Raw genomic sequence first — 112,027 nt, 5'->3', positions numbered from 1 at the left:
GGCATTTTTCTGTTTCAAACTGCGCGATGAAGAGTCGCGCACCCACCAAAATCCCTGTCCCCGCCTTCACGCCCGTGCCGCGCAGGAAACCGCGCTACGATGGCTGGACCGCCGAACGGCAGATCGCCTTCCTCGATGCGCTGGCCGAGACCGGATCGGTGAAGCACGCCGCCGAGCGGATCAATATGTCCTACGAAGGCGCCTATGCGCTCCGCCGCCAGCCCGGCGCGGAAAGCTTCGCGCACGCCTGGGACGCGGCGCTGGATCATGGCGTGCAGCAGCTCGTCGGCCTGGCGATCGATCGCGCCAGGGACGGCGTCGAAACCCCGCTCTATTCCTATGGCAAGCTGATCGGCAGCCGCCGCGTCTATAACGATCGGCTGCTGATGTTCTGCATCAAGCATGGCCTCGGCCGGCTGGGCGTGGAGGACCCAAGGCCGCTCCGCCCCGGCACCAAATCCCCGCAGACGATCGCGCGCGAGGACAAGGAGGCGAAGGAACGCCGGGATGCGGAAGAGCAGCAGGATATGCTGCGCTTCGTCGGCGAGCTTGCCGCCGAGCTCGTCGACATGGCCAAGGCGCTGCGCTTCACGCTCGTGCGCGAACGTGTGTCACGCGAGACCGGCCTGTTCGATGGCGAGGACACCTATGCGCGCATGGCCGATCAGATCCTCGCGCTGCTGGCCAAAGAGCCCGATCACTGGGCGCGGCATCGCGATGCCCTGACAGAAATCTACCGGGAAATGGAGCGCTGCCCCGAAGCCATGGAGAACAGCATGGTCTTCAGCCCCGCCAAAGAGCCCAAACCCGGCCCCACCTACCACACCCGCCGCACCGCCCGCGACGAAGCCCTCCGCCTGATCGAACGCGGCCGGGGGATGTGGCGGGCGGCGGGGGATGAGGTGACGTGGGCGGATTGGCGGGCTAGGGAGGGCGGCGGTTAAGCCGTTGGATAGCGCTCATCGCCGGTTTCGACCCGTTTGGCGAGATTTGCGCTGCCACCCCGCGTTAGAAAACAGCCGCCGAAACAAGATCGACAATAGGGCTGCGCGCATAAGTTTTTGATCCAGTAACAAGGGAATTCGCTAAAAAAAGTCGCAGGACAAGGAAGACTTGGCTGCCCTGATATAGATAGAACTGCTAACTTAGGTCGGTGATGTCGCCTTGGGTTGGCGCTATGTCATTGATTATACGATATTTAATTTTTCTTCCGTGTCGTCTTCATGTGTGGCATACCTCACACATAGGAGCTCACATGGCCGATAAGACAAGATATCCGCAAATTCCAAGCACAGTATGGTGGGGCGTTCGATCCATTTTGAACCGAACTCCCAACGCTACAATAGATGAGCGTCTTTTGGGCGTTCAACTTCAAGTGCAAGAAGCCGCTGCGAAAGCCTACATCACCGAGCTTCGGCATGTGGGCATAATTACTGACGAAGGAAAAGCTTCGCCACTTGCTCAGCGTTGGCGTCTGGATGACTCGTATGCAGAAGCGGTAAGTGAGTTAGTTCAAGCGACCTATCCGGAAGGGTTGGTTCATATAGCACCGCCTGGTGAGGCAGAGAGACAAAAGGTAGTTTCCTGGTTTCAACGAGAAGGACTTGGGCAAGGAGCGGCGGGAAATAAAGCGGCAACCTATCTCTTGTTATCGAGCCCGACGCCTAATGAGGCACCAAAGACCGCTACAAAGTCTGCTCAGGCAGATAATACAACCAGCGCTCGCCAGCCGCGCAGTCAAGCCAACAGCGGGCGACGGGAATCCTCCACAACAACGGATAAAACTTCCGAGACGGCCGGAGGCCGACAGGTAAAAGTCCCACCATCCGGTCGGAATGCGGATGCCTTACCTCTAAACGTGAACGTGCAAATTCATATTAGTGCTGACGCTGGTACAGAACAGATTGAATCCATTTTCCAAGCGATGAGGCGCTATCTTTATGACGCTCCGGCTTCTTGAAGGCATCAAACGCTTTCAGGAACATCTGCTTGAAGTGGGTTTAGCTCGATCTGTCTTAGCGCTTCCAGCACCGAGGATGCTTGCTCTTCCCTCGCCCACGGCAGAAGGCTCGGAGCCAGCAAGCGTTTTCGCGCGGCTCATCACCGAACCCGAAATTCACGGTGTAGCTTCCGATCTTTTCGCCTCTGGACACTATAACTTATCGGTATCGGAAGCATATAAGGCAGTTGATAAATTTGTGGCTAGCCGCGTTCCACATCTGAATCAAAACGGCACCTCGTTAATGGATCAGACTTTCTCTCCGAAATCTCCCTATCTTCGTTGGACCAAGATGCTCACAACCTCAGAACAGGACGAGCAGCAAGGATATCATCGATTGTTTTCTGGAGCGATGCTTGGAATTAGAAATCCAACTACACATGAATTTGGCTGGGTGGACGAACCGGAGCTCGCGCTTGAGCTGATCGTGTTCGCTCAACACCTCTTGCGAAAGGCCAAGGCCGCTCAGTCTAGCGAACCGAAGATTGAGAAATCTGGCTAGGTCAGCTCTCCTGGCGAGAAAGCGCGTTTGTAAATTTCTAAGCACCAAATTGCTGAAAATAAACGACTCCACTTGCAACCCTATTGCCGATTGCGTTGCAACCGAGGAGCGCGGCGATCGTCTAGCGCGATCACCTTGCCGCCGGCCATCCAGCCCGTTATAACGCCCGTATGAACATGCCACTTAAAATCGTGAAGATTGGCAACAGCGCGGGCGTCGTGCTGCCGAAGGAAATGCTGGCGCATTTGGATGTCGCCGTTGGAGAGATGCTCTCTGTCACCAAGACGCCTTCCGGCATTGAGTTACGCGTACCCGCGACGGACTTCGACGCGCAGTTAACGGCGGCGCGTGAGGTCATGGCGCGGCGTAAGCGCGCACTTCGCGAGCTCGCCAAGTAATTCCATGCTCCGCGAATGGGTCTGGATCGGCGCCGATGTGGCGCGCGCCATACACGGCGAGCAGCTCGCCGAGCATGGTGGTCCCGCTGGCTTGCGCAACGAAGACGGCCTGGAGAGCGCGATGGCCCGTGCGCCGAACCTGGCGGCTTACGGTGCCCCTGATGCTGCCGAACTGGCTGCGGCTTATGCTTTCGGGATCGCCCGCAACCATCCATTCGTCGACGGCAATAAGCGCACGGCGGCGGTCATCAGCGAAACCTTCCTGGCGGTGAACGGCTATAGCCTCACCGCGGAAGACGCCGAACTCGTCGTTGCTTTCCAGCAACTTGCGGCTGGCGAACTAAGCGAAGCGGAACTTGCAGCTTGGTTTCAGGAGTTCATTCGAGAAGCTTAGGCAGCCGCAGCAAAGCCACGTGCCCGTCACTCCTCCCCCATCCGCAGCGCCGCGATGAACGCCTCCTGCGGGATGCTGACGTTGCCATATTCGCGCATCCGTTTCTTGCCCTCTTTCTGCTTGTCCAGCAGCTTGCGCGCCGCATCGCCGCCGGAGCATTTGGTGGCCACGTCCGTGAGCGAATTGTTGAGGAAGGGACCATCAACCGCGATTTCCTTGCTACGGTTTTAGCCCGTTGGTCTGGGGCGGACTCAGGGATATTCCCGGCGGGCGTGGATGACGGTCGTGATCTCCACGGCATCGGCCGTAACGCGATACATCACGATATAATTAGGATGCACGACCGCCTCACGCATGCCTTCCACGCGACCGGGCCGGTAGAGGAAAGGATGCTCGGGCAACCGCTCCGTTACGCCTTCGATGACAGACTTGAGGCGCTGCGCCGCATCGGCGTTACGCTCAGCTATATAAGCGATGATCGATTCAAGGTCGCGGCGCGCAGCCGGCAACCAGATCAACCTCATTTGGCCTGACGGGCCTTTACCTTATCGATAATGGCTTGAGCGCTGGCCATGACCTCATCATGCGGAACCGGCGGTCGAGGATCGGCAACCGCTGCCGCGACCTTGGCCTTCAGCCATTCGAGATACGAAGCCTCCTGCTCCGCATTTTCGAACTCCGACACGATAGGCGAGTAGTCGTTCATGGAAGCAAGATACGCCGGCCGCCTGCTTTTGCAACGCTGTTCGCGCCCTACTCCTCCCCCATCCGCAGCGCCGCGATGAACGCCTCCTGCGGGATGCTGACGTTGCCATATTCGCGCATCCGTTTCTTGCCCTCTTTCTGCTTGTCCAGCAGCTTGCGCTTGCGGCTGGCATCGCCGCCGTAGCATTTGGCGGTCACATCCTTGCGCAGCGCGGCGATCGTCTCGCGGGCGATCACCTTGCCGCCGATCGCCGCCTGGATCGGGATCTTGAACATGTGGCGCGGGATCAGATCCTTGAGCCGTTCGCACATGCCCCGGCCGCGCGTCTCGGCGCCAGCGCGGTGGACGATCATGCTCAGCGCATCCACCGCCTCGTCGTTCACAAGGATGCTCATCTTGACGAGATCGCCCTCGCGATAGCCGATCTGGTGGTAATCGAAGCTGGCATAGCCGCGGCTGATGCTCTTCAGCCGATCGTAGAAATCGAACACCACTTCGTTGAGCGGAAGCTCGTATTTCAGCTGGGCGCGGCCGCCCACGTACGTCAGATCCTTCTGGATGCCGCGGCGATCCTGGCAGAGCTTGAGGATGCTGCCGAGATATTCATCGGGCACGTAGATGGTCGCCTCGATCCACGGCTCCTCGATGCTCTCGATGCGGGTGGGATCGGGCATGTCGGCGGGGTTGTGCAGATCGATGACGCGCGCGTCCTCATTCTTCGTGTGCGCCAGATGGATATGGTAGACCACGCTCGGCGCGGTGGTGATCAGATCGAGATCATATTCGCGCGTCAGCCGCTCCTGGATGATCTCCAGGTGGAGCAGGCCGAGGAAGCCGCAGCGGAAGCCGAAGCCGAGCGCGGCCGAGGTCTCCATCTCGAACGAGAAGCTGGCGTCGTTGAGCCGCAGCTTGGAGATGCTCTCGCGGAGCTTCTCGAAATCGTTGGCGTCGGTCGGGAACAGCCCGCAGAAGACCACCGGCTGCACTTCCTTGAAGCCGGGCAGCGGCTCGGCGGCGGGTTTCTTGGCATCGGTGATCGTATCGCCGACGCGGGTCTCGGTGATTTCCTTGATCTGCGCGGTGATGAAGCCGATCTCGCCCGCGCCGAGTTCGGTCAGCTGCTCGATCTTGGGGCGGAAGCAGCCGACGCGATCGACCAGGTGGCGCGTGCCGCCCGCCATGAAGGCGATCTCCTGCCCCTTCTTCAGCACCCCCGCCATCACGCGGACGAGGATGACGACGCCGAGATAGGGGTCGTACCAGCTGTCCACCAGCATCGCCTTGAGCGGCGCGCTGGCGTCGCCCTTGGGCGCGGGGATGCGCTCGACGATCGCGTCCAGGATCTCGTCGATGCCGATGCCCGATTTGGCGCTGGCGAGGATGGCGTTGCTGGCGTCGAGGCCGATGATATCCTCGATCTCGGCGCGTACCTTCTCGGGCTCGGCCGCGGGCAGATCAATCTTGTTGATGACGGGCACGATCTCATGATCATGCTCGATCGATTGGTAGACGTTGGCCAGCGTCTGCGCCTCCACGCCCTGCGCGGCATCCACCACCAGCAGCGCGCCCTCGCACGCGGCGAGGCTGCGGCTGACCTCATAGGCGAAGTCGACATGGCCCGGCGTGTCCATCAGGTTGAGCACATAGCCCTTCCAGTCGAGGCGCACGGTCTGCGCCTTGATCGTGATCCCGCGCTCCTTCTCAATGTCCATGTTATCAAGAACTTGCGCGGACATCTCGCGCTCGGTCAGCCCGCCGGTGCGCTGGATCAGGCGATCGGCGAGCGTCGATTTGCCATGGTCGATATGGGCGATGATGCTGAAGTTACGGATCTTGTCGAGCGGCGTCATCCCCGCCGCCTAGCAGGCGATGCGCGAGAAGCGAAGAGTGAGGCGCGAAGCTGAACCTATCCACAACCAAATGGCCGATGTCACATTAGTGTCACCAAAGAGTCGCGGGCCTGCAAAGGGACCTGGCTAGCTCCCCGCGCAGAAGTCGCCGCCCGAGCGGTGATTCCAAAGGGGACTACAAACATGACTTCCAAGGCCTCGGCGATTTCGATCGCCGCCCTCGCTCTCGCGCTTGCGAGCCAGGCGCATGCCGCCGCTCCGGCGCCGGCCGATCCCGCGCCCGCCGCTGCGTCTGGCGAAGAGCCCACCATTCAGGAGATCGTCGTCACCGCCACCAAGCGCGAGACCAATCTCCAGAAGACCCCGATCTCGATCAGCGTCGTCAACGCGCAGGTCATCAAGGATCGCCACATCCAGAGCCTTTATGACCTTGCCGACGGCGGTGTCCCTTCGCTCCGCGTCGCCACCTTCGAAGCCCGCCAGAGCGCGCTGACGATCGGTATCCGCGGCATCGTGCCGCTCGACGCCAACCAGCCCGCGCGCGAGCAGGGCGTCGGCATCTATGTCGACGGCGTCTACCTCGCCCGCCAGCACGGCCTTAACGCTGCGCTGTTCGATATCGAGCGTATCGAGGTGCTCAAGGGCCCGCAGGGCACGCTGTTCGGCCGTAACTCGGAAGGCGGCGCGCTCTCGATCATCTCGAAGGCGCCCTCGGGCAAGTTCGGCGGCTCGGTCAATGCCGGCTATGGCAATTATGGCGCCTACACGATCGGCGCGCACCTCGATCTGCCGGAATTCCACAACCTCAGCGTCAAGCTCGACGGGATCAAGCAGTATCAGAACGCGACGACGAAGGACCCCCTCCCCGGCTCGACCGGCTGGAACTATTATGACCGCCAGGGCTTCCGCGGCGCCGTTCGCTGGAAGCCGTCGAGCGACATCACCAACGATTTCTCGGTCGATGTAGCGCAGGACAAGAACACGCCCTTCTATAGCCAGCTGCTGAACTATAACCCCAACGGCTGCGCCAATGGCGCGGTGACGGCGGCCACCACCTGCGTGCTGCCGAGCTTCAGCTACACCACGCTGACCGGCGGTCCGGTCAAGCCGCTGCTGCCGGGTGTCGTCGTCAACGGCACCAGCCGCATGACCACCGCCGACATCGGCGTTCCGCAGCAGCCCAGCGTCGACAAGAGCCACGGCTTCACCAACAACTTCAAGTGGAAGCTGTCCCCTGAGGTCGAGATCCGCTCGATCACGGCGTGGCGCGGTGTCGATATGGCGCAATATGATAACAGCGGTGGCGCCCACCGCGTCCCCACGATCGCCTTGACCGCTGCCTGCACCGCGGCAGCGCCCTGCGCTTTCAGCCGCTACAGCCTGGCCGATCTTCGCCAGCGCCAGTTCAGCCAGGAACTCCAGGCCGTCGGTTCGATCGATCGCATCGATTATGTCGCGGGCCTGTTCTACTTCAACGAGCATGTCAGCGATGACGCCGCCACGCCCGCCTCGATCGGCGCGGTTGCGATCACGGATGGCCTCGGTAACGTCACCGGCGCCAACTATGTGACGATCCCCTTCTGCACGGGCAGCACGCCGCTCTTCGTCGGCAAGGCGGTCAATGGCTGCTCGATCGATCGTGCCTCCGCCGTCCGTTCCAGAAGCTATGCGGCCTACGGACAGGCCACCTGGAACGCGACCGACGCGCTGCACATTACCGTTGGCGGCCGCTACACCAAGGACAAGAAGGAGGGCGTTCTGACCTTCTTCAACAACCTCAACTACGCCACCGCGACGCCCGCCCAGCTCGCCGCCAACGGCTATCAGCCGCTGGACAAGACCTGGAACCGGTTCAACCCGATGGCGACGATTGCATATGACGTGACCAACGGCCTCCACGTCTACGCCAAATATTCGACCGGCTATCGCGCCGGCGGTGCCAGCTCGCGCACGCCCAACTACCTGCCGTTCAACCCCGAAGATCTGAAGTCGTATGAAGTCGGCCTGAAGAGCGATTTCTGGGATCACCGCGCGCGCTTCAACCTGGCGGGCTACATCATGGACCGCAAGAACAGCCAGGAAGACCTGAGCTTCATCACCACCGCGAACGGCGCCAGCGTTAACGTCCTGCGCGCCATCAATGCCCCGGGCATCACCAAGATCCGCGGCGTCGAAGCGGACCTGACCGTTGCGCCCGTAACAGGCCTGACGCTGAACCTTTCCTACGCCTACACCTACACGCATATCCCGCTGATCCCGGTGACCTTCACCGTCGGCGCAGTCACATCTGCTCCGGTGCTGCAGCAGTTCTACATTCCGTTCACGCCGCGAAACGCAGCCAGCGGCTCGATCGATTACGCGCTGCCGGTCGGCGGGGGCGATACCAAGGTGAAGGTCCACATCGACGGAAACTATTCGCAATCGGCCCAAGGCTTCGATCAGTTCCCGACCAAGGCGGGGGCTTCGTTCATCGTCAACTCGCGCCTGTCGCTGGCCGACATCGGCATGTCGAATGCCGGTCAGAAGCTGACCGTCAGCCTCTGGGTGCGCAACATGTTCGACAAGCAGTATATCTTCCGTCAGGATCCGTCGAACAGCCTGCCGGGCGCTCCGACCAGCGCCGCGCAGCTGACGACGGGCGCCGGCGGCCCGATCCAGAACGTGCTGGGCGATTACGGCAACTTCAACGCGCCCCGCACCTTCGGCATCGAAGGCACGGTTACATTCTAATACATTGAGCCCCCATCGCCGCGCGGCCCCCTTCCGCGCGGCGAGTTCCTCCACGGCCTGCACCTCGCGGTGCGGGCCGTCATTTTTTGGCTAAGGCGTAGTTAGAGGCCGGCCGCTGCGATCGCTTCGATCGAGCGCGCCAGTCGTTCCTCGGCAGGCCCGCCGATCAGCACATAGGGCAAGCCGCGCTTTTCGAGCTGGTGACGCGAGCATTCGAAGAAGCGCCGCCGCCGCCCCTCGTCACCGAAGAAGCGTGTGCCGTCGTCGACCCACGGCATATCGATATCGAGCAGCAGGTAGAGGTCCGCGGTCTCGTCGAAGTGATCGAACCAGGGATCGGATCGCTCGAACAGCATGTCCGCCCAGGCCGCGGTCATCAACGGATCGGTATCGAGGATCAGCCTCCCGCTGGACAGGCGCTTGGCCGCACGGGTCATCGCCGCATGCGTGCGCCCGATCGCGAGGAGATCGGCCATGGTCAGCGCCAGGCCGAACGTCTCGCAATAGGTGCGGCCATATTCGGGCAGCCAACAGGTATCGAAATGCGCGGCGAGTTGGGGAGCCAGCGTCGATTTGCCCGTGCTCTCCGGCCCATGCAGGCAGATCGTCCGTGCGAAACGCTCCCGCACCGGCGCGGGCAGGAAGCGCCAGTTGCCCATCAGATCGGCGAGGATTTCCGCGCCCGATATCGGCAATGTCTGATGCTCGGGATCGAGCTGGACGTAGCGGGCGCCCAACGCCGAAGCGAGCGCCAGCGCCTCGCCATCGCCCGCGAACACCAGATCGATGCGGCGCCCAAGCTGCGCACGCATCGGCTCCCACCAGTGGTCCGTGCCCGAAGGAGCGGCGTGGACCTGCACCAGCTCCGCTTGGGGGAACAGCTCAGCCATCCACGCGGCGCGGTCGGCCGGCGAGATCGCGTCCTCAGGACCGACGATCATCGCCAGCACCAAATGATCAACCAGGGCCCGAGCGGTGCCGGCCAGCAGCATATGCCCGGCGTGCGGCGGCATAAAGCGGCCTACGATCAGGCCGGTCGTCATGCCAGCGCCTCCGAACTCCGTTCGGCACGCGACCATTCGATCCAGCCCCACACCGACATGATTAGGAACAGGCAATAGAGCAGCGCCGTCGGCACCAGCCCCTTGGCGACGTACAGCCCGATCTGAAGGACATCGACGAAGATCCAGAGCGGCCAATTCTCGATCCATCGCCTGGAGAGCATGATCTGCGCGACGATGCTGATCATGGCATTGGCGGCGTCCAGATACGGGAAAGCAGCGTCGGTAAAGCGCGCCATGCCCGTGCCCCAGGCGGCAACCAGCGCGATCGTCGCGATCGCCCAGCCCGCCCTGGCGCGGCCACTCAAACGAAGGACGGTGACCTCACCGCTATCCTCGCGGCTGCGCTGCCAATTCCAAAACCCATAGAGTTGCACCAGAAAGAAGACGATCTGGAGCAGAGCATCGCTGTAAAGCCGGGCGTGAAAAAAGACCGGCGCATAGAGAGCGACCATCGCCAGCCCGAAGGCGTAATTCCAAATGTTCCGCCGGATAAGCAGCACAATGTTGAACACGCCCAAAAGCGCCGCGACGATCTCCAGGGCATCCACCGGCTTCGGCTAGCCGATCGTTTCACGAAGCGCCAGAACGAAGGGAAGCGACCAGAAGACCATAGCGGCGTGTGGAGAATTGCCGGCTTGCGGGGGTTGCCCTCGCCTCCGGCCCCGGCTAATCGCCCGCACCACCAGCTAGTCTCGGCAACCGCGCTCCGGCGCAGTCCTATGCCGCTCCGTCGGGGAGTAGCTCAGCCTGGTAGAGCACTGCCTTCGGGAGGCAGGGGCCGGAGGTTCGAATCCTCTCTCCCCGACCATGATTCCATTCCGTTGCCTCAGGCCTTGAGGCAGGCGATCACGGCGGTGACGCCGCTGATCGTCTCGGCGGGATCGCGGACTTTGATGCTGTCGATGCCCATGGCGCGGACGGGATCGTCATTGCCGCCCGGAAAGATCGCGTCGCCGAAGAACAGGATATGCTCCTGCGCGATGCCGCTATGCTCCATCAGCTTGCGCATCCCATAGGCCTTGTCGACGCCCTTGCGCGTGATGTCGAGCGAGGTGGAACCGCCGATATTGATCTGCAGATCGGGCAGCGCCGCCTGCAGCGTCTTCTGCAGCGCCTTGCGCTTGGTGAAATCGGGATCCCAAGCCTTCTTGGCGTCGAGCGGGGCTTCCTGACCGAGGCCCGAGAAGGTCACTTGACTGCCGCGATCCTCGATCCGATCGCCCCAGGTCTTTTCATCCTGGATGCCCGCGTCCTTCAGCGCCTTGTCGAACGCGGCCATGATCTTGTCATGCTCGTCCTTGGAAAAAAGCTCCGCGTAGATCGCTTTCCATGTTCCGCCTTCGAAGCGGTAAAGCTTGGTGCCGGTGGTCGGCTGGATGAACAGGTTTTCGAAGACGCTGTCCTTGGGCAGACGCGAGACGACCTGCTTTTCAAACTGGGGCCAATCGCCCCCGGAGATCACGCAGACCTTCGCCACCGCGAGCAACTGTCCCAACAGCGCCGCCATATCGTCGCCCAGCGGCTGCTTGCTCTCGGCCAAGGTGCCATCGAGATCGAAGGCGATCATCTGTTTCATGCGCGGACCTTTGGCAGGATAAGCCGATCAATCGCATCGGCGACACCATCGTCATTATTGGATGCAGCCACCGCCTTCGCCGCCGCCTTCACCGGATCTGGCGCCTGCCCCATCGCCACCGAAAAACCGGCGCGCGCGAACATCGGCAGATCGTTGGCCTGGTCGCCGAGCGCTACCGTCTCATCGAGCGTGACGCGAAAGGCCTCGGCGAGTGCCGCGATGCCGGCGCCCTTATTAGCTTGGGGCGCGGTGATATCGAGATAGTAAGTCTGGGAGCGCGCGACCGTCGCCCGATCACCGAGCAGGCCTTTCACCTCGCCTTCGATCCGATCGAGCAACGGCTGATCATCGGTGACGGCGACGATCTTGTCACAACGCGCGATACGATCGCTAACGTCCGTGGCAAAGATCGGCTCGACACCGGCGGATTTGACCTCGCGCGGCGTGTGCAGCTCATCCTTGTCGCTCGCCAGCCAATCGCCATCGGCGAACACCCAGCGGATCACCGGCTGCTGTTCAAGGTAGGCGATCAGATCGCGCGCGGCATCCTCGGCGAGGACATGTTTTGCCTTAATGCTGCCATCGGCCATGAACAGGGTGCCGCCGTTGAAGGCTCCGAACGGCCCGTCCAGCTTCAGCCGCTCCGCGATCCACAGCATCCCCGACGCCGGACGCGCGCTGATCAGGGTTACCGCGACACCCGCATCCATCAGGCGACCAACTGCGGCGGCATTACCATCGGACAAGCTCTTGTCGTTGCGGACAAGCGTCCCGTCGATATCGGAAACGACCAGCTTGATCATGCGAGCGTATGCCAGGCGCGGCCATCACGCGCGAGCAACGCATCCGCGCCCGCCGGGCCAGCGCTGCCCGGCTTATACTCCTCAGGCTTGCCTTTTTTGGCCCAGGCATCGAGCAAAGGCTGAATAGCACGCCAGCCGCCTTCGATCTGATCGGCGCGCTGGAAGAGCGTCTGATCGCCGGTCAGCACATCATACAGCAAGGTCTCATAACCGGTGCGGTGGCCCATCTTGAAGACATCCGCATACGCGAAGTTCATCGACACCGGCACGACGTCGACAAGCGGCCCCGGCACCTTGGCCGCGAGATCGAGACTGATCCCTTCGTTGGGCTGGATCTGCAGAACGAGGCGATTGCAGGGCAGCGATGTCACTTCGGTGCCGCGGAACGTGTGCAAGGGCGCGCTTTTGAAGTGGACGACGATCTCCGTATCGCGGTGGGAGAGTGCCTTGCCGGTGCGCAGGTAAAAGGGCACACCCGCCCAGCGCCACGTCTCGACATAGAGCTTCATCGCCACATAGGTCTCGGTGCGGCTCTTGGGCGAAACGTCGGGCGTCTTGACGAAGGCGGGCACTTTTTCGCCCGCGATCTTGCCCGCTACGTTCTGTCCGCGCACCGCGTTGGCCGGATCGATCGGCGCGATAGCATCGATCACCTTGGCCTTCTCGCTGCGGATCGCCTCGGCGCCGAAGCTGGTGGGGGGCTCCATCGCGGTCATCGCCAGCAGCTGGAAGAGATGGTTGGGCACCATGTCGCGCAGCGCGCCGGTGGCGTCATAGAATTTGCCGCGCGAGCCTACGGTCACCTGCTCGGCAGCCGTGATCTCGATATGATCGACGTAGCGGTTGTTCCAGACAGCCTCCATCAAGGCGTTGCCGAAGCGCGCGACCATGATGTTCTGGACAGTTTCCTTTCCGAGGAAATGATCGATCCGATAGATTTGCGACTCCTGCGCCTGCTGGAGCAGCACGGCATTGAGGGCCTGCGCGGAGGCGAGATCGCTGCCGAACGGCTTCTCGATCACCAGCCGGCGGAAGCCGCCCTCTTCCTTGAGCATCCCGGCAGCGCCGAGCTTTTGTGACACCGACCCGAAGAAGGAGGCTGCGGTGGCAAGGTAGAAGATGACGTTGCCATCAAGCTTTCCAGCCAGCGCCGAATAGGTCACGTCTTCGTTGAAATCGCCTTTGAAATAATGGATTTGCTTGCGGATCTTGCGCCACGCCGCATCGCCCTCGACGAAATCATCAAGCGATGCGCGAAGCCCTTCGTCATCAACGTCATGATAGCTGACGCCCAGGATCTGGGTCTTGGGGTCGAGCAGCTTCCAGCGGACAAGGTTGACGATCGCCGGCATCAACAGCCGCTTAGCCAGATCGCCCATCGCACCGAAAATCACCAATGTCGCGGGCGGCGCGACAGGTGCCTTGTTCGGCTCCGCCACTATTGCGGCATTTCGACATGGCCGCCGAAGCCGAAGCGCATCGCGGACAGAATCTTGTCGCCAAACACGTGATCGACGCGGCTGCGGTAGCGGGCAAACAAGGCAGCCGAGAGAACATAAGCGGGCACCGCCTCCTCCATCGCCGCCTCAATGGTCCAATGACCTTCGCCCGAGTCCGCGACCTTGCCCGTAAACTGTTCCAGCGTCGGATCCTTGCCGAGCGCCGAGGCCGTCAGATCGAGCAGCCACGAGGAAACGACGCTGCCGCGCCGCCAAACCTCCGAGATATCGGCCAGATTGAGATCGAACCGCTCATCCTCGGGCAATTTGTCCGAAGACTTGCCCTTCAATATGTCGAAGCCCTCGGCGTAGGCCGCCATCAGGCCATATTCGATGCCGTTGTGGACCATTTTCACGAAATGGCCTGCGCCTGCCGGGCCAGCGTGGATATAGCCCTTTTCGGCGCGAGGATCTTCGCCCGGCTTGCCTTCGCGTTCCTTGGTACGCGGCACAGTACCGACGCCGGGGGCCAGAGTATCGAAAATCGGATCGAGAGTCGCGAAAGCTTCGTCGCTGCCGCCGATCATCATGCAATAGCCGCGTTCGAGGCCCCAGACGCCGCCCGAAGTGCCGACATCGACATAATGGAGCTGCTTCTCCGCACAGACCTTCGCGCGCCTAATGTCATCCTTGTAGAAGGTATTGCCACCATCGATGATGATGTCGTCAGGCGACGATTTCTCGATCAGAGTGGCGATCGTCTGCTCGGTAGGATCGCCGGCGGGGAGCATCACCCAATAGATGCGTGGGCCTTCGAGCTTGGCGACGACTTCATCGAGCGAGGCGGCGCCCATCGCGCCTTCGTTGCTCAAGGCATCTACCGCCTTGGCATCACGATCGAACGCGACGATCTCGTGGCCGCTGCGCATCAAGCGCCGGGCGATGTTCGCGCCCATCCGGCCGAGGCCGATCATTGCCAAACGCATGGTCTGTTCCTTTTAGGAGTTGAGCGCGGCTTCGACCGCGGACGCCAGCGCCTTGATGCCGCCGCCGCCCTTCTTGAGATGAACGCGCAGCACGCGGCGGCCGCGTTCGGCAAGCACATCGGCATCGCCGCGCGCCTGCATGATCTGGACATTGCCGAAACTGGCCTTGTGACCCGGAACGGCGAGATCGGGATCGGGATCGCGCGTGATCGTCAGGAAGACGCCGCTGTTGGGGCCACCTTTGTAAGCCTGCCCTGTTGAATGGAGGAAGCGCGGTCCGAAGCCCGCGACGGTCGCCACTTGCTTGGCATCACGCACCTGCGCGCGGATCGTGGCGATCACCGCCTCGTCCGCCGCGCTGCGCTCGATATAGGCAAGGAAGCCCGCATAATTGCCGGGCTGGAGGCTCGCGAAATGGAGATCGAGCAATTGCTTGGGATCGCTCGGCGACAGCGCCGTCGCCTGCGGTGCGAAGATCGCGAAATCCTCGGTCTCGACGATCGGCGTTTCGGGTTCGGCGCTGCCGCTCTGCTCATAGGCATCGACCAGCTTGCGCGTCGCGACCTTGGCCGCCTCGACGTCGGGCTGATCGAAGGGGTTGATGCCGATCACCGCACCCGCGATCGCGGTGGCGACTTCCCAGCGGACGAACTCCTGACCGATATCCTCCTTGGCCGCGACCGGGATATGCACCACCGGCTGCCCCGCTTCGGCAAGTGCCTTCAACCGCGCCTCAAGCTCGGCATCGCTGTCACCTTCGAGGTGAAGATGCACGAACAGCCGATCGGTGCCGTAGCTCTCCACCGCGCCCAGCGGCTCAAGATCGACGGGCACGATGCCCTTGCCCTGCTTGCCGGTCGATTCGGCGAGCAATTGCTCCAGCCAAGCGCCGATCGGCTCGAGCCCCTTCGAGGGCAAGATGGTGAGCTTGTCACGACCGGCATTGGCCGCCTCCCCCATGATGACGCCCAAATGGACGCCGGGATTGCCCTTGACCGCCGTGTCCGCGCCGCACGCGGAAACCATCGAAGCGGTCGCGTCGTAAAGCGCCTTGATATCCAGCCCCATCGCCGCGCCCGGCACCATGCCGAACACCGACAGCACCGAATAACGGCCGCCGATCGCCGGATCGCCGTGGAAGATGAAAGCATAGCGGTCCGCCTTCGCCGCCGCCTCCAGCTTGGAGCCTGGATCGGTGACCGCGACGAAGCGGTTGCCGTCCTTGCCCGCCAGCTCCCAGAAATAGGCGCGGAGCAGTTCCGGCTCCATCGTCGATCCCGATTTGGAGGAGACAATGAACAAAGCCTCGCTGGGATCGATCGCCTTGGCGACGCCTGCGATCTGATCAGGATCGGTGGTGTCGAGCACATGCAGCTTCGGAAAGCCGGGCTGATTGCCGAGGATCAGCGCCAGCACCTCCGGCCCAAGGCTGGAGCCGCCCATGCCGAGCAGCACGGCATCCTTATGGCCCTTGGCCTTCTCGACCAGCGCCGCGATCTGCGCGAAATCGACCTGCTTGCCCTCGGCGGCGGGCAGCCAGCCGATCCACTTGGCCTCGTCGGCGTTGGTCCAAAGCGTCACATCGCCTTCCCAGAGCCGCCTGGCCCAACTTTCTTTGTCGGCCTGTGCCAGCCGCGTTTGCACAGCGCGCGCCAGCGCCTCGGGAAGCTCGGTCTTCATGCGGCTCAGCCCTTCACCAGCTCGGATGTCAGCGCGGTCTTCTTCTCGCCCACGGCCTTGATCAGCGTATCGAAGGCATCGGCGAACAGCTTGACGCCATCGACCACCAGCTCAGTGGTGACGCCCTGCAAATCGAGCCCAAGGCGCTCGGCCTCTGCCAACACCGTCTTCGCGGCCTCCACATCCTGCGTCAGCGTCTGTGCTACGGTGCCGTGATCGCGGAAGGCGTCCATCGTCTTGGGCGGCATGGTGTTCACCGTGTCCGGGCCGATCAGCGTATCGATGTAGAGCGTATCGGGGAACGACGGATCCTTGGTGCCGGTGGAGGCCCAGAGCAGCCGCTGCGGCTTGGCGCCCTTGGCGGCGAGCGCCTGCCAGCGATCGCCCGCGATCAGATCCTGATACCAGGCATAAGCGACCTTGGCATTGGCGATCGCCACCTTGCCGCGAACCGCTTTCAGCGCATCGGCATCCTTGTCGCCCGCACCCAGCCGCTCATCGATCTTCTTGTCGATCACGCTATCGATGCGGCTGACGAAGAAGCTGGCGACCGAAGCGATCCTGTCGATCGGCTCGCCCTTGGCGGCACGCGCTTCCAGCCCTTCGATATAGGCCATTGCCACCGTCTGATAGGCATCCAGCGCGAACAGCAACGTGACGTTGATATTGAGGCCATCCTCGATCAATTGCCGGATCGCAGGCGCACCTGGCTTGGTGCCGGGCACCTTGATCATCACGTTAGGCGCATCGACCGCTTTCCAGAGCTTATGCGCCTCCTCGATCGTCGCTGCCGTCTCCATGGCGTTGCCGGGCGAGACTTCGAGGCTGACATAACCGTCCTTGCCGTCCAGCTCATCATAGACAGGGCGGAGATCGGCGGCGGCATCCTTGATATCCTGCACCGCCTGGCTCTCGTAGAGAAATTTGGCGGTAGCATCGCCCTTTCCCAGAACGCCCTTAAAGCCTTCGTCATAGGCATCGCCATGCCCCATCGCCTTTTCAAAGATCGAGGGATTGGAGGTGACGCCGGTCAGGCCATCCTCGGCGACCAGTTTCCTGAGGCCACCTTCGGCCAGGAACTTGCGATCGACGAAATCCAGCCAGACGGCCTGCCCGGCGGCGGCGAGTTCCTTGAGATTGCTCATGCTTCTTTTCCGATCAGCTTGCGCGCGGTGGCGACGATATTGTCGACGGTGAACCCGAACTTTTCCTGCAGCTTGGCGCTGGGCGCCGAGGCGCCGAAGCTCGACATGGTGATCGCTTTACCCTCGAGCCCGACGTAGCGGTCCCAACCCAGCTCGCTGCCCTGCTCCACGGCAATGCGCGCCTTGACGCTCTTTGGAAGCACAGATTCTTTATAGGCGTCGTCCTGCATCTCGTAGAGATCCCAGCTCGGCATCGATACGGCCCGAGCCTTCGTCCCATCTGCCGTCAGCTGCTCATATGCCTTGACGATCAGGCTGACCTCCGATCCCGTCGCGATCAGGATAACGTCAGGCTCGTCCGCGCTGGCGAGCACATAAGCGCCCTTCATGACGCCTTCGGCACTCGCGTATTTTTCGCGGTCCAGCGTCGGCAGGGCCTGGCGGGAAAGCACCAGCGCGGTGGGCCGGTTCCCTTCGGCAATCGCCGACCGCCAAGCCCAGGCGACTTCGTTCGCATCGCACGGCCGGATCGTGTGCATTCCCGGCGTCGCGCGGAGCATGGCGAGCTGCTCGATCGGCTGGTGGGTCGGCCCATCCTCGCCGACACCGATCGAATCGTGCGTGAACACCCAGATCGCGCCGATCTCCATCAGCGACGAGAGACGCACCGGCGGGCGCATGTAATCGAGGAACACGAAGAAGGTCGCGCCATAGCCGCGCAGGTGTGACAGCGTCATGCCGTTGACGATTGCGCCCATCGCATGTTCGCGTACGCCGAAATGGAGGTTGCGGCCGCCGTAGCTGTTCGACTGGAACGATCCGGCGTTGTCGATCAATGTCTTGGTCGAAGGCGCAAGGTCGGCCGAACCGCCGACCAGCCAGGGCAGCTTGGGCGCGATGGCGTTCAGCACCTTGCCGCCGGCATCGCGCGAAGCCATGCCTCTATCGTCAGCGGGGAAGCTGGGGACATCGGCATCCCATCCCTCGGGAAGCTGATCGGACAGCATCGCATCAAGCTGCTTGGCAAGCTCCGGCTCTGCGGCGCGATACTTTTCGAGCATCGCCTCCCATTCGGCGTGCAGCGGCTGCCCGCGCCCGGCTATCGCCTCGTGGAAATGCTCAGGCACGCCATCGGGGATGAAGAAAGGCTCGGTGCCCGGCCAGCCGTATTTCTTCTTAGTGCCCGCGATATCCTCGGCGGTCATCGCCTCGCCATGCGCCTTGGCGGTGCCCTGGATCGAGCTACCGTAGCCGATGATGGAATGGACCACGATTAGCGTCGGCCGATCGTCGGTGCCCTTGAACTCTTGCAGCGCGGCGGCGACGGCGGCCGTATCGTTGGCATCGTTCACATGGATGACGTGCCAGCCATAGGCCTGGAAACGCTTGCCGACATCCTCATCGAAAGCGAGATCGGTGTTGCCCTCGATCGTGACGTGGTTCGAATCGTAGATCCAACACAGGTTGGAAAGCCGCAGGTGTCCGGCAAGGCTGGCGGCTTCGCTGGCAACGCCCTCCATCATGCAGCCGTCGCCCGCCAGGCAGTAGACGTCATAATCGAAGACCGGAAAGCCCTCGCGGTTGTAATGCGCAGCCAGCCAGCGCTCGGCGATCGCCATGCCCACCGAATTGGCGCAGCCTTGGCCGAGTGGACCCGTGGTGGTCTCGACGCCCGCGGTGTGGCGATATTCGGGATGGCCTGGCGTCTTCGATCCTATCTGCCGGAAATCCTTGATGTCCTGCAGGCTGACCGCGAGCTTGCCGCTCAGCTTGCCGTCCTTGTCGATCTCCTTGACGCCAGCGAGATGCAGCAGCGAATAGAGCAACATCGAAGCATGGCCGGCCGAGAGCACGAAGCGGTCCCGATTGGCCCAATCGGCGGCATCGGGATCGATGCGCAGGAATTTGGACCATAAGGTATAGCCGACGGGTGCCATCGCCATCGGCGTACCGATATGCCCGGATTTGGCCTTGGCGACCGCATCCATCGAGAGCGTGCGGATCGTATCGATTGCGAGCCGTTCGGGCGAACCGTCCTCATGAACGGCTTCAAGGGTCGCCTCGGTCTGGGTCATCACTGTCCTTCGTTTCTCGTCGCTGCAACGGCCGGTGAGGGCCAAGGATGCGCGGATTGGCAGTTAAATTTTGGGATGGGAAGGCGTTCGCCGCATTTTGCGCACACCTTCCGGCGTGCCGATGAACAGAGCATCGATCTCGGTCAAAAACAGCCCGTGGCCGACCACGCCGGGAAGCGCATCCAGCACGGCGGAGAGCGCCGGCGGATCGGCGATCGGCCCAAATCGGCAATCGAGAACGGGATTGCCCTGATCGCTTTGAAAAAGGCCATTTTCATTACGGCGCAGTTCCGATTTTCCGCCCAGCACGGACACGTGTTCGGCGATGAACGCGCGCGCCAGCGGCAGAATTTCGATCGGCACCGGTCGCGCTCCGATCCGATCGACCAACTTGGAACTGTCGGCAATGGCGATGTTGCGTGCGGCTGCCGTAGCGACGATCTTCTCGCGCACCATCGCCCCGCCGCCGCCCTTGATCGCGCGGAAGAGCGAATCGATCTCGTCGACCCCGTCGATACAGAGATCGACGCTTGCATGATCGTCCATGGCGATCACCGTGATCCCAGCTGCTTCGGCCGCGCGTGCTGTGGCTAGCGAGGTGGCCACCGCGCGGATGTTCAGCCCGGTCTTCACCCGCGCGCCCACTGCGGCGATCGCGAAGGCGGCAGTGGTGCCCGTACCGAGGCCGACCAGCATGCCCGCCTCGATCTCCGCCACCGCGGCTTCGGCGGCGGCACGCTTTTCCTCATCGCGGTCGGCTGCGATCATGTGACCGGCCATGATCCTCCTTGCACCGATCGGCAAGCGGCTTGCCGTCCACGGCGGGCCGGGCCAAGGCGGCGGCCATGCGCAACCCTGCCCGACATGGCGCCCGCCTGACATTGCTGCTGCTCACAGCCGTCTATGTCCTCAACTTCGTCGATCGGCAGCTGGTCGCGATCCTCGGCCAGCCGATCAAGGCCGATCTCGGCCTGAGCGACAGCCGCCTCGGCCTGCTCAACGGGCTTGCCTTCGCGCTCTTCAACAGCGCGCTCGGCCTGCCGATCGCGCGGATCGCCGAGCGGCGCTCGCGGATCGCGGTGGTTTCCTGGAGCCTGGCGCTGTGGTCGATCGCAACCGCGGCCTGTGGTCTCGCGCGCGGCTTGCCGCAGCTGTTAGTGGCGCGGATCGGGGTCGGTATCGGCGAGGCTGGCTATGTGCCCGCCGCGCAGTCCATCATCGCTGACCTCTGGCCGCGCGAGCGGCGCGCGACTGCGCTCGCGCTGTTCTCGATCGGTATTCCGGTGGGCATCCTCATTGGCGCCGTTGCGGGCGGATGGATCGCGGACGCGCTTGGGTGGCGCGCCGCCTTCCTGGTGCTGGGCATTCCCGGCGTTGCGTTGGCGGCGGTGATTGCTTTCGTCCTGCGTGAGCCTCCCCGTGGCGCGCAGGATGCGGCGACGGACGCCCAAGCCCCCGCATTCGGGGAGGTAGCGCGCGCATTGTGGAGCGATCGCGTATTTCGCAACATGGCGGCGGGTGCGACGCTGGCATCCACGGCGGGCTATGGCATCACCGGCTTCGCGGTGCCGCTGCTGATGCGCTCCTATCAGCTGCCGCTCCACGTGGCCGCCACGGGCTTTGGATTAGTCGTCGGCGCCGGAATCGGCGGGGGGATCGCAACCGGCGGATGGCTAGCTGATCGACTCACGCCGGGGCGGCAAAACGCGCGGGCGCAAGTCGCCGGAGCGGGCGCGTTGATCGCGCTCGCCGCCTTTCCGCTGGCTCTAAGCCAATCCCAGCCGCTCGGCGTGGCGTTAGCCGCGTTTCCGGCCTTCTTCGGCGCGCATCTCTATTTCGGGCCGGTCTATGCCACAACCGCCGACCGTGTCGGGCCGCGCGCGCGCGCCACCGCGATAGCCTTACTGCTACTGGCGATGAACGGGCTGGGCCTGACGATCGGGCCATGGCTGGTTGGCACGCTCAGCGACCATTTCACGAAGCGGGCGCTACCCGACTTTGCCATGTTGTGCGCCAGCGGAAAGGCTCAGACGGCGCCCTGCTTGAGTGCTTCGGCCAGCGGCCTGTCTAGCGCATTAAGCGTCGATCTGTTCTTTTATCTTTGGGCCGCCGCGCATTTCCTGCGCGCGGGCTGGCTGGTCGCGCGCGATCAACCCCAAAGCTCGGCCCGATAGCGGTCAAAGCAACGCGCGCCGCAGCGCAGCCGGATAAGGGCACCTTCGGCGATCGCCGCTGCGCGCCGGGGTTCCTCGGCCACCAGCGGTGCCAGCGCCTCGCGGTTCCAGGCTTCGCTGTGATGGACGTCGAGCACGGCGTGAAGATCGAAATAGCGCCGCCGCTTTTCATCCAGGCCGATGCGTTTGAGGCCCGCGGCAACATGCGCCGAACGGCCCGGCGCGGTCAGCTCGATCACGCCCAGCGCGCCCACCGACTGCCAAGTGTAGCGGCGGCAGCTCGCCATCGCCGTCATCGCATTGGCGAGTGCCAGGCTCTCCCATACCGTCGTGTCGATGTCCGGCTCGACACCCAGCGTTTTCACCAGGGCATCGAGCATCGGACCATGCATCCCGGACTCGCGACCGCGCCCCATCTCGTCCCAATAATTGCGCGCCAGTTCCAGCTTGGCCGACACCGGCAATTTCACCTGCGTCATCGCCACCAAATCGTCGAAGCCGGCCTCGCCAGCCGCCTCCTGCGTAAAGAACCAGCGCAATTCTTCGGCGGAGGCCTGCTCGGCCAGCCACGGGAATAAGGCATCCCCCTGCCCCGGCCCGGTCTGCTTCAGATCTTCGAACCAGCGCACGAAACCCGCAGGATCGGTCGGCACCATCGCCGCTTCGTCCACAATCTCGGCGCGCAGCTCTTCGATGAATGCGCCCTCCAGCCGCAACATCCGCGTGTCGCGCTCCAAAGTCTTCTGCCAATCGTCATCGACGAAGGCCGGCGCCAGCCGCTCATGATTCCAGTGCGCCAAACCACGCTGGAAGCTTGAGGTGAGAAACTGTGATCGTCGCCGCGCGGGCTCGCCAAGCGAGAACTGCGTTGCCATGCTGGTGATCTCCGAGAAAACTTCGGACGATCCAACCGTTTATCGCAGCGCGCGTTCCCAGCCTTAACCTAAGCTTATGCGATTGGCGGCGCTTCGAACGCATAAAAAAAGAGGCAGCCGGTCGCCCGACTGCCTCCCATTTTACCGCTCAAACCGGATTAGCCGGCGTTGAAATCGGCGTATTTTTCGTTGCCGACGAAACCCATCTTGGAGACGTTGGCGCGCTTCGTAACGGCCAGCACCTCGTCCACGACTTCATATCGCGCTTGCGGATCGGGCTCGAGATGCAGCTCGGGAATCGGATCCATCTGCTGCGTCTGATCAAGATACTGACGCAGGACGGTCAGATTGATCGGGGCACCGTTCCAGGCGATCGTGCCCGCGGCATCGATCGAGACCTGGTTCTTGGTCGGCAGGATCGGCGGCGGCGGCGCATTGGTGTTCTGGGGAAGATCCAGCTTCACCGCATGCGTCTGCACCGGGATCGTGATGATGAACATGATCAGGAGCACCAGCATGACGTCGATCAGCGGCGTCGTGTTGATGTCCATCATGGGCTCACCTTCAGCGGTCGCTGCGCTCATGGCCATGATTAATTACTCCCAATATTGGGGCGTGCGGACGGGAAGCCCATCACTCCACGGCCGCATGATACTCGCCCGGATCGGGCTGCGAGATGAAGGCGACGCGCGCGAAGCCCGCACGGGCTACGTTGGTCATCGCGCCACCGACACAGCGCCAGGGCGTGTTGACGTCGGCCCGGATATGGACCTCCGGCAGCTCGAGGCCGGGGGCCGTCGGACCGCCCTGCTTGTCGATCTCAAGCTTGAGCTTGGCGACCGAGCGATCGATCAGCTCCTGCGGCTGGATCCGGGTCTGGCCCCAATAGACCTCGCACTGGCCGTTCTTGCCACGGATGGAAAGAACGACATTCTCGGGCTTGGAGGTCGTGGGCTCGTAGGCGACCTTGGGAAGGGTCACCGGCACGGTCTGGATCACGACCGGGACGGTGATGAGGAAGATGATCAGCAGCACCAACATAACGTCCACGAGGGGCGTCGTGTTGATGTCCGACATCGGGGCATCGCTCTCGGCTGGGCCCACGCTCATTGCCATGGAAGGAAAGTCCTATTCTACTGCCGGAAGGGCCGACGGCGTTACCGCCGCCGGAAGGTATGGCGGCGGAATGATCCGCCGCCATCATCCTCTTACGGCTTGGGCGTGGTGGCCGTTGCGGGCTTCACCACGGGGGCCGGAGCCGGCTTGGCCGAGATCAGCACGGGCTTCACCGCACCGTTGGAAACCATGTAGCCATGGATATCGGTTGCGAATGAGCCGATCTGCTCCGCGATCACCTTGTTACGGCGGATCAGCCAATTGTAGCCGAGCACGGCAGGAACCGCGACGACCAGACCGAGCGCGGTCATGATCAGAGCCTCGCCGACCGGGCCGGCAACGGCGTCGATCGAAGCCTGCCCGGCGGCACCGATCTTGATGAGCGCGCGGTAGATACCGATAACCGTGCCGAACAGACCGACGAACGGCGAGGTCGAACCGACCGTAGCGAGCACCGCAAGGCCGTTGCCGAGCTTCGAGTTGACCGCGGCGGTTGAACGATTGAGCGAAGCGCCCAACCATTCATGCTGGTCGACCGGATCGATCAGCTTGGTGTGCTGGTCCTGCGCGGTCAGGCCGTCGTCGACGATCTGGCGATAGGCCGAATTCTTCTCGAGCTTGTTGGCGCCATCACGCAGCGAGGGCGAGCCCCAGAAGGTCGTGCGGGCACGCTTGGCCTGATTGAGGATCTTCTGCTGCTCGAACAGCTTGGTGAACAGAATGAACCAAGTGGAGGCCGACATGATCACGAGGATGATGAAGACCGTCCAAGCGATGACGCCGCCCTGATGAAGAGCGGCCAACAGGCCGTACGGATTGGAGTTTGCTGCAGGAGCGGTAGCGTTCATGGTCGAAGACTTCCTTCTTGATGCTTCGGCCGGGGCACCGGCCAGTTTTGTTCTGGGCGCGGTGCCCGCCATTGAAGAGTTGCGGCGTTAATCCTTGGGGATCGTCCAGCGGATCGAGCGGCTGGCCGAAGAGCGCATCGGCTGACCGTTCTGGTCCTTGGCGGGCGAATATTTGCCGCGTCGGGTCAGAAGGCGGCAGGCCGTTTCGTCGAGATCGGGCGAACCGCTCGATTGCGTGACCTGGCAATTCTCGATCTTGCCCTGCTCGTTGATCGTCCAGCTGACCCGCGTGGTGCCTTCCCGGCCCTCACGCATCGCGCCCGGCGGATAGTCATCATTCGTAATCCATTGCGACGGATCGCCCTTGGCGCCCGCAGCCTGCGAGATGCGGGGTGCGGGAGGAGCCGGCGGCGCGGTTTCGTGAATCACCGGCGCCTGCACCAACGGCGGCGGCGGCGCCACGATCGGTGGCGTCAGCGTCTGCGTCTGCACGATCGGCGGCGGTGCCACGATGGGCGGCGGCTCGACCTTCTGGTCAGGCGGCGGGGGCGGCGGCTTCTGCTCGGGCGGCGGCGGCGGCTCTTGCACGTCGACGATCTTGGTATCGACGGCGACCTTCTTGATTACGTTAAACGCGAGTCCGCTGATAAACGCATAACCCACGAGCGCGTGCAAAGCCGCGACGAGGATCAGCGCCACAACCCTGCGGGAGCTCATCTGCTGATCAGCATAAGCCATTAAGGAACTGCACTCCTTGAACGGATATTTATCCAAACGGCCGCAGGGGACCATCCGGCTTCGAGGCCGCCATACCATCTCAACGATTTTTTGGCGACTGTGGCTTTCCTATCGCGGGCCTCTCCCTTGGCGCAAGCCCTTATTCAGCGGCTACGTCAAACGACTGTAGAACATAAGTTGGCTTGAAACGGCCCTTTTCATCGTGCCAAGGCTATCACCCCGAGGAGACCGAGATGCGCCGCGCCCCAGATTCCCGCCGCTGCAGGCTCCTTTTGTTGGGCGCCGGCCTGATGTTGATCGGTGCCGCGCCTCCACCTCCCTTACCTCCGGTCGGCTATGTCGAGATGGCGGACATGGCGCTTTCCGCGCAGCAGGTGCTGGCCGTGGCGATCACGCGCGCGACACCGCTGAAGGCCGAATCCGCTGTGGGCGTAGCGCCCGGAAAGGTCCGCTTTTTCATCGAGGCGCATGTTGATGCGCTGATCGGCGGCAAGGGCCCCGCCCCGGCGGACATTCGCTATCTCGTCGATCTTCCCGCATCGATGGCAAAGGCCAAGCTCAAGGGGATGGCCGTGTTGCTGCTGGGCAATCCGACAGGCACGCCGGGCGAGTTTTCGCTGATCGGGCCCCACGCCCAAATCGCGCGCACGCCCGAGAATGAGACCCGGATTCGCGCCATCCTGACCGCCTCCCTCGCATCCGACGCGCCGCCACAGATCACCGGCATCGGCCATGCCTTCCACGTCGCCGGCACCTTGCCAGGCGAAGGCGAGACGCAGATTTTCGTGCGCACCGCCGATGGCCGCCCGATCTCGCTCTCGATTCTCCGGCGTCCGGGCGAGAAGCCGCACTGGGCGGTCGCGCTCTCCGAACTGGTGGACGCCAGCGCCGCGCCGCCGCAGCCGGAAAGCTTCCTATGGTATCGCCTCGCCTGCGGTCTGCCGCCCAAACTGCCTGACAGCGCGCTCGAGGGTGTGGGCGATGAGGATGCGGCGCAGGCGCGGCAGGATTATCAGGTTGTGATCGACGGGCTCGGTCCCTGCAAGCGGGCCGGTTAATCGCGGCCGAGAAATTCGAAGTCCCGATCGAAGGTGCGCAGCGAAGCGCCGCCATCGACGAAGATGACCTGACCCGTCGTGGCCTTCGCCTCCGTTAGATAAAGCACGGCGGCGGCTATGTCCGCTGGCGTCGGGAGCCGGTTAAGCGGCATCATTGCTTTTAGCCGCTCAAGCTGCGCCGCTGAATAATCAGGCGTCGGCAGGGTCAGTCCGGGCGCCACACCACAGACGCGCACGCGCGGCGCGAGAGCCCTCGCCAGCGCCTGCGTGATACCGGCAAGGGCCAGCTTGGATGCGGTATAGCTCGCCTGATCGGGCGGCGGTGATGCGATCCGCTGATCGAGCAGGTTGATGACCACGCCCTCGTCCTCACCCAGCCCCGCGGCCAGAGCCCGCGCAAGCAAAGCCGGCGCTGCGGCATTGATCGCATAGTGATCGAGCATGGTGGCCATGTCCGCGCTCGCCCAATCATCCCCGCCGAATCGGGAGGCGCTGTTGACGAGCACATTGGGCGCCTGCCCGAAATGCGCGGCAACGGCGGGGATCAGCGCATCGATCTCCTGAGGATCGGCGAGGTCGGCCGTGAACGCGCCCCAGCGCACCCCGGCGTGGCGAATCGCTTTTGTCAGATCGGGCTCAGGCTCGGAGGCGCGATGGCTGTGGAGCGCGAGGTCGTAGCCCGCCGTGGCGAGCCGCGCCGCAATCGCCGCCCCAAGCCGCCGCGTGCCACCGGTGACCAGGGCCAGTTTCAACGGCGGTGCCGTACCAGCGTCATGCCGATCGCCTCGCCACCCTCGGAGATCGCCAGCTTGACGATCTTTACCTCGACCCGGCGGACCCGAGAATCGCCCAAGAACAACGTATCCGCGATGTGATCGGCGATCGCCTCGATCAGCGTGAAGTGCCGGTCACGCGGCAACGCCTTCAGCACGGCATCGCGCAGATCGAGATAGTTTTTGGATTGGGACAGCGGCGTGCCCAGCGTGAAATGCGGCGGAGCATTAAGATCGGCGGCGATCGAGATGCGCAGCGGCTGGGGAAGGTGCGTTTCTTCCGAATAGATGCCGGTCAGCAGATCTATCGCGATATCGTCGACCTCAAGGCGCAACAGATCATCGGCATGCACGAGCGCAATGGAATCGCGGGGCGGGGAAAGGGGTTCGGCCAAGCTTGCGGGCATCATCGTTTCATCAGAGGTGGCGCGCCTTTCCCATTTCGTGCGCGTGGCCGCAAGCCGCGTTGCGTTTCGGGGCCGCTGCTCTATGCGCGGCGCGCCCATGACCGCCGCTCCTTCCACCGTCACTATTCGTCCACTCGGCACCGCTGATCCGGCCGCAATCAACACGCTGCTGGACGAAGCGTTCGGCGTCGATCGGCGCCGGCGTACGGCCTACCGGATCCGGGACGGAATGACGGCGCTCCCCGCCCTTTCCTTCGCGGCGTTCGACGAAACCGAAAGGCTGATCGGATCGCTGCAATGCTGGCCGGTGGCGCTGGATTTTCAAACCCCGCTCGTGCTGGTCGGCCCCGTGGCGGTGGTGCCCGATCTCCAGCGCGGCGGCGTCGGGCGGATCATGATGACGCGGATGATCGAAGCCGCCGAATCGACCCGGGCCGATCCCCTCGTGCTGATCGGCGATCCCGAATATTATGGGCGCTTCTTCGGCTTCGAGGCGCACTGGACAAAGGACTGGAGCGTGCCGGGTCCCGTCGAGCGTCGCCGCCTGCTCGCGCGCGTTCCAGAAGGCCTTACGCTGCCCGCGACGGGCCATCTCGGCCCCCGGCTGCATAATCCAGGCCTTTAATCGCCCCGCACCCCGCCCTAACAGGGCGATATGCCGGAAAGTGTCGTCCCGCCCGAAGACCTCAGCAAACTCTCCTTGGCAGAGATCGCGCAGCTCGTGGAAGAGAAGCGTCTTCCGCCCGTCGCGCAATGGAACCCGGCGCATTGCGGCAACAGCGGTATGCGGATCGCGCGGGACGGCACCTGGTATCATGAGGGCCGGCCGATAGTGCGACCCGCGATGGTAAGGCTGTTTTCGACCGTCTTGCGCCGCGAACCAGACGGTAGCCACGTTTTGGTGACACCTGTGGAAAAGCTCACCATCCAGGTTGAAGACGCCGCGTTCGTCGCCGTCGAGATGAAGAGCGAGGGCAGTGGCCCCGGGCGCGCCCTCGCTTTCCGGCTCAACACCGGCGAAATTGTATCCGCCGACGGCGATCATGGTATTCGCATCGCCGCCGGTGAGGACGGCCCCCGGCCCTATCTGCACGTACGGTCCGGGCTGGAGGCGCGAATCACCCGCCCGGTCTATTACGAGCTGGCGCAACTTGCCTTGGACGAAGGTTGCGACCCGCCGGGTCTTTGGAGCCGCGGTGCGTTTTTGGGCCTGGCGGAATGACATTGGCCACGCGCCTGGCCACTGCCCTTGCGCGTAGTGAGGGGTACGGCCCCCATGCCGACGATTTCGACGCCGGGCTGCCTTTAATCGCCGCAGCGGTGCTGGTGGCGATCACCGACCGGGCCGAGCCCGGCGTGATCCTCACGCTGCGCCAGCCGCACCTCCGCCGCCATGCCGGCCAGATCGCCTTTCCGGGCGGACGTGCCGATCCGGAGGATGACGATGCGATCGCCACCGCCCTGCGAGAGGCGGACGAGGAGATCGGTCTTAGCCCACGCGCCGTCGACATCGTGGGCATTTCCGATCGTTACCGCACCGGGACGGACTTCGATATCGCGCCGGTGATCGGGGTGATCGCCCCGGATCTTCCCCTCGTGCCGCATGAGGGCGAAGTCGCCGATGTGTTTGAGGTGCCGCTATCCTTCCTGCTCGAACCCGCCAATCATCGCCGCGAGTCGCGCGCGTTCGAGGGACGGGAGCGGGAGTATTATGCTCTGAATTGGGGTGAGCGCCGCATCTGGGGCGCCACGGCCGGCATAATCGTGAACCTCACTACCCGATTGGCGGCATTCGCATGAGGCTCCCGGAAAGTGTCTGGCGCTCGCGGGAGGGATTGCCGGCGCTGATGGCGGCGTTGGGCGGCGATCGGGACGAAGTGCGGATCGTGGGCGGCGCGGTGCGCGATGCCCTGCTCGGCCTACCCGTGGCAGACATAGATCTCGGCACGGTCCATGCGCCGCAGGAAACGGTGCGGCGGATCACCGGTGCCGGTTTCAAGGCGGTGCCGACCGGCATCGCGCACGGGACGATAACGGCGGTCCTCCCCTCCGGCCCGGTGGAGGTGACGACACTGCGGCAGGATCTCGAAACCGATGGCCGCCACGCGATCGTCGCGTTCACCAACGATTGGCAAGCGGATGCGGCAAGGCGCGATTTCACGATCAACGCGCTATCGGCAGGCGCGCTCAGCGGCGACATCCACGATTATTTCGGCGGCGTCGCCGATCTCGACGCCCGGCTGGTGCGCTTCATCGGCGACCCATTGCAACGGATCGCCGAGGATCATCTCCGCATCCTGCGCTTCTTCCGCTTTCATGCGCGCTTCGGCACCGGCGCGCCTGACGAGGCAAGTTATGCCGCTTGTGCGGCGCGTGCGCGCGATCTGATGAGCCTTTCGCGCGAACGCATCGCGCAGGAGTTGCTCAAATTGCTCGCGGTCGCCGATCCGCGCCCCGCCATCGCCGCGATGCTCGATGCCGCGATCCTTGCGCCCGTGTTGCCGGAGATCGACCGCGGCGGGCTGGCGCGGCTCGATCGGCTGGTGCAGATCGAGGGCGATCTCGCCGATCCGTTGCGGCGGCTTGCGGCATTGTTGCCAGCCGATCCAGCGATCGCCGATACCGTCGCCGCGCGGCTCAAACTCTCCAATGCCCAGCGCCGCCGGCTGACGCTCGCCGTGGACACGTATCTCGATTCGTCGCCGCGCTTGCTCGCGCATGCCTTCGGCGTGGAGGCGGCGATCGATCGCCTGTTGCTCGCAGGTCAGGCGGAAGCGGCGCAGGGGCTGCATGGCTGGCAGCCGCCCCGCCTGCCGATCACGGGTGGTGCGTTGATCGCACTTGGGTTGGCGCCCGGGCCGAAGGTCGCGGCGGCGCTGGCGCGGGTTCAGAGACAATGGGCAGAGGAAGATTTTCCCGATCGCGAACGGCTCGATCAGATCGCTGCCGAAGAAGTGAAGCGCGCTTAGGCGGCGCGCTTGAAGCCGTGCTGCTGCAGAAAGGCAAAGGCCGCATCGGCCTGAATGGCGCGGGCGAACCAGAAACCCTGGCCGATATCGCAGCCCAGCACATCGAGCAGATTGGCGGCGCTCTGATCTTCGATGCCCTCGGCGATTGTCTTCATCCCAAGCGCACTGGCCATAGCCAGTATGGCGCGAACAATCGCGGTAGAGTCGCGGTCATCGTGCATCGCCGCGACGAACTGCCGATCGATCTTGAGCACATCGATCGGCAGCTTCTGCAACGATGCGAGACTGGAGTAGCCGGTGCCGAAATCATCCATCGCGATCCGGCAACTATGCGCCTTGAGTTCGCCCAACAGCCGCGCGGCACGATCGGGATCGGCGATGATCGAGCTTTCGGTCACTTCCAGCGTCAGCCGGCTGCCATCGATGCCATGCCGCGCCAGCGCATCGCTGACCACCGTCGCCACCGATTCGCGCGCGAGTTGCACCGGCGAGACATTGACGCTGATATAGACCGGCAACGTGCTTCCAGCCTGGCGGTCCCAATCGGCCAGCGTACGCAGCGCGGTATCGATCGCCAGTTGGCCGAGCGGCAGGATCAGCCCCGATTCCTCCGCGACAGGAATGAAGTCTGCGGGTTGTATCGCACCGCGCTCGGGATGCGACCAGCGCGCCAGGGCCTCAAACCCCGCGACGCGCCCGCTGCGCAGCTCGACAAGCGGCTGAAAATCGAACCGAATCTCGCCATTGTCGATGGCTTGACGCAATTCGGTCTCCATTCGGAGACCACGCCTTGCATGTGCCAATTCGCCGGGCTGATAGATTTCGATCCGCCCCGATTTCTTCGCTTGCTTAAGCGCCACCTGCCCGTGGCGAATGAGTTCGTCCGAAGACGCGAGGCTTTCGTGCCAAAGCGCGCAACCGATGGCGCATTCGATTCGGAGCTCGATCTGGGCCAGGCGGATCGGTGTGCCGATCGTGCTTTGCAGCCGCCGCGCGACATGCAGCGTATCGCCAGGCCCCTCGATAAGACGGACCAGCACACCGAATTCGTCGGCGCCTAGCCGTGCGAGCAAATCGCCTTCGCGCATCGCGCCCACCATCCGCCGCGCGACGGTGATGATCAGCTCGTCGCCGGCAAGCGATCCGATACTTTCATTGACGCGGCTGAACCGCTTGAGATTGACGATCAGCACGGCAAGCGCGGGATCGCCGTCTTCCGCCGCCGCCCCTTCCACCGCTTCTTCAAAGGCAACCCGGTTGGGAAGCCCCGTAAGGCTATCGAGGAGCATTTCGGAGCGCAGCGAGCGTTCGGTTTCGATCGCTGTGGTGCAGTCGATCATCGTGAGCAATGTCAGTGGGCCGGGATCCAAGCGCGAAGCGATCGGCGCAAGATGGACCTGAAAATGACGCCCGCCGAGCCCCGGTTCACGCCAGTTGAACTGCTCGCTCGGGGCGTTCCCCGCGGCGAAGCGGTCCACTGCTTCGCGCAGTCCCCGCAAATCATCGGGGCTGGCGGCGTTGCGAAGGACGTTCCAGAAGGCCTGATTTCCAACGAAAACGCGCGAAGTCTGTCTTTCCATCGACGCGACTGCGGCCGCGATCGGAAGCGCCTCGATATAGGCCTGCAAGTGCGGATCGCGAGACACGGCTAATCGCGCATCGCTGGGCGACACGACCGGCGTGGCGCTTTCGCGCACGATCCTGGACATCTCCATCACAACCGGCCCTAACGCCGGCGCGTTAATTTTCCGTGCTCTTTCCGAGAGATTGCGTCGCGAAGCGATTATCGCGCGGGAAGCCCGTTGGCGGCATTCGCCCCGCCGCGCCGCGCGCGACGCGCCACGGAGCGAGGTCACTCTCGGTGCGAACCCGCCCACTGTCGCCGCCCATCGGCCAGGAAAGTCCATCAGCGAAGCGGAACGTGATGGCGTCCGACAGGCCGCCGTCCCGATAGCGTTGGATTTGCGCGCCCTGGCCGCGCTCCATCTCGGGCAGTTCGGCGAGCGGGAAGATCACCAGCTTCCGATTCTCACCGATGGCGGCGATATAATCGTCTTGCGGATCGATAGGTCGCGCCAGTTTGAGCCGTGCCCTTTCGCGCAGATTGACCACCTGACGGCCCTTGCGCGTCTCAGCGCTGATTGCCCCTTGATCGGCGATGAAGCCCTTTCCGTCGCTGGCGGCGAGCAGGATCTTCTGATCGGGTTTCAGCACGAGTAACGCCAGCGTCGCCGCTTCGCCTTCGAGATCGATCATCAACCGCACAGGCTCGCCGAAGCCACGGCCACCCGGCAATTTGTCCGCCGCCAGCGTATAGACCCGCCCTGTTTCGGCGAAGAGCAGCAGCTTGTCGGTGGTCTGGGCGTGGAAGGCGAAGGCGGGGCCGTCTCCCTCCTTGAACTTGAGCGTATCGGCCGCGGCGAGATCGCGATGGCCGCTCATGGCCCTGATCCACCCGCGTTGCGAGAGAATGACCGTGATCGGCTCGCGTTCGATCATCGCCTCCAGCGGAATTTCGCGCGCCGGGCCCTGTTCCTCGATCGTCGTACGGCGGCGGCCAAGCGCCGTCTCGGGCGCATAAGTCTCACGCAGTTTGGCAAGATCGCGCTTCAGCCGTGTCCGCTGGCGGGCGGGGCTTTCGACCAGCGCCTCCAGCCCCTTGGCCTCTTCGGCGAGTTTCTCGCGCTCCTTGCGGAGTTCCATTTCTTCCAGCTTGCGCAACGAACGCAGACGCATGTTGAGGATCGCCTCGGCCTGACGCTCGGTCAGCTCGAATTCGGCCATCAGTATCGGGCGCGGCTCATCCTCCTCACGAATGATCGCAATCACCCGATCGAGGTTGAGGTAGGTCACCAGATAGCCATCGAGCAGCTCGATCCGATCGGCGATCTTGGCGAGCCGGTGGCGCGATCGGGCGACCAGCACTTCGAACTGATGCTCCAGCCAGGCGGCGAGCGCCTGCTTGAGCGACATCACGCGCGGCGTGCGGTCCTTGTCGAGGACGTTGAGGTTCAGCGGCACACGGATTTCGAGGTCGGTCAGCCGGTAGAGGCTATCGATCAACACCTGCGGATCGACGGTGCGGCTGCGCGGCTCGATCACAATACGGATCGCCTCATCGCTCTCGTCGCGGACGTCGGCAAGGATCGGTAGCTTCTTGTCAGCGATCAGCTGCGCGATCTGTTCGATCAGCTTGGATTTGGGGATGCCGTAAGGGATTTCGCTGATGACCAGCTGCCAACCGCCCTGCCCCAGCTTTTCCGGCGGCAGGAAGCGCGCGCGAACACGGAAGCCGCCGCGGCCGGTGGCATAAGCCTCGGCGATCGCTGCAGGACTATCGGCGATGATGCCGCCGGTCGGCAGGTCTGGTCCCTGCACGAACTGCATCAGTTCGGCGGGGGCGCCATCCGGCTGGTCGATCAGGTAGATAGCGGCGTCGATCAGTTCGGCGGCATTATGCGGCGGGATCGAGGTTGCCATGCCCACGGCGATGCCCTGCGCACCGTTGGCCAACAGATTGGGGAAGAGGCCGGGGAAAACCTCGGGCTCTTCTTCTTCGCTATTGTAGGTGGGGCGGAAGGCGACGGTCTGCTCGTCGAGCCCTTCCATCAACTGGATCGCCGCCGCGGTCAGCCGCGCTTCGGTGTAGCGCATCGCCGCGGCGTTATCGCCGTCGATATTGCCGAAATTGCCCTGCCCGTCGACCAGCGGGTAGCGCAGCGCGAAGGGCTGGGCGAGGCGAACCATCGCATCGTAGATCGAGGCATCGCCATGCGGGTGATATTTGCCCATCACATCGCCGACGACGCGCGCGCACTTCTTGTAGGCCGAAGTGGGATCAAGCCGCAGCAGCCGCATCCCCCACAGCAAGCGCCGATGCACCGGCTTCAGCCCATCGCGCACGTCGGGCAGCGATCGGGCGGTGATCGTGGACAGCGCATAGACAAGATAGCGATCGGACAGCGCGCTATCGAACGGCGCATCGACGATCTGATCGAGCGGATCGGAGGATTGCATAGGCGTGCGCTAGCAGCGGTGCGCCGCCAATGCGAGACGCTTGCTCTCGACTGTGTTATTTGATTAGATCACCCCAAAAGGGGAAGGACATGACGGAACAAGCGACGCGCTCGATCGCAATCAACGAACGCATCGATACACTGGATCTGCTGCGCGGCGTCGCGATCTGCAGCATCTTGTTGATGAACATTCCCGACATGGGCGGCATCTGGGAGATCACCCGTCCGCCTTACCCCGCAACGTGGAATATCGACTGGATCGCTTACGGCGTCCAGCGTTTCCTGTTCGAAGGATCGATGCGTGGCCTTTTCACCCTGCTGTTCGGATCGGGCATGCTGGTGATGCTCCGCAAGACCGAGCGGGACGGCATGGCGGCGCCGATGGACGTGTTCGTCCGCCGCTGCATCGCGCTGATGTTCTTAGGGCTCGTCCAATTCCTGATCTTCCTGTGGCCAGGCGAGATTCTGTACAATTATGGCATGACCGGTTTCTTCATTCTGGCCTTCCGCAAAGCCAAACCGAAGACATTGCTGATCGTCGCGCTGACGCTGCTGACCCTGTTCAGCGTCGCGGGTTCCACCCAAGCCTTCGGTATCAAGAGCCAGATCGAAAGCGCCGCCAAGGCGGAGAAGCTCGTCGCCCAGCATAAGCCGCTGACCAAGGATCAGCAGGAAGCGATCGACGCCAAGAAGAAGATGGACGAGCGCCGCAATCCCTCGGCCCAGTTCATCGCCGACGAGGTCAAGCAGCGGACACACCTCGTGTCGCTGATCGGCTGGTCGGCCAAGACCTGGTGGGAAGATAATACCGGGGCAGCCGGCGTGTTCGGCTGCTTCGAAAGCTTCATCTTCATGCTGATCGGCATGGCGCTGTTCCGGATGCGCATCCTGACCGGCGAACGCGGTCTGGGCTTCTACGTGCGGCTAGCGCTGATCGGATACGGCATCGGCATTCCGCTGCGCATCGTCTCCAATTTGCTGCAATGGAAGATGGCGCTGGGCTTTGACTTCTTCACGGTGATGTTCGGTGGTCTTACCTACGAACCGGGCCGCCTGCTCGTGACGCTCGGCCATGTCGGCCTGCTGTGCTCGCTGTTCAAGGCGGGCGCGCTTGGCCGGGCCTGGCCCGCGCGTGCTCTCGGCCGGATGGCGCTGACCACCTATTCGCTGCAATCGATCCTCACCTCGATTCTCTTCTACGGCTTCGGCATGCTGAACCGGTTCGGCTTCGCCGGCTTGATGGCGACCGCGATCGGCATCTGGGTGATTACCGGCGTATTCGCGGTGCTGTGGCTGCGGAGCCATCAGCAAGGCCCCGCAGAATGGGTGCTTCGCCGCATCGCCTACGGCCGCCGCGCCGATGGCCCAACCGCCCTCAGCGGCCCCGACGGGACGCTGGCAACCGCTTAGAATAAGCTAGGGCGCCAGCGGCAGCCGCAGCACGGCATCCAGACCACCGCCGGCACGGTTGGCGAGCGTTACCGTGCCGCCGTGATTCTCGGCGATGGTGCGGGCGATTGTCAGGCCCAAACCGATACCGCCTGTCGCGCGGTTGCGGGATGGATCACCGCGCACGAACGGCTGGAAGGCGCGTTCGAGCAATTCGGCGGGCATGCCTGGTCCGCGATCGGCGATCGTCACCACCGCCACGCCCTCCTCCCGCCGCACGCTCGCCTCGACCGAAGCGGCATAAGCGATGCCGTTATCGATCAGATTTTGCAGCAGCCGCTCCAACGACAAGGGATCGCCCAGCACGATGGCGGGAGCGCTGCTGGCAAGGCTGACGTCGCGGCCAAGATCGCGGTCTTGTTCGATCAGCGCCATAACGAGCGCCGTGAGATCGACGGGGACGCGCATCCTCTCGCCCTCCGTATTGCGGACGAAGCCGATCGTGGCGGCGAGCATCGCGCGCATCTGCTCGACATCGCCCAGCACTTTCTCCCGCACCGCATCGGGCGCATCCTCGATCCGGAAAGCGATCCGCGCGAGCGGGGTGCGCAGATCGTGCGCGATCGCGCCAATCATCGCTGTCCGCTCCCCAACATAATCGGCGAGGCGGGATTGCATGCGGTTGAGCGCATGGGCTGCGATACGCAGCTCGGCGGGACCTTCCTCCGTGACGGCCGGCGCGAGCGGATCGGAACCGAGCCGATCGGCGGCGGCAGCGAAGCTGCTGATCGGGCGGGTCAGCGCACGCGCGAACCACCAGGCGAGCGGGACGAGCGCGACGATGCTGATCAGGAACCAAAGGATCATCCGCCGCTGCCAGGGCGCGATCAGCGGTGGCGGCGGCGTCTGCGCGATGCGCCACCCCTGTGGCGTCTGCACCGCGGCGATCAAGGGTGTGAAGAAGATCGTCTCGCCATGCCGCCGGTATACGGGCTGGCGCGGCCAGCGGCGGAAGGGCTGCTTGGCGGCTTCAGGCTCGAAATACAGGCGGACCTGACCATCCGGCCGTGCAAGCCGCTCAGCCAACATGTGCGTCAATGGTGGCTCGGCCACCATGCGCGGCCTCGGCATCGGCGCGCCGGCCTGAACGCTGGTCAGGAGATCGCGATCATGATCATGCTCCTGCGTGTCATGCGATCCGCCGGCGAGCGTCTCGGCGATCTCATCCAGGCGGTTGAATTGCGGGCGCGGCGGCGGGCTGATGAACAGGACGGCGATGCCCGCCGCCTGCGCGAACACCACGGCCGCCAGCAGCACGCCGAGGATCTGCCAGAAGACCGGCAGGGCGCGCAGCGAGCGGCGACTCATCCCTCCACCCGCAGCGCGAACATATAGCCTTCGTTGCGCACGGTGCGGATCGGATCGTCGGGGCTCAGCTTCTTGCGCAGCCGGCTGATCGTTACATCGATCGCGCGATCGAAGACATCGCTGCCCAGGCCGCGCGCATGTTCGATCAGTTGATCGCGGCTCATCACCCGCTGCGGGCGATCGAGGAAGGCGGTGAGGATGCGGAATTCGCCGTCTGTAAGCTGCACGGCCTCCAATCCCGGCCGCTCCAACGTGCGCTGGACGATATCGAGGGTCCAGATACCGAAGCGCCGGATCTTTCCCGCCGGTCCGCTCGTCGGCAGCTCGGCCCGCCGCCGCAGCACCGCGCGGACCCGGGCAAGGAGCTCGCGCGGGTTACAGGGCTTGGCGAGATAATCGTCCGCGCCGACCTCCAGCCCTACGATGCGATCGGTATCCTCGGCCATCGCCGAAAGCATGATGATCCCCGGCCCGCCCGCGCCGCGCAGGCGCCGGAGGATCGATAAGCCATCTTCCCCCGGCATCATCAGATCGAGCACGACGAGATCGAAACTCTCGCGCGTCAGAAACGCATCCATGCCCGCGCCGTCCGCCGCGCTTTGGACCTCATAGCCCGAATTGGCGAGGAAATCGCTGATCAGCGCGCGCAGATCGGGATCATCATCGACGACGAGGATGCGCTCGCTCATTGCGGCATCGCTTCCCGCTCATCGTCCCGCAAATCCTTCTCACGCTGCTTGGCCTCGGTCGTGCGCGGCTTGGGGCGGGGCCGGCATGGTCCTTCCAGCGATTGCTGATTAGCGGTCTTGGGCATATCCTTGAGCGCGATGCTGCCCTTGCCTGCGGGATCGAGCTGCTCAAAACGGCGGCCGGCGGCGCCCAGAAATTCCTTCTCGGTAATGATCCGATCGACATCCGCGTCTGCGGCGACCACGGGCTCCGGTATGTTGAGCCAGGCATAGGCCCCGGCCCCCATCGGCCCATAATAATCGCTTTCGCCCGCACGCGGCATGACGCCAGACAGCAAGCCGCCACGCCCCGACGGACCTCCGAAATCACGGCCACGCACCGAGTAGAGCGCGATTTCGGGCGCGATCTGATTTTCGTAAGCCGCGATCTCCTCGGGCGTGAGCTTGCCGTCATGATCCCGATCGAGGATGCGGAAGAAGCGTTGCGCATCGGCGATCATCTCGCCGCGATCAATCACGCCGTCATGGTTGCGATCCGCCGCCGCGACCCATAGCACCGATGGATAAGGCTGCCCCGGCGCGGCACGAAACGGCTCTCCCATCGGCGACAGGAAAACCGCCTGCGTGCCGGGCCGCGCGCAATAGGGCGCGTCGGCCGGCAACCGATCCTTGGCGAGGACCGGTGGAGTGATCAGGCAGAGAAGGGCGAGGACCGAGCGAAACATTCGCTGAAGCTAATAGCCGCTTAGCCTACCGGCAAATTGCAACGCTGAAACAGGCCTAGATCGATCGTTCGAGGCGATGCAGCAAGGCGCGCGCCGGGCTTTGCGAGGGTTCCTGGGCGGCATCGCCTTGATCGATCCGCGCGACACGCTGGTGAAGATCGAAACCGGCCAGCACCAATTGGCGACCGCGGGCCGGAAAGCGCGCGAGGGCATCCGCATCGATCGCGGGCACCTCTTCCAGGCGGCGGCCTGGATCGGAAGGATCGGTCACTGGCACTTCGCCTGCGGCTTCCGCCTTGCGCATCAAAAGCCATCCGATCACCTGCATAAGCCGGGTCGACGCCTTCAAGGCTTCGCAAGCAAAGAGCACGCGCTCCGCCGGAGTAAGGCCCTCGCGCTCGGATGCGTTACCCTGATCGAAATAGGCCCGCGTCTCGTCGGCGAGCAGAAGCGCCTCCGAATAGAGGCCTTCTATCAGACGGGAAGCGATGGCGTCAGCGCGCATCCAATACCCCTAAAGCGCCACCCGCCACCACGCCCTTGCGAGACGCGGTTAGCGGGCGGGTAAGATCATAGCGAACCTTCGATCCAGCCCTTGAGCGCGCCCTTGGGCGCAGCACCAACCTTGGTGGCGGCAGGCGCGCCATCCTTGAACAGGATCATCGTCGGGATGCCGCGCACGCCATAACGCGCCGGGGCATCGGGATTCTCATCGATATTGAGCTTGGTGATCGTCACCTTCTCGCCGAGCTCATCCGAAAGCTCCTCCAGCGCCGGGCCGATCATCTTGCACGGCCCGCACCACTCCGCCCAGAAATCGACCAGCACCGGGCCACTAGCCTTGAGGACGTCGCTTTCGAACGAGGTATCGGTGATCTTCTTCGTGGCCATCGTGGCGTGCTCCTATGCTTGGAGAGGATGTAAGGCGGCTGTCCCTCGCTCTCAACCGCCGAGAGCAAGCTTTTGCTGCATTGGCTGCAAGCTGGGCTTGTGACGATCGAGCAGGGCGTCGGGCAGCGGCAGCAGCACCGGCGCAGCCGTATAGAGCAACGCCGCCTCGACCTGCCGATCGGGGAAGATGACGCGCAACGCGGCGACATAGGCGGCCATCTGGCGAAGATGGCCGGTCGGCACATCGTCCACGGAGGCGGGCACGGCGCGGCTGGTCTTGTAATCGATCACCTGCACGCGATCGGCCTCGATCAACAAGCGATCGACCGTGCCGGCGACGACGATGCCATCGCCCAGCACGGCAGCGATCGGCGCCTCCGCCAGCGCCCGATCGGAGAAGATCGCGCGCAGGTCAGGCGTCGCAATGATGGTGCAGGCATCGCGTGCGATGGCTTCTGCCTCGGCCACATCCTCCACCCCCGCCGATTCCGTCAGCCAGCGGATCGCTGCGGTGTGGCGTTCGTCGGGCGTGATCGCTGGCAAGCGTTCGAATAGCGAATGGAGCAACCGCCCGCGCCGTGCCGCCGCGCGCATCGCCGGGCTGGGCGGCGGCTGGGCGCTATCGTCCTCACCGGGCGCGGAGGGCGCGAGCGGGCGCGGCGGACGGCTTTCCTGCGGCGCGGATCGTCGCAGCCATTCCGGAAGCGGCGCCTCGACGATGGTGCGATCAGCGGCGCGTGGCGCGCGGACCTCGGCAAGCTGCGGCCGATCGCCCCGATAATGACGCGCCCCCACCCACAAAGGATCCTCGACGGGATCGATCCCCATGCCGTCCATCACCGTTGCGAAGGTCGCCCACCAGCTCTTTTCGGGGGCGATGCCCTTCGCCTGCGGGCCGAGCGAGCCGGCAATGACGAGCCGCTCTTCCGCCCGCGTCGCGGCGACGTAGAGCAGCCGCCAATGCTCCTGCAGCTCACGCTTCTCCAGTGCTTCGGCGGCTTCGGCGAGCGACCCTGCTACCTCACCCTTGCGCGGGCGAATGACCGGCACCGCTTCGCCCTCCGCATCCACCAACCATTCGAGCCCGCGCTTGGGCGCGCGCGTCGGATCACCGGTGGCGTCGGCCAGGATCACCAGCGGCGCTTGCAGGCCCTTGGCGCCGTGGACGGTCATCACGCGCACCGCATCGAGCGGGGCGGAAGGGTCGCGCGTTACTTCGACCTCGCCGCGATCGAACCAATCGAGGAAGCGTTGCAGCGTCGGCGTCGCTTCGCGTTCGAAGGCCAGTGCGGCGTTGAGTAGTTCCTCGATCGGATCGCGCGCCTCGTCACCCAGCCGCGCCAGCAATCGGCGGCGGCCATCGAGCGGGCCGGAGAGGATGGCTTCGAGGAATTGATAGGGTGTGGTGAAGTCCGCAGCGTTGAGCAGACCCTTCAGATCGCGGACCACGCTCTCCTGCTCCGAGGCGAGCAAGGCGCTCCACAGCGTTCCGGAGCGTCCGAACGCCAGCTCGTAGAGCGCCCCTTGGCTGAGCCCGAACAGGGGCGAGACCAGCAGCGAGGCGAGCGTCAGATCGTCTTCGGGCTGGAGCACGAAGCGCACCGCCGCCATCAGATCCTTGACCGCCAGCGGCGCATCGAGCCGCAACCGATCGACACCCGCAACCGGCACACCCGCCGCATGCAAGCGCGCGACGATCAGCGAAGCGAGATCGCCGCGCTTGCGCACCAGGATCAGCACATCCTCGGGACGCAGCGGTCGCTTCTTGGCGGGCAGCCAGAGCGGCGCCGCGATCCATTGCCGGACCTGTTCGGCGAGCTTGGAGGCGAAGAGGCGGGCGGCGTCGTCGATCCAGCCTTCTTCCGGATCTTCAGCATCTTCGCCCATATCGACAGTGACAGTTTGCCAGACCGTGACGGTGCCGGGGCCGTCGGCCTGGGCGCTGATGTGGGATTTGAGATCGTCCTCCAGCCCCATCGCCTCGCGCCCGATCGTCTCGGTCAGCCGATCGATCACAGTCAGGATCGGCGGGGTCGAGCGGAAGGAGCGATCGATCGAGAGATGCTCGACCGTCCGCCCCGAATCGGCGGCGCGCCCGCTGAAATAGCTGCGCGCTTCGGCGAAGTTGGCGGGATCGGTGCCCTGGAAGCCGAAGATCGCCTGCTTAAAATCGCCGACCGAGAAGATGGTGCGCGCCGCCCGCGTTTCCTCGCCCGCCTCCTCGACGAAATATTCGTCGGCCAGCGCCTTCACGATCGCCCATTGCCGCTGGTTGGTATCCTGCCCCTCATCGATCAGGACGTGATCGATGCGCGAATCGAGTTTGAAGCGGATCCACTGGCCGATCCCCTCCTGCTCCAGCAGGTCCACCGTCAGCCGGATCAGATCGTCGAAATCGACGACCCCTGCGGCGCGCTTGGCCTCGGCATAGGCCAGCGCATAGGCCTGACCGGCGCGGAGCCCGGCGGCGATCAAGACGGCGGTGGCCGCGCGCGTCCGCTGGCCGACCAAAGCGCCGATCGCCTCGCCCAAAGCCTCACAATTGTCGCCATGCGCGGCATCGCAGCCGAGCAATTTGGTGGAGATCGCCCTCGGCGTACCATCCTTGGTCCGCACCATGGCGATCATCTCTGGCAGCAGCGCGGCGCGGCCCACGGCATCCGCGTTCAGGAAGCGATCGATGCGATCGGCATGATCGAGCCCGGTCTTGGTGCCCCAGGCGAGATTGGCGGCGCGGATCGCGCGTAGTCCCGCGCAATCGAAATCGCGGCACTCCTCGATGATCCGCGCCTCGACATCGCCGAGCCAGACATCGAGCGCGCTGCGCACCCGCGCCTCGATCCCCTGCCGCATGCCGAGCGCCACCATCGCCTGCGGGGCGCGTGCGCAGAGGCGGAGATAGCGTTCGGCGGCTTCCTCCCCCAGCCGGCGGCTGAGCGCCTGCGCATCGGCGATCAGGCCGAGATCGCCCTGGGCCTCGGCATCGGCGAGCAGACGCCCCAAAGTCTCCCGCGCCAGCGCCGCCTCCGCGCGGCCCTCCAGCGGCTTGAACCCCGGCACCAGCCCGGCTTCAGCGGGGAAGGCGGCGAGCAGGGTCTGGGCGAAAGCGTGGATCGTCTGGATGCGAAGACCACCCCCGGGCGCGTCCAACACGCCCGCGAACAGCCGCCGAGCCTTGCGCAAGGCCCGATCGTCATTGGCCTCGCCGAGCGCGAACAACTCCTTCTTGAGCTTGGGCTCGCTCATCCGCACCCAGCTCGCCAGCCGCGCCTGGATGCGATCGGCCATCTCTGCCGCGCCCGCCTTGGTGAAGGTGAGGCAAAGGATCGATCCGGGTGCCGCACCCGATAGCAACAGGCGCAGCACGCGCGCGGTCAGTACATGGGTCTTGCCCGTGCCCGCCGAGGCGGAGAGCCAGACCAGCTTTTTGGGATCGGAAGCGTCGGCCTGCTCGCCGAGCAGGCGTTCGAGGGGCTTGGGTTTGCCGGTCAAATCCCCCTCCCGCTTGCGGGAGGGGTTAGGGGAGGGGAATTGGATGACGTAGCGCGAGTTTCGCTCGCCCCTCCCCCGACCCCTCCCGCATGCGGGAGGGGGGATTGGGTGCCACGCCCATACCATTCGTCCAGCCGCATCAGCTGATCATAATCGCCATAAGGCGCAAGCTCGGGATGGAGTTTGGCGGTGAAGGGCGCGTCGCCGGTCAGCCAGCGCCGTGCCGCTTCTTCCAGCACGCGCCGCGCGCGGGCGGTGAACTCCTCGGCGGGGACGCCGCGCCCCTGTTTATCGATCTTGTTGGGGGAGGCCATGTAGCCGAGCGTGTCCTTGCCCGAAGCCAGCGACCAATATTCGAATTCGGCGGGCGTGCCGCCGATGCCTGCGAAACCGCCCATTTCAGCGATCAGGCCGAGCAGGCCGAGCTGCATCGAATAGCCCTGCTCCACCGCGCGCGTGCTGGGCGGTTTGCCCGTCTTGTAATCGATGATCGCCAGCCGCCCGTCCGGCCAGCGATCGATGCGATCGGCGGTGCCGAACAACCGCAGCCCATCGAGATCGATGCTGCCCTTGACCTCGGCGGCGATCGGCTTTCGTCCTTCCGCGGCACGCTCGGCGGAATAGGCGGCGATCCAGTCGATCGCTTCCAGCAGGCGCGGCGCCCACAGCGCCCGCAGCACGGGATGCGCGCCGACGTCGCGGAGCAACGCTTCCGCCCGCGCCCGCAACCTGTCGGGATCGCAATCATCCTCGCGATACCAGGCATCGAGGATCGCATGCACCGCCGTGCCCCGCCACGCCGGGCTGGGATCGGCATCGACTGCATCCCAGCTTTTCAGTTTCAGCATCGCGTCGGCATAGAAAGCGAAGGGATCGGCCTTGAGGCGATCTAGCTTGGTCACCGCGATCTGGCGGGGTCGATCGGCGATCGGCGGCCTCGGCGCAGGACGCTCGGCGGGCGCGGGCACGCCGCCGTGATCGATCGCCTGCGCCCAGCGCCCGAAACGCCGAACGCGCCGCAGCCCGCCGGTCATCGCCTCCAGCCGCAGCCAGAAGCGCGAGGCGATGGCGGGCGCGCGCGCATCGCGGCGCGATCGGGTGAGCAGCACCTTGGGCGCGCCCAATACCGCCGCGAAATCCTGCGCCTGAATACCGATCCGCTCTTCCAGGCCGGGCAGCCCCAGCGCGGCGCGGATGGCGGGCGCGAGCCACGGGTCTGGCGCGGGCAAGGCGGGCCAGATGCCCTCGTTCAGACCACCGACGATGACGAGATCGGCGCGCTGCAATCGGGCTTCGATCAGGCCCCAGATGAAGATGCGGGGATGCCCGCCCTGCGGGGGACGCACCGCGATCGCGTCCAGCACCGCGCGCAGAAACGCCGGCAGGCTCGCGCGCGACAGCATCGCCGGGCCTTCGCCGCCGCTTTCCTCAAGAGCGCCAACGAGTTCGGCGGCGGCGCGCCCCGCCGTGCGCGACCAGGCGGCATCGCCTGCCAATGCCGTCGCGGCTTCGCGCAGCTGTGCGAACAGCGCGCCGATCGGCAGCGACTCGGCCTGTGTGGCGAGCGGCGTCAGCAGCGGCAGCACCTCCTCACGCCAGAACGGCAAAGCCTTCTCACGATCGCGCGCCTGCCAGCCATCGCCGCTGGCGAGATAGTGGCCGATTCCGGCAAGGCCGGGCGCGGGCCGTGGTCCGCGCAAAGCGCGATCGAGCGTGCGGACTTGCTCCAGCCAGCCGCCGCGTTCCTCACCCGCGCGCACGAGCGGATGCTTGAGCAGAGTGAGCAACGCCACCGGCGCGAAATCCTCGGCCAGCGCGTCGGCAATCGCCAGCAGCAAGGTGCCGGGCGCGAGCTGGGACAGTGGGCGTCCGGCGCTGTCGTCCGCATCGATCCCCCAGCGGCGGAGATGCGCCGACACCCGCGCGGCGAGCCCGCGATCGGGGGTGACCAGCGCCGCCGTCACACCGGGAACTTCGATCGCCTCCCGCAGCGCCAGCGCGATCGCCTGCGCTTCTGCGGCGGGCGCGGCAAATTCGGCGGCGCGGACGCCGGGCAATTGCCGATCGCGCGGCGGCAGATCGCGCCAGCGATCGGTGAACTCCGCCGGGGCCATGGCGTGGCCGATCGCGCGGCTGCGCGCCGCGGGTGTCCGCCCTGCCCCGCCGCGCGGCCACAGCCGCACCTCGCCCCGCGCGACGCCCATCGCTTCAAGCAGACGCTTGAGCGCGAGCTGGGGGTGGGTTTCGATCGCGCGTCCCTCCTCGGGCTTCAGCGCCGCCCATTGCTCCTCCACCATCGCCCGATCGAGACCGGCGAGCACGACCATTCCATCGGGCAAGCGCGCGACGCAGCGGAGCAGCCGCGCCACCGCCGGGCCAGCCGCGCTGATCCCTGCCGCTGCGATCCAGGTAGCGGGCGGACGCGCGGCCCAGCCCCGCGCCGCGCGATCGATCAGCGCGTTGCGCCGCGCGGCGAGATCGATCATCCCCAGCCGCTCCAGCGCCTCGGGCCATTGCATGAGGATCAAATCGAGCAGCGCGAGCGACGCCTGCCAATGCACCGCCAGCGCCTCCGGCACGACATCGCCCAGCCGCGTGATCGGCACCTCCGCGACGATCAGCTGATCCAGTGTGCGCGCCAGATCGGCGGCGAGACGCATCGCCTCACCGGCGTCCACAGGCGCGCCCGCCTGCCGCCGGACATCGGCGATCAAGCGCGCGAGGATCAGCTGACGGCGCAGCGGATCGATCGCGGGGCGCAGGGTCGCCTCGTCGAGTGGATCGAACAGCGCGCCCAGCCGATCATCGAGCGCCGGATCGCCGATCGAGACCAGCCGCGGCAGCAGCAGGCCCCCGTCCGAATGGCGCACGAAGCCATCGCGCACCGCGCGCACCGCGCGTTCGTTGGGCAGCAGGATCGCGCCGCGCGCCAGCCGCATCGGATCGCGCCCGTGCCGCGTCAGCAGGCCCACCGCCAGCGCATCGGCGAAGCCCCGATGCGGGGGAATCGAAAAGACGTTCGGGCGGGCGCTCACTCGCGCAGGATAGACGGGCGCGCTGGGTAAACAATGATTGCCGTTCGCGGCCGGCTCTTTGCGTCGTGGGCACAACATGCTTTGGGCAGTTTGGGGAGTCGGCGAATAGCGGATGGCGAAGGTACGCCACGTCGGGGCAAGACATGCACTATTATCGGCTCTATTTCATCGGTCCGCAGGGGCATATCGAGGATGTCCGCGAGTGCTTCGTCGAGGATGACGCGGATGCGGTCGCCGAGGCGCAGCAGCTCGATCATGGCGGGGTGATCGAAATCTGGCGTCAGGGCAAAAAAATTACCGATGTCCAGCCGGGGGCCGTGCGCCGCCACGGCCGAGTTCAATCGATGCGGCGAAGCCCCGCCGCATAATCGCGCCCGTGCTGCGCATAGTTCGCCGCCGTCTGGTGAAGAAACGCCACTTCCTCATCGGTAAGATCGCGTACCCGCTTGGCGGGCGCGCCCAGGATCATGCCGCGCGGCGGGAAGCTTTTGCCTTCGGTCACCAGCGCATTGGCGCCGACGACGCTCTCCGCGCCGATCACCGCACCGTTCATGATCGTCGATCCCATGCCGATCATCACATGATCGCCGATGGTGCAGCCGTGGAGGATCACATTGTGGCCGATGGTGGCGCCGCGCCCCACGGTCAGCGGGCTGCCGGCATCGCTGTGCAGGATCGATCCATCCTGGATGTTGGTGTCCGGACCGATGATGATGGGCGTATTGTCGGCGCGGATCATGACGTGAAACCACACCCCCGCACCCTCGCCGATCCGGGCATCGCCGATCAGCTCGGCCGAAGGCGCGATCCAGACATCGCCGTTGGCGGGCAGGGTCGGGCGTTTTCCGTCGATCTCGTAGCAGGGCATCGGCCGGTCCTTCAGGATTCGGCGCGCCGCAACCGGGCGAGGATCGCCCGCGCTGGAGGATAGCCGAACAGCAACAATGCAGCGCCGTAAATCGTGCCGCCTGCGGCGACCAGCCCCAGTGTGGGCAGCGCGCCGCTATACCCGCGTAGCGGCCACAGCAGCGCCCCCATGCAGGCGGCGGCCGCGATCACCCGCCACGCCTGCGCCATCGGCAGCCGCATCCCGAAGATCCGCTTGGCCATCGCCAGGCTCAGCCCGAAGGCGAAGCCCTGCGCCAGGATCGCCGCGCAGGCCATGCCGACCAGCCCATACCAGCGCAGTCCGAAATAGCCGGCCAGGATCAGCACGACGACGCTGAGGAGCGGCGGGATGACCAGCAGCCGCGTCCGCTTGGCGAGCTGAAACGCGAGGCTGATATGGAAGCCGACCAGCGATCGCAGCAGCACCGCGGTGGCGATCAGCGGCAGCAGCACGGCCGCGGACGCGCGATAGGCCGGGCCCATCAAGATGCCCGAAAGGCCCGGCGACAGTGCCGCCAGCCCGACCACCGCCGGCAGGCCGACACCGAGCAGCAGCAGGAAATTCTGATCGAGCTCGTGCCGCGCGGCGTCCGGGCCTTTCGCCTCGAACGCCAGGAAGATGCGCGGCCCGGCGGTGAGATTGATCGCGAGCAGTAGGAAGACGACCGTCTTCTGCATCAGATCGAAGGGCGCCGAATAAAGCCCGACTTCCTTCAGCCCGAGGAACTGGCCGACCATATAGCGATCCAGAAACCCCACCGAATAATTGGCGCCGCTGCTGGCGATCAGCGGCAATCCGAAGTGCAGGATCGCCGCGACGTCAGCACGCCGCCCCTGCGCGGGCCGCAACGTCCGCCAGAAGCGATCGAGCAGCAAAGTCGATCCGATCACCAGGCATTGCGCGAGGACGATACCGAGGATCGCCCCCAGCGCGCCCCAGCCGAGCATCACCAGCGGAACGCCGATTGCCAGCGACAGAAAGCCGCGCGAGGCCATGCTGCGGAAGAATTGCCAGGGCAGCATCCGGAAACGGCTCAGCGTGTTCGCCAGCGCCAGCATCATCTCCGAAAGCGTGAACACACCGATCACCGGCCACCAACTCGCCGGCAGCTCCGCGATCGGCAGGTTCAGCCCGCGCCCGAGCGCGATCACCACGAAGGTGATGCCCACCACCGACAGCACGACGAGCGTCATCGAATTGGCGCGCCCGGGATCGACGCCGAACTTCGCGCCTGGCGACACCAGCAGGCGCGATGCCGTCTGCCGCAGCCACTCGAATCCGAGCGCATTCAGGAAAAGCGCGGTGCCCGAGGCGATCGCATAGATGCCGAACTGCGCGGGCGGCAGCAGCCGCGTCCAGACCAGCAGCGCCAGGAAATTGGCTCCGCTCGAAATGGCGAGCGCGCCGCCGTAGATCAGGCCGGTGGGGATTGTGCGCACGACGCCCCGTTAGGCGAACATGCGCTTTTTGCAATGCAGCGGAGCATTCGCTACGCGGGCCACGGGCAAGGACGTTAGGGGTAGCGTGCAGGCGCGATCGGACAATCAAGCCGTCACGGCGGTGATCGTGACCTATGGCGCGCGAGAGCGGCTGGTGCTGACCACGCTGGACGCCGCGCGGGCGGGCGGGCTGGACCACGCCATCGTGATCGACAACGGATCGGCCACCCCGATCGCGCCCGCCGCCGCGCGCTTCGGCGATTGGGTGACGGTCGTGCGGCTCGATCGCAATCGCGGATCGGCGGCGGGCTTCGCAGCGGGGATCGAGGCGGCATTGGCCGCGGGCTACGATCGTCTGCTGATGCTCGATGACGACAATGCCGTTCGCACTGATACCCTGCCCGCGCTGATCGCGGCGTTCGACGCCATCAAGCAGCCCGGCGTCCCTGCCGCCGTGCTGGCACTGCGCGCGGGCCATGGCGGACAACGCCTGGATCACACCCAGCGCGGCGTGACGCTTGCGGAGCGCGACACCGCCTTCGGTTTTCATATCGCCGACATGGCCGGAAAGATCGCTCGACGGCTGTTCAAGCGCGGAAAGGAGACCGGCGCGATCCCGACGATGCTCCCGATCCCAGCCGCTCCCTATGGCGGACTGCTGATCGATCGCGAGACGATCGAGCGGATCGGCCTGCCCGACGAGCGCTACGGCCTCTATCAGGACGATCACGAATATACGATCCGCATCCTACGCCAGGGCGGGGCGCTGATGCTGGTGCCCGGCGCGCTGATCGACGACCTTGAGCCGTCCTACAACGATGCCCTCTCCGGCGCGTCCAGCTTCGCCCGCTGGCTGCGCGGCCCTTCCGATTTCCGCGTCTTCTATACCTTCCGCAACATGGCGCATCTCGATCGCTATCGGCGTGGGCCGACCGGTCCGCTGTTCCGCGCCAACCGTGCGCTCTTCCTGACGATCCTGCGCGCCATGGCGCTCAAGGAGGGACGGATGGCGCGCTATCGGCTGCTGCGCCGGGCGCTTGCCGATGCGGATCGCGAGAAGCTTGGTATCGATCCGGCCTTTCCCCTGCCATGAGCCGCCATCCCGCATGACCAAGCGCATCCTCGTCACCGGCGCCGCCGGGTTCATCGGCTACCACCTCTGCCGCGCGCTTTTGGCACGCGGTGATGCGGTGCTGGGGATCGACAATCTCAACGATTATTATCCGGTCTCGCTCAAGCGCGATCGGGTGGCGGCGATTGAGGCGGCGGGGGGCGATTTCCGCTTCCTGCCCCTCGATTTCGCCGACGATGCCGCGCTGGATGCCGCGATGGCGGGCGAGGCGATCGATGCCATCGTCCATCTCGGCGCACAGGCCGGGGTACGCTATTCGCTGCAGAACCCGCGCGCTTATGTCCGCAGCAATGTCGCCGGGCATCTCAATCTGCTGGAGCTCGGCCGCCAGCGGAAGATCGGCCACCTCGTCTATGCCTCCTCCTCCTCGGTCTATGGCGGCAACGAGAGCCTGCCCTTCCGCGTCGAGGATCGCGCCGATCACCCCGTCTCGCTCTACGCCGCCACCAAGCGCGCCGATGAGCTGATGAGCGAATCCTACGCGCATCTCTATCGCCTGCCGCAGACCGGCCTGCGCTTCTTCACCGTCTATGGCCCTTGGGGGCGGCCGGACATGGCGCCGTGGCTGTTCACCGAAGCGATCCTGAACGGCCGGCCGATCAAGCTCTTCAACCAAGGGCAGATGCGCCGCGACTTCACCTATATCGACGATATCGTAGCCGGCGTGGTGGCAGCGATCGATCATCCGCCCGCCGACGACGGCCAGGTGAAGGCCGGCGGCAGCACTACGCCCCACCGCCTCTACAATATCGGAAACTCGCAAGCCGAGGAGCTTGAACACTTCGTTTCAATCATCGAGCAAGCCTGCGGGCGCAAAGCGATCCGCGACTATCAGCCGATGCAGCCCGGAGACGTCACCGCCACCTATGCCGATGTCTCGGCGATCGAGCGCGATCTCGGCTATGCGCCGACCACCACGATCGAAGCGGGCGTGCCGCGCTTCGTCGATTGGTATCGCGGCTATCACGGCGTCTGACATGACCAAGCCGATCGAACAGGCGCGCGTCGCGCTGATCCATTACTGGCTGGTCGGCGAGGCCGGCGGGGAGAAAGTGGTCAGCGAAATTTTGCGGCTGTTCCCGCAGGCGGATGTCTTCACCCTGATCCACGATCCGGCGGTGAGCGCCAAGATCGCCCCCGGCCATAAGGTTACGACCTCCTTCCTGCAGAAGCTGCCCGGCGTCGGCCGCTATTATCGCAAGCTGCTGCCGCTGATGCCGATGGCGATCGAATCGCTCGATCTGCGCGGCTACGATCTCATCCTCTCCAGCGAGAGCGGCCCCGCCAAGGGCGTTATCGCGCCGATCGGGGCGCTGCACGTCTGTTATTGCCACAGCCCGATGCGCTACCTCTGGGATCAGGCGCACGAATATGCCGCCGAATCCGGTCGGCTGACGCGGTGGATGATGACGTTTTTCGGCCCGCGCCTGCGGATGTGGGATTATACCAGCGCCCAGCGCGTCGACGCCTTCGTCGCCAATTCCAGCCATATCAGCCGGCGCATCGCCGCCTATTACCGCCGGCCCTCGACGGTGATCCACCCGCCCGTTGACGTCGATGCCTTCGCAACGAGCGGCGCGGCGGCGGAGGATTTCTATCTGATCGGCGGGCGGCATGTCGGCTACAAACGCATCGATCTGGCGATCGCGGCGGCCAATGCGCGCGGGCGGCGGCTGATCATCACCGGCGAGGGGCCGGAGACCGCGCGATTGCGCAAGCTGGCGGGGCCGACGGTGGAGTTTCGCGGCCAGGTCCCGCGCGCCGAGCTGGCGTGGCTCTACGCGAACTGCCGCGCCTTCCTGATGCCCGGTGAGGAAGATTTCGGCATCACCCCGATCGAGGCGATGGCTGCGGGCCGGCCGGTGATCGCTTATGCCCGCGGCGGCGCACTGGACAGCGTGATCCCGGGCCTCAGCGGATTGCTGTTCGAAGACCAGAGCGCGGAAGGACTGAACGCGGCGATCGAGCGCTTGGAAGCACAACCGGATCAGTTCGATAGCGCTCGGATCCGCGCTCATGCCGAAGGCTTTTCCGCCGCGCGCTTCCGGGACGCTTATTCGGCGCTGGTGCGGCAGCTCTGGTCGGAGCGGTAACGCTCAGTCGATCACCTTCTTAGCCACCATCTCCGCACCATAAACGCTTAGATGATGGTGATCGAAATAGAGCGGTTGACTATCGGTATAGATCCGGCAGACGCTGTCCGGACACAAAACCGATTGCGGCAACACCACCCGCACTCCGTCGCGCGCCAGGCGATCGATCGTCGGCTGCAGGTAGGCGGTTTCGGCCTGCAACTCCCCGACGCTGATCCCCCGCGCCTCGGCAAGGCGGCCATGCTCGGCGAGATAGGCGAGATGCTGTGGGACGGCGAAGGGATTGGGCGGCACCGGCCCGATCAGGATGACTGACCGGCCCATCGCCCTGATCGCCGCCAGCGTCCGCTCCAGCCCGGCCGCGAGCCCCGGCGTGCGGGCATTCACCTGATCCGCCCAGAACCCCGCGAGCACAACGGTGCGGATGCTGGGTGTGGCACGCAGATAGGCGAGCACGCGATCGTTATGCGCGACGCAGGAGGCCTGCGCCTTTATCGGCACGCCCAACACCGGCGCACAGCTGGACAGCGTTTGCTCCGCAAGCGCCTCGCCACGCGGCGCAAGCCGTTCGCCGAGCGCGTAACTCATCTCGACGCCGTGGCTGTCCCCCCACAGCATCATTGTTGGCGCCACACCGGGCGCGCCGAGCAGGCACGGCTTGGCGTCGCGCGTCGCTGAATCGCCGGTCTGATGGCATTTGAGCCGCATCGGGCTGGAGGCATGTTCGGCCGCATCCAGCCGCACGACCTCCGCCGGGAAGCGGTGCGGCCAGCCGTTGCCAATCTGCGCGACACCCGCCGCCGCGATCATCACCAGCGAAACCAGCCCGGCCGATGCGAACAGGCGCGACCGTCCGATCCGTGCGCGATCACGGAACGGCGCCTCGATGAAGTGCAGGGATAGCCATGCGGCGACTACGGCGATGACCACCACCGCCACCGTGTCCCAGCCGTGCAGCGGGGCATCGGTGGCATATTCGGCGAAGACGATCAGCGGCCAGTGCCAGAGATAGAGCGAATAAGAGAGCGCGCCGATCCACGTCACCGGCCTCCGCCCGAGCAGCCAGCCAACCCGCGTGCCCGGTGCGACATGGATCAGCAGCGCCGCCCCGATCACCGGAAACAGCGCATTCGGGCCGGGAAAGACGGTATCGGAATCGAACGAGAAGATCGCCCAGCCGATCAGCGCCAGCCCGATCGCCGCCAGCGCCTCCCGCACAGCCTGCGCGCGCACCGCCGGGATCGCGCCGACCGCGAGCAAAGATCCCGCCATCAGCTCCCACGCGCGGGTCGGCAGCAGGTAAAAGGCGAAGTCCGGCCGCGCCCGCACCAGCCAAACGCTGAGCGCGAAGCTGACGATCGCGATCCCGGCGATCGTCGCGGTGCGCGCCCGCGGCCCGAGCGGCTTGATCAGCACCAGGAGCAGCGGGAAGAACAGATAGAATTGCTCCTCCACCGCCAGAGACCAGGTGTGGAGCATCGGCTTCACAAGCGCCGCCGCGGCGAAATAGCCCGCCTCCGCCCAGAACAGGATGTTGGACGAGAAGAACAGGGTCGCGACGATCGATCGCGGCACCTGCCGATAGCTGCTCGGCAGATAGAGTATCCAGGTGCCCGCCAGCACGAACGCCATCACCACGAACAAGGCCGGCATGATCCGGCGGACGCGGCGCTCGTAAAAATCGAGGATCGAGAAGCGCCCGTCCGCGATCTGCCGCGCGATGATGCCCGTAATCAGAAAGCCCGAGATGACGAAGAAGATGTCGACCCCGACATAGCCGCCGCCGATCCCCGGAACGCCCGCGTGAAACAGCACGACAGGCAGCACCGCCAGCGCGCGCAGCCCTTCGATATCCGAGCGGAAATTGTGCGGCTTGGTGAAATCGCGGGCGGACGCGGGCAGCGTCTCCGCGCCCTCGGACAGGCTGTTCGATTCATCCCCGATCATACCGGCCCCGCAATGCTGCGTTGCGGTATCCTCTGTTGTGGAAGCTGGCCAGCCCTTCTAAACAGATTTGTGGGGCGCCGATCGCGCGGGGAGTGCATTTGGTCAGCAAGTCTCAAGCGCAACCCGAGCGGAGCGTATTGTTCCTGGATCAGGCGGGCGAGATGGGCGGCGCACAATTAAGCCTGCTCGATCTCGCGGCGGCCTATCCGCGTGAGGCGGCCAGCGTCTTCCTGTTCAGCGATGGCCCGTTCCGCAAGCGGCTGACCGAGCGCGGCGTCGATGTCGCCGTAGCTGCGGGCGCGGGCAATTTCCTCACCGTGCCGCGCGGCGCCAGCGCTTTCGGCGTGCTGCGCGGGGTCACGGCGCTCGGGAAGCTGGTGCGCCAGGTGGCGAAGCGGGCGCGCGGCTATCGCGTGATCCATGCCAATTCGCAAAAGGCGCTGCTGGTGGGCGCGCTGGCCGCGCGGCTGAGCGGCCGCCCGCTCGTCTGGCATTTGCGCGACATTCTCACCGCCGAGGATACCAGCCGCACCGTCCACTGGATCGCCCGCACCTTCGCCAACAAATTCTGCACGCTCGTCATCGCCAATTCCGACGCGACCGCACAGGCCTTCCGGGAGATCGGCGGCAAGGCGCCGGTGCGGCTGATCCACAACGGCATCGATCCGGAACGGTTCGGCCCCGATATTGCCGCGCAGCCGCGCCCGGCGGACATTCCCGCGAATGCGCCGCTGATCGGCGTGTTCAGCCGGCTGTCCGCCTGGAAGGGCCAGCATGTCGCGATCGATGCGCTGGCGCGCGTCGAAGGTGCGCATCTGCTGCTCGTCGGCGGTGCTCTGTTCGGACAGCAGCCCTATGAGGCGCGGCTGCGGGCGCAGGCGGAAAGCCTCGGCCTCAAGGGCCGGGTGCATTTCCTCGGCGATCAGAGCGACGTCGCGGGCTGGATGCGCGCGTGCGACGTGATCCTTCACAGCTCGGTCCAGGCCGAGCCGTTCGGCCGCGTGGTGGTGGAGGGCATGCTCTCCGAACGGCCCGTGGTCGCCACCGACGCGGGCGGCGTTCCCGAGATCATCGATCGCGACGAGACCGGCCTGCTCGTCCCGCCCCGCGATGCCGATGCGATGGCGGCGGCGATCACCGCCTTGCTCAGCGATCCGGCGCGCGCGGATCGGACCGCCAAGGCCGGGCGCGCGGCGGCGGAGCAGCGCTTTTCGGTGCAAACCTATATCGCCAACGTGCAGGCGGCGCTGGCTGAGGTCGCCGAGGGGCGGCTATCGGACGCGGCATGAGCAGTCCGCGCCGCATTCTGTTCGCGATCCGCACCTATCCGCCCGATCAGGTGGGCGGCGCGGCACGATCGACGCAGAATCTGGCCGAGGCGCTGCAGGCGCGCGGGCACGACGTGCACATCGTCCGGCTCGCGCCCAAGGGGCAGCAGGCGGCGCTGCGCCAAGCCGCCGAGCAGGCCGGGCTGATCGCGCCGGGCAAGCCGCAGATCCATTTCCTGCCAATCCGCAACATCTATTGGCCGCACGATCTCGCCAAACGGGGCCCACTGCGCAAATCGATCTGGCACCTGCTCGATCTGCACAATCTGCGCGCCCGGCGCGATTTCGCCAGGCTGCTACGCACGATCAAGCCCGATATCGTCAACACCAGCGTGATCGATGGCTTTTCAAGCGCGATCTTCGGCGCGGCCAAGGCCAGCGGCGCCAAGCTGATCCACACGATGCGCGATTATTATCTGATCTGCACGCGATCGGGGATGTTCAAGGACGGCCATAATTGCACGCGGCTCTGCGCGTCGTGCCGGCTCTCCGCCACCGCGCGGCGGCGCGATGCGGGCGATGTCGATCTCTTCCTCGCCAACAGTGGCTATGTCGCCGATACGCACGTCCAGTATGGCGCGATCGGCCCCAATCAGCCGGTGCAGGTGCAGCTCAACATCAACGAGCGCCCGCTGGTGCCCGAACCCCGAACGCTGAGGGACGAGATCGTGTTCGGCTTCATCGGCCGCATCTCCCCCACCAAGGGCATCGACAAATTGCTCGAAGCCACCATCCTGCTCGCGCCGGAAGGCCGCCCGTGGCGGCTCGATATCGCCGGCGCGGGCGAGGAGGGGCTGACCAGGGCGCTTACCGAACGCTATGGCGGCGATGCGCGCATCCACTTCCGCGGCTGGATGAAGCCCGAGGACCTTTATGGCGCGATCGACGTGCTGATCTGCCCATCGACGTATAATGAGCCGCTGCCGCGCGTGATCTACGAAGGCTATGGCTTCGCCCTGCCCGCTATCGCCGCGGACACCGGCGGCATTCCCGAGGTGCTGGAGGATGGCGTCACCGGCCTGATCTATCCGGCGCAGGATACCACCGCGCTCGCCCGCGCATTGGACCGCTTCCGCACCATGCCGGCGGACGAATATCGCCGCTTCAGCGCCGCCGCGCTGGCACGGGGGGCGCATTATCAGACGGATGCGGTGGTGGATTCGTTCGAGGCGCGGGTTGAGGCGTTGCTGGCGGCGTGAAGAGCGTCCGCGCGCCTCGGCAACTGGTGCGCGTTGATCGCCCCGTTCGGCGATCCCGCAGCTCGCTGCGCATCCGGGAGCGCACCAAGGAGCTGCTGCAGAAGACGCCGACCTACGTCCTCGTCTCGCCCAACGCCTTCGCGCTGATCGCGATCATCCCGCTGTTGCTCTCGGTCTTTTTCCCAAGCCAACTCTACAGCCTGATCCTGCGCGAACCGAACCTGATGTACCATAACGGGCCATTGGTGATCTTCTATCTGTCCTGCATCGGCTGCCACATTTCCGGCGTGCTGACCGTCGGCTTCTTTGCCAACCGCGGGCTGCCCGCCCGGCAGGAGGAAATCCGGATCGACGATCTGTGGACCATCCTGTCGATCGCGCTGGGCATCGCCGTTGCGCTGCAGGCGCTTTCGCTGGCGATCACCATTCGCAATTCGCCTTCGCTGCTCCACCTGGTCTTCTCGGGCCAGGGCGCTGCGGTGAAGAAGGCGGTGGATACCGAGGGCGGCCTTAATCAGGCGCAGCCGTTGCTGATCGTGATCATCTGCTGGGCGCAATTCCGCTTCCTGTCGCGGCGGCACGAACTTAGCGACGTCCACCGCTTCTATGCGCGATCGCTGTTGATCGTCGCAGTCCTGATGTCCGTGATGGGGGCGGTGCTGAAGGCGGCGCGCTACGAGGCGATCCCGCTGCTGCTCGGTCTGCTCGTCATCTGGCTGCGCACCTCCAAGAATGCGCAATCGACCTTGGCAAGCATGGGCAAGCTGATCATCGGCGGCGTCGGCGGTATCATCGTTTTCGGTGCGTTCAGCGCGTTCCGCGGCAAAACCTCGGCCGCAGCCTCGCTGTATCAGCTGATGGGGTACGGGCCGGCATCGTTCAATCGGCTGGCGGCGATGCTGGACGGGAGACTCGTCCTGTCGTCGCACGGGTCGGGCATCTATGCGGTGGCCTTTCTGCACTACATGCCGATCGTCCATAATTTCATCGATACCGAGGCGCTGTTCGGGCTGCCGCCGGCGCCGAACTGGTTTCTTTCGGAGTTCGTCGCGGTGGGCAATGCCGGGCTCAATTCGGCGATGATCTGGGATACGGTGTTCGGCTATTACCGATCCGATCTCGGCAACGGCGTGTTTCCCTTCGCCTTCCTGCTCGGCATCTACGCCGGCCTGGCCTGGAACAGCTTCAAGCACGGCCGTGTCTTCGGGCTGGCGCTGTATCCCTATTGCGCGGGGACGATCGTGCTGTGGTTCTCCTTCCCCTTCCTCACGCGCCCGTCCTTCTTCACCTCGCTCGGCGCGGCGCTGTTCCTCAAGATCGCCGAGGACGCGACGCCGTGGCTGAAGCGGCGCTACATCCGCGTCCCCCGCCTATCGGCCCGCGAGCTGGCGCGGCAGGATCGGCAGACGCTCGCCGCCGCTCGCCGCGCGAAGTTCCGCGCGCCTTCCGCCGATGGCTCTTAGCGGATCAGTTGCGCTGAATAGCCAGCGGCACGCGCACGATATCCCGCTGGCGCCCCGCGATCTTGCCCATCAGGGTCGTCTGGAATTTGACGTAATAGATATAGGGATGATCGCCGATCGTATCGAAGGCGGGGCTGCTGCTCGTCGGATCGAGCATTGAGGGGTAGGCAATCGGCGGCGGTCCACCGGGCACCCAATGATTGCTCGCCACCGCTTTCTGCAGAAGAGTCGATGGGCTCCAGTGCACGAGATCGGTGGAGGTCATGTAGAAGAAGCCGCCGGCGCGCATGTCCATGCCCGAGCCGACGATCTGGCCGCTCTTGGGATCCCACAGCAACGCCTTGAGCGACAGGATGGTGATCGGCATGCAGGTGCGCGGCGTTCCGCCCCGATACGGCCCCGCCAGCCGAGCGTTGAAGCCCTGACCATCCCAGGCGAGCCACGGCTCGATCCCCGGCGCCCGCGTCCGCAAAATGCAGCTCCCCAATTCCTGCGGGCCGCCGCGATCGGCGAACAGGATGAAATAATAATATTTGTCCCGGGGATTGAAGACGATGTTCGATGGATCGCGGTAGCCGGCGCGGTTCATCGTCGAGGTGAAACGCTCAGGCCGCGCGGCGACGATCTGGGCATCGCCGGCCAGCGGCAGGAAACTCTTACCGCCGTCAATCGATCGCGCCGCAACGATGTTGAGGTAGACGCAGGGGCCCGACCAGGGCGCCGAGCCGTTGAGCCGCTGCTTGCACAGCGGATCGACGGTGCCGCCCCAATATTCTTCATGCACCAGCGCATAGATCGTGCCGTTGGGCATCGGATAGGGCGCAACGATCCAGTTGCGGCCCGCATAACGGGCGGGATCGGGATCGAGCGGCGACTGCATCATCGGGCGGCAGCCATCATGCTGGATGGTGCTGAGATTGGCCGATTTGAAGGGCAGATTGGCGTAGGCGGACGCGAAGACCCGGATCTCGCCAGCGCGGTTGCGGATCGCGCGCATCGGCTGATCGGGAAGGTCGAGCGTGCCGCCGGCATCGCGGAAAGCCTGGCAGGCCACGCCGGCGGGCAGCACCACTTCCTCCGGCCCCGCGATGCGCAGCGAAAGATGCGATGCCGCTATCGCAGGGGCGAGTCCCAGGATTGACGCCAGCAGCCCGGCCGCGAGCAAGCTCACGATTTTGGTCAGGACAATACGCATCTCAAACTCCCTTCTGTGCCGCTTCGATCGCTGCCGGGCCACCAATCAGCATCCAGCGTTGATCGGGCCTCAGCGCCTGAACCGCATCCCCCAGAAATTCCGCCAACAGCTTGCGCCGATCCGCCAGTTCCCCGGGCGATACAGTCCCATCGCCGACCACGGACGCGCGGACGAGAATGCCATCGGGCACGATGTTGGCAAGGCTGAGCTGGAACAATCGCTCGCGCGTCCGCCACGCCGACGTGCTCACCGTGTCGCCGATGCGGATCCAATACAGCACGGTCTCGTCCCGATCGTCGGCGGCCGCCTGGAAAGTGATCGCGGGCATCATCGCCACGGGCGTCGGCACGGTGGCGCTGTGCTTGTCCTCCAGCGCGTAGCCCTGCGCGAAATAGCAAAGCTCCGGCCGATGGATCTTGCTCTCCTGCTGCTGCAGCCGCCGATAAGCGAGCGTCAGCGTTACCTGCGAACCATCGGCGCGGCGGTAGCTGCGCGTCACCACCTTGTCGTAGAGGGCGTGCGTATCGGTGTCGCTGTCGGTCAGGGTGGGATCGACCACGTCGAAACGGGTCGGCACTTCGGCCCAGCCGCCGAAGCGCGCGGGCAACAGGCTTTCGATCGGGACCGTGCCAGGCGGTACGTGCCGCGCCCGGCTCAGCACCAGGATCGAAAGCAGCAACGCCAGCGCGCAGCCGGCCAGGAACAGACCCCCGAGGCTGCGCCAGGCGCGCTCAGGCATGTCGGCGCCCGGCCAGACGCTCGATCGCCGCGTGCGCCAGCGCGAACAACAATAAGGAGAGCGCGACTTCCAGATAGGCCGCCGCATCATGCACCTGCGCCTCGCGCGCCGTGCCCCCGTGATAGGCAATCAGCACCAGCGATAGGACGCGGATGAAGTTGGTGAACAGCGCCAACGGCACGACCGCCAGCAGGAACAGCAGGCTCGCGCGCCGCGTCGAACAGGGCAAGAAGAACAGGTAGAGCAGCCCGATCGCGACCAGCGACACCATCGACCACAAGCCCGAACAGGCATCGGCGATCTGCAACTCGACGAAGCCGATCGAAATCACCACGCCGTTGACCGCCACCGGATAGCCCAGCCGCGCCAACAGCTCGACCACGCCGCGCGTGATGAATTCCTTGAGCGGCACCAGCACGGCATCGGCCAGCGATCCGGGCAGCGGCACCACTGCAAGCAGCAGGATGTTGATCAGCGCCATCCGTCGCAGCGCGGCCGCTCCGCCCAGCACCAGCGTGAGGCCCAGCGCGATTAGCGGCACCGCCAGCCCTTCGAGCTGATAGAAAGCGCCCGCGCGGCCGAGCACGAAGCTGATCCAGGCGAGAACGATCGCCGCATACCCCAGCCGCCGATCCCGCCGCGAACCGGGGTGCGCGAAGAGATCACGGTTGATCCAATAGGCATAGCCCGCAGCGATCAGCACCACCGGCGCCTGGCCATTCTTCCCGGCCGCCCAGAATTGCTCGAACATATCGATCGCAAACGGGGTCAGCAGCAGCGCGAGCCCCGCGCCAAGCAAGGCGAGCGGCAACCAATCCTTCTCCCGCCGGAGATCCCCCCCGCCGGCCGCGATCATGCGCTGGCGGCTTCCACCAATACGCCGCCCACCGTCTTCACCCCGATATCCTGACAGGTATCGAGCATATGCGAGACCGCGCGCGTCCGCGTCTGCAGCCGGGTGCCGACCATCAGCACGCCGCGCGCCGCCGAAGCAACGATCTGATAATCGCTGCCGACCGAAGCCGCGGGCGTATCGATCAGCACCACTTCGAAGTTGAGCGATACCGCCTCGACCAGGGATGCCAGCGTCGGCCGCAGCAGCAATTCCTGCGGGCTCGGCGGAAGCTTGCCGACCGGAATGATCGTCAGCGATTCCAGCTCCGGGATGTAATAATGGGCGGCATCCTCGCTCTTATCGTTGAGGTAGCCGGAGAGGCCCTGCCGGTTATCGAGCCCGAACAGCAGATGCTGGCGCGGATGGCGCATATCGGCGTCGATCAGCAGCGTCCGCACACCGACCTGGGCGAAGCTCACCGCCAGATTGGCCGCGACGAGCGAGCGGCCGTCGCCCCGCGCGGGACTGATCACCGCCAGCGTCCGCGCACCCTCATCATGCTGAAACCAGCGCAAGGTCAGCGCATTGCGCAGCGCGCGCATATCTTCCGCTTTGTCCGATTCGGGATCGTGGAAGGCAAAGATTTCAGGCGCGATCGTCGCCGGTGCGGCGATCGTCAGGGTCTCGACCTGCATCGCCAGCGCCGATTCGACGTCCGACTGCGCGACGAAGCCGAGCGACACAGCCGCCTCGCCGAAACGCAGGCCCTGCTCAATACTGCGTTGGGCGGCGAGCCCGGCCTGCTCGAGTGTCAGCAAGCCCTGGCTGATCAGCAGTTCACCAATGCGCGGGCGCTGCGTCGTCGGCACTGCGGACGAACGGGAATTGGCAAGCGAGCTGCCGGTCATCCGCTCGCCGCCCCCTTACCGCGGAAGGGCAGCAGCCCGACCACCCGACTGGCAACACGTCCGGTAAGGCGGCGCGGTGCCGGTGGCCCGATGCGGAGCGTGCCGAGATCGGGAATACCGAGCCAGGTTTCGTAATCGAGATGCCCGCGCAGCCGCTGGTCGGCCAGTTCACGGAATATCGTAATACCCGCCGCGACCATGCCGCCCAGAAAGATGCCCGCGATAGCCATCAGCGATTTACGCGGCCAATAGGGCAGCTCAGGCGGGACGGCGGGCGTCAATATGGTGACGTTGCTCTGGGTCGAATCACCGAGCAGATCGAGCTGTGACCTCCGCGCCGCCATCTGATCATACATCGTCTGCAGATTGCGTACGTCCTGCGCCAGCACCGCGACCTCATCCCGCCGGGCCTTGGAATCGATCACCCGCGCTTTTTCGGCGGCGACCGCCTCGGTCAATCGCGAGACGCTGGACGTGGTTTGGCCGGCGGCAACTCGGCTGCCTTGCTGGACCTGTGCCTGCTGGGTGGCAAGCTGACCCCGGAGCGCGGCGAGCTGGCCCACCACCTGCCGGTAATCGGGATTGTTCGGCCCCGCCGTCTGCGCAAGCTGACGGCGCTGTCCCTCCAGCTTGGCGATGTCGGACTGCAGCTGCTGCACGACGGGGTTGGCGAGGACGCCGGGCAGATCGTTGCCCTTGCCGTTGGTCATCGCATCCTGCGCCTGCACCGCAGCCAGTTGCGCGGAAAGTGCCTGCAGCCGCGTGTCGTCGGAACTGTTCGGCTGATTGAGGTCGGTCGCCACGCCCAACTCGCGCTGGCGGATCGTCAGCCGGCTCTGCGCCGCGGCCAGTTCGCGCTGAACCTCGCGCGCACGGCGCTGATACCAGGCCGCGCTGTCCCGCGCGGGCTGCGACTGGAGATCGAGGACAGTATCGACATAAGCCTGCGCGAAGGCATTGGCGACGCCCGCCGAAAAGGACGCGGAATTCGAAGCGTAATTCACCTCGATAACCCGCGATGCCAGGCTCGCGGCCTGAACCTTCAGGTTCTTCTGCAGCCGGCTGACGATGAAATCCTCGACAGAGCCCTGGCCGTCCCAACCCATATTCTGCAGCAGCGCGCTGTTGCTGGCGAGCTGCAGACGCTGGACGACGATCCGCGCGATGCGCACGCTCAGCAGAATATCCATCTGCGTGGCAAGGTAATCGGGCGAGAGCTGATCGATCGGCGTTTGCTGCGAAAGCGTTTCGGGCGGACGCACGTCGACGATCACCTGTGCGGTCGCACGATACATCGGCGCGGTAAGCAAGGACCAGGTGATCATCAGCACCGCGCCGATGAAGCCCCCTATCATCAGGGTCTTCCAGCGAGAGAGCAGCAGACGGATCAGCTGTGCGAAAGTCATCTGCCGCCGCCCCTAGAAGAGCCGCGCGCCGACGACCAGCGTATCGTTCGGCGCCACCGTATCGCGAAGCTTGATGCGCTGCGGCGTGCCGGCCTTACCCGCCACGTCCACATGCGTGACGCGAACTCCCGATGCCGAGCCGCGCTGGGTAAGGCCGCCCGCCACGGCGATCGCCTGATCGACGGTCATGCCCGGCTCGATCGGAAAGGCGCCGGGATGCTGCACCTCACCCCGCACGAACACCAGGGCAGGCGTCTGCACGAAGATCGTATCGCCGTTGCGCACCGGCCGATCGCGGCCGCCCGCGAAGAGATCGGCGGCGTGAAGGTTTTCGGACTCGCCTCCCGCGCGCGGCTTCACCGCGATCAGGATGCCGCCGCTCGCAAAATTGGCGCCGGCGCGCGCCAGCATTTCCGATATGGTGATGCCGCGCCGATCGATCGGATATTCGCCCGGACGCGCCACGGCACCGAGCACGGCGACGGTCTGGCTGTGATATTCGGTGACCAGAACGGTCACGGTCGGATCGATAAGGATACCGGCGCTCTTGAGGCGCTCTGCAATTCGTTGGCCGACTTCGCCGGGCGTAAGATCGGCGACCGGCACCTTGCCGAGCGTACCGATCGGAATGGTGCCGTCGCCGGCAACGGCGACAATCGTCTCCAGATCCGCCTGCCGATAAACGGACACCTTAAGCACATCCCCCGGCCCGATGCGATATTCGCTGCTCTGCGCGATCGCGGGCCCGGCCATCGCGGCCCAGATCGACGCGAGCATGGCCAGCAAGAGCCGACGGGAAAGGCGCTGGATGCGGGGCTCGCTCATTGCGCCTGCTTCGCTCCCTTCAACAGACCCGCGCTGATCTTGACCTCGCGATCGGCACGCAGACGATCGGCCTGCGCCTTGATAACCCCGTCACGGCGCTCTTCGGTGATCCGCTGCTCGATCACCGGCCGGGCCGTGTCAAGCGAAACGCTACCGTCCTGGATCGCGCCGATCACACCGAGATGGATGGCGCCGCCTGTATTGAAGATGACGGGCGCCCCGACGTGCAGCTTTTCCATCTCTTCCGCGGTTTGCGGGGGCAGCACGTCGGTCGGGATCACCACGTTGGTCTGGGGAGCCTCGATCCCTTCCTGCGCCAGCCGAGCATCGAGGCCCGCCATCCCGCCGGCCTCGAGCGCCGCCTGGAACTCCCTGAGCGGCAGGTTCTCGCCGGAGATCGAGACTTGATTGATGGTGAAGACCTTGCGTTGTCCGAAGGTCTTGGGATGCGCGTCATAATAAGCCTGCACCTCGCGCGAGGTTGGCTTGGCAAGGCTGGTGAAGAGATGCGTCACATAAGCGGAGGCGAGGACGCGACGGCGCTCAGCCTCCAGCTCCTGCATCGTATCAGCGTCCCGATCCAGTTTCTGTTCGATCGCCGCATCGGCGAACAGCTTCTGATTGATCAGCACATCGAGGAGCTTCTGTCGCGCGGGCACGACCTCCTCTCTACTTACGGCCGGCGACTGGCGCAGCAATTGATCGAGCTCGGGCACCGTGACTTCGAAGCTCTTGCCCGCAGCGACAAGCTGCTCGTCCTGAGCTTTCTTCTGACACCCCGAAAGAGCGAGCGATCCGCCGATCAGTAACGGGACCAGAAGGAGACACGGCCGCAAAGTCCGCTGCAAAATACCATCCCGCATATCCGGCTTTTGTACCATGATCACGATGAGCTAAAGCTTAACGCGGGCAAGGGCTCGCTTGGCTGGATACTCAATATTCAAGGCAAAATCACCCCAAACCAAAAAAGGCCGCCCCGATGACCGGGACGGCCTGATTTGCCGAATTCTGGGACTTAGGCGTCTGCGAGCTTGCGAGCCCGGCGCTTGCGGAAAGCGACCACGCCCGCACCCGCGACGGCGACGAGCGCACCCGCAGGGCCAGGTACCGGAGCCGCGACATTCGAACGCAGCGAAAGCTGGTACCCACCGCCAGGCTGACCAAAATTGGAGATGCTGGTGCCTACCAGCGTGATCTTGTACAAACCGCCGGTCAAATCCAAGTCAGCGCCGCGATCCTGGCCGCTGTTGGCGACCCGGACGTTCTTGACCAGCGTGTTGTTCGAGTCATAAAACTTCATGCTGAGACCCTGAACCGTCACATCGTGCAGCGTGTAGCTGAGCGTGCTGGTCGGCGCGGTGAGCGTGAAGTTGTAGGTCGCGGAAAGCGTATCATTGGACGTCCAACCCATCTGGGAGGTCACGCCCGTGTCATAGATGTTTCCGAGATTGATCGGTTCGGCCATCGCCGGAGCCATCGCAATGCCAGCAGATGCCGCCAATACGAAGCAGAAATTCCGCAGCTTCATAATCTACCCCCCAAAAACTTTGTCGCACTCCGCCCAAACCAGCCCCGGCAGCGAATGCGGTCCGATTTTAGGTAACGGAATTTAACGATCGAGTCAAACGGCTGCTGCAATGCAAAAGCTTAATTCTGCGTTGCGCGCTGGACCCTAATCCCCGCTTGGCATTAGGCATGCAGATCATGCGGGGGAATACGACATCCATAGCGCTGCTGACGGTCACCGTCGGCGCTTTTCCGGCGGCGGCCGCCGACCTGTCCGCGCTCGCGAGCGTGCAGGGCGCGACCGACTCGAACGTCTACCGCCTGCCCGCGGACCTCAAGGCTCAGTTCGGCAAGAACTCGTCGGACCGCAGTCTAACGGCGGAAGCTATTTTGCTGCTCGATCTGAGCCGCAACAACCTGCGGATTCAAGGGCATGCGGCAGCCCAACGCACCATTTTCGCGCGCAACAAGGATCTGAACAATCTGGGGTATGACTTCGGTCTGTCGCTCAAACATCAACAAGCCATAAGCTCGATAACGGTCGATGCCGGAAGCGTTCGCAGGCTGACCTCCTATCAAGACGTCCGCAGCACGGCGCGATCGATCCAGACCTTATCGACCGTTTCCGGCAGCGCGACGCGCGCGATACTGGGAGATTTTCGTCTGATCGCCGGCGGCGATTTTTCGCGTAGCACCAATACGGACCCGCTCGTCGCGGTAAATGATTATCAGCGGTACGGTGTCCGAGTCGGGTTTGGCTATTACTCGCCGGCGGGCAATATCGCAGCGATCGAGGCGCATCTCACGCGCTCAAGGGGCCTTGAGTCCCAGGCGTTCGTCTTGAATGGCGCGCCGATCGGCTACCGGTCATCCTATGACGAGCGATCGATCGAGGGGCATCTGCTCTACCAGCCATCGATATTGCTGCAGTTTGAGGGGCGGCTCGGCATCGCCCGGCATACGGACAAGTCCGGTTTGAACCAGAATTTCTCGGGCGTCATAGGCGCCGCGACCGCGCAATGGTCGCCGCGCGATACGCTTCAATTCAGTATCGTGGCCAACCGAAGTTTTCAGACGACAAGCGCCATTCTCTCCAACGGCGTGCGCGCCAGCACCCTCAAGATAGGCGGTCTCACGCAGGTCACCAGTTCGCTCTCCATAAGCGCCGACTATAAGCAAGCGTGGCGCAATTTTCTGGTGGGTCCGCTGTTTAACCAGCTGGCCCCGGCGCACAAAGAACGGATCGGGACGGCGGAGGCGGATCTGACCTACAGCCCGGCAGGCCGCTATTCGCTAAGCTTCCATGCCGAACGGTCCAAGCGGGATTCGGCTCAGCAAAACTACCGGTACAATGAGACCATTGTGACGGCGACCCTGGCGTTGCGCTTTGGCGCCAACGCCTTCGATCCTGTCCCAATTAGTGGGCAATAAGCAGGACAGCCGCCGATACCGATTTACCGCGAAGGACGCAGAGCATCGACGCGCTCTCAATGCTGCATTGCACAAGGAAAGGCCGATGATTGCGACGCACAAAAAAGGACGCTCTTTCGAGCGCCCTTCCTTGATCGAGACTGGAATTATGCGGTGAAATTGACCCGCGCGCGGGGCTGGCGGCGCATCGCGATGCCGAGAGCGCCGAAGCCGAGTACCATCATGCCCCAAGTCGTCGGTTCAGGAACGCCGCTGATCGTCGCGTTAGCCGCGCTAACCGAGAAGCCCGCCAGATTGTAGCTACGATTGTTCGCAGCAGCCACCGGATCACCGTTATCATCAGAGAAACCGTCGACCGTGAATGTGAGGTCCATACCCGTGAACGTCACCGAGTCTGCCGGGTTATAGGTGATGCCATTGGCGAGACCCAAATCGTCGCCAACCGCATTCTGCGCGCCGCTATCACCGTCGGGGATTGCGCTGCTGAATACCGTCGTTGCGCCGTTAAGCAACTTGATCGTTGCATGGCTTTCATCGGCATAAGCTTGCGCCTGGCCAAGTGCCGCCTGCAGATAAGCGTGCAAATCGATCTTGCCGTTCAGCGTGATCGACTGCCCAGCCGCAAAACTGACCTGGATATCGACCACATCGCCCGCGCCGATAACCTTCGAAGAAATCGACTTCGTTTGCGAGATCGTCGTGTTGCCGTTGGTGTTAACCGACGCAGTGGCGAGGTTGAAAGTGACCGGAACAGTGACGGTCGTCGCCGCAAACGATGGCGTCGCGACAGCGACAGACACACCGGTGGCGAGCATAGCAAGAAGCCGCTTCATATACAGAACCCCCCTAAAGAACCCAAACCGCCAACCACCCCGGCGGAATTAACGTATTACTAACCTTGTTAAAGAATGTTACGGACCGAGTCAACAGCCGCGTTGCAGGTGCACAATAAGTTTTGGCTAGGATAATCGCTCTTTTTCCCCGTTTTTCTGCCCCAATGTCGAAAATGCCGACGGTCCGGCGGATTAACTATTGTGCGCGGCAAGGATAGATCGTGCCGATTCGGCGAATACAGGTATCGGCCTTGCAGATATCCAGCGGCTTCTCGACGGTGAACCATATGGAACAAAAGCCCGCTGCTTCCATTACATAGGAATTAATCAATAGCTCAGAAGAGGTGGGCTGTGAGGCTTGCGGACATTGATACTGCGTCTGATACACGCAACGCAGAAATTCCGTACTGGCGCGATATTCGCGCTGACCGCCGCACGAACGGGGTACGGGTTGCTGCAGACCAGTTTTCGCTCCGTGCCCTGCTCTTTTCGATCCCTATGGCCAGCTTGTTATGGCTTGCGGCAGCCCTAATGGGTCACGCCTGGCTTTAAGCCCGCGCGTCCCGCTCAATAAGAGCCGCGTGCTGCCAATACGCTCGGCACCGTCGCCAGCAGGATCTTGCAATAGAGCCCTACCGAACTCGTCCGCGCATAAAGGACATCCAGCGCGACACGGCGGCGGTAGGTAGTGTTATTGCGGCCACCGACCTGCCACATGCCCGTGATACCGGGGCGAACCTGCTTATAATATCCGAAGTAGCGGCCATACCGCTGCACTTCCGCCTCGACGATCGGGCGCGGCCCGACCAGGCTCATCTCGCCGATCAAAACGTTGAAAAGCTGCGGCAGCTCATCGAGGCTGGTGCGGCGCAGGAAGCTGCCGATCGACGTGATTCGCGGATCATTGCGCAGCTTGTGATCGCGCTCCCATTCCAGACGCGCTTCCGCATCGCTGGCGAGCAGATGCTCCAACCGCGACTCGGCATCAACCACCATGCTGCGAAACTTGAGGCATTTGAAACTTTGGCCATGCCGGCCGATCCGACGGTGACCGAAGATTACCGGGCCGGGATTGGTCAGAAACACCAGCGCGGCGACGATGATCATCAGCGGCGCAAGGAAGACCAGCAGCCCCAAGCTACCGATCACATCAATTACTCGAACCGTAAGGCCGTCCCAATGACCAAATGATTTGCCGGCACTTGCACGCGACCCTTCAGCAGGGGCGCTATACCACGCCACGCTCGCCATCGATTTACCCCCCGAAACGCCCCGGCTACCCCCGGTTAATTTTCTAGTAACACTGCTGCGCTGCGAAAGAAACCCGCTTTTTCGCCATTCATGGATTATTATTTGCTGCGCTGCGGCGAAGCGGTTTTGCGCTGCGTTTGGCCGAAAAAGTCGGATGACGCTTGAGCTGCAGCAAAAGTGCGGGATGAGACACACCAAAGAAGGTGGTTAACGGGCGCCGAGGAAACGCTTGCAGGGAATCGGTCTTTACCCCGGCCGATTCCCTGCGGCTTGCTGCTCAGGCAGCGTCGACCATCACTAGCTCGCTGTCTTCCAGCGCGGTCACGCGCACGGTTGCGACAGCGCTTATCGCGGCGCCGTCCCGGGCGTTGATCCGCTGCCCTTCGATCTCCACCGCGCCGGTCGCCGGCACAAGATAGGCCCTGCGCTCTTCCCCCAGCGGATATTCGATCGTGTCCCCGGCTTTGATCGTCGCGCCGAGAACGCGCGCATTGGTGCGGATAGCCAGCGCGTCGTTGTCGTTGGCGAAGCCGCTCGCGAGCACCACGAATCTGCCCGCGCGATCGCCCCGCGGAAAGGGCCGCTGCCCCCAGTTCGGTTGTTCGCCGGTGCGTGTCGGCGTGATCCAGATCTGGAAGAGCGTCGTTGGCACATCCTCGGCATTATATTCCGCGTGACGGATGCCGGTGCCGGCCGACATCACCTGCACATCGCCCGCCGCGGTCCGGCCCTCGTTGCCAAGGCTATCCTTGTGGCTAATCGCGCCGGTGCGGACGTAGGTGATGATCTCCATGTCGCGGTGCGGGTGCGGCGGAAAGCCGGTGCCAGGCGCGATCACGTCATCGTTCCAGACGCGCAGATTGCCCCAGCCGCTGCGGGCCGGATCATGATAGTTGGAGAAAGAGAAGTGATGCTTGGCATCGAGCCAGCCGTGGTTTTCGCCACCCAGGCTTCCGAACGGACGAACGTCGATCATCTTGAATTCCTTAAATTGTCAGGCGGCGAGAAGCGCGATCGCATCGAGCTGCGCGCGGCTGAAGCCTTGCGCTTCGAGCGCGGGCACCAGATCGTTGGCGGCCGGATTGTGCCGCCGGGTGGCGCAGACGAAACGCCGCACCATCTCCAGCCGCGCGTCCGCCAACGGACGTGGAGGCTGGTTGCCGGTAACGGCGGTATAGAGCCGCCCGAGCAGCCCCTGCCCCGCCCCGCTGCAGCCCGACGCTGCCGCATCATTGAGCGCGATCGAAACCGCATGCCATTCGCTGCGGGAGAGTGTCGGTTGGGCGAGCGTTGCCATGGCGATAGTGTCCTGAGCCTTTGTTGTGCCGCCGATATGGCCATGCTCGACATTGCGCGGAAGTGGGATAAAATCGGCCCGATCATTCCAGAGAATTGAAATGTCCGAGCCCGGCACCCCTACCCTGGATCAGCTTCGCGTCTTCCTCGCGGTGGTCGAGACGGGCAGCTTCGCCGCCGCGGGCCGGAGGCTCAACCGCGCCGTTTCGGTGATCAGCTACGGCATCGCCAATCTCGAGGCCCAGCTCGGCCTCACCCTGTTCGATCGCGAGGGCACGCGAAGGCCGGTGCTGACGCAGGCCGGACAGGCCGTACTGATCGAGGCGCGCAGCGTATCACGCGGGATCGAAACGCTCCGGGCCAAGGTGAAGGGCCTGAGCCAGGGGCTGGAGGCGCAGATCACTCTCGCGGTCGATGTCCTGCTCCCCGGCGAATGGCTGGGCCGCGTGCTGCGCGCCTTTGCCGCCGAATACCCGACGGTGACGCTGCGCCTGCATGTTGAGGCGCTGGGCGCGGTCAACGCGCTGGTGATCGATCGCCGCGCCGCGATCGGCGTCAGCGGCCCGCTGGCATCCGAAGCGGTGGAGCTCGATACGCGCGCGCTGGGATCGGTGGAGATGGTGCCCGTCGCGGCGCCCGATCACCCGCTGGCGCTGGCCGAACCATTGCTGCCGGGGGCGGCGCGCGATCATATCCAGCTCGTCCTCACCGATCGTTCGCCGCTGACCGAGGGGCGCGATTTCTCGGTGCTGAGCCCGCGCACCTGGCGGCTCGCCGATCTCGGTTCCAAGCATGCGCTGCTCCGCGAGGGCATCGGCTGGGGCAACATGCCGCTGCCGATGATCGCGCCCGATCTCGTCGCGGGCACGCTGAAATTGCTCAAGATGCCCGATCATCCCGGCCAGACCTATCGGTTTTCCGGCATCTGGCGGCACGACAGCCCTCCCGGCCCCGCCGCATCCTGGCTGCTCGGTCAATTCGCCGCCTGCGATCATTGAAGACCTGGGCAAGCCGCCAATGGGAGCAACAGCGGACGGCCCGTCTTACAGTCTGTCGCTATCCCACCATCTCTGCCGTGCGCGCTAGCGATCAGAGCGTATGGGTCGCGCCACGGTCAACCACTCCACAGGTACGTTCAGCGCAGCACTGATGCCCTTCAGGGTCTCCGGGCGGGCCGCGACATGCGCGGCATGTTCTATCCGGCAGATCGCAGCGGCCGTCACGCCTACCATCCTGGCAAGTTCGGATTGACTGATCCGGCGTTTCCTTCGCCAGTAAAGAACCGGGTTGGCATCCCGGTCATCCGGATCGTTGAGCCGCCAAAGCGCGGTCTCCAGCCTTTGAACTAAGGTGCGCGCTTCTGCGAGCATCGCCAGAAGCGTTTCTCGCTCGTTGAGATCCTCATCTACTTGAGGCAGATTTTTAAGCATTTGCATGATCAACCGAAAAAGAGAAAAGTGAGCGAAATGCAGTATTTAGATCACTAACACCGGAAAATATTCCGAACATTGGGGTGGCATTTAGCGAGCCGACCTCGTTATTGCGCTGCGGAAATCCACATGGGTTAGAGTCAGACGACGTGACGGCATACTCGCGCGAAAATTCCCAACATAAGGATAAGATAGTGCTCCCGCCTGGGTTTGCGAAGGGGCTGGTCAATCGCTTGCGGTAGGTCTTTAGAGGAATGATGGAACGCTCCGATGTCATCATTCTCGGCGGGGGCCTGGTCGGCCTGACGCTCGCGCTCGCGCTGGATGCCCACGGCCTTACCAGCATCGTGATCGATCCGGCCGATCCGGCCACGGTACAGGCGGCGGGGTTCGACGGCCGTGCCTCCGCAGTGGCCAGCGCTTCCTGGGCGATGCTGGAGGCGATCGGCGTGGCCAAGCGGCTGGACGGCAAGGGCTGCCCGATCAACACGATCCGCGTCAGCGATGGGCTCGCGCCCAACATGCTCGATTTCGATGCCGACGCAAGCGAGGGCCCGCTCGGCCTGATGTTCGAGAATCGCGTGCTACGGCAGACGCTTCACTTCGCGGCAGCGGAGGCGGCCAGCGTCACTTTGCTGATGCCGACAACGCCGGTGAAGACCGAACGCAACGATCACGAGGTGCGCGTTACGCTTGCCGACGGGCGCACCGTCTCCGCCGCGCTGCTGATCGCCGCCGAGGGGCGCCATTCCCCGACGCGCGAGGCGGCGGGAATTACCGTCGCGCGCTGGAGCTACGATCACGCCGCAATCATCGCCACGCTCGGCCACGAAGCGCCGCACGGCAATATCGCTTACGAGATCTTCTATCCCAGCGGCCCATTCGCGCTGCTGCCGATGCTGGACGACGCCGAGGGACATCGCTCGGCGATCGTCTGGACGGTGGCGGCGCGGGACAAGGCGGCGATGCTCGATCTGCCCGATCGCGCTTTCCTGGCCGAAGCGGAGAAACGCATGGGCGGAATGTTGGGGGCTCTCCGCGCCGCCTCGCCGCGTGCGGCCTATCCGCTGGGTTTCCACCATACCACGAAGATCACTGCTGAGCGGCTGGCGCTGGTCGGCGATGCCGGGCATGGTATCCACCCTATCGCGGGCCAGGGTCTCAACTTGGGATTCCGCGATGTCGCCGCTTTGGCCGAAGTGCTGGTGGAGGGTGCCCGGCTTGGACTCGATCTCGGCGACGCCCAATTGCTCGATCGCTATCAACGCTGGCGCGCGCTCGATACATTGATGGTCGCCGCCGCCACGGACAGTCTTACCCGTCTGTTCGGGCTGCGGGGTAAAGCGCCGCGCGCGATACGCCGCTTCGGATTGGGGTTGGTCGATCGGCTACCGCCGCTGAAGCGCGCCTTCATGGCCGAAGCGCGTGGGGAATCGGGGCAACTCCCCAAGCTGCTCGGCGGTCAGCCGGTTTAGGCGGTGATCCGCTGATCGCGGGGGATGGCACGATGATCGGCGATCGTCATCCACTGGTCGCTGGCCGCTACCCACTGCATGCGCACGCCGCAGCCATCGCATTTGGAGCGCCACTGGCGATCGCTGCCCATCCGGACGTGAAAACGCGACCGGTGATGATGCCCCAGCCAGCAGCGGATCTTGCGAAGTATTTCCATCACAATGTCCCCTTTCCAATCAAAGCACGTGGATCAGGGCGATCAAAGCAGCCCAGACTCCGGTGCCCATCAGCAACGCGGGGCCGAGTGCCGCTTTCGGGAAAATCGCCTGTTCCATCGGTCATGCCCTCATCGTGTTAAGCGGCATTTGATGGTTAAGACAATGGACCGCCATACGTAAAAACCCCGAAATTCCGGGTTAAAACGTAAGCAATTGTTACGGGAGCGACGCTAATCCGCTTTCGCGCGAAATCGGGTGCTTATTGCAGGGTCTGACTGCCGTCTCCGGCGCCGAGGCGCAGGAAATCCACCAGCAGATCGGCGCGCGCCAGAGCGTCCGCCGCTTCCAGCAAGGCCTGCTTGGTGACGACGTCGAACGGGATCGCCTGCGCCATGCCGTTGACCAGAGATTCATCGTCGAGCCGCTCGACCCCGTCCCAGTCGATCATCAGCCCGCGCGCATCGGCGAACCGCCGCGCCTCACGCTCGATCTCGGAGCGCATCGGGCTCGGCAGCGGATCAGGATCGGCTTCATCCTCGGAGAATTCGTCGAAACTGGCCTCGATCTGGCGAAAGGCGGTGCCGGCCTCCAGTTCGCGGACGACACGAAAGCGCGAGACGCCTTCGAGGATCAGGTTGAAACGGCCATCCTCCAGCGCCTCGACATTGGCGATGCGGCCGACGCAGCCGATATCGAAGAGATCGGGACGGTCCGCTCGTTCCTCGCCCGGAATCGGCTGGATCATCGCGACCCGACGATCCCGCGCCAGGCTGTCGCTGACCAGCGCCCGATAGCGCGGCTCGAAGATGTGCAGCGGCAGATAGGCGCGCGGCAGCAGCAGCGCGCCCGGCAGCGGAAAGATGGACAGACGGGAACCGGTCTTGATCATTATCCGAACAGAATGGCCGAGAGCCGCCTACGTTGCGCGGAAACCCAGGGATCTTCAAGACCGGTCGCCTCGAACAGGGTGATCAGCCGCTTGCGCGCCGCGGCCTCGTTCCAGTCGCGATCCAGCTCGATCGAGCCGAGCAGCAGATCGGCCGCGCCATCGCGATCACCCGCCCCCATCAAGGCGCCCGCCAGCTCATAACGCGCGTCCTGATCGGCGGGATCGGCGGCGACTTTCGCGCGCAGCGGATCGAGATCTTCGGCCGGGGCCGCTTCCGCCGCCAGCGTCACCGCCGCGCGCGCACGCTGAATCGCCGGATCCTTGGCTTTATCCTCGGGCAGCGCATCGAGCATTGCCTTCGCCTCATCGGTCTGCCCCGCCGCGAGCAGCGCCCTTGCGAGCCCGCCGACCACCACGGGGTCTTCGGGCGCCATCTCAACGATCTGAGCAAAAATCGATATCGCGCGCTCGGCGTCACCGGCCTCCAGCGCCTCCTCGCCCATCGCGATCAGCGGCGCGATATCCTGCGCCAGCGCATCGGCCTCGCTCTGGATCGGCAGCTGGCGGAGGATCTGATCGAGCATCTGCGTCAGCTGCCCCTCGGTACGCGCCGGAGTCAGATCGGCGACCGGCTGGCCCTGGAAGATCGCATAGACAGTGGGAATCGACTGCACGCGGAACTGCGCCGCGATGAGCTTATCCTCATCGACGTTGATCTTGGCGAGAACCACGCCCTTGGCCGCATAATCGCGCGCCACCTTTTCCAGGATCGGCGTCAGCTGCTTGCAGGGCCCGCACCATTCCGCCCAGAAATCGAGGATGACGAGCGCGTTCATCGAAGGATCGACGACATCGCGCCGAAACTTCTCGATCGCTTCCTTATCGGCCGCGCTCATGCCCAGCGTCGCCAAATCATCGCTCCCTTGGATACCGTTCGTTACGGCGCCCTATGTGGGAACTCGCCGCCGGAGAGCAAGCTTTGGCGTGGCTTAGTTGGGCTTGTCCGCCGTCGGCGCAGCACCACGTCCGCCCGCGCCGATGTTACCGAACAATTCGGAGAAGAAATTGCGCTTGCGGCCGAGCGTCGGCGTGGTGCGGCCGAACAGCGACACGTAACGGATCGTCTCGCGCTTGGTGTGCTGCACGTCCGTGACGTCCCCCGCAGGCGAGAATCGCACCGTGAGCATCGCCTGCGCCACCGGCTTCGGCGTCCCCGCCGCGAATTGCGAGGTGCCGCGCGACCAATAATACCAATTCTGGCCGCCATCGAATTCGCTGACCAGGCTCGGGCGGCCCAGCGTCTTCTCAACCGAATTGCGGTTGTCGATACCGGGCTCGATGCCGCCGGCCAGCACCGGATCGAGGACATAACCCTGGTGATCCAGCACGCGGGTGCAGCCTCCCAGGCCGAGCGCGGCGACCGACAGCAACAGGGCCGCCGATTTGCGCTTCATCAACTTGGCCATCGCTGCTTGGTCTCCCGCCACTCTCACCTTGCCAACCCCACCGGTTGCATCGGGGCGCGCGGGCCTCAATATGCGGGGCAGGCGGCGTCGGCAAGCACGGCTGGCCGCAAAGGGAGGCGTGGTGCTCAAGACATTGTTGCGGAAGCTGACCGGGCGCGATGGCGCACGCGAAGCGATGATCCCGCTGTATCGGCAGATCGTCAGCACCGCGCGCCGCCCGGTCTGGTACCGCGAGGGCGGCGTTCCCGATACGATCGATGGCCGCTTCGATATGGTCAGCGCGATCCTGAGCCTCGTGCTGCTGCGCTTGGAAACAGAGGGCGATGCCGCGCGCGAGCCCTCGGCGCGGCTCACAGAAATCTTCATTGACGATATGGACGGCCAGCTCCGCCAGGAGGGCGTCGGCGACTTGCTTGTCGGCAAACATATCGGGCGGCTGATGAGCATGCTCGGCGGAAGGTTGGGCGCTTTCCGTGAGGCGCTGGCCGAGGGCGGTGATCTCGATGGGGCGGTGGCGCGCAATCTGCTGCGGGTTGAGGCCGGCGCGCCGCCGGCGCAGGTCGCGGTGCTGCGCGACGGACTGATCGCGTTTCGCGCCGCGCTGGCGGCCACGCCGATCGGCGAGATATTGCACGGGGATTGGCCGGCGTGACCCCGCCCGAATTTTCCCGCGCCTATGCGCTCGATACGCTGGGCGAGCCGCGCAAGGTCTCGATCGAGGCGGACCCTGCGGAGTGCGCCGCGCTCGCCGCCCGCTTCGATCTGCTGGCGCTGGACCGGCTGAGTGCCGAGGCAACGCTGATACGCGACGGCGCGGTCGTCTCTGCCGAGGGACGGATCGTCGCACAGGTCATACAAGCCTGCGTCGCCAGTGGCGCGGACGTGCCGCAGGCGATCGATGCGCCCTTCGCGCTGCGCTTCGTGCCCGAGACCGATGCGCCCGACGAGGACGTGGAGATCGACAGCGATGCGCTCGATGACATGGCCTATACCGGCGGCGCGATCGATCTCGGCGAAGCCGTCGCCCAGACGATGACCCTCTCGCTCGATCCTTTTCCCCGCGCACCCGATGCCGATGCCGTGCTGCGCGCGGCGGGGGTGCTGCAGGAAGGCGACGCGATCGCCCCCTCCCCGCTCGCCGGATTAGCTGATCTGCTCAAGAAATGAGCGGCGATCCGCGCGATCGGCCGGTTTGGAACGCTTTAACCGGACGGCAAGCGGCGCTGACGATCGCCGATGGCCCGGCCGTGCGCTTTCGCCATGACATCGGTATCTTCGCGGCGACCGCCGATAGCGGGGCGGCAAACCTGGAGGCGCTGGCACGCCTCGCTGGCGGCGAGCCGTTCGCGATGCTCGAAGCCGAAGCGCCACCAGCACCGCCCAGCTATCGACAGCTCTCCGCCAAGCCCTGCCTGCAGATGGTGCTCGATCGACCGAGCCCCGTCCCTCCGCCTGTGCCATTCGTAGAGCTGACGCCCGAGGACGGCCCCACCATGCTCGCGCTGGCGCTGTTGACCGAACCGGGGCCATTCAAGACCAACACCTATGAACTGGGCGGCTTCATCGGGATCAAGCAGGGCGGCGCGCTTATCGCCATGGCCGGCCAGCGGCTCCAGCCCGAGGGCTATGTCGAGGTCAGCGGCGTCTGCACGCACCCCGATCATCGCGGCCAGGGCTATGCCGCCGCACTGATGACGATCGTCGCCCAGCGTATTCTGGAGCGTGGCGAGACGCCTATCCTCCACAGCTATGCGGCCAACGTCGCCGCCAACGCGCTTTACGAACGGCTGGGCTATCGCACGCGGCGGGAGCTGTTGCTGACAATGCTCGCGCCGCTTTAGCGAGCGTTATGCCGGGCTTGGTCCGGCATCCACCTATCCGCAATCTCCGGAAATCATTGTCGGGTGGACCCCGGAACAAGTCCGGGGTGACGCCAAGCTCAATGATTGCGCACGTCGCGGCCGATGCCCTTTCAGAAGGGCACGTCGTCGTCGAGGTCGTTGTCGAAAGGCGCCGGGCGCGAGGCACCGCCCCCACCAGCACCGCCCGAGCGAGCGCCACCGCCATAGCCGCCGCCAAAGTCGTTGGGCTCTTCGCTCCAACCGCCACCACCACCACTGCTCTGCCCGCCGCCCTCGCCGCGACCGTCGAGCATGACGAGTGTACCGGTGAACGGCCGCAGCACGACCTCGGTGCTATATTTGTCGTTGCCCGATTGATCCTGCCACTTCCGTGTTTCCAGCGATCCCTCGATGTAGACCTTTGAGCCTTTGCGCAGATATTTTTCGGCGGTGTTGGCCAGCGGTTCACTGAAGATGGCGACGCTATGCCATTCGGTGCGCTCCTTGCGCTCGCCCGAGCTGCGGTCCTTCCACGTCTCGCTGGTCGCGATCCGCAGGTTCACCACCTTGCCGCCGTTCTGGAAGGTTCGCGATTCGGGATCGCGCCCGAGATTGCCGACGAGAATGACTTTGTTGACGCTGCCGGCCATGCCGTTTGCTCTCCTGATTCCTGACCCTCATTAACCGTTCGTCCCGAGCGAAGTCGAGGGACGTGTCTCGACTGCGCTCGACACGATCGGAATTTGAGAGTGCTTGGGATAAGTGCGCGGATCAGAGCCCCAGCGCGGTCGCCGTCCAGAAGGTGATGCCCGCCGCGCCCCAGGCCAGCGCAAACAAATAGCCCAAAGTGAACAGCGGCCATCTCCAGCCATTGGTTTCGCGCCGGATCACCGCGATCGTCGACAGGCACTGCGGCGCGAAGACGAACCAGGCGAGGAAGGCGAGCGCGGTCGGCAGCGACCAGGCGGTGCGCAGCCGGCCCACCAATTGCTGCTCGCCCTTATTCTCATCATCGCCGGCATCGATCGAATAGGTGGTCTGCAGCGCCGAGACCGCGACCTCGCGCGCCGCCATCGCGGGAATCAGCGCCAGCGTGATCGAATGGTTGAAGCCGATCGGCCGCACCACGGGCTCGATCACCGACGCGATCCGCCCGGCGATCGAATATTCGCTCTGCTTGAGGCTGCTGCCCGCGGGCACCTGCGGATAGGATGTCAGCAGCCAAAGCACCGCGGTCACCGCCAGGATGATCGTGCCCGCACGCTTGAGGAAGATCAGCGAACGCTGCCACAGCCCGATTGCGACATCGCGCCAGATCGGCATCTGGTAGCGCGGCATCTCGATCAGGAAACCGCCGCTGGCGCCCTTCGCCACGGTCCGCTTGATCACGGCCGCGGCCAGCATCGCCCCCGCGACCCCGAAGACATAAAGGCAGAACAGTACCAGCCCCTGCAAGCCGACGCCGGGCAACAGATCGCGCACGGGGATGAAGGCGCCGATGATCACCGCATAGACGGGCAGCCGCGCCGAACAGGTCATCAAGGGCGCGATCAGGATCGTCGTCAGACGATCGCGCTCATCATCGATCGATCGCGTCGCCATGATGCCCGGGATAGCGCAAGCAAAGGATGATAGCAGAGGAATGAACGCGCGGCCCGAAAGCCCCACGCCTGCCATCATCCGATCCATCAGAAACGCCGCGCGGACCATATAGCCCGATGCTTCGAGGACCAGGATGAAGAGAAACAGCACCAGGATCTGCGGCAGGAAGGCGACGACCGATCCGACGCCGTTGATGACGCCCTCGACAAGCAGAGACCGCAGGAAACTCGGCGGCAGATCGGCGACGGCGAGCGCCGCCATCTTGGCCTGAAGGCTCGCCAGCGCGTCCACCGGGACCTTGCTCCACGAGAAGACCGCCTGGAACATCACGAACATCAAGACAGCGAGCAGGATCGGCCCGGCCACCGGATGCAGCGCGATTCGATCGAAGCCGTTGGTCAGCTTAGCGCTGGCCGGCTGCTGCGCCACCGCATGCGCGATGGCGGTGGCCCGGCGCTGGACCTCGCCGAAATCCTCGGGGTTCGGCAGCACCGCCGCCAGCGGTCGCCCCCCGCCGGCCACCGCACGATCCAGCGCGGCGCGCAAATCGTCGAGACCGCGTTTTCGCACCGCGACGGTCGCCACCACCGGCACGCCGAGCTCGGCCGAAAGCCGCGCCTGATCGATCACAATCCCGTCGCGCTCGGCCATATCGATCATGTTGAGCGCGATCACCGTCGGCAGCCCAAGCCCGATCAGCTGCAGCGCAAAGCGGAGGTGATTATTAAGGTTGGTCGCATCGACGACGATCAGCAGCGCGCCCGGCTTCCGCTCGCCCTCACGCTGCCCCATAAGCACCTGCCGCGTCACCGCCTCGTCCGGGCTGGCGGGGTTGAGGCTGTACGTGCCAGGCAGATCGACCAGTTCCGCCGGGCGACCATCGTCGAAGCTCATCCGCCCCGTTTTCCGCTCGACCGTCACGCCCGGATAATTGCCGACCTTCTGCCGCGCGCCGGTCAGCGCGTTGAACAGCGCGCTCTTTCCGGCATTGGGATTGCCGACCACCGCGATCAGGGGTTGCGGATTCATGCTGCGATCGGTTCTACGCTGATCGCAGCCGCCAGCGCGCGGCGCAGCGCGATCGTCATCGTACCAACGCGGCAGGCGATCGGATCCTTGAACGGCCCGCGATGTAGCGCCTCGATCGCCACCCCTTCGACGAAACCCAGTTCCTGCAGGCGCCGTGCTTCCCGCACGTCAAGCCTCTCCCAATCGATCGCGCTGATCGTGGAAGCCTGCCGATGGGGAAGTTGGTCGAGACGCAAAACGGGCACCGCGCAAAAGATGATGCGAGTGATTATCATTAACTGTGACGCCGCGCCAGCCGTTTAGGGTTTCCGTTCGCCGCTGAACCTATTGTCGGAAGCCACCGCCGACCGTTCTAGGACGTGCATGAATCGAACAGCATCGCTACCTCGTTCACATAGGCCTCCACCCGCGACACCGCAGGCTCGCTCAGCCGGATCAGCACGCGCCGATTATCCGCGGTATCCCGTTCCAGTTTGACGAGGCCATCCCGCTGCAGCTTCTTGATCCACCGCAGCGCGGTCGTTGCAGGCACGGCAGCAGCGATGCACGCGCTGCTGATCGACACCGGCTTTCCGCGCAGACCTGACGCATACAGATCGAGCAGCAGATCGCGGGCCGGATCGGCGAACAGCAGCGGCGGGAAGTGATTGCCGATGCGGCGGCGGGCCGAGAGCATTGCCTCTGCCAGCGTCAGATGATCGGGTTGATCGATCGTGTCGACGCTTAGCCTCTCCCGGCGACGGGACGGGACCGAGTCCCGGATCCGGCTGGCGATACGGCGAAGCTCGTCGGTAAGACGGATGACGTCGTCAGTCCCGTTCGAGACGGCGATCAGCTCTTCGCTCATGAACCAGCCACCCCGCGCGATAGGCGGGCGGAAGTTGCCAAACCCAGGAGAAATCCACGCCGAAACGGCGTAGCCGCAGGCGATGGCGCGCCGTTGCAGTGATCAGCAGGATCACGATTGGCCACGAAAGCAGGCTGGCCAGCCCGAAATAGACGTAGGGCAAGATTGCCTGATCGAGAATCTTGGCAAGGTGCGCCATCACACTCAGGCCCTGTAACGCGGCCATGATGATCGGCCAGAAGCGCGCGCTGGTGAGTGCGACGCCAAGCAGCATCAGGAGCAGGCCCAAGTCTATGAGAAAAATGCGCCATTCCAGCTCGTGAAAGAAATGCGCGTGTGGTGTCTTGAAGATATAGGTCAATGCTGCCGCAGCGAGTATCGAGCATGCCGAGATCCTCTCGGGACGTGCGCCGCATGCGAATGCATATCCGCACGCGACTGCACAAAGGCTTATGAAGATCAGCTGATGAAGCGGCACGTTGAGTGGTCGCTTAGCAGCCGGTCGGTCAAATGAGCGCCGTGGCCGGCTCGGACCGCTCGATGCCCGATGGCGGTGTGGTGGCATCTGGCGTATCACCGAGGTCGCCAAACCCAACCGTATTAAGGTCGGTGTTCTTCATGAAGCCACGGCAAGCCTGGTGGAATCGCTGCAACTCCATCTGACCCTCAAGCGCATGATCGATGCTGGCGGTGAGTTGCTTCAGATGCTTCTGGATGTGGACGCGGTGGATGCCGGCGATCTCGGCGGCGCGGATCGTCTTGGCGATCAATTCGCCCGCCAGCCCGGCGGTCGAATCGAACGCCGCCTCGGCCTGCTTCAGCTCGGTCTGCATGCGCGCGGCGAGCGATGGTCCAGCCGGCACGAGCTGAATATGCGATGCGTTTGCATTGGTCATGGATAGCCCCTGATCATTCCCCGTGCCGAACGATGCTGGTCAGCGTCGCCGCCAGGTTCACGAACAGCACCGCCGTGGCGACCAGGAGGAACATCCCGGCCAATATGGCGATGAGCCGCGCGCCCACCGGCAACGCATTCCAGGGTCGCCCCTTCGTGGGGAAGGGCGTGTTTCTGGCGAACCAGCCCCTCTCGACGGGGGGCCTGATGAGATCGAAAGGGCGATCCTCGCCACCTACCAAATCGCGGTATATCGCCCTTTGGTATGCCGGATTTTCCTCCTCCATCGCGAGCAGGACGGCGGCATCGCGCGTACGGTTCAGGCCGAGCTTGCGCCGCGCTTCCTTGAAGCGCCGTTCGATCTCATGATGGCTACGGCCCAGCAGCGCCGCGATCTGTTTCGGATCGCTGGTCTGGAGGTAGAGCCGCAACGCTTCGCGCTCGCCCGCCGTCAATATATCGGTAGCCCTCCGCACCATTCAAGGTAACTACCGATCGACAGCGCCGTAAAGGCACCAAATTAGCTCCATTTTGGTTGGAGTTTGATGGCGTCTTCTGCGCGGTGTTGGCTGCTTCAATAACAAGACTCCGTTTGTGCGCGGCCGAGAGTTCGATTGACCAAGGTCGCGGTTTCCGATGGCCTGTTCCGCGTGACGGATCGTTGCATGCAGGTGACGGGTGGCACGGGTGTCACGCAGGATACGATCGTCGAGCAGGCATTCCGCGAAATCCGCGCTTTTCGCGTTTATGATTAGGTCCTGAACCCATGAATGGGATTCCCAAAGCGGCCTTGATTTGGTTCAGCGTTGCAGCATGAGGCGCTATGATCTGACCGATTTCGAGTGGCGCGTGATCGCGCCATTGCCGCCGAACAAGCCGAGGGGAGTTCCAAGGGTCGATGATCGGGGGGTGCTGAACGGCAGCTTCATACGATCGATCACGCAGCGATCGGCCTTGGCGCATATGGCCGCCCCGGCAATTATTTCGAGCGTCAGATCGGCAGACGGTCAGGCCAGTATCTTGAGGAGGAGGCCGCTGGTCGCGATCCGGCGATGGAGCGGCTGGCGCAGGGCGCGGCCGCATCGCCGCACGCCAAATCGCTCGTCCGCGATCTGCCGATAAGCGCTGCGCTGGGTTGGGAGACGGCGTGCAAGGTGTGACGGTGGTGACGGCCTGAGGTAGGATCCCTACTCCCCCGTTCTCTCGCGATCGATTAGCCAGAGCGCGATCGCGATCGTCGCACCCAGGCCGACGCCGATCAACACCCCCAAAGAGGGCTGGTGGAGGATCGCACCGATCAAGGCGCCGGCCATGATGATCAGGGCCAGCGGGCCGCCGGCGGCGATGGGATTGCGCTTCGACATGCGGCCCCCTTGCCACGCTCGTCGCGCCACCGCCACCCCGCGGCCCTTGGCATGCAGCAAGCGGTTGGCAGCCGATGCTTTGACCCTCTAGGGAGGTCCGCGATGTTGCCGGTTCCCCCGCGGATGGTCGCAGGCGCGGTCGCCGTGACCGCCCTGATGATGACGCCTGCCTTTGGGCAGGTCTCGCCAAGCGCGCCCGCGCCGTCCCCGGCTGCCGCGCCCGTGGCGGGGCCGACGCTCGATCCTGCAAGCCCGATGGCGCCGCTGCCCGATCTCGGCGTCGCCTGGCCCGATCTCAACGCCGCCGCCAGCAGCGACGAGAAACCCTCGGCCGCCGCCACGGCCGATAGCGATGCGCCGCACCGCTATCGCATCGATCTCAAGGGCGCGGATGCGGTCCCCGGCTTCACGACGCGCTTCAACCAGCTGTCGGCGCTGCACGCGGGCGAGAACAAGCCCGCCAACAGCGCCCAGATCAATCTGCGCGCGAAGGAGGACGAGGATCTCGCGCGGCAGATCCTCCGCTCGATCGGCCGCTATGACGGCAGCGTTGAAAGCAGGATCAGCGCCGACCCCGATCAGACCGCGACCGTCCACCTCACCGTCGATCCCGGCCCGGCCTATACGTTCGCCGCGATCACCTTCCCCGGAATCGAAGCCGCCGGCCCGCGCGCGCCGGCCTTGCGCGATCAGTTCGCCGTCAAGCAGGGCGATACGGTCGATGCCGATAAGGTCAACGCCGCCACGATCGCTTTCCGCGCCGCGCTGACCCAGCAGGGCTATCCCTTCGCCACGGTCGCCGATCCGCAGGTCACCGCCGATCACATCACCCACCAGGCGACGCTGGCGATGGCGGTGACGCTGGGGTCGGCCGCGAAGTTCGGCCAGCTCAGGCCGGTCGGCCCGCGCCAGCTCTTCACTGCCCACCATCTCAATGAGATCGCGCGCTTCCATCCCGGCCAGCCTTACAATTCGGCCAAGCTCGACGATTTCCGCCGCGCCCTGATCGCCACCGGCCTCGTCTCGGTGGCGACGATCAAGCCGGTCGCGACCGCCGATCCCGCCGTGGTCGATATCGAGGTGCATCTGGAGCGTGCGCCGCCGCGCACCATCGCGGGCTCGCTCGGCTATGGCACCGGCGAGGGCGCGACCGCCTCGGTCTCGTGGCAGCACCGCAACCTGCTGCCGCCCGAAGGCGCGGTTACCGTTGCGGGCGTCGCGGGCACGCAGGAGCAATCGCTCTCCGCCCTGCTCCGCCGCGGCAATTTCCGCGGCCGCGATCATGTGCTGACCGCGCAGATCGCCGCCGCGCATACCAATTATCAGGCCTATGATGCGCGCACCTTCACGATCACCACGGCGATCGAGCGGCAGAGCAACATCATCTTCCACAAGAAGTGGACCTGGTCGATCGGCACCGAATTCGTCGCCACCGACGAGCGCGATACGATCATCGCCACCGGCGCGCCGCGCCGCCGTACCTATCTGGTCGCCGCGCTGCCGCTCAGCCTCGGCTACGATACGTCGGACGATCTGCTCAACCCCACGCGCGGCTATCGCCTGCTCGCCCACGTCTCGCCGGAGATGTCCTTCCTCCATGGCAAGATCCCTTATGTGAAACTGCAGTTGGATGCCTCGGCCTATCAGCCGGTCTCAAGCCGCATCTCGATCGGCGGGCGCGTGCGGCTCGGCGCGATCGAGGGTATCGCGCGCGACGATATCGCACCGTCGCGGCGCTTCTATGCCGGCGGCGGCGGATCGGTGCGCGGCTATGGCTATCAGAAGATCGGTCCGCTCGACGTCAACGGCGATCCGGTCGGCGGGCGCGGGCTGGCCGAGGCAGCGATCGAGGCGCGGATCCGCTTCGGCAACCTCGGCGTGGTGCCCTTCCTCGATGCGGGCAATCTCTATGAACAGCCGATCCCCAAGTTCACCCATCTGCGCTACGGTACCGGCCTCGGCTTCCGCTATTATTCCAGTTTCGGCCCGATCCGCGTCGATCTCGGCACGCCGATCGATCGGCGACCCGGCGAATCGCGGATCGCAGTCTATGTCTCGCTCGGGCAGGCCTTCTGATGACGGACGAGGCCGACGCCCCACCGCCCGCACCTGCTCCCAAGCGCCGCCCGGTATTGCGGGCGCTCGGCTGGCTGGCGGCGGCGCTGCTGCTGATCGTGGCGGTTGCGATCTACGGCGTCGATACCAGCGTCGGCCATCGCCTGATAACCGATCGCATCGCTGCGCTTAAGATCAAGACCGGCCTCAGGATCCGCGTCGGCCGGATCGACGGTTCGATCTGGACGCACGCCGTGCTCCGCGACGTGCGGCTCTACGATCTGGATGGACAGTTCTTCTCCGCGCCCGAGATCAAGCTCGATTGGCATCCGCTGGAATGGGCGCGCAACCAGCTCTCGATCGATGACGTTTCCGCCGATCTCGTCCGCCTCGCCCGCCTGCCGCGCCTGCGCAAGACTACCAACGCGCCGCTGATCCCCAACTTCGATATCCGCATCGGCCATCTCGCCATCGGCAAGCTGGAGATGGGCAAAAGCGTCGCGGGATCGCTGGCCGAAGCGCGGATCGGCGCGCGCGCCGACATTCGAGACAGGCGCGCGATGATCGGGCTGCTCGTCGCCACCAACAAGGGCGATCGCGTTGTGCTCGATATGGACGCCAGTCCCGATGCCGATCGCTTCGCGCTGGCGGGCCATGCCGATGGGCCGGAAGGCGGCGTGCTCGGTGGGCTGTTCGGCAGCCGCAGGCCGGTGCATCTCGCTATCGGCGGCAAGGGCGGCTGGCACGTCTGGCACGGGCGCGCCGCGATGACGCTGGCGAACCGGCCTGTCGCCGATCTCGCGCTCGCCGCGCACGAAGGGCGTTATGGCCTTGCCGGCTTCCTCGCCCCGTCGCCCTTCCTGCAGGGCAAGCTCCAGCGGCTGACCGATCCGCGGCTCAAGATCGCAGGCGAAGCAAGGCTGGCGGATCGCAAGCTCAACGGCCGCTTAGCCATTCTCAGCCCCGAACTCGCGCTCAAGGCGGCGGGGACGATCGATCTCGCGCAGAGCAGCTTCGCGCCGCTGGCGATCGACCTCAACCTGCTCCAGCCCCGCGCGCTCTTCCCCAACATGACCGGGCAGGACATCCGCCTGCGCGTCGATCTCAAGGGCCCGTTCAAGACCGCCGAATACCGCTACGCGCTGACCGCGCCGCATCTCGCGTTCGACAATACAGGCTTCGACAACGTCCGCGCGACGGGTGCCGACCATATTCGGCCGCTGCCCCTGCCCCTCCCCCTCAAGCTGCAGGCGCAGCGCGTTACTGGCATCGGCGCGGTTGCCGGCGGTATCCTTGCCAATCTTTCGGTTCAGGGCATTCTCAACATCGATGCCAAGACGATCCAGGGCAAAAGTCTCGCGCTCAATTCGGACAAGCTGAAGGGCAAGCTCGGCCTGCTGGTCGATCTCGTCACCGGCAAGTTCAACGTCGCGCTGTCAGGCGGGCTCACACGCTATTTGATCCCCGGCCTCGGCATCGTCGATGTCGATAGCGAGGTAACGGTGGTGCCCACCGCCGACGGTCACGCCGCGATCGTCCAGGGCAAGGGCCGTGCCGATGTGCGCCGTTTCGATAATGCCTTTCTGCGTTCGCTGGTCGGTGGCCTGCCCCACCTGACGACCGATCTGGTCCGCAATCCCGATGGCACGATCCGTTTCACGAACCTCGTGCTCACCGGACCGCAGATCCGCATCACCGGTGTCGGGCTGCGGCGGCGCGACGGCAGCTTTCAATTCGCGGGCAAGGGCGTCCAGACGATCTATGGTCCCTTCCGGCTCAATCTCGATGGCATGATCGATCATCCCAGGATCGATCTCCTCCTCGATCATCCGGTCGATGCGCTCGGCCTTGCCAATGTCCGCGTGAACCTCGATCCCACGCCGCAGGGCTTCGCCTTCAAGACCGCTGGCGCCTCCTATCTTGGCCCCTTCGCGGGCAACGGCGCGATCCTCACGCCGCCCGGCGGGCTCACCACGATCAGCGTCGCGGCCCTCGATGTAAGCGGCACGCGCGCGCACGGCTCGCTGCTCGCCAAGCCGACGGGTCTCGATGGCCGGCTCGATGTCAACGGCGGCGGCATCGGCGGCACGCTGCAGATCAGCCCGCAGGGCACGATCCAGAAGATCGAGCCTCATCTTGCTTTCTCCGGCGCCCATTTCGCCGCCGCCACGCCGATCGACGTACGCCGCGGCCGTCTCGATGGCACGATCCTGCTCGATCCCACCGGCACACGACTCAAGCTCACCGCCGGTCTGGCGGGGGTGAAGCGCAACGGGTTCGAGCTGGCGCGGCTCGGCCTCGGCACCGATCTCGCGGGCGGACGCGGGCCGGTCAGCCTTGTCATGGCGGGCGCGGGCGGGCGCAGCTTCGCGATCAACGCCACCGCCAATCTCCAGCCGCAGCACATCAGCGTGAAGATCGCGGGCCAAGTCGATCAGCAAACGCTCTCGGCGCCCAAGCCGGCCGAGCTGAGCGCGCAAGGTTCCGGCTGGAGCCTCGCACCCTTCACGCTCGGCTATGGCGGCGGCAGCGCCACCGTCAGCGCCACGTTCGGCGATGGCCCGAATGCCTTCGATCTCGTGCTCGATCGCCTGCCGCTCAACCTGATCGACGTGGTCATGCCCAAGCTCGGGCTCACGGGCCAGGTCAGCGGTCGTGCCGTGTTTCAGGTCGGGCGCGATACGGCCCCCTCCGGTCATGCCGATCTCACGGTGCGCGGCCTGACACGATCGGGCCTGACGCTGGCATCGCAACCGATCGACCTCGGGCTCAACGCGGCGCTCACGCCGCAGGCGCTGGCGATGCGCGCGGTGGCGGCATCGGGTGGCCATGTCATCGGCCGCGCGCAGGCGCGGATGGCGCCCTTCCCATCCGATCCGCACGCAAGCGATCGCTTCGGCCGCGCGCCGCTGTTCGCACAGCTGCGCTACAACGGCCCCGGCGATACTTTGTGGCGGCTGATAGGCGTGCCGACGATCAATCTCTCGGGCCCGCTCGCGGTCGCGGCCGATGTCGGCGGCACGCTCGATAATCCGCAGATCAAGGGGACGCTCAGCACCTCGGCCGGCAAGCTCGAAAGCTCGGCTACCGGCACGGTCGTGCAGAATATCCGGGCCAGCGGACGCTTCGATGGCTCGCGTTTGATACTCGATCAAATGGCGGGCACGACCGCGGGGGGCGGTCAGGTCTCGGGCCGTGGCGCGTTCGATTTCTCCAACGCCCGGGGCGTCGGCATCGATATCGCGCTCGATACCAGGGACGCCCAGCTGCTCAACCGCGACGATATCGCCGCTACAGTCACTGGCCCGCTAACGATCAAGTCCGATGGCATCGGCGGCACGATCGCCGGCACTTTCGCCCTATCCAAAGGCCGCTATCGGCTGGGCTCAGCCGCGGCGGCGCAGGTCGCGCATCTGAACGTGGTGGACGTCAATCAGCCCGACGACGTCTACGTGGATGCGGCCCCCACCAAGCCCTGGACGCTCGATATCAAGGCCAACGCCTTCAGCCGGCTGATGGTCACCGGCCTCGGCCTCGATAGCGAATGGCGCGCCAAGCTGACGATTAAGGGCGCGGTCGACAATCCTGCGATCGGCGGATCGGCCGATCTCGTTCAGGGCAATTATCAGTTCGCGGGCCGCAAGTTCGATCTCTCGCGCGGCGTGATTCGCTTCTCGGGCGTGGCCCCGCCCGATCCGATCCTGGATATCACCGCGAACGCCAATCTTCAGGGCCTCAACGCCTCGATCCATGTCAGCGGCACCGGCCTTCATCCTGACATCAGCTTCGAGAGCACGCCGGCCCTGCCCGAGGACGAGCTGCTCTCGCGCCTGTTGTTCGGCACCTCGATCACCAACCTTTCCGCGCCCGAGGCGCTGCAATTGGCGACGGCGGTGGCTTCGCTGCGCAGCTCGGGCAGCGGCGGCGGGCTCAACCTCGATCCTATCAATGCGGTGCGCAAGGCGGTCCACCTCGATCGGCTGCGCATCGTCCCCGCCGATATCACCACCGGCCAGAAGACCAGCGTCGCGGCGGGCAAATATATCGGCCGCCGCACCTATGTGGAATTGATCACGGACGGCGCGGGCTATTCCGCCACCAGCGTCGAATTCCGCATCACGCGCTGGCTTTCCCTGCTCTCCACCATCTCGACGATCGGCCGTCAGAGCGCGGGTGTCAGGATCTCCAAGGATTATTGAGCGGGCCGGCCGGGCGTTCCGGCTGGCTGGCCGCGCGCGTATTTATTGGGTGACGGGCGAATGCTGCGGCCGAAAGAGTTTGCCCTTTTCGGCGAACAGCACGATCACGATCGAGAGCAAGCCCAGGACCAGGAACCCCGCCGACATCGGCACGGTGGTGCCGTTGAAGCTCTGCCCGATCGCCAGCCCGATCACCGCGGCGAGGCAGGTGGAGATGAAGCCCTGCACCGATGCCGCCGTACCGGCGATATCGCCCATCGATTCCATCGCCATCGAATTGAAGTTCGATCCCATCAAGCCCACGAAGAATTGGGTGAGCGCCTGCAGGAGGATAAAGGTGAACAGCGTCTCATGCCCCGATAGCGCCACCAGCAGATGCAGTCCGCCCGCGCAGGTGAAGCAGAGCAGCGCCGCGTGCGAGATGCGCCGCGTTCCCAGCCGCTCCACCAGCCGCGAATTAAGATAGGCGGCAACGCCCATGGCGGCGGCTATGGACGCGAAGATGATCGGGAACAGCGGCTGCGCGTGGAGAATATCGGTGACGATCTGCTCGATCGAATTGATGAAGCCCAGGATCGCTCCGAAGCTGCAGGCGCCTACCAGCGTATAGCCGATCGCCATGCGATTGGTGACGACGCGCTCCATCGCCCGCCCGACGCCTCCGAACGACAAGGCGCGGCGATATTCGGGGTGCAACGTCTCGCGCAGCCGCAGCGCAACGATCGCGGCGGTGATGAAGCCATAGGCGCCGAGCAGCAGGAAGATCATCCGCCACGATCCGCCCAGCATCAGGATTGCCGATCCGATGCCGGGCGCGAGGATCGGCACGGCCAGGAAGACGATGAACGACAGGCTCATCACCCGCGCCATCCGCCGCCCGGAATAGCAATCGCGGACGATGGAGGAGACCAGCACGCGGGAAGCCGATGCCGCGATGCCCTGCAGAAAGCGTGCGATCAGCATCACCGTGAAACTCGGCACCAGCACGATAATCAGGCTGAACAGCGCAAACAGCAGCAGGCTGGCGACAACGATCGGCTTGCGCCCATAGGCATCCGCGAACGATCCCCAGCCGATCTGGGCGACGCCGAAGCCGATCACATAGGCGGAGATGACCCACTGCCGCTGGTTTTCCGCCGCGATGTGCAGCGATTGCGCGATCGCCGGCAGCGCGGGCAACATGCTATCGATGCCGAGCGCGTTCATCGCCATCAGCCCGGCCATCAGGGCAACGAAACCGCCGAAGCTTAAGCCGGGATCGCTGCCGCCGGGGGAGGAGCGCGCCGCATCAATCATGCGGGAATGGCGGAAATCTTGGGAACACCGCCGCCCTATGTCGCCGCGGCGGCTTTACGGCAAGCCGGGAGGCACACCCGTTCGAAGATGCGCCCTTACCGCATCTTCGAACGGGCGAAAGCTTAGGCTTCCTTGGGCTTGCGGCCGCGGCGCGGCTTTTCCTCGACGCGCGGCTTGCGGCCGAGCCCGATCTTGTGGGCGAGCGCGCGGCGCTGTTCGGCGTAATTGGCGGCGACCATGGGATAATCGCGCGGCAGGCCGAAGGTCTCGCGATAGCTTTCCGGTGTATAGCCATGCTGCGAAATGTGGCGGCGAAGCATCTTGTAAGGCTTGCCATCGATCATGCTGATCAGATGCTCGGCCTTGATCGAAGACCGCACCGAAACCGCCCCCTTGGGTTTTTCGGCGGCCGGCTCGGCCGGCGCCGAACCAAGAGTTGTGAGCGCGCTGTAAACGCTCTGAATCAGCGATGCGACTTCGGCGGTCGGCACATTATTGTTGGCCACGTGCGCCGAAACGATGTCCGCGGTAAGGGTGATCAATTCTTGATTGTCGTCGGCCACGGATAAGCTCCCTGAAGATTGTACCGAATATTATTTCCCACCCGCGGGCTCGCCCTATACTGATCTGCATCCGAAATAAACAAGAAATCATGAAGGATGATGCGGATTATTCAGTCCCCAAGAATGCGATTGTAAAGTGCAATGTAACGATCGGCCATGTGATCGACGGAGAAACGCCGCGCTACTGCGGCCCGGCAGGCCGCGCGATCAATATCTTTGGCGCGTTCAATGGCATCCACCGCGCCGGCCAAGTCATCGACAAGAAAGCCGGTGACGCCATGATCGATCAATTCGGGCATTGATCCGCGATTATAGGCGATCACCGGCGTTCCACAGGCCATCGCCTCGATCACCGAAAGTCCAAACGGTTCATCGAAGCCGATCAGATGCAGCAAGGCGCGCGCGTTACCCAGTGCGCGTGTCCGCTCGACACCGCCGACCGCACCGCGATGTACGATCGTCTCGCCATCCAGAAACGGCGCCACCTCGCGGTCATAATAGCCCTGATCCTGGATGATCCCGCACATCACCAGCGTGCGGCCCGTCGCCTTGGCCGCGCGGATGGCTTCGCCCGCGCCCTTGTCAGGGTGCATCCGCCCGAAGAACAGCAGATCCTCGCTGCCTACAGGATCGAACGGAAAATCCTCGATCGGAATGCCGTGGTGGATGGTATCCGCATAGCGCAGGCTCGGGTGGCGATCGGCCGCGCTGATCGCGACATAATGGACGCGGTCCTCGTACCGCTTGAACACCGGCACGATCCGTTCGGACGAGAAACCGTGGATCGTCGTGACGATGGGCGTATCGACCAGCCGCGTGAAAGCGAGCGGCATGAAATCGGCCTGATTGTGGATGATATCGAACCGCCCCGCCTGTTCGAAGACGTTGGAGATGTGGAGGATCTCCATCACCTTGGCATCGAGCGTGCCATCCTCCGAATAGCCCGTCGGCACCACCGCTTCCAACGTGCCCGCGGTGATGCTGTCGGCCGTTGCGAACAAGGTGACGTCGATCCCGCGCGCGACCAGGGCTTCGGTCAGCAGCGACGTGACCAGCTCCCACGGCCCATAATGACGCGGCGGCGTCCGCCACGAAATCGGGGCTAGCATCGCGATTTTCATAAGGAGGTCTTTATCAGGATGAGGCCCTCGTTCGCCTCAAGCGACGCCGTACTCCGGCGCAGGCCGGAGCATGTTGAGAAGAGAAGAGACCATCCCTCGCCGGGCAGGTTCAGTACCTGGTCCTCTGCTCCTAAATTTAGCACCACCAACATCCGCTCCTGGCCTTGCATCCGCTCATAGGCGAGCACATCGCCATCCGCCTCGATCCGCCGCACGGCACCCATCGCAAGCGCGGGATGCGCGCGCCGCAGCGCCAGCAAATCCCGATACAGCGCCAGCAACGAGCCCCGATCCCCCTCCTCGGTCGCAACATTGCGCGTGCGCCAATCGCCATTGAGCGGCAGCCACGGCTCACCGCTCGTAAATCCCGCGTTAGCGCTCGCATCCCATGGCATCGGCGTCCGCACTGGATCGCGTCCGAAGCCGAGCCCCGGCTCGCGCAGCTCGCGCGGATCCTGCACCAGTTCTGCCGGGATGGCGACATCGCCGAGCCCCAGCTCATCGCCATAATAAATCGTCGGCGTGCCGCGCAGCGTCAGCAGCAGCATCGCCGCGACGCGCGCTTGCGGCTCGCCCACCCGCGTTGCGATGCGCGGCCGGTCGTGATTGCCGAGCACCCAGTTTGGCCAGCCTCCCTCAGGCAGCGCGCCTTCATAGTCCCGGATCAGCTTGGCGATCGCAGCAGCGTTCCAATCGGCGGTGATCAGCTCGAAATTGAAGGGCAAGTGCACGCCGTCGAGCCGCGCGCCGTAATAGGGCATCAGCCGATCGTACGGCAGATAGATTTCGCCGATCAGGACGCGGTCGCCCGGATAGCTGTCGGCCAGCGCCCGCATCTCCTCGGCGATCGCGAACACCTCGGGCTGGTCGGTGGAATACAGCTGCAGGACGCGATCCTTGTCGGCCATGCCGGGGCGCCAATCGGGGTTGGGTGGGTTGTCGGGGAAATCCGCAGCCTTGACCATGTGCCACAATATATCGACGCGAAAGCCATCGACGCCCTTATCGAACCAGAAGCGCATCGCATCGAACATCGCGCGCTTGAGGTCCGGGTTACGCCAATTGAGATCCGGCTGCTCGACCAGCATCGCGTGGTAATAATATTGGCCGGTGGCCGCATCCCACTGCCAGGCTGATCCGCCGAAATCGCTGATCCAGTTGTTCGGCGGGCCGCCATCCGGTGCGGCATCCCGCCAGATATACCAATCGCGCTTGGGATTATCGCGCGAGGAGCGGCTTTCGAGGAACCAGGGGTGCTGATCCGACGAATGGTTGGGCACGAAATCGAGCAGCAGCCTCAGCCCGCGATCATGCGCGGCAGAGAGCAGGCGATCGAAATCCGCCATCGTGCCGAACATCGGATGGACGCCGGTGTAATCGGCGACGTCATAGCCGAAATCGACCATCGGCGAAGGGTAGATCGGCGAAATCCAGATCGCATCGACGCCGAGGCGGACGAAATGATCGAGCCGCCGCTCGATACCGGCAAGATCGCCGATCCCATCGCCATTGGTGTCCTGAAACGAGCGGGGATAGACTTGGTAGATGACGCCGGACTGCCACCATTTGGGGTGGGTCATCGGCCCCAACTCTTCCGTTCGTATCGAGCGAAGTCGAGACACGTTGGCGCAACCCTTGCGGCACGTCCCTCGACTTCGCTCGGGACGAACGGGGTAGTACAGACAAGCCTCACGCGAACCGACTTTTAGGAATATGCGTGATCCGGCACGCCAGATCCGCTTCCCCGCTCGCTACGATATAATGATCGCCGCCATCGACGAGGCCGGTGGTGAACACCACCTCGGTCGGCAGATAGAGCTGGTGCGCGATTGGGGCGGTCAGCGCAGGGTTGGCTTCGAGCAGACCCTTGCCGTCCTCCAGCCGCTTGACCCTCCACGGCTCGTCCTTGTCAAGCAGCCCCCAGAAGGTGCGGTAGACACCAACCTTCGCCTTGGTCTCGACGCCGTGATATAGCATCAGCCAGCCCTCGTCGGTCAGGATCGGCTGCGATCCGCCGCCGAGCTTGCGCGCCAGCTCCGATGCCTTGCGCGGGCGCAGGAAGGGCGCATCGACCGGCTTCCAGTGGAGCGCATCGGGCGATTGGGCGAGGTTGATCGAGGGGCCGGCGAGGAATTCGCTCTGCTCAGGATAAGCGAGGTAAAGCTCTCCCAGCGGCCGCGTCAGCGCGGTGAACAGGCCGCCGACCTTGCCTTCGAACAGGATCATATCCTTGTTCTGATGATCGAGCACGAGGCCCTTCAGCTCCCAATCGAGCCCGTTCGATGACGTGTACAGGCTGGTGCCGTGCCGTTCGGCCGAGACCGAGCAGGTCGTCATATAATAAGTGCCGTCGATCAGGCTGATCCGCGCATCTTCGATGCCATAATCCTGGTAGCTCATCGTCGGCGCGATCGCCTTGTCGTAATGAACCGCAACCACCTTCCGGCCCTCGGCGTCCAGCTCCACGGGCAGCAGCCAGGAAAGCGAGGTTAGCGCCAGCATTCGATACGCCCCGCCCGCGACATCAAACTGCCGGGGATCGCTCATGTTGACGCCCGAAAGCGGATGCGGATCGCGGACATAGCCGGCGCTCGTCCAGCGGATCGCGTGGACATGCTCCTTCTCGACCGGCTCTTTCAGGGCTTCGGCCACCCGCACCATCAGCAGGATGTTGCCGTTGGGCAGCCGCGCGAGGCCGGGATTGAACGCGCCAAGCACGTAGGTCTCGGCCCCGATCGTCGCAGCGAGGGGCGATCGCGCCAGATCGACGTCGTCCGGCGCGAAAATCAGATAATCGTCCAAATCTGGCCCCGCTTCATCGAAACAACCTGCCGCCTTGTGCAACAAAGACAGTCTTTAGCCGATTGTTCCCGCAAAGGAGCTAGGCGATGACGACATTGAAGAAGGGCGATGAGGTCAGCTGGAAGTCGCATGGCGGCACCGCGCACGGCACGGTCGAGAAAAAGCAGACCAGCCCAACGACGATCAAGGGGCATAAAGTGGCCGCCTCGCCCGACAACCCCGAATATATCGTCAAATCGGACAAGGGCGGCAAAGCAGCGCATAAAGCCTCGGCACTGATCAAGAAATAGCGCGCACACGGGCGCAATTCCCTCTCGCGCTCTCCAAAAACTCCTCCTAAGAGATGCCAACCCTACGGAGGAGGAACTATAATGGCGAAAACACCAGCGGCACCCGCGGCGAAGACCGGCGGCATTCACAAGCCCGTCAAGCCCTCGGCAGACCTGGCCGCAATCGTCGGTGCCGAAGATCAGCCGCGCAGCGCGATCGTCAGCAAGATGTGGGAATATATCAAGAAGAACGATCTGCAGGATAGCAAGGACAAGCGCCAGATCAACGCCGACGCCAAGCTGGAGAAGATTTTCGGCAAGAAGAGCGTCAGCATGTTCGAGATGAACAAGCACATCTCGACGCACGTCAAGTAGCAGGGTAGAGCCGGGGGCGTGAGCGAACGCTCCCGGCTTGTTCTGTGGCTTGAATTGAGGACCTGATGACCGAAAATACCAACGAACTTCTCGCGCTGACCGTCGAGATTGTCTCCGCGCACGTTTCCAACAATCGCGTTGCAAGCGATGAGCTGCCGGAATTCATCAAGAATGTGCACGGTGCTTTGACCGGCCTGGGCGAGGCCACCGCCGCGCCGGAAGCCGAACTCAAGCCCGCGGTGCCGGTGCGATCCTCGATCAAGCCGGATTACATCGTCTGCCTGGAAGACGGCAAGAAACTGACGATGCTCAAGCGCTATCTGATGACGCATTACAGCATGACGCCCGACCAGTATCGCGCCAAGTGGAAGCTGCCCGCCGATTATCCGATGGTGGCGCCCAATTATGCCGATCGGCGCCGCAGCTTGGCGAAAGAGATTGGCCTCGGTCGCCGCGCCAAAGCGGCTTAACCCCCGTCATCACCGTCATCCTGAACGTGTTTCAGCATGACGGTTGAGGGGCGAGCCCCCCGCTGCTTACTTCAAATATCGATCGAACCAGCCGACCATCCGATTGGTGATGTCCGCCGTATTCGCAGGCTTGCGGATGCCGTGGCCCTCGTCGGCGTAGATCACCAGTTCGGTCGGCACGTTCATGGCGCGCAGGCCGTGCCAGAATTCCAGGCTCTGCGCGGGCGGGCATTCGACATCGCGTTCGCCGACATAGATGAAGGTGGGCGTGGCAGCACGCCTGATCGATCGGATCGGCGAGAGCCGATCGTAGGTGGCGTAATCGTCATAGGCCGATGCGCCGAAATAGGGGATCATCCACTGATCGATCCCGTTCTGGCCATAATAAGCCACCCAATCGGCGATCCCCGCGCCCGCCACCGCCGCCTTGAACCGCTTGCTGTGCGTCACCGTCCACATCGTCATGAAGCCGCCGTAGCTGTGGCCGAAGATGCCGAGCCGATCGTCGTCGATCGGCGCCTGCTTCTCGACAGCAGCGATGCCGGCCAGATCGTCCTCCAGATCGCCGCCGCCGAAATCCTTGACGTTGGCGCGGACAAAGGCCTCGCCATGCCCGTAGGAGCCGCGCGGATTGGGCTGAAACAGCCAATAGCCATGCGCGAGCAGCGCCTCATTGTTGCCGCCCCAGATGAAGCGCGGCATCGTCGCCGCCGCCGGGCCGCCATGGATGATGGTGATCATCGGCTGCTTGGCGGTGGCCGACGCGCCCTGCGGCTCCAGCAGCCAGCCCTGCACCTCCTCGCCGCCGCTCTTCCAGCGAATGTCGTGCGCGACAAAGGCTGCGGTGAGCGCGTCATTGTCGTGCGTAATGGACTTGCCCACGCCGATCGGCCCGAAGGCGATAGAGGGCGCCTTGGTGAAGCTTTCGGTCACATAAGCCGCCCTTGTGCCGCTGCGATCGAGCGAAACATGCGCATCGCCCGCCGCCATCGATTCCGCACTGGGGGCGCCGAGGGTCAGCTTGCCGGTCGCAGGGTAGAGCCAGCCCACCGCCGATGAGCCGCTAACGATCGCGCTGACGAGCAGCTGGTTTCGGCTCCATGCCAGCGACGTGAAGGTCACCTTCACGTCCGGCGTCAGGTTGCGCGGTGGGCCGCCCGCGATGGGCACGGAATAGATATCGCCGCCCACCGATCCGAAATCGCTCATCAACCCGCCGATGAAGGCGACGCTCTTGCCGTCCGGCGATACACGCGGGAAGTTCATCTGCATCTTCGGCGCGGCGATGGTGCGCATCGGGCCGGCGATCGGGAAGGCGCGGAGGCTCGCCACCCACCATTGATTGTCACCATTGCCCTCGGCGGCGGTGCCGACGAAACCCTGTCCGTCCGGCGTCCAATCATATTCGTAGACGAAAGTGCCCTCGGGCGAGACCATCGCGATCGGGCCGCCGGTGGCCGGGATTGTCGCGATCCGTTTGGAATCCTCGTGCTCGCCGATCACGCCCACCTGCCGCGCGCCGGGCTGCGTTGCGCCGGTCTCCTTGGTCGCACCAACCGTCACCAGCAGCGCGATGGTCTTGCCATCGGGCGACCAGCGCAGCCCGGCGGCGAGGCCATTGACGCTGGTCAGCTTGCGCACCTGTCCCTTTGCCAGCGCATAGACCGTAGCGTTGCCGCCGCCGCTCGCCACGAACGCCAGGGTTGCACCATCGGGGGAGAAAGCCAGCGATGCGTAGCGGCAGGTCGCACAGGGATCCTGCCGGGCGATCAGCTTGCCGTTGGTGTCGCGCAGCACCAGCAGGCCATGCCCCTCACTCGGCGCATCCTTGACCTGCGTGCTTTCGACGCTCGCGATCACGCGGCCGGCCGGATCGAGCGTGACGCTGCTATAGTGCACCATTGAGGACGGGGCGGTGGTGGCAGCCAGGGCTGCGGCAAAGAGGGCAATGGACATCGATCGTTTTCCTTTGCCGTTTGTTTTGCAACCGCGCCGCCGTGCGCACAAGCCGCTTGCACGCCGCGTACCGCCACCCCATCTGCCGCGCGACGCAGGGAGGCTCTTCGATGATTGATCTCTATTATTGGCCCACGCCCAACGGGCACAAGATTACCCTCTTCCTGGAGGAAATGAGCCTCCCCTATGCGATCCACCCGATCAATATCGGGAAGGGCGAGCAGTTCGCGCCCGATTTCCTGAAGATCGCGCCGAACAACCGGATGCCCGCGATCATCGACGCCGATCCTGCCGATGGCGGCGATCCGGTCAGCGTGTTCGAGAGCGGTGCGATCCTGATCTACCTCGCTGAGAAGACCGGCCAATTCTACGGCAGCACGCCGCGGGAGCGCATCGAAACCCACGAATGGCTGATGTGGCAGATGGGCGGGCTCGGCCCGATGGCCGGGCAGAACCATCACTTCCGCAATTATGCGCCCGAAAAGATCCCCTACGCGATCGATCGCTACGTCAAGGAAACCAACCGCCTCTATGGCGTGCTCGATCGCCGGCTAGCGGACCGGGCGTTCGTCGCGGGCGACTATTCGATTGCCGACATGGCCGCCTACCCCTGGGTCGTGCCGCATGAGATGCAGGGCCAGACCCTTGACGACTTTCCCAACGTGAAGCGCTGGTTCGATGCCATCGCCGTCCGCCCGGCGACGATCCGCGCTTATGCCAGGGGCAAGGAAGTAAACCCCAACCCCGGCATCCGTACCGACGAAGAGCGCAAGATCCTCTTCGGCCAGACCGCGACGAACACGCCCAAGGCTTGATCAGGCCCGTCCCCTGTGCTCCGGCGGTTGCTGGAGCACAGGTTCGAGGGGCAAAGCGTTCGTGACGGTTACTCAAGCAACCGCCTCAAGGCCGGGCGCGTCTGCCTATTTCATCCTGATCGTGGTCCTGCTGGACGCGATCGGCTTCGGGATCGTGATGCCGGTGATTCCGGGGATCGTGATGAAGCTTGGCCATGTCGATCTGCCCGCCGCGACGCGGATCGGCGGCTGGCTGGGCGTCGTCTATGCGGCGGTTCAGTTTTTGAGCGGGCCGTTGGTCGGCAATCTCGGCGATCGCTTCGGGCGGCGGCCCGTCCTGCTCGGTGCGCTCGGCGGTTTCACCATCGATTATCTGTTGCTCGGCTTCGCACCCAACCTGCTGTGGCTGTTCGTCGGCCGCGCCTTTGCGGGTTTCTTCGGCGCATCCTTCGGTCCGGCAGGGGCAGCGCTTGCCGATATCTCCGCACCGGCGGAGCGCGCCCGCTATTTCGGGATGATGGGGGCGGCGTTCGGGATCGGGTTGGTGGTCGGCCCGGCGATCGGCGGTGCGCTGGGCGAGATCGGCCCACGCGCGCCCTTCTATGCAGCGGCCGCGCTGACCGCGATCAATTTCCTGTTCGGTGCGTTTGCATTCCGCGAAACGCTGGCGCCGGAAAACCGCAGGCCGTTCGAGTGGAGCCGCGCCAATCCGGTCGGCGCTTTCCGGGCGCTGCGTAAGCTGCATGGCGTCATCGCTCTGCTCGCCTCCGCGTTCTTCTGGAACATGGCGACTATGATTTATCCGGTATCCTGGGCCTTCTTCGCGATGGCGGCGTTCGGCTGGGGATCGGGGATGGTCGGCGCGAGCCTCGCCATGGTTGGCGTCTATATGGTGTTGAGCCAGGTCTTCATCGTCGGCCGGCTCGTCAAGCGGTTCGGCGAACGGCGCGCGGCCGCGCTCGCCATGATGGCGACGACCTTCGGGTTCCTTTGCTTCACTGGGGTGCGCACGCCATGGCTGGCCTTCGCGGTGCTGGCGTTGCAGCTGATCGGATCGGCGGCGATGCCGGCCCTGAACGGCCTGATCTCCCGCGCGGTGCCGCCCAATGCGCAGGGCGAGCTGCAGGGGTTCAGCGGTAGCATGGCGGCGGTTGCGGCGATCATCGCCCCCGCCGTCTACAATTCGACGCTCGCATATTTCACCGGGCCGACCGCCCCCTTCCAGTTCGTAGGGGCGGGCTTCGCGATCGCAGTGGTTCTCGCGCTGGCCGCGCTGGCGATTTTGATGGGCAGCGGTGCGGCAACGCCTGCCAGGGCCGAGCGGTATCAGATGCCGCCGTCCACCGCCTCGTAACCCAGCGCCGCCAGCCGCGCGGTGACATCGGCGGCGCACGCCTCGGCCGCGGCGAGATCGGTCGATCGGATGATGAAATTGGCGCCCGTGCGGCCTTCGCGGAAGAAGGGGTAGCTGCCGATCTGGCATCCCGCGCTCCCGGTCTCCGCCGCCCTCAAAAGCTCGGCGACCTCGCTCTCCGCGACCCAGCAGCCGAGCGTCACCGACAGCAACGGCAGGCCGCCCTGCAGCGTGCCGGTGAGCGCCTCCAGCATATAAGCGGCGATGTGCGGCACCCCGGCGAGGATGAAGATGTTGCCGATGCGGATGCCCGGCGCGCCCGACATCTGATTCTCGATCAGCGAGGCGCCCTCCGGCACCCGCGCCATCCGCAGCCGCGCCTCGGTCAGGCCGCCCCGCGTTGCATAATGTTTCTCGAGGATCGCGCGCGCATCGGGATGGACCACGACCGGCAGGCCCAAGGCAGCGGCGATGGCATCGACGGTGATATCGTCATGCGTCGGCCCGATGCCGCCTGTCGTGAACAGATAATCGTTGCCCGCCGAAAGCGCGTTCACCGCCGCGCCGATCGCCGCCATCTTGTCCGCAACGACGCGCACCTCCGCCAGCCTGATCCCCTGCACGTTGAGCCAGGTAGCGAGCTGCGCGATATTCTTGTCCTGCGTGCGGCCCGAGAGGATCTCGTCGCCGATCACCAGCAAAGCGGCGGTCCAGATGCGTTCCGAGGCGCTCATCGCCTCGCCCATAGCTCTGCCGGTGGCGAAAGCCAGCCTCAACGGTTATATAGGCACAATGACGCATTATCAGACGATCACCGCAGACGACGTCGTCACCCGCACCGGTGCCATCAAGCTCTACGGGCCGGAGGGTTTCGAGGGGATGCGCCGCGCGGGGGCGCTGGCCGCCGACATCCTCGATGCGCTCGGCGCGCATATCCGCCCCGGCGTCACCACTGAGGCGATCGACCGCATCGTCTATGACATGACGATGGCCGGCGGCGCGGTGCCGGCGACGCTCAACTATCGCGGCTATACGCACAGCTGCTGCATCAGCGTGAACCATGTCGTGTGCCACGGCATCCCGGGGCCCAAGACATTGAAGGACGGCGATATCGTCAATGTCGATGTGACGCCGCTGCTCGATGGCTGGCACGGCGACAGCAACCGCACCTACCTCTGCGGCGATGTGCCGCTGAAGGCGCGCAAGCTGGTCGAGGTGACGTACGAATGCATGATGCGCGGCATCGCGGCGGCGAAGCCGGGCGCGCATCTCGGCGATATCGGCCATGCGATCCAGACCTATGCCGAAGCGCACCGCTACGGCGTCGTCCGCGATTTCTGCGGGCATGGCGTCGGCCGTCTGTTCCATGACGCGCCCGAGGTGGTCCATGTCGGCCGCATCGGCACCGGGCCGGAGCTGCGGCCGGGCATGTTCTTCACGATCGAACCGATGATCAACATCGGCCGCCCGGACGTCAAAGTGCTGGACGATGGCTGGACGGCGGTGACGCGCGACCGATCGCTCTCCGCCCAATTCGAACACTCGATCGGCATCACCGAAGACGGCTGCGAGATCTTCACCAAGAGCCGGCGCGGGCTCGACGTGCCGCATCTGGCGGCCTGACCGCCGCGCCTAGCAGCGTGGCGTCCGGCCCGGCAGCGGCGATCCGCCATCGCGCTAAACGCGGTATCATCCGCCAGGTCCGCGCTTTGTTCAACGATCAGGCCCGCGGCGAGCGGCCGGTGCAGCGCAGTTCCGACGCGCTGTTCGCGCCGGGCTCGCCGATCCAGCGCGTGCATGGCGACGTAACATCGATGATGGTCGGCGGGGTCGCGGCGCTGTTGCTCCAGATGCTGCATCCGGCGGTGTTGGCCGGCGTCTGGGACCACAGCAACTTTCGCACCGACATGCTCGGGCGGCTGCGGCGCACGGCGCGGTTCATCGCGGTTACCACCTATGGCCAGCGCGATCAGGCGGTGGCGGCGATCGAAAAGGTGCGGGCCGTCCACGCGCACATCGCCGGCATCACGACCGACGGCACCCCATATCGCGCCGATGACCCACATCTCCTCGCCTGGGTCCATGTCAGCGAGGCGCTGAGCTTCCTCGATGGCTGGCAGCGCTACGGCAGCCGCCCGCTGACCGCCGTGGAGGAGGATCATTACTTCGCCGATTTCGCGACGATCGCGGCGGCCTTGGGCGCCGATCCGGTGCCGCGGAGCCGTTCGGAAGCGATGGCGCTCATCACCACCCTCCGCCCCGAGCTCCACGCCGACGATCGGACGTGGGAGGTGGCGCGGATCGTGCTTGGCCATAGGCCGGACAACATGCTGGCGATCCCGGTGCAGGCGGTGACGATGCAGGCGGCGGTGGACCTGCTGCCGGATTGGGCGCGCGCCATGCATGGGTTGCCGACGCCGCCGGCGATCGTCCGTCCGCTGGTCCGCACTGGCGCCATGGGCCTTGCGCGTACCTTGCGCTGGGCTTTCGCCGATTAGGGTGGATCGTCATTGAGGATCTTCGATCCTCCCCTGCAAGGGGAGGTGGCATCGCGTCAGCGATGACGGAGGGGTGTAGCCCTCTCGATAGGGGGATACCCCTCCGACGCGCTGCGCGCGCCACCTCCCCTTGCAGGGGAGGATTTGGGGACCGCGATCGGCTTTAACCGCCGCGCTTGGCGCGGGCCGTGAGGATCTGCTGCAGCGGGTTGGGCTTGGGCGCGGCGATCCGCGTCAGGCGGTTGCGGTCGTGATGTTCGAACAGGCCATCTTGCCCGCGCACCGCGAGCATCGTCTTGATATCATAGCTGAAGACGTCATCGCCTTCGAAGGTGAGCGCGATCGTATAGGCATCGGTGCGGAAGGCATGTTCGAGGAAGCTGGTCGAGCAGATGCCATAATCGGTAGGACCGCGCGTGGCGGTGAGGGTCAGCATGTCGTCGCCGGGTTGCGCCATCCCTTGGGCGAGCGCGACCTGGCCGCGCGGAATCGCCAACGTCTGCATGATCAGCCCCGTCGCGGGCTCCCACAGCCAATAGCCGATCTGATCGTGGAAGGTGATGTCCTCTTCCTCGGTGGTGATGTGGACGTGGTAGCGCAGGCCGTAAAGCAATTGCGGGCCATTGGCCTGGGGATCGATCGGCTGAAAGCTGATCCGTTCAAGGAAGGCGCGCTGCTCCGGCCCCTCGGCCTTGGGATTGATGTCGATCCCGCTCCTGCCCTCCCATTCGCCCGCCAGCCGCGTCAGCGGGCCGAGATTGGCAAGCGTATCGGGATCGACGTCGCTCGGCTCGGTGAAAATGTCTTCGGGAAAGGGGTTCATCAAGCGCCTTTGGACGGGCCGAAGTTGAGGAAGTTGAGGATTGCGGAACGGTGTGCTGGCTTTCTCGAAAGGATCAGACACGGAACTTTGCCAACGCTGCTCCAATATCACAGGAAAGCGCAATTGTCAAGAACATACCGTGATCGTTCCGTTATCGATATGAAGTTGCTGGTGGGCGATCCGGGCGGCCTCTCCGGCGTCGTGGGTGACGATCAGCACGGGGGTGGCGAGCGTCCGCAGCAGCGCGGCAAGCTGGTCGATCAACCCGGCGCGGCCCTCGGCATCCAGACCGGTGAAGGGCTCGTCGAGCAACAAGAGTTTCGGCCGGATCAGCAGAGCGCGCGCGAGGGCGACACGCTGCGCCTCCCCGCCCGAGAGCTTCGCGGGGCGGCGATTGAGGAGGTGGGCGATACCGGTGCGTTCGGCGATGTCCTCGATCGACAGCGGCGCCTCCGCGCGGCGTGCGGCGTAGGCGAGGTTGGCGCGGACGCTGAGATGGGGCAGCAGATTGGCGCCCTGAAAGACGAAGCCGATGCGGCGGCGGTGCGGCGGCAGGAAGTTTTGTGCATCCTGCCAGACCTCGCCGCCGATATGCACCGAACCCTGCAGCCGTTCGAGGCCGGCGATCGCGCGCAACAATGTGGTCTTGCCCGCGCCGGAAGGCCCCTGCAGCGCAGTGATACCAGGCGGCACCGTGAATGCGGCATCGATTGCCAGCGCCCCTGCCCGCCCGCTGAGCCGCACTCTGAGCGTATCGCTCAAGGTGCCACCGATCCGATCCGGCGCTCGGCCAACAACAGCCCGAGCAGGGCGAGGAAGGCGAAGGCGACCAGCCCGGCGGCGATGCGATGCGCCTCGCCATATTGCAGATTCTCGACCAGCTGGAAGATGCGCGTCGACAGCACTTCGGTGCGGCCCGGAATTGCGCCGCCGATCATCAGCACCACGCCGAACTCGCCGACGGTATGCGCGAAAACCAGGATCGCGGCGGAGACAAAGCCGCACCGCGACAGGGGTAGCGCGATCGTGGCGAAACGATCGAACGGCCCCGCGCCCAGCATCGCCGCCACCTCCAGCGGGCGCGTGCCGACGCTTTCGAACGCGGTGCGCAAGGGCTGGACGGCGAAGGGCAGCGAATAGAAGAGCGAACCAATCACCAGCCCGGTGAAGGTGAAGGCCAGCGTGCGGATGCCGAAGGCGTGCAGCGGCGCCATCAGCGGGCTCTGCGGGCCAAGCGCGATCAGCACATAGAAACCGATTACCGTCGGCGGCAGCACCAGCGGCAACGCGGTGACCGCGCCGATCACCTCCTTCCACCACCGCCGCGACCGCGCCAGCCACCAGGCGAGCGGGGTGGCTATTGCCAGCAGGAGGATCGTGGTGATCAGCGCCAGCTCCAGCGTGGTGGCGATCACCAGCGCGAGGGGGGTGGGGTCCACCGGTTAAGCTCGCGCAACAGTAAAGCCCCTCCCCTTCAGGGGAGGGGTTGGGGTGGGGGAGTCGTAGCAAAAGCTCGCTGCGCTCGCCCCCACCCCCAACCCCTCCCCTAAAGGGGAGGGGCTAAGAGGTTCAGCGGATCTCATAGCCGTAGCGCTGGATCACGGCGCGCGCCTCCGGTCCCCGCAAATAGGTCAGAAAGGCCCGCGCGACCGGATTGGCGGCGCCCGTCTTGAGCAGCACCGCCTGTTGCTCGATCGGCGCATGGAGATCGGCGGGCACCAGCCAGCGCGATCCGCCCGCGATGCCGATCACCTGACTCTGCGCGACGAAACCGAGCTGCGCGGCGCCGCTCTGCACGAACTGAAACGCCTGCGCGATCGAGGCGCCCTTGACGAGACGCGGGCCGACGGTGCCGCCCAGACCTAGCGCGTTGATCGTCTGGATCGCGGCAAGGCCGTAAGGCGCCGCGGCGGGATCGGCGATGGCGAGCTTATCGAAGATGCCGCGCCTGAGCACGATACCGCGCCCATCGATCAGCACCGGATCGGGCGAATAGAGCACCAGCCGGCCGATGGCATAAGTGAAGCGCGTGCGCGGCACCACGAAGCCGTCTTTCTCGGCCTGCGCGGGGCGTTCGGCATCGGCGGAGAGGAAGACCTCGAACGGCGCGCCGTGCGCGATCTGCGCATAGAAGGCGCCGGATGCCCCGAAAGAGAGGATGGCGCGGTGGCCGGTGGCGCGCTGGAAGCCCGCGGCGATTTCCTTGGCGGGCTCGGTGAAATTGGCGGCGACGGCGACCTGCGTTTCGGCGGCGAGCGCGGGGGCCGTGAGCCCGAGCGCGAGCAGGCAGGTGAGAAGGAGGCGGTTGAGGATCGTGCAGCGCATAGATCAGCGTTAGGCGATGCGATCAGGCACAAGCAATCCTCCCCGGCACGGGGAGGGGGACCAGCCGCAAGCTGGTGGAGGGGGCTCAACACTAGGTGCAGCGCTCGTTGAGAGCCCCCTCCGTCATCGCTGCGCGATGCCACCTCCCCGTGCCGGGGAGGATTTCAGGCCGCCAAAGCCTTGCGCCCAAGCGCCGGATCATCGGTGAAGAAGCCGTCGATACCCGTCGCCAGATAAGTCTTTATCTCCCGGACCGATCCCTCGGGATTTCGCGCAGCAGGAGCCCCACCATCCTGAAAATCGGCGGCGAGGAAGAAATTCTCGGGACGGAAGGTCCAGATATGGACGAGCAACCCAGCACGATGTGCATCGGCGACCAGGGTGGTCGGCCGCATGAGTTTCTTGTTCGCATCAAGCGGGATGATCGCGCGCACCGGCGGCGCGATGACATCGGCATAACCGGCCACTTCGCGCAGCCCTGCCGGCGTGACCATCTCGGCATAGCTCGGCCCGCTGCCCGCCGCGACGACATCGGCCGGCTTGCCGGCGGCGGGTTCTACCAACTGCATGAGCCGGGTGTTGGCGGGGTGGCCGAGCTTGCGGCGCAGATAGCGCAGGTTGGCAATCTCGAACGACTGTATCTCCAGCGGGCAGCGTTTGACATAGTCATGCCGCGCCAGCGTATCGAGGAAGCGATCCTCGAGCGGCAGGCCGATACCGCTGAAATAGGTCGAGTGCTTGAGTTCGGGGATCAGGCCGATCGGCCGGCCGCGCGCTGCGCTTTCGGCGGCGGCGAAATCGATCATCTCGGGCCAGGTGACGAGATCGAACGCGCCATCATATTTGGCATTTTCGGGCCGCAGCTGTGGGAGGCGCTCGATCGCGCGCAGCGTCTTCAATTCGGCGAGCGTAAAATCCTCGGTGAACCAGCCGACCTGTTTCTGGCCATCGACCATTTTCTCGGTCTTGCGCTCGGCAAACTCAGGATGTTTGGCGACATCGGTGGTCTGGACGATGTTGTTCTCGTGCCGGATGATCAGCTGACCATCCTTGGTGGCGCAAAGATCGGGCTCGATGAAATCGGCACCGTCCTCGATCGCCTTGGCATAGCTGGCCAAAGTATGTTCGGGCCGCAGCGCCGAGGCGCCGCGATGCCCGAAGATAAGCACCTTCTCGCGCGGCGTCTCGGTAAAGGCGACGCCTGCCGCAAGCGCGGCGGCGGCCCCTCCCGCCAACACCTGCCGCCGCGTCGCGCCCTCCATGCTCAGAGCGCCGCCGAGAAGGTCAGGAACCATTGGCGCGGCGCGATCGGATAGGCCGACCAGCTGTTGGTCGCCGAGCCGACCGAGATCGACGACCAGCCCTTCTTGTCGGTCAGATTGGTCACGTTGAGCGAAACCTCCGCTTTCTTGATATGGACGACCTCCTCCGGCAGGCGGAAGGCGATGCGCGCCGAGGCCAGGAAGTAGGATGGCACACTGGCGTCATCCGTAAAGGTAGCGAAGCGGCGGCCGACGAAATCGCCGATCACCTGCGCCTCGAACGGCCCGACATCTACGGTGCCCACCGTCTTGTTCATCCATTTGGGCGTGCCCGGCAACTGCTTGCCGCAGGTCGGCACGATGCCGCCGGTAACGAGATAGCCGCCGATGCAGGTGTTGCTCGCAGCCCCGATGCCGAGCGCGGTGGAGGTATAATCGTTCTGATATTTGGAGAGGTTGTACGAGGTGGCGTTGTACAGCGTGACGTTGCGGCCGAGACGCAGCGTGAAGGCGGCATCGACGCCATCGGTATGGACGTCGCCGACGTTGACGAGGATCGAGGTGCCGCCGGTGATGCCGCCGCCCGCGATGCCGCCGGGGTTGGTCGAGATCGCCAGCAGCCGGTTGTTGAAGACGACATGGTAATAATTGATCTGCGCCTGCAGCCCGAAGCCTTCGCCGAAGCTGCGATTGGTGCGGAAGCCGCCCTCATAGGTCCAGCTCGTCTCGGGCTTGCCCTGCTGCGCGAAAGCATCGAACGCCGCCTGGCTGCCCGTGAACCACGGACCGCCGCCGCCCGCCAGATAGACCGGATATTGGCGGAGGTTTTTCTGCACGTTGAAATAGAGCTGCTCGTGCCCGTTGAAATCATAGGTCGCGCCGACCGCCGGCAGGAACCAGCGCAAGGTGTTGATCGTGCCCTGCGGCAGTCCGCCGGTAAGGCCGGACAGCGATCCCGCCTTGGGCTGCACGGGGAAGGTGCCATTGGCCCATTGCGCGCTGGTCTTGAAACCCGCCTGAACGAGCAGCTTATCGAACATCTGCCACGTATCCTGCAGGTGGAGCTGCAGCTCCTCGATCCGCGCATTGCCCTGATATTGGGTGAAGAGCGGCGCGGCCTTGCTAAGCGGCCGAATGTAGGGCGTGCTGGCAGCCGGATTGTTGACGTCGACGCCATACCAGCGGCGCCACTGCGTCGTGCTGTTATATTCATACCAGCCGCCCAATTCGATCTTGTGCGCGCCGAGATCGAGGTTGAGCGCCGAGATCAGCCCGCCGCGATCGATGCGATATTCGGTGGTGCGCGTGACAAGGCCCGATCCCCCCGTCGCCGCGACCAGCGCCGCCGATGCGTTGTTGTTCGCCGTATAATGCGGGTTGGTCGCGTAATTGGGATCGAGATAGGGCTGGATGGTGGTGATCGATTGCCCCAGCGGCCCGGCGACGACGCCCGCGCCATCGTTGTGGTGGAAATAGGCTGTGTTTGACCATGTCGCCTTCGATGACAGATGGGCGTCATAGCGGACGTAGCCGAGATAATCGGTGCGCTGCGCATCCGAATAATAGTTGCGGTAATTGCTACCGACCGACGCGGGCGAGTTACCCAGCGCGCTGAGGTAATTGGTCCGGTAATCGGTGAAGTTCGGGTAGTAGAAGGGCTTGCTGTACGGCGTGTAGAGCTGGACGGCGGTGGCGGTGCCGCCCGCGGAGGGCTTGAAGAAGACGGTCGCGTCCTCGTTCGGCTGGGTCATGTCGTTCCAGTCGAAGAACAAAGTCAGCTTGCCGGAGCCGTTCTCGTGCACGACCTTGGCGTTGACCTGATAGCCGCCCTGGATGCCGTTGAAGTCCCACGCGCGGGCGTGTTGCCGCGCCGCCGAAATATAGGCCGAGCCGCCGCCATCGGCGCCGAACGTGCCGCTGTCGATGCGGACGAAGGTGCGTGACGTGCTATAGCTGCCGACCGTCTCCGCCGCCTGGATGCTGAACGTCTTGAGCGGATCGGAGGAATAGGTTTCGACCGTGCCGCCGAGATTGCTGTTCGATGCGGTGGCGAGATCGCCCGCGCCGGTGGCGACGACGACGCGGCCGACATTCTCCGAGATCACCGCACGCTGCGGGGCGAGGCCGTTGTAATTGCCGTAGCTCTGATCGCCCAGCGGCAGGCCATCCATCGTATAGCCGAGCTGGTTCGAGGCGAAGCCGTGGATGAAGATCTGCGCGTTCTGCTCGTTATAGCCCCAGGGATCGGCGGTGATGTAGAGCACGCCGGGCAGCGTCTGGATCGCCTTCAGCGGCGAGATGCCGGGCAGGATCTTCTGGATTTCGGTGCCCGGCAGCGCGGTGGCGGAGCGGGTCGATTTGCCGGTGACGATGATCGCTGCGCCGGCATCGTCGACGGCGGGCGCGTCGGCCACAGCCGGGGCCGGCGCGGGATCGGCCGGCGCCGCATGGGCCGCGGCCGAGAGCGCGAACAGACTGACGACGCCGAGAAGGCGGATGCGGGAACGGATCATGACAGGCCCTTTTCGCTTTTTTGCGTTGAGGGCCCGATGGCGGGTTTTCGTGAGAGTTCGGCGACTCTTGCGTTTCAGGCTGATGACAGCGCCCGGCTTATTCCAATTCCTTCCCCGCCGTCTCGGGAAGGCCAAAGATCACCACCACCAGCGCCACGGCGGTTACCGCGACGGTGTACCAGAGGCCCGCGAAGGGATCGCCGCTCCTGGCGACGATGTAGGCGCTGATAAAGGGCAGGAAGCCGCCGAAATAGCCGGTGCCGATATGGTAGGGCACGGACATCGACGTATAGCGCACCCGTGCCGGAAACAGCTCGACCAGATAGGCCGCCACCGGCCCGTAGGTCATGCCCGAGAGGAAGCCGACGGCGATGATCGCCAGCGCCATCTGGATAGCAGCGCCGAGCGGCGGGGTGATCTTTTCGAGGTGGTAACCTGCGGCAGAGAGCGCGGTATCGAGCGCCGCCGGATCGGCGGGCTTGCCGCCGATGGTCACCGAGGGTGGTTCGCCGACAGGTGCCGTGAGCTTGGTATAAGCGACGCCCTTCTTGGAGAGCATATCCAGCAATTTGCCGCAGGCGGTCGGCTGTCCCTTGGTGGCGAAGGGGTCATAGGTGCAGTCGGATCCGCTGACGACGACGGGCGCGTTCCGCATCGCTTGCGCCAGGCCGGGATTCCCGACCGCCGCGAGCCAGTGGAACAGCGGGAACAGCAGGACCAGGGTCAGCGCATAGCCGGCGACGATCGATTTCTTGCGGCCGATCCTGTCCGATAGCCAGCCGAACAGGATGAACCAGCCGAAGCTGACGACCGCCGCCGCCCCAATGATCAGCCGCGCGGGCATATCATCGATCCGCAGGCCGTTCTGGAGGAAGTAGAGCGCCTGGAACTGTGCGGTGTACCAGATCACCGTCAGCCCGGCGGCGACCCCGAACAGCACCGCAAGGATGCGGCCAACCTTGGCGGGCGTATCGAAGCTTTCGCGCAACGGATTGCGGGCGAGCGCGCCCTCCTCCCGCATTGCGCGGAACACCGGGCTTTCATTGAGCTTCAGCCGGATCCACAGCGAGAAAGCGAGCAGCACCAGGCTGAACAGGAAAGGGATGCGCCAGCCCCACGCCTCCCATGCCGCCTTGGGCACGAAACTGTTGGCGATCTGCACCACCATCAGGCTCAACAGGAAGCCGCCGATCACGCCCGATTGGATGAAACTTGTATAGAGGCCGCGTCGGTGCGCCGGCGCATGTTCGGCGACATAGATCGCCGCCCCGCCATATTCTCCGCCCAGCGCCAAACCCTGCGCCACCCGTGCGAGCAGCAGCAGGATCGGCGCGGCGAGGCCCCATTGCGCATAGGTAGGCAGCAAGCCGATCACCGCGGTGGCGCCGCCCATCAGCGCGACGGTGGCGAGAAAGGTGTATTTGCGGCCGAGCTTATCCCCCAGCACCCCGAACAGCACCGCACCCAACGGCCGCATCCCGAAGCCGACCCCGAAGGTGGCAAGCGTGATCAGCAGCGAGGCGGAAGGATTGTCGGCGGGAAAGAAATGCTTGGCGATGATCGTGGCAAGCGTGCCGTAGACGAAGAAATCATACCATTCGAACACCGTGCCGAGCGCCGAGGCGGTGATCACCAGCGCCGTGCTCGTCGGCTCGTCCGCCACTCCCGTTATTCCCTTTGCTGTCATAGGGCGAGCTTAGGGACAGATGGATCGAGCGGAAAGAGCAGCTCCGTATCCGTCATCCCCGCGCAGGCGGGGATCTGTTCGGTGCGCCGCCTCCCTGGCAGGCGCCCCGATTACGGAGTCCCGCCTGCGCGGGAATGACAGTCTAGGTGCTTTTACGCCGCGACGGCTTCTCTCAGGGTGCGTTGTTGTGCAGCGGCGTCTTGGCGGACTTTGGTGCGGAGTTTGCCGATGTGGCGGCGCTGCCAAAGGCCGGAGGCGAGGAAGGTGGCACCGCCGAGCAGGAACTGCAGCGCGATGACGTAGTAGGGCCAGCGCATCGTCGCGAGATTGACGTAGAGGACATAGTAGCGCGGGCTCGGATGATAGCCGAGGTAGCGGTACAGCCGGATCAGCGCGCCCGGCAGATCGGAGCGCACCAGCACGCCTTCGCGGTGCGTGATCACCGATCCCGAATGAATATCGGGCCGCTCGGCGGGCAGGAACTCGACGAAGTAGCGGATGTCCGGGTTGGCGCCCTTGGGCGGAAATAGCGGCGCATAGAGCGCGGTGCGGCGCGCGAACAATATGCCGCGGCTGAACGAGGAGATGCGCCCGTAGCGCAGCGTGCCCCGGAAGGCGGCGGCGCCTTCGTGGATCTGCGGCTGCTGCAGGCTGTCCGGCGTATAGACGCGCGGGTTGTCCATCGAACTGGGTAGCGCCAGCGTCCAGAGCAAAGCCATCACCGCTGCGAACCACAAGGCCGCGGTGAAGCCGAACAGGAAGTGCATGTAATCGCGCGCCGCCAGCAGCGCGAGCGCGCCCTCCCGCTTCAGCCGCCGGGTTTCCAGAACGTGCGCGACGGACTCGTCGTCCAGCCCGATCAGCGCGCGGTTGGCGACGGCGTCCCGCTCGTCCAGCTCACGCGCGCGCCGCCGGCGCAGGATCAGCAGCGCCGGCCAGCCGAAGACCATCGTCAGCAGGCAGAAGTTGAACGTCGGCAGATCCTGCCCGAGCCGATCGAACTG

General features: G+C 64.7%; 107 protein-coding genes, 1 tRNA gene and 4 pseudogenes (1 of these 112 running past the window's edge). 39 read left to right on the top strand and 73 right to left on the bottom strand.

All coding sequences use genetic code 11. The annotated features are described in order from the left end of the window. The first annotated feature begins 26 nt into the window (after window positions 1–26). From FHS31_RS08605 to FHS31_RS08585, 5 genes are all read left to right on the top strand, one after another. Window positions 27–944 carry a hypothetical protein gene (locus tag FHS31_RS08605; RefSeq protein ID WP_167072940.1) on the top strand — a complete coding sequence of 306 codons (918 nt, stop codon included), beginning with the start codon at window positions 27–29 and terminating at the stop codon, window positions 942–944. A gap of 311 nt (window positions 945–1,255) precedes the next feature. Beyond that, the gene (locus FHS31_RS08600) at window positions 1,256–1,960 is read left to right on the top strand and encodes a DUF5343 domain-containing protein (RefSeq protein WP_167072939.1); all 705 of its coding nucleotides are present in this window, start codon (window positions 1,256–1,258) and stop codon (window positions 1,958–1,960) included. Then, on the top strand, window positions 1,941–2,501 hold the full coding sequence (locus FHS31_RS08595; RefSeq protein ID WP_167072938.1) for a TIGR02391 family protein: 561 nt from the start codon (window positions 1,941–1,943) through the stop codon (window positions 2,499–2,501). Before FHS31_RS08600 ends, FHS31_RS08595 begins: the two co-directional genes overlap by 20 nt. A 170-nt stretch (window positions 2,502–2,671) precedes the next feature. After that, window positions 2,672–2,899 carry an AbrB/MazE/SpoVT family DNA-binding domain-containing protein gene (locus FHS31_RS08590; protein WP_167072937.1) on the top strand — a complete coding sequence of 76 codons (228 nt, stop codon included), beginning with the start codon at window positions 2,672–2,674 and terminating at the stop codon, window positions 2,897–2,899. 4 nt (window positions 2,900–2,903) lie between these two features. Further along, a complete protein-coding gene (locus tag FHS31_RS08585) occupies window positions 2,904–3,293 on the top strand; it encodes a type II toxin-antitoxin system death-on-curing family toxin (RefSeq protein WP_167072936.1) in 390 nt (129 codons plus the stop codon). A gap of 26 nt (window positions 3,294–3,319) precedes the next feature. Here the strand turns inward: FHS31_RS08585 and FHS31_RS08580 are convergent. From FHS31_RS08580 to lepA, 4 genes and pseudogenes are all read right to left on the bottom strand, one after another. After that, window positions 3,320–3,466 (bottom strand): annotated as a pseudogene (locus FHS31_RS08580) (hypothetical protein); the annotation flags it as partial. 78 nt (window positions 3,467–3,544) lie between these two features. Beyond that, window positions 3,545–3,817, bottom strand: a complete 273-nt coding sequence (locus tag FHS31_RS08575) for a type II toxin-antitoxin system RelE/ParE family toxin (protein WP_167072935.1) — start codon at window positions 3,815–3,817, stop codon at window positions 3,545–3,547. Further along, the gene (gene relB, locus FHS31_RS08570) at window positions 3,814–3,999 is read right to left on the bottom strand and encodes a type II toxin-antitoxin system RelB family antitoxin (protein ID WP_167072934.1); all 186 of its coding nucleotides are present in this window, start codon (window positions 3,997–3,999) and stop codon (window positions 3,814–3,816) included. The genes FHS31_RS08575 and relB overlap by 4 nt, the downstream gene beginning before the upstream one ends. A 47-nt stretch (window positions 4,000–4,046) precedes the next feature. Further along, complete coding sequence (gene lepA, locus FHS31_RS08565; RefSeq protein WP_167072933.1) at window positions 4,047–5,849, bottom strand: translation elongation factor 4; 1,803 nt, start codon at window positions 5,847–5,849, stop codon at window positions 4,047–4,049. 183 nt (window positions 5,850–6,032) lie between these two features. Between lepA and FHS31_RS08560 the strand changes: the two genes are divergently transcribed. Continuing rightward, window positions 6,033–8,579, top strand: a complete 2,547-nt coding sequence (locus FHS31_RS08560) for a TonB-dependent receptor (protein WP_167072932.1) — start codon at window positions 6,033–6,035, stop codon at window positions 8,577–8,579. Window positions 8,580–8,680: 101 nt separating this feature from the next. On the opposite strand, the gene FHS31_RS08555 is transcribed toward FHS31_RS08560, so the two are convergent. Both FHS31_RS08555 and pnuC read right to left on the bottom strand, forming a co-directional pair. Then, complete coding sequence (locus tag FHS31_RS08555; RefSeq protein WP_167072931.1) at window positions 8,681–9,622, bottom strand: AAA family ATPase; 942 nt, start codon at window positions 9,620–9,622, stop codon at window positions 8,681–8,683. After that, on the bottom strand, window positions 9,619–10,191 hold the full coding sequence (gene pnuC / locus FHS31_RS08550; protein WP_167072930.1) for a nicotinamide riboside transporter PnuC: 573 nt from the start codon (window positions 10,189–10,191) through the stop codon (window positions 9,619–9,621). The genes FHS31_RS08555 and pnuC overlap by 4 nt, the downstream gene beginning before the upstream one ends. A gap of 183 nt (window positions 10,192–10,374) precedes the next feature. Between pnuC and FHS31_RS08545 the strand changes: the two genes are divergently transcribed. Next, window positions 10,375–10,451: transfer RNA gene (locus tag FHS31_RS08545), tRNA-Pro, on the top strand. Between the two features lie 18 nt (window positions 10,452–10,469). On the opposite strand, the gene FHS31_RS08540 is transcribed toward FHS31_RS08545, so the two are convergent. The 8 genes from FHS31_RS08540 to rpiA form a co-directional block, all read right to left on the bottom strand. Then, entirely contained in the window at window positions 10,470–11,219 is a 750-nt protein-coding gene (locus tag FHS31_RS08540; protein ID WP_167072929.1) for an HAD-IIB family hydrolase, read from the bottom strand. Further along, window positions 11,216–12,022, bottom strand: coding sequence for a Cof-type HAD-IIB family hydrolase (locus tag FHS31_RS08535; RefSeq protein WP_167072928.1), 807 nt, complete (start codon window positions 12,020–12,022; stop codon window positions 11,216–11,218). Before FHS31_RS08535 ends, FHS31_RS08540 begins: the two co-directional genes overlap by 4 nt. Continuing rightward, complete coding sequence (gene zwf, locus FHS31_RS08530; protein WP_167072927.1) at window positions 12,019–13,461, bottom strand: glucose-6-phosphate dehydrogenase; 1,443 nt, start codon at window positions 13,459–13,461, stop codon at window positions 12,019–12,021. Before zwf ends, FHS31_RS08535 begins: the two co-directional genes overlap by 4 nt. Then, window positions 13,461–14,447, bottom strand: coding sequence for a phosphogluconate dehydrogenase (NAD(+)-dependent, decarboxylating) (gene gnd / locus FHS31_RS08525; RefSeq protein WP_167072926.1), 987 nt, complete (start codon window positions 14,445–14,447; stop codon window positions 13,461–13,463). Before gnd ends, zwf begins: the two co-directional genes overlap by 1 nt. A 12-nt stretch (window positions 14,448–14,459) precedes the next feature. Continuing rightward, window positions 14,460–16,127 (bottom strand): bifunctional transaldolase/phosoglucose isomerase, encoded by a 1,668-nt coding sequence (locus FHS31_RS08520; RefSeq protein WP_167072925.1) that lies wholly within the window; start codon window positions 16,125–16,127, stop codon window positions 14,460–14,462. 5 nt (window positions 16,128–16,132) lie between these two features. After that, window positions 16,133–17,272: a transaldolase gene (gene tal / locus FHS31_RS08515; protein WP_167072924.1), complete on the bottom strand. Its 1,140-nt coding sequence runs from the start codon at window positions 17,270–17,272 to the stop codon at window positions 16,133–16,135. Beyond that, the gene (gene tkt / locus FHS31_RS08510) at window positions 17,269–19,347 is read right to left on the bottom strand and encodes a transketolase (RefSeq protein ID WP_167072923.1); all 2,079 of its coding nucleotides are present in this window, start codon (window positions 19,345–19,347) and stop codon (window positions 17,269–17,271) included. The genes tal and tkt overlap by 4 nt, the downstream gene beginning before the upstream one ends. A gap of 63 nt (window positions 19,348–19,410) precedes the next feature. Continuing rightward, entirely contained in the window at window positions 19,411–20,115 is a 705-nt protein-coding gene (rpiA, locus tag FHS31_RS08505; protein ID WP_167072922.1) for a ribose-5-phosphate isomerase RpiA, read from the bottom strand. 77 nt (window positions 20,116–20,192) lie between these two features. Here rpiA and FHS31_RS08500 point away from each other — a divergent pair, with 77 nt between their 5' ends. Beyond that, a complete protein-coding gene (locus tag FHS31_RS08500) occupies window positions 20,193–21,521 on the top strand; it encodes a spinster family MFS transporter (protein WP_167072921.1) in 1,329 nt (442 codons plus the stop codon). Here the strand turns inward: FHS31_RS08500 and FHS31_RS08495 are convergent. The 5 genes from FHS31_RS08495 to FHS31_RS08475 form a co-directional block, all read right to left on the bottom strand. Further along, on the bottom strand, window positions 21,497–22,396 hold the full coding sequence (locus FHS31_RS08495) for an iron-containing redox enzyme family protein (RefSeq protein WP_167072920.1): 900 nt from the start codon (window positions 22,394–22,396) through the stop codon (window positions 21,497–21,499). The genes FHS31_RS08500 and FHS31_RS08495 overlap by 25 nt on opposite strands. A gap of 158 nt (window positions 22,397–22,554) precedes the next feature. Then, window positions 22,555–22,986, bottom strand: a complete 432-nt coding sequence (locus FHS31_RS08490; protein ID WP_167072919.1) for an ExbD/TolR family protein — start codon at window positions 22,984–22,986, stop codon at window positions 22,555–22,557. Between the two features lie 43 nt (window positions 22,987–23,029). After that, complete coding sequence (locus FHS31_RS08485) at window positions 23,030–23,512, bottom strand: ExbD/TolR family protein (protein WP_167072918.1); 483 nt, start codon at window positions 23,510–23,512, stop codon at window positions 23,030–23,032. A 92-nt stretch (window positions 23,513–23,604) separates the two neighbouring features. Further along, window positions 23,605–24,360, bottom strand: a complete 756-nt coding sequence (locus FHS31_RS08480) for a MotA/TolQ/ExbB proton channel family protein (protein ID WP_167072917.1) — start codon at window positions 24,358–24,360, stop codon at window positions 23,605–23,607. A gap of 87 nt (window positions 24,361–24,447) precedes the next feature. Then, the gene (locus FHS31_RS08475) at window positions 24,448–25,098 is read right to left on the bottom strand and encodes an energy transducer TonB (protein ID WP_167072916.1); all 651 of its coding nucleotides are present in this window, start codon (window positions 25,096–25,098) and stop codon (window positions 24,448–24,450) included. Window positions 25,099–25,388: 290 nt separating this feature from the next. Here FHS31_RS08475 and FHS31_RS08470 point away from each other — a divergent pair, with 290 nt between their 5' ends. Next, the gene (locus FHS31_RS08470) at window positions 25,389–26,156 is read left to right on the top strand and encodes a hypothetical protein (protein ID WP_167072915.1); all 768 of its coding nucleotides are present in this window, start codon (window positions 25,389–25,391) and stop codon (window positions 26,154–26,156) included. On the opposite strand, the gene FHS31_RS08465 is transcribed toward FHS31_RS08470, so the two are convergent. Further along, window positions 26,153–26,908, bottom strand: a complete 756-nt coding sequence (locus FHS31_RS08465; protein WP_167072914.1) for an SDR family oxidoreductase — start codon at window positions 26,906–26,908, stop codon at window positions 26,153–26,155. The two genes, FHS31_RS08470 and FHS31_RS08465, sit on opposite strands and share 4 nt — an antisense overlap. Then, the gene (locus FHS31_RS08460; protein WP_167073010.1) at window positions 26,905–27,336 is read right to left on the bottom strand and encodes a dihydroneopterin aldolase; all 432 of its coding nucleotides are present in this window, start codon (window positions 27,334–27,336) and stop codon (window positions 26,905–26,907) included. The genes FHS31_RS08465 and FHS31_RS08460 overlap by 4 nt, the downstream gene beginning before the upstream one ends. Window positions 27,337–27,433: 97 nt before the next feature. Here FHS31_RS08460 and FHS31_RS08455 point away from each other — a divergent pair, with 97 nt between their 5' ends. From FHS31_RS08455 to FHS31_RS08440, 4 genes are read left to right on the top strand one after another with little or no spacing between them, the layout of a single operon-like run. Further along, a complete protein-coding gene (locus FHS31_RS08455; protein ID WP_167072913.1) occupies window positions 27,434–27,961 on the top strand; it encodes a GNAT family N-acetyltransferase in 528 nt (175 codons plus the stop codon). Between the two features lie 30 nt (window positions 27,962–27,991). Further along, window positions 27,992–28,558, top strand: coding sequence for a DUF1285 domain-containing protein (locus FHS31_RS08450; RefSeq protein ID WP_167072912.1), 567 nt, complete (start codon window positions 27,992–27,994; stop codon window positions 28,556–28,558). Then, on the top strand, window positions 28,555–29,136 hold the full coding sequence (locus tag FHS31_RS08445) for a CoA pyrophosphatase (protein ID WP_167072911.1): 582 nt from the start codon (window positions 28,555–28,557) through the stop codon (window positions 29,134–29,136). The genes FHS31_RS08450 and FHS31_RS08445 overlap by 4 nt, the downstream gene beginning before the upstream one ends. Next, window positions 29,133–30,305: a CCA tRNA nucleotidyltransferase gene (locus FHS31_RS08440; protein ID WP_208408620.1), complete on the top strand. Its 1,173-nt coding sequence runs from the start codon at window positions 29,133–29,135 to the stop codon at window positions 30,303–30,305. Before FHS31_RS08445 ends, FHS31_RS08440 begins: the two co-directional genes overlap by 4 nt. Here the strand turns inward: FHS31_RS08440 and FHS31_RS08435 are convergent. Together FHS31_RS08435 and parC are read right to left on the bottom strand one after the other, a co-directional pair. Further along, on the bottom strand, window positions 30,302–32,014 hold the full coding sequence (locus tag FHS31_RS08435; RefSeq protein ID WP_243843344.1) for a putative bifunctional diguanylate cyclase/phosphodiesterase: 1,713 nt from the start codon (window positions 32,012–32,014) through the stop codon (window positions 30,302–30,304). The two genes, FHS31_RS08440 and FHS31_RS08435, sit on opposite strands and share 4 nt — an antisense overlap. Before the next feature lie 31 nt (window positions 32,015–32,045). Then, window positions 32,046–34,322 carry a DNA topoisomerase IV subunit A gene (gene parC / locus FHS31_RS08430; protein WP_167072909.1) on the bottom strand — a complete coding sequence of 759 codons (2,277 nt, stop codon included), beginning with the start codon at window positions 34,320–34,322 and terminating at the stop codon, window positions 32,046–32,048. An 89-nt stretch (window positions 34,323–34,411) separates the two neighbouring features. On the opposite strand from parC, the gene FHS31_RS08425 reads away from it, so the two are divergent. After that, complete coding sequence (locus FHS31_RS08425; RefSeq protein WP_167072908.1) at window positions 34,412–35,731, top strand: DUF418 domain-containing protein; 1,320 nt, start codon at window positions 34,412–34,414, stop codon at window positions 35,729–35,731. A 6-nt stretch (window positions 35,732–35,737) separates the two neighbouring features. Here the strand turns inward: FHS31_RS08425 and FHS31_RS08420 are convergent, their stop codons facing one another. The 7 genes from FHS31_RS08420 to addB form a co-directional block, all read right to left on the bottom strand. Next, window positions 35,738–37,078: an ATP-binding protein gene (locus FHS31_RS08420; protein ID WP_167072907.1), complete on the bottom strand. Its 1,341-nt coding sequence runs from the start codon at window positions 37,076–37,078 to the stop codon at window positions 35,738–35,740. After that, window positions 37,075–37,767, bottom strand: a complete 693-nt coding sequence (locus FHS31_RS08415) for a response regulator (protein WP_167072906.1) — start codon at window positions 37,765–37,767, stop codon at window positions 37,075–37,077. The genes FHS31_RS08420 and FHS31_RS08415 overlap by 4 nt, the downstream gene beginning before the upstream one ends. Next, a complete protein-coding gene (locus tag FHS31_RS08410; RefSeq protein WP_167072905.1) occupies window positions 37,764–38,492 on the bottom strand; it encodes an EF-hand domain-containing protein in 729 nt (242 codons plus the stop codon). Before FHS31_RS08410 ends, FHS31_RS08415 begins: the two co-directional genes overlap by 4 nt. Before the next feature lie 55 nt (window positions 38,493–38,547). Next, entirely contained in the window at window positions 38,548–38,997 is a 450-nt protein-coding gene (locus FHS31_RS08405; RefSeq protein ID WP_167072904.1) for a DUF1465 family protein, read from the bottom strand. Between the two features lie 65 nt (window positions 38,998–39,062). Next, window positions 39,063–39,383, bottom strand: a complete 321-nt coding sequence (gene trxA / locus FHS31_RS08400) for a thioredoxin TrxA (protein ID WP_167072903.1) — start codon at window positions 39,381–39,383, stop codon at window positions 39,063–39,065. 51 nt (window positions 39,384–39,434) lie between these two features. Beyond that, entirely contained in the window at window positions 39,435–42,875 is a 3,441-nt protein-coding gene (addA, locus tag FHS31_RS08395) for a double-strand break repair helicase AddA (protein WP_167072902.1), read from the bottom strand. Further along, window positions 42,872–45,910 (bottom strand): double-strand break repair protein AddB, encoded by a 3,039-nt coding sequence (gene addB / locus FHS31_RS08390; protein WP_341786319.1) that lies wholly within the window; start codon window positions 45,908–45,910, stop codon window positions 42,872–42,874. The genes addA and addB overlap by 4 nt, the downstream gene beginning before the upstream one ends. A gap of 143 nt (window positions 45,911–46,053) precedes the next feature. Between addB and FHS31_RS08385 the strand changes: the two genes are divergently transcribed. After that, entirely contained in the window at window positions 46,054–46,278 is a 225-nt protein-coding gene (locus tag FHS31_RS08385) for a hypothetical protein (protein ID WP_167072900.1), read from the top strand. Here FHS31_RS08385 and FHS31_RS08380 read toward each other — a convergent pair. Beyond that, window positions 46,248–46,778, bottom strand: a complete 531-nt coding sequence (locus FHS31_RS08380; RefSeq protein WP_167072899.1) for a gamma carbonic anhydrase family protein — start codon at window positions 46,776–46,778, stop codon at window positions 46,248–46,250. The genes FHS31_RS08385 and FHS31_RS08380 overlap by 31 nt on opposite strands. A gap of 11 nt (window positions 46,779–46,789) precedes the next feature. Beyond that, window positions 46,790–48,238 (bottom strand): oligosaccharide flippase family protein, encoded by a 1,449-nt coding sequence (locus tag FHS31_RS08375; protein WP_167072898.1) that lies wholly within the window; start codon window positions 48,236–48,238, stop codon window positions 46,790–46,792. A gap of 85 nt (window positions 48,239–48,323) precedes the next feature. Between FHS31_RS08375 and FHS31_RS08370 the strand changes: the two genes are divergently transcribed. Genes FHS31_RS08370 through FHS31_RS08360 form a run of 3 tightly spaced genes read left to right on the top strand, consistent with a single transcriptional unit; the run spans window position 48,324 to window position 51,463 of the window. Then, window positions 48,324–49,331: a glycosyltransferase gene (locus tag FHS31_RS08370; RefSeq protein ID WP_167072897.1), complete on the top strand. Its 1,008-nt coding sequence runs from the start codon at window positions 48,324–48,326 to the stop codon at window positions 49,329–49,331. 13 nt (window positions 49,332–49,344) lie between these two features. Beyond that, the gene (locus tag FHS31_RS08365; protein WP_167072896.1) at window positions 49,345–50,346 is read left to right on the top strand and encodes an NAD-dependent epimerase/dehydratase family protein; all 1,002 of its coding nucleotides are present in this window, start codon (window positions 49,345–49,347) and stop codon (window positions 50,344–50,346) included. A gap of 1 nt (window position 50,347) precedes the next feature. Continuing rightward, entirely contained in the window at window positions 50,348–51,463 is a 1,116-nt protein-coding gene (locus tag FHS31_RS08360; RefSeq protein ID WP_167072895.1) for a glycosyltransferase, read from the top strand. 3 nt (window positions 51,464–51,466) lie between these two features. Here FHS31_RS08360 and FHS31_RS08355 read toward each other — a convergent pair whose 3' ends face one another. After that, window positions 51,467–53,410 (bottom strand): acyltransferase family protein, encoded by a 1,944-nt coding sequence (locus FHS31_RS08355; protein WP_167072894.1) that lies wholly within the window; start codon window positions 53,408–53,410, stop codon window positions 51,467–51,469. A 98-nt stretch (window positions 53,411–53,508) separates the two neighbouring features. Here FHS31_RS08355 and FHS31_RS08350 point away from each other — a divergent pair, with 98 nt between their 5' ends. The 3 genes from FHS31_RS08350 to FHS31_RS08340 are packed head-to-tail and all read left to right on the top strand — an operon-like array spanning window position 53,509 to window position 57,400. After that, a complete protein-coding gene (locus FHS31_RS08350) occupies window positions 53,509–54,699 on the top strand; it encodes a glycosyltransferase family 4 protein (protein ID WP_167072893.1) in 1,191 nt (396 codons plus the stop codon). Next, window positions 54,696–55,937: a glycosyltransferase family 4 protein gene (locus tag FHS31_RS08345; RefSeq protein ID WP_167072892.1), complete on the top strand. Its 1,242-nt coding sequence runs from the start codon at window positions 54,696–54,698 to the stop codon at window positions 55,935–55,937. Before FHS31_RS08350 ends, FHS31_RS08345 begins: the two co-directional genes overlap by 4 nt. Then, window positions 55,934–57,400: a hypothetical protein gene (locus FHS31_RS08340; protein ID WP_167072891.1), complete on the top strand. Its 1,467-nt coding sequence runs from the start codon at window positions 55,934–55,936 to the stop codon at window positions 57,398–57,400. Before FHS31_RS08345 ends, FHS31_RS08340 begins: the two co-directional genes overlap by 4 nt. A 4-nt stretch (window positions 57,401–57,404) precedes the next feature. Here the strand turns inward: FHS31_RS08340 and FHS31_RS08335 are convergent, their stop codons facing one another. From FHS31_RS08335 to FHS31_RS08300, 8 genes are all read right to left on the bottom strand, one after another. Beyond that, window positions 57,405–58,595, bottom strand: a complete 1,191-nt coding sequence (locus tag FHS31_RS08335; RefSeq protein WP_167072890.1) for a hypothetical protein — start codon at window positions 58,593–58,595, stop codon at window positions 57,405–57,407. Between the two features lies 1 nt (window position 58,596). Beyond that, a complete protein-coding gene (locus FHS31_RS08330) occupies window positions 58,597–59,334 on the bottom strand; it encodes an exosortase C-terminal domain/associated protein EpsI (protein ID WP_167072889.1) in 738 nt (245 codons plus the stop codon). Further along, window positions 59,327–60,190, bottom strand: coding sequence for an archaeosortase/exosortase family protein (locus FHS31_RS08325; RefSeq protein WP_167072888.1), 864 nt, complete (start codon window positions 60,188–60,190; stop codon window positions 59,327–59,329). Before FHS31_RS08325 ends, FHS31_RS08330 begins: the two co-directional genes overlap by 8 nt. Further along, window positions 60,187–61,077: a polysaccharide biosynthesis tyrosine autokinase gene (locus FHS31_RS08320; RefSeq protein WP_167072887.1), complete on the bottom strand. Its 891-nt coding sequence runs from the start codon at window positions 61,075–61,077 to the stop codon at window positions 60,187–60,189. Before FHS31_RS08320 ends, FHS31_RS08325 begins: the two co-directional genes overlap by 4 nt. Further along, a complete protein-coding gene (locus FHS31_RS08315) occupies window positions 61,074–62,483 on the bottom strand; it encodes a GNVR domain-containing protein (RefSeq protein WP_167072886.1) in 1,410 nt (469 codons plus the stop codon). The genes FHS31_RS08320 and FHS31_RS08315 overlap by 4 nt, the downstream gene beginning before the upstream one ends. Before the next feature lie 12 nt (window positions 62,484–62,495). After that, window positions 62,496–63,308 carry a polysaccharide biosynthesis/export family protein gene (locus FHS31_RS08310; RefSeq protein WP_167072885.1) on the bottom strand — a complete coding sequence of 271 codons (813 nt, stop codon included), beginning with the start codon at window positions 63,306–63,308 and terminating at the stop codon, window positions 62,496–62,498. Then, the gene (locus tag FHS31_RS08305; protein WP_167072884.1) at window positions 63,305–64,171 is read right to left on the bottom strand and encodes an EpsD family peptidyl-prolyl cis-trans isomerase; all 867 of its coding nucleotides are present in this window, start codon (window positions 64,169–64,171) and stop codon (window positions 63,305–63,307) included. Before FHS31_RS08305 ends, FHS31_RS08310 begins: the two co-directional genes overlap by 4 nt. A 152-nt stretch (window positions 64,172–64,323) precedes the next feature. Then, window positions 64,324–64,773 carry a hypothetical protein gene (locus FHS31_RS08300; RefSeq protein ID WP_167072883.1) on the bottom strand — a complete coding sequence of 150 codons (450 nt, stop codon included), beginning with the start codon at window positions 64,771–64,773 and terminating at the stop codon, window positions 64,324–64,326. 230 nt (window positions 64,774–65,003) lie between these two features. Between FHS31_RS08300 and FHS31_RS08295 the strand changes: the two genes are divergently transcribed. Next, entirely contained in the window at window positions 65,004–66,245 is a 1,242-nt protein-coding gene (locus FHS31_RS08295) for an outer membrane beta-barrel protein (RefSeq protein WP_167072882.1), read from the top strand. Between the two features lie 146 nt (window positions 66,246–66,391). Here the strand turns inward: FHS31_RS08295 and FHS31_RS08290 are convergent, their stop codons facing one another. The 4 genes from FHS31_RS08290 to FHS31_RS08275 all read right to left on the bottom strand — a co-directional run bounded on the left by FHS31_RS08290 (window position 66,392) and on the right by FHS31_RS08275 (window position 69,626). Continuing rightward, window positions 66,392–67,078, bottom strand: coding sequence for a PEPxxWA-CTERM sorting domain-containing protein (locus FHS31_RS08290; protein WP_167072881.1), 687 nt, complete (start codon window positions 67,076–67,078; stop codon window positions 66,392–66,394). A gap of 567 nt (window positions 67,079–67,645) precedes the next feature. Further along, window positions 67,646–68,227 (bottom strand): sugar transferase, encoded by a 582-nt coding sequence (locus tag FHS31_RS08285; protein WP_341786318.1) that lies wholly within the window; start codon window positions 68,225–68,227, stop codon window positions 67,646–67,648. A 379-nt stretch (window positions 68,228–68,606) separates the two neighbouring features. Further along, window positions 68,607–69,305, bottom strand: coding sequence for a pirin family protein (locus FHS31_RS08280; protein ID WP_167072879.1), 699 nt, complete (start codon window positions 69,303–69,305; stop codon window positions 68,607–68,609). An 18-nt stretch (window positions 69,306–69,323) separates the two neighbouring features. Next, the gene (locus FHS31_RS08275) at window positions 69,324–69,626 is read right to left on the bottom strand and encodes a hypothetical protein (protein WP_167072878.1); all 303 of its coding nucleotides are present in this window, start codon (window positions 69,624–69,626) and stop codon (window positions 69,324–69,326) included. Window positions 69,627–69,726: 100 nt separating this feature from the next. Here FHS31_RS08275 and FHS31_RS08270 point away from each other — a divergent pair, with 100 nt between their 5' ends. Beyond that, window positions 69,727–70,623 (top strand): LysR family transcriptional regulator, encoded by an 897-nt coding sequence (locus tag FHS31_RS08270; RefSeq protein WP_167072877.1) that lies wholly within the window; start codon window positions 69,727–69,729, stop codon window positions 70,621–70,623. A gap of 84 nt (window positions 70,624–70,707) precedes the next feature. Here the strand turns inward: FHS31_RS08270 and FHS31_RS08265 are convergent, their stop codons facing one another. After that, window positions 70,708–71,055 carry a helix-turn-helix domain-containing protein gene (locus tag FHS31_RS08265; protein WP_167072876.1) on the bottom strand — a complete coding sequence of 116 codons (348 nt, stop codon included), beginning with the start codon at window positions 71,053–71,055 and terminating at the stop codon, window positions 70,708–70,710. 254 nt (window positions 71,056–71,309) lie between these two features. Here FHS31_RS08265 and FHS31_RS08260 point away from each other — a divergent pair, with 254 nt between their 5' ends. Next, on the top strand, window positions 71,310–72,530 hold the full coding sequence (locus FHS31_RS08260; protein ID WP_425057208.1) for an FAD-dependent monooxygenase: 1,221 nt from the start codon (window positions 71,310–71,312) through the stop codon (window positions 72,528–72,530). Here FHS31_RS08260 and FHS31_RS08255 read toward each other — a convergent pair. From FHS31_RS08255 to FHS31_RS08240, 4 genes are all read right to left on the bottom strand, one after another. After that, a complete protein-coding gene (locus tag FHS31_RS08255) occupies window positions 72,527–72,727 on the bottom strand; it encodes a hypothetical protein (protein ID WP_167072874.1) in 201 nt (66 codons plus the stop codon). The two genes, FHS31_RS08260 and FHS31_RS08255, sit on opposite strands and share 4 nt — an antisense overlap. A 260-nt stretch (window positions 72,728–72,987) precedes the next feature. Then, window positions 72,988–73,617 (bottom strand): LON peptidase substrate-binding domain-containing protein, encoded by a 630-nt coding sequence (locus FHS31_RS08250; protein ID WP_167072873.1) that lies wholly within the window; start codon window positions 73,615–73,617, stop codon window positions 72,988–72,990. Then, window positions 73,617–74,513: a tetratricopeptide repeat protein gene (locus FHS31_RS08245; RefSeq protein WP_167073008.1), complete on the bottom strand. Its 897-nt coding sequence runs from the start codon at window positions 74,511–74,513 to the stop codon at window positions 73,617–73,619. Before FHS31_RS08245 ends, FHS31_RS08250 begins: the two co-directional genes overlap by 1 nt. Before the next feature lie 93 nt (window positions 74,514–74,606). Continuing rightward, a complete protein-coding gene (locus FHS31_RS08240; protein ID WP_167072872.1) occupies window positions 74,607–75,083 on the bottom strand; it encodes an outer membrane protein assembly factor BamE in 477 nt (158 codons plus the stop codon). Between the two features lie 175 nt (window positions 75,084–75,258). On the opposite strand from FHS31_RS08240, the gene FHS31_RS08235 reads away from it, so the two are divergent. The 3 genes from FHS31_RS08235 to FHS31_RS08225 are packed head-to-tail and all read left to right on the top strand — an operon-like array spanning window position 75,259 to window position 76,924. After that, complete coding sequence (locus tag FHS31_RS08235) at window positions 75,259–75,735, top strand: ubiquinol-cytochrome C chaperone family protein (protein WP_167073007.1); 477 nt, start codon at window positions 75,259–75,261, stop codon at window positions 75,733–75,735. Then, the gene (locus FHS31_RS08230; protein ID WP_167072871.1) at window positions 75,732–76,250 is read left to right on the top strand and encodes a YceD family protein; all 519 of its coding nucleotides are present in this window, start codon (window positions 75,732–75,734) and stop codon (window positions 76,248–76,250) included. The genes FHS31_RS08235 and FHS31_RS08230 overlap by 4 nt, the downstream gene beginning before the upstream one ends. Beyond that, window positions 76,247–76,924, top strand: a complete 678-nt coding sequence (locus FHS31_RS08225) for a GNAT family N-acetyltransferase (protein ID WP_167072870.1) — start codon at window positions 76,247–76,249, stop codon at window positions 76,922–76,924. Before FHS31_RS08230 ends, FHS31_RS08225 begins: the two co-directional genes overlap by 4 nt. A gap of 131 nt (window positions 76,925–77,055) precedes the next feature. Here the strand turns inward: FHS31_RS08225 and ssb are convergent, their stop codons facing one another. From ssb to FHS31_RS08190, 7 genes are all read right to left on the bottom strand, one after another. Continuing rightward, the gene (gene ssb, locus FHS31_RS08220) at window positions 77,056–77,574 is read right to left on the bottom strand and encodes a single-stranded DNA-binding protein (protein ID WP_167072869.1); all 519 of its coding nucleotides are present in this window, start codon (window positions 77,572–77,574) and stop codon (window positions 77,056–77,058) included. A 121-nt stretch (window positions 77,575–77,695) separates the two neighbouring features. Next, complete coding sequence (gene feoB, locus FHS31_RS08215) at window positions 77,696–79,555, bottom strand: ferrous iron transporter B (RefSeq protein WP_167072868.1); 1,860 nt, start codon at window positions 79,553–79,555, stop codon at window positions 77,696–77,698. Beyond that, the gene (locus FHS31_RS08210; RefSeq protein WP_167072867.1) at window positions 79,552–79,830 is read right to left on the bottom strand and encodes a FeoA family protein; all 279 of its coding nucleotides are present in this window, start codon (window positions 79,828–79,830) and stop codon (window positions 79,552–79,554) included. Before FHS31_RS08210 ends, feoB begins: the two co-directional genes overlap by 4 nt. A 77-nt stretch (window positions 79,831–79,907) precedes the next feature. Beyond that, window positions 79,908–80,402: a helix-turn-helix domain-containing protein gene (locus FHS31_RS08205; RefSeq protein WP_167072866.1), complete on the bottom strand. Its 495-nt coding sequence runs from the start codon at window positions 80,400–80,402 to the stop codon at window positions 79,908–79,910. Next, entirely contained in the window at window positions 80,365–80,763 is a 399-nt protein-coding gene (locus tag FHS31_RS08200; protein WP_167072865.1) for a hypothetical protein, read from the bottom strand. Before FHS31_RS08200 ends, FHS31_RS08205 begins: the two co-directional genes overlap by 38 nt. A 145-nt stretch (window positions 80,764–80,908) precedes the next feature. Then, entirely contained in the window at window positions 80,909–81,298 is a 390-nt protein-coding gene (locus FHS31_RS08195) for a hypothetical protein (RefSeq protein WP_167072864.1), read from the bottom strand. Window positions 81,299–81,311: 13 nt separating this feature from the next. After that, window positions 81,312–81,776: a helix-turn-helix domain-containing protein gene (locus tag FHS31_RS08190; protein WP_167072863.1), complete on the bottom strand. Its 465-nt coding sequence runs from the start codon at window positions 81,774–81,776 to the stop codon at window positions 81,312–81,314. A gap of 123 nt (window positions 81,777–81,899) precedes the next feature. Here FHS31_RS08190 and FHS31_RS08185 point away from each other — a divergent pair. The 3 pseudogenes from FHS31_RS08185 to FHS31_RS08175 all read left to right on the top strand — a co-directional run. Beyond that, window positions 81,900–82,049: pseudogene (locus FHS31_RS08185) on the top strand (acyl-CoA dehydrogenase family protein); the annotation flags it as partial. Between the two features lie 61 nt (window positions 82,050–82,110). Beyond that, window positions 82,111–82,218 (top strand): annotated as a pseudogene (locus FHS31_RS08180) (IS5/IS1182 family transposase); the annotation flags it as partial. Window positions 82,219–82,220: 2 nt separating this feature from the next. Further along, window positions 82,221–82,367 (top strand): annotated as a pseudogene (locus FHS31_RS08175) (phosphotransferase family protein); the annotation flags it as partial. 117 nt (window positions 82,368–82,484) lie between these two features. Here FHS31_RS08175 and FHS31_RS08170 read toward each other — a convergent pair. After that, the gene (locus FHS31_RS08170; protein WP_167072862.1) at window positions 82,485–82,661 is read right to left on the bottom strand and encodes a hypothetical protein; all 177 of its coding nucleotides are present in this window, start codon (window positions 82,659–82,661) and stop codon (window positions 82,485–82,487) included. A gap of 102 nt (window positions 82,662–82,763) precedes the next feature. Between FHS31_RS08170 and FHS31_RS08165 the strand changes: the two genes are divergently transcribed. Further along, window positions 82,764–84,737 carry an autotransporter assembly complex protein TamA gene (locus tag FHS31_RS08165; protein WP_167072861.1) on the top strand — a complete coding sequence of 658 codons (1,974 nt, stop codon included), beginning with the start codon at window positions 82,764–82,766 and terminating at the stop codon, window positions 84,735–84,737. Beyond that, window positions 84,737–88,915, top strand: coding sequence for a translocation/assembly module TamB domain-containing protein (locus FHS31_RS08160; RefSeq protein WP_167072860.1), 4,179 nt, complete (start codon window positions 84,737–84,739; stop codon window positions 88,913–88,915). Before FHS31_RS08165 ends, FHS31_RS08160 begins: the two co-directional genes overlap by 1 nt. A 42-nt stretch (window positions 88,916–88,957) precedes the next feature. Here FHS31_RS08160 and FHS31_RS08155 read toward each other — a convergent pair whose 3' ends face one another. The 5 genes from FHS31_RS08155 to FHS31_RS08135 all read right to left on the bottom strand — a co-directional run bounded on the left by FHS31_RS08155 (window position 88,958) and on the right by FHS31_RS08135 (window position 94,697). After that, window positions 88,958–90,211, bottom strand: coding sequence for a multidrug effflux MFS transporter (locus FHS31_RS08155; RefSeq protein WP_167072859.1), 1,254 nt, complete (start codon window positions 90,209–90,211; stop codon window positions 88,958–88,960). A gap of 122 nt (window positions 90,212–90,333) precedes the next feature. Beyond that, complete coding sequence (locus FHS31_RS08150) at window positions 90,334–90,774, bottom strand: MucR family transcriptional regulator (protein ID WP_167072858.1); 441 nt, start codon at window positions 90,772–90,774, stop codon at window positions 90,334–90,336. Window positions 90,775–90,884: 110 nt separating this feature from the next. Beyond that, window positions 90,885–91,895, bottom strand: coding sequence for a glycosyltransferase family 4 protein (locus FHS31_RS08145; RefSeq protein WP_167072857.1), 1,011 nt, complete (start codon window positions 91,893–91,895; stop codon window positions 90,885–90,887). After that, the gene (locus tag FHS31_RS08140) at window positions 91,892–93,475 is read right to left on the bottom strand and encodes an alpha-amylase family glycosyl hydrolase (RefSeq protein ID WP_167072856.1); all 1,584 of its coding nucleotides are present in this window, start codon (window positions 93,473–93,475) and stop codon (window positions 91,892–91,894) included. Before FHS31_RS08140 ends, FHS31_RS08145 begins: the two co-directional genes overlap by 4 nt. 109 nt (window positions 93,476–93,584) lie before the next feature. Continuing rightward, window positions 93,585–94,697: a glycoside hydrolase family 130 protein gene (locus FHS31_RS08135; protein ID WP_167072855.1), complete on the bottom strand. Its 1,113-nt coding sequence runs from the start codon at window positions 94,695–94,697 to the stop codon at window positions 93,585–93,587. 86 nt (window positions 94,698–94,783) lie between these two features. On the opposite strand from FHS31_RS08135, the gene FHS31_RS08130 reads away from it, so the two are divergent. From FHS31_RS08130 to FHS31_RS08120, 3 genes are all read left to right on the top strand, one after another. Next, window positions 94,784–94,987 carry a hypervirulence associated TUDOR domain-containing protein gene (locus FHS31_RS08130; RefSeq protein WP_167072854.1) on the top strand — a complete coding sequence of 68 codons (204 nt, stop codon included), beginning with the start codon at window positions 94,784–94,786 and terminating at the stop codon, window positions 94,985–94,987. 81 nt (window positions 94,988–95,068) lie between these two features. Continuing rightward, window positions 95,069–95,341, top strand: a complete 273-nt coding sequence (locus FHS31_RS08125) for an SWIB/MDM2 domain-containing protein (RefSeq protein WP_167072853.1) — start codon at window positions 95,069–95,071, stop codon at window positions 95,339–95,341. Between the two features lie 65 nt (window positions 95,342–95,406). Further along, window positions 95,407–95,811 (top strand): Ros/MucR family transcriptional regulator, encoded by a 405-nt coding sequence (locus FHS31_RS08120; RefSeq protein ID WP_167072852.1) that lies wholly within the window; start codon window positions 95,407–95,409, stop codon window positions 95,809–95,811. Between the two features lie 66 nt (window positions 95,812–95,877). Here the strand turns inward: FHS31_RS08120 and FHS31_RS08115 are convergent, their stop codons facing one another. Continuing rightward, window positions 95,878–97,713 carry an alpha/beta hydrolase family protein gene (locus FHS31_RS08115; RefSeq protein WP_243843342.1) on the bottom strand — a complete coding sequence of 612 codons (1,836 nt, stop codon included), beginning with the start codon at window positions 97,711–97,713 and terminating at the stop codon, window positions 95,878–95,880. A 164-nt stretch (window positions 97,714–97,877) separates the two neighbouring features. Between FHS31_RS08115 and FHS31_RS08110 the strand changes: the two genes are divergently transcribed. Then, window positions 97,878–98,582, top strand: a complete 705-nt coding sequence (locus FHS31_RS08110) for a glutathione binding-like protein (RefSeq protein ID WP_167072850.1) — start codon at window positions 97,878–97,880, stop codon at window positions 98,580–98,582. 61 nt (window positions 98,583–98,643) lie between these two features. Further along, window positions 98,644–99,915 carry an MFS transporter gene (locus FHS31_RS08105; protein WP_341786317.1) on the top strand — a complete coding sequence of 424 codons (1,272 nt, stop codon included), beginning with the start codon at window positions 98,644–98,646 and terminating at the stop codon, window positions 99,913–99,915. On the opposite strand, the gene FHS31_RS08100 is transcribed toward FHS31_RS08105, so the two are convergent. Continuing rightward, window positions 99,888–100,649, bottom strand: coding sequence for a competence/damage-inducible protein A (locus tag FHS31_RS08100; RefSeq protein ID WP_167072849.1), 762 nt, complete (start codon window positions 100,647–100,649; stop codon window positions 99,888–99,890). The genes FHS31_RS08105 and FHS31_RS08100 overlap by 28 nt on opposite strands. A gap of 58 nt (window positions 100,650–100,707) precedes the next feature. Between FHS31_RS08100 and map the strand changes: the two genes are divergently transcribed. Next, window positions 100,708–101,538 carry a type I methionyl aminopeptidase gene (gene map / locus FHS31_RS08095; RefSeq protein ID WP_167072848.1) on the top strand — a complete coding sequence of 277 codons (831 nt, stop codon included), beginning with the start codon at window positions 100,708–100,710 and terminating at the stop codon, window positions 101,536–101,538. A gap of 17 nt (window positions 101,539–101,555) precedes the next feature. Next, window positions 101,556–102,413 carry an oxygenase MpaB family protein gene (locus tag FHS31_RS08090; RefSeq protein ID WP_341786316.1) on the top strand — a complete coding sequence of 286 codons (858 nt, stop codon included), beginning with the start codon at window positions 101,556–101,558 and terminating at the stop codon, window positions 102,411–102,413. A gap of 163 nt (window positions 102,414–102,576) precedes the next feature. On the opposite strand, the gene FHS31_RS08085 is transcribed toward FHS31_RS08090, so the two are convergent. The 8 genes from FHS31_RS08085 to FHS31_RS08050 all read right to left on the bottom strand — a co-directional run. Continuing rightward, window positions 102,577–103,236: an FABP family protein gene (locus tag FHS31_RS08085; RefSeq protein WP_167072847.1), complete on the bottom strand. Its 660-nt coding sequence runs from the start codon at window positions 103,234–103,236 to the stop codon at window positions 102,577–102,579. A 126-nt stretch (window positions 103,237–103,362) separates the two neighbouring features. Further along, window positions 103,363–103,998, bottom strand: coding sequence for an ATP-binding cassette domain-containing protein (locus FHS31_RS08080; protein WP_167072846.1), 636 nt, complete (start codon window positions 103,996–103,998; stop codon window positions 103,363–103,365). Further along, the gene (gene modB, locus FHS31_RS08075) at window positions 103,995–104,675 is read right to left on the bottom strand and encodes a molybdate ABC transporter permease subunit (RefSeq protein ID WP_167072845.1); all 681 of its coding nucleotides are present in this window, start codon (window positions 104,673–104,675) and stop codon (window positions 103,995–103,997) included. The genes FHS31_RS08080 and modB overlap by 4 nt, the downstream gene beginning before the upstream one ends. 130 nt (window positions 104,676–104,805) lie before the next feature. Beyond that, window positions 104,806–105,561 (bottom strand): molybdate ABC transporter substrate-binding protein, encoded by a 756-nt coding sequence (gene modA / locus FHS31_RS08070; RefSeq protein ID WP_167072844.1) that lies wholly within the window; start codon window positions 105,559–105,561, stop codon window positions 104,806–104,808. Between the two features lie 164 nt (window positions 105,562–105,725). Beyond that, window positions 105,726–106,856, bottom strand: coding sequence for a glycerophosphodiester phosphodiesterase (locus FHS31_RS08065; protein ID WP_243843341.1), 1,131 nt, complete (start codon window positions 106,854–106,856; stop codon window positions 105,726–105,728). Then, entirely contained in the window at window positions 106,826–109,336 is a 2,511-nt protein-coding gene (locus FHS31_RS08060; RefSeq protein WP_167072843.1) for a TonB-dependent receptor, read from the bottom strand. The genes FHS31_RS08065 and FHS31_RS08060 overlap by 31 nt, the downstream gene beginning before the upstream one ends. 97 nt (window positions 109,337–109,433) lie before the next feature. Continuing rightward, window positions 109,434–111,023, bottom strand: a complete 1,590-nt coding sequence (locus FHS31_RS08055) for an MFS transporter (protein WP_167072842.1) — start codon at window positions 111,021–111,023, stop codon at window positions 109,434–109,436. A 152-nt stretch (window positions 111,024–111,175) separates the two neighbouring features. Then, window positions 111,176–112,027: the 3' portion of a hypothetical protein gene (locus FHS31_RS08050; protein ID WP_167072841.1), read on the bottom strand. 147 nt of this gene lie beyond the right edge of the window; only the last 852 of its 999 coding nucleotides appear in the window; its start codon lies beyond the right edge, outside the window — the gene reads right to left on this strand; its stop codon occupies window positions 111,176–111,178.

This window comes from Sphingomonas vulcanisoli (assembly GCF_011761305.1).
Taxonomy (GTDB): Bacteria; Pseudomonadota; Alphaproteobacteria; order Sphingomonadales; family Sphingomonadaceae; genus Sphingomonas_I; species Sphingomonas_I vulcanisoli.
The sequence above is the reverse complement of the archived record's forward strand: the minus strand, read 5'-3'. Positions and strand labels throughout refer to the sequence as shown.

What these genes read in the sequence shown, in the direction of transcription:
- FHS31_RS08480 (WP_167072917.1), bottom strand. Translation starts at nt 24,360, where the DNA reads ATGAACGCTACCGCTCCTGCAGCAAACTCCAATCCGTACGGCCTGTTG.
- FHS31_RS08475 (WP_167072916.1), bottom strand. Translation starts at nt 25,098, where the DNA reads ATGGCTTATGCTGATCAGCAGATGAGCTCCCGCAGGGTTGTGGCGCTG.
- FHS31_RS08455 (WP_167072913.1), top strand. Translation starts at nt 27,434, where the DNA reads ATGACCGCCGCTCCTTCCACCGTCACTATTCGTCCACTCGGCACCGCT.
- FHS31_RS08170 (WP_167072862.1), bottom strand. Translation starts at nt 82,661, where the DNA reads ATGTCGAAGCGCAATCCCATCGCCGCCGGCGGCCCGCTGGCCCTGATC.
- FHS31_RS08140 (WP_167072856.1), bottom strand. Translation starts at nt 93,475, where the DNA reads ATGACCCACCCCAAATGGTGGCAGTCCGGCGTCATCTACCAAGTCTAT.
- FHS31_RS08605 (WP_167072940.1), top strand. Translation starts at nt 27, where the DNA reads ATGAAGAGTCGCGCACCCACCAAAATCCCTGTCCCCGCCTTCACGCCC.
- FHS31_RS08235 (WP_167073007.1), top strand. Translation starts at nt 75,259, where the DNA reads ATGATCCCGCTGTATCGGCAGATCGTCAGCACCGCGCGCCGCCCGGTC.
- ssb (WP_167072869.1), bottom strand. Translation starts at nt 77,574, where the DNA reads ATGGCCGGCAGCGTCAACAAAGTCATTCTCGTCGGCAATCTCGGGCGC.
- FHS31_RS08315 (WP_167072886.1), bottom strand. Translation starts at nt 62,483, where the DNA reads ATGACTTTCGCACAGCTGATCCGTCTGCTGCTCTCTCGCTGGAAGACC.
- FHS31_RS08190 (WP_167072863.1), bottom strand. Translation starts at nt 81,776, where the DNA reads ATGGTGCGGAGGGCTACCGATATATTGACGGCGGGCGAGCGCGAAGCG.
- FHS31_RS08485 (WP_167072918.1), bottom strand. Translation starts at nt 23,512, where the DNA reads ATGGCAATGAGCGTGGGCCCAGCCGAGAGCGATGCCCCGATGTCGGAC.
- FHS31_RS08535 (WP_167072928.1), bottom strand. Translation starts at nt 12,022, where the DNA reads ATGATCAAGCTGGTCGTTTCCGATATCGACGGGACGCTTGTCCGCAAC.
- FHS31_RS08260 (WP_425057208.1), top strand. Translation starts at nt 71,310, where the DNA reads ATGATGGAACGCTCCGATGTCATCATTCTCGGCGGGGGCCTGGTCGGC.
- FHS31_RS08425 (WP_167072908.1), top strand. Translation starts at nt 34,412, where the DNA reads ATGACGGAACAAGCGACGCGCTCGATCGCAATCAACGAACGCATCGAT.
- FHS31_RS08270 (WP_167072877.1), top strand. Translation starts at nt 69,727, where the DNA reads ATGTCCGAGCCCGGCACCCCTACCCTGGATCAGCTTCGCGTCTTCCTC.
- FHS31_RS08100 (WP_167072849.1), bottom strand. Translation starts at nt 100,649, where the DNA reads ATGAGCGCCTCGGAACGCATCTGGACCGCCGCTTTGCTGGTGATCGGC.
- FHS31_RS08295 (WP_167072882.1), top strand. Translation starts at nt 65,004, where the DNA reads ATGCAGATCATGCGGGGGAATACGACATCCATAGCGCTGCTGACGGTC.
- FHS31_RS08520 (WP_167072925.1), bottom strand. Translation starts at nt 16,127, where the DNA reads ATGAAGACCGAGCTTCCCGAGGCGCTGGCGCGCGCTGTGCAAACGCGG.
- trxA (WP_167072903.1), bottom strand. Translation starts at nt 39,383, where the DNA reads ATGGCCACGAAGAAGATCACCGATACCTCGTTCGAAAGCGACGTCCTC.
- FHS31_RS08330 (WP_167072889.1), bottom strand. Translation starts at nt 59,334, where the DNA reads ATGCCTGAGCGCGCCTGGCGCAGCCTCGGGGGTCTGTTCCTGGCCGGC.
- tal (WP_167072924.1), bottom strand. Translation starts at nt 17,272, where the DNA reads ATGAGCAATCTCAAGGAACTCGCCGCCGCCGGGCAGGCCGTCTGGCTG.
- FHS31_RS08305 (WP_167072884.1), bottom strand. Translation starts at nt 64,171, where the DNA reads ATGCGGGATGGTATTTTGCAGCGGACTTTGCGGCCGTGTCTCCTTCTG.
- FHS31_RS08320 (WP_167072887.1), bottom strand. Translation starts at nt 61,077, where the DNA reads ATGACCGGCAGCTCGCTTGCCAATTCCCGTTCGTCCGCAGTGCCGACG.
- FHS31_RS08110 (WP_167072850.1), top strand. Translation starts at nt 97,878, where the DNA reads ATGATTGATCTCTATTATTGGCCCACGCCCAACGGGCACAAGATTACC.
- tkt (WP_167072923.1), bottom strand. Translation starts at nt 19,347, where the DNA reads ATGACCCAGACCGAGGCGACCCTTGAAGCCGTTCATGAGGACGGTTCG.
- FHS31_RS08380 (WP_167072899.1), bottom strand. Translation starts at nt 46,778, where the DNA reads ATGCCCTGCTACGAGATCGACGGAAAACGCCCGACCCTGCCCGCCAAC.
- map (WP_167072848.1), top strand. Translation starts at nt 100,708, where the DNA reads ATGACGCATTATCAGACGATCACCGCAGACGACGTCGTCACCCGCACC.
- FHS31_RS08450 (WP_167072912.1), top strand. Translation starts at nt 27,992, where the DNA reads ATGCCGGAAAGTGTCGTCCCGCCCGAAGACCTCAGCAAACTCTCCTTG.
- FHS31_RS08420 (WP_167072907.1), bottom strand. Translation starts at nt 37,078, where the DNA reads ATGAGTCGCCGCTCGCTGCGCGCCCTGCCGGTCTTCTGGCAGATCCTC.
- FHS31_RS08495 (WP_167072920.1), bottom strand. Translation starts at nt 22,396, where the DNA reads ATGGCAACGCAGTTCTCGCTTGGCGAGCCCGCGCGGCGACGATCACAG.
- FHS31_RS08225 (WP_167072870.1), top strand. Translation starts at nt 76,247, where the DNA reads ATGAGCGGCGATCCGCGCGATCGGCCGGTTTGGAACGCTTTAACCGGA.
- FHS31_RS08345 (WP_167072892.1), top strand. Translation starts at nt 54,696, where the DNA reads ATGAGCAGTCCGCGCCGCATTCTGTTCGCGATCCGCACCTATCCGCCC.
- FHS31_RS08500 (WP_167072921.1), top strand. Translation starts at nt 20,193, where the DNA reads ATGCGCAACCCTGCCCGACATGGCGCCCGCCTGACATTGCTGCTGCTC.
- FHS31_RS08415 (WP_167072906.1), bottom strand. Translation starts at nt 37,767, where the DNA reads ATGAGCGAGCGCATCCTCGTCGTCGATGATGATCCCGATCTGCGCGCG.
- FHS31_RS08280 (WP_167072879.1), bottom strand. Translation starts at nt 69,305, where the DNA reads ATGATCGACGTTCGTCCGTTCGGAAGCCTGGGTGGCGAAAACCACGGC.
- FHS31_RS08275 (WP_167072878.1), bottom strand. Translation starts at nt 69,626, where the DNA reads ATGGCAACGCTCGCCCAACCGACACTCTCCCGCAGCGAATGGCATGCG.
- feoB (WP_167072868.1), bottom strand. Translation starts at nt 79,555, where the DNA reads ATGAATCCGCAACCCCTGATCGCGGTGGTCGGCAATCCCAATGCCGGA.
- FHS31_RS08360 (WP_167072895.1), top strand. Translation starts at nt 50,348, where the DNA reads ATGACCAAGCCGATCGAACAGGCGCGCGTCGCGCTGATCCATTACTGG.
- FHS31_RS08060 (WP_167072843.1), bottom strand. Translation starts at nt 109,336, where the DNA reads ATGATCCGTTCCCGCATCCGCCTTCTCGGCGTCGTCAGTCTGTTCGCG.
- FHS31_RS08250 (WP_167072873.1), bottom strand. Translation starts at nt 73,617, where the DNA reads ATGATCAAGACCGGTTCCCGTCTGTCCATCTTTCCGCTGCCGGGCGCG.
- FHS31_RS08540 (WP_167072929.1), bottom strand. Translation starts at nt 11,219, where the DNA reads ATGAAACAGATGATCGCCTTCGATCTCGATGGCACCTTGGCCGAGAGC.
- FHS31_RS08160 (WP_167072860.1), top strand. Translation starts at nt 84,737, where the DNA reads ATGACGGACGAGGCCGACGCCCCACCGCCCGCACCTGCTCCCAAGCGC.
- FHS31_RS08385 (WP_167072900.1), top strand. Translation starts at nt 46,054, where the DNA reads ATGCACTATTATCGGCTCTATTTCATCGGTCCGCAGGGGCATATCGAG.
- FHS31_RS08410 (WP_167072905.1), bottom strand. Translation starts at nt 38,492, where the DNA reads ATGTTTCGCTCGGTCCTCGCCCTTCTCTGCCTGATCACTCCACCGGTC.
- lepA (WP_167072933.1), bottom strand. Translation starts at nt 5,849, where the DNA reads ATGACGCCGCTCGACAAGATCCGTAACTTCAGCATCATCGCCCATATC.
- FHS31_RS08590 (WP_167072937.1), top strand. Translation starts at nt 2,672, where the DNA reads ATGAACATGCCACTTAAAATCGTGAAGATTGGCAACAGCGCGGGCGTC.
- FHS31_RS08210 (WP_167072867.1), bottom strand. Translation starts at nt 79,830, where the DNA reads ATGATAATCACTCGCATCATCTTTTGCGCGGTGCCCGTTTTGCGTCTC.
- FHS31_RS08365 (WP_167072896.1), top strand. Translation starts at nt 49,345, where the DNA reads ATGACCAAGCGCATCCTCGTCACCGGCGCCGCCGGGTTCATCGGCTAC.
- FHS31_RS08245 (WP_167073008.1), bottom strand. Translation starts at nt 74,513, where the DNA reads ATGAGCGCGGCCGATAAGGAAGCGATCGAGAAGTTTCGGCGCGATGTC.
- FHS31_RS08435 (WP_243843344.1), bottom strand. Translation starts at nt 32,014, where the DNA reads ATGTCCAGGATCGTGCGCGAAAGCGCCACGCCGGTCGTGTCGCCCAGC.
- FHS31_RS08255 (WP_167072874.1), bottom strand. Translation starts at nt 72,727, where the DNA reads ATGGAAATACTTCGCAAGATCCGCTGCTGGCTGGGGCATCATCACCGG.
- relB (WP_167072934.1), bottom strand. Translation starts at nt 3,999, where the DNA reads ATGAACGACTACTCGCCTATCGTGTCGGAGTTCGAAAATGCGGAGCAG.
- FHS31_RS08490 (WP_167072919.1), bottom strand. Translation starts at nt 22,986, where the DNA reads ATGGCCATGAGCGCAGCGACCGCTGAAGGTGAGCCCATGATGGACATC.
- FHS31_RS08405 (WP_167072904.1), bottom strand. Translation starts at nt 38,997, where the DNA reads ATGCGCGCTGACGCCATCGCTTCCCGTCTGATAGAAGGCCTCTATTCG.
- parC (WP_167072909.1), bottom strand. Translation starts at nt 34,322, where the DNA reads ATGCAATCCTCCGATCCGCTCGATCAGATCGTCGATGCGCCGTTCGAT.
- FHS31_RS08155 (WP_167072859.1), bottom strand. Translation starts at nt 90,211, where the DNA reads ATGATTGATGCGGCGCGCTCCTCCCCCGGCGGCAGCGATCCCGGCTTA.
- FHS31_RS08560 (WP_167072932.1), top strand. Translation starts at nt 6,033, where the DNA reads ATGACTTCCAAGGCCTCGGCGATTTCGATCGCCGCCCTCGCTCTCGCG.
- FHS31_RS08265 (WP_167072876.1), bottom strand. Translation starts at nt 71,055, where the DNA reads ATGCTTAAAAATCTGCCTCAAGTAGATGAGGATCTCAACGAGCGAGAA.
- gnd (WP_167072926.1), bottom strand. Translation starts at nt 14,447, where the DNA reads ATGCGTTTGGCAATGATCGGCCTCGGCCGGATGGGCGCGAACATCGCC.
- FHS31_RS08085 (WP_167072847.1), bottom strand. Translation starts at nt 103,236, where the DNA reads ATGAACCCCTTTCCCGAAGACATTTTCACCGAGCCGAGCGACGTCGAT.
- FHS31_RS08335 (WP_167072890.1), bottom strand. Translation starts at nt 58,595, where the DNA reads ATGCGTATTGTCCTGACCAAAATCGTGAGCTTGCTCGCGGCCGGGCTG.
- FHS31_RS08290 (WP_167072881.1), bottom strand. Translation starts at nt 67,078, where the DNA reads ATGAAGCGGCTTCTTGCTATGCTCGCCACCGGTGTGTCTGTCGCTGTC.
- FHS31_RS08120 (WP_167072852.1), top strand. Translation starts at nt 95,407, where the DNA reads ATGACCGAAAATACCAACGAACTTCTCGCGCTGACCGTCGAGATTGTC.
- FHS31_RS08300 (WP_167072883.1), bottom strand. Translation starts at nt 64,773, where the DNA reads ATGGCCGAACCGATCAATCTCGGAAACATCTATGACACGGGCGTGACC.
- FHS31_RS08165 (WP_167072861.1), top strand. Translation starts at nt 82,764, where the DNA reads ATGTTGCCGGTTCCCCCGCGGATGGTCGCAGGCGCGGTCGCCGTGACC.
- FHS31_RS08355 (WP_167072894.1), bottom strand. Translation starts at nt 53,410, where the DNA reads ATGATCGGGGATGAATCGAACAGCCTGTCCGAGGGCGCGGAGACGCTG.
- FHS31_RS08470 (WP_167072915.1), top strand. Translation starts at nt 25,389, where the DNA reads ATGTTGATCGGTGCCGCGCCTCCACCTCCCTTACCTCCGGTCGGCTAT.
- FHS31_RS08115 (WP_243843342.1), bottom strand. Translation starts at nt 97,713, where the DNA reads ATGGTGCACTATAGCAGCGTCACGCTCGATCCGGCCGGCCGCGTGATC.
- FHS31_RS08310 (WP_167072885.1), bottom strand. Translation starts at nt 63,308, where the DNA reads ATGAGCGAGCCCCGCATCCAGCGCCTTTCCCGTCGGCTCTTGCTGGCC.
- FHS31_RS08145 (WP_167072857.1), bottom strand. Translation starts at nt 91,895, where the DNA reads ATGAAAATCGCGATGCTAGCCCCGATTTCGTGGCGGACGCCGCCGCGT.
- FHS31_RS08125 (WP_167072853.1), top strand. Translation starts at nt 95,069, where the DNA reads ATGGCGAAAACACCAGCGGCACCCGCGGCGAAGACCGGCGGCATTCAC.
- FHS31_RS08055 (WP_167072842.1), bottom strand. Translation starts at nt 111,023, where the DNA reads ATGACAGCAAAGGGAATAACGGGAGTGGCGGACGAGCCGACGAGCACG.
- FHS31_RS08325 (WP_167072888.1), bottom strand. Translation starts at nt 60,190, where the DNA reads ATGATCGCGGCCGGCGGGGGGGATCTCCGGCGGGAGAAGGATTGGTTG.
- FHS31_RS08130 (WP_167072854.1), top strand. Translation starts at nt 94,784, where the DNA reads ATGACGACATTGAAGAAGGGCGATGAGGTCAGCTGGAAGTCGCATGGC.
- FHS31_RS08585 (WP_167072936.1), top strand. Translation starts at nt 2,904, where the DNA reads ATGCTCCGCGAATGGGTCTGGATCGGCGCCGATGTGGCGCGCGCCATA.
- FHS31_RS08555 (WP_167072931.1), bottom strand. Translation starts at nt 9,622, where the DNA reads ATGACGACCGGCCTGATCGTAGGCCGCTTTATGCCGCCGCACGCCGGG.
- modA (WP_167072844.1), bottom strand. Translation starts at nt 105,561, where the DNA reads ATGCGCTGCACGATCCTCAACCGCCTCCTTCTCACCTGCCTGCTCGCG.
- FHS31_RS08195 (WP_167072864.1), bottom strand. Translation starts at nt 81,298, where the DNA reads ATGACCAATGCAAACGCATCGCATATTCAGCTCGTGCCGGCTGGACCA.
- FHS31_RS08065 (WP_243843341.1), bottom strand. Translation starts at nt 106,856, where the DNA reads ATGGTTCCTGACCTTCTCGGCGGCGCTCTGAGCATGGAGGGCGCGACG.
- FHS31_RS08600 (WP_167072939.1), top strand. Translation starts at nt 1,256, where the DNA reads ATGGCCGATAAGACAAGATATCCGCAAATTCCAAGCACAGTATGGTGG.
- rpiA (WP_167072922.1), bottom strand. Translation starts at nt 20,115, where the DNA reads ATGATCGCAGCCGACCGCGATGAGGAAAAGCGTGCCGCCGCCGAAGCC.
- FHS31_RS08445 (WP_167072911.1), top strand. Translation starts at nt 28,555, where the DNA reads ATGACATTGGCCACGCGCCTGGCCACTGCCCTTGCGCGTAGTGAGGGG.
- FHS31_RS08240 (WP_167072872.1), bottom strand. Translation starts at nt 75,083, where the DNA reads ATGGCCAAGTTGATGAAGCGCAAATCGGCGGCCCTGTTGCTGTCGGTC.
- FHS31_RS08595 (WP_167072938.1), top strand. Translation starts at nt 1,941, where the DNA reads ATGACGCTCCGGCTTCTTGAAGGCATCAAACGCTTTCAGGAACATCTG.
- FHS31_RS08575 (WP_167072935.1), bottom strand. Translation starts at nt 3,817, where the DNA reads ATGAGGTTGATCTGGTTGCCGGCTGCGCGCCGCGACCTTGAATCGATC.
- FHS31_RS08460 (WP_167073010.1), bottom strand. Translation starts at nt 27,336, where the DNA reads ATGCCCGCAAGCTTGGCCGAACCCCTTTCCCCGCCCCGCGATTCCATT.
- FHS31_RS08440 (WP_208408620.1), top strand. Translation starts at nt 29,133, where the DNA reads ATGAGGCTCCCGGAAAGTGTCTGGCGCTCGCGGGAGGGATTGCCGGCG.
- FHS31_RS08205 (WP_167072866.1), bottom strand. Translation starts at nt 80,402, where the DNA reads ATGAGCGAAGAGCTGATCGCCGTCTCGAACGGGACTGACGACGTCATC.